The organism is Gardnerella sp. DNF01198P (genome assembly GCF_049244165.1).
Taxonomy (GTDB): domain Bacteria; phylum Actinomycetota; class Actinomycetes; order Actinomycetales; family Bifidobacteriaceae; genus Bifidobacterium; species Bifidobacterium swidsinskii.
Genome location: NZ_CP058382.1, coordinates 1,557,125 through 1,672,467 on the forward strand (window position 1 = coordinate 1,557,125; position 115,343 = coordinate 1,672,467).

A 115,343-nucleotide genomic window follows, 5' to 3' on the forward strand; every position below is an offset into this window, starting at 1 on the left:
GAAACTAGTAAATCAACTGTAGCTAATTTACAAACAGATATGCGAATAGCTATCTAAATAAATAGCTAAATAGTTTATTAATTAGTTTTGCTAGTTTGTTAATTAGTTTCGACTCAAAACAATGTTCTCAAGCATTTTAGCAGTCACATTTTCATAACCGTTAAGTTCTGCGTGATGCTTGCTTTCAGATATGTTTGCGCGCGAAAAACCTGTTTGTGCAATTACAGTTGCTCCGGAATTAATTGCGGCAGTAAGACCAGATAGAGAATCTTCTATGGCAATGCAATTAGCCATCTGCTTCGCAACTTCCTCGTCCGTACCCTCAATGCCAACCATTTTTCCTGCAGCAAGATATGGCTCAGCACTAGGCTTTGGTTTAAATCCATCATCTCCACACACATACCCAGCGAAAGTGCCTTCTGGAGCGTGATTCACAATATTTTCAACCAAACAACGCGGCGAATTACTCACCAAAATTGAAGGAATGCCAGCATCCGTAAGGCTTTTAAGTACGTCTAAAACTCCTGGAACCCATGGCACGGATTCAGCTTCACGAGCAGCAACGTAATCAACCATACCTTTGCCGATTTCTTCTACAGTAAGTTTTGTACCGCTTGGAATCATTTTATTGGCAACAGTTTCAAGGGATCCGCCGGAACATTCCCAAGCTAAATCTTCATCCCAGTAACCACCGTATTTTTTTACTAAATAAAATTCCGACTCATGCCAATACGGCTCGGAATCTATAAGAGTGCCATCCATGTCCCAAAAAACTGCACGCAACACATGTTTTTCTTCACTAGAGTTAAGAGTACTTACACACACATTCGTCGTCTGTTCAGCCATTCACAATCCTTTATATTGCATATATTTGCTTTAGCTTTTGTAGCGCATTATTTCGCACTAATTTTGTATTACTTTTCGCACTATTAATTCTTCTCGCTAATTTCTCACTTAAGCACAATAAGTAGCCATGCCTACGTTACTATATGCTCCACGCTCTCCACAACACCACAGATTTTTCATCCAAAGACTTTCGATTTTTATAATTACTGTTATAGCTTTCCGAAGAATACGACGAAGGTAACGCTCGTCTCTCTGTAAGAATATCCCGCCTCCAGCGACGCGCATTGCGAGAACGCTGCATTTCCACAATGTCACCATCTGCATTTGCAGCAAAAATGTTGCGCTCTGAAGACTCTGCAGAATCTAACAAATGCCTTACTTGTCTTTTCAGCTGTCGATTTTCTTCTTGCAAATCAAGTATTTGCATGATGCCAGCAAGATTAATGCCTTCATTTTGGCTTAAATGCTGAGTTTGCACAATCCTGTCTATATCTCGCAAAGAATAACGGCGAGCGCCGCCTTCAGTCCTATTCGGCATTATTAAATGAAGCCGATCATACTGTCGTAAAGTTTGCGGGTGCGTATTAGTTAGGCGTGCCACATGGCTTACGGTAAATATTGGCAAATCAAGAACAAATCCTACTTCATCTGCCCCGTCAAGCGTTGCAGTACCACGCACTAAAGCAACTGCACACATTTCATACAGTGCTTTAGTTTCACGCGTTATTGGTGTCATAGCACGCCTTCCTTTGCCCTTTTTAGTATGTTTAAAGCACTGTTACAAGCAATTCAACAGTGTTTAACCTACTAAATTATTGTTAACTTAGTTTTGTCTTAATTTTTTAATTTCTTCAGCATAAGTTTCGCCAGCAGTTTTATCAAATTCTTTTGCAACGCGTCTAAGAGACATGCTCGAACGCTTTGGCAAACGAATCTGCACAACACCAACAAAATCGCCATTCTTTCCAGGCACTCCAGCACCTTCTATACGAACTTCATCGCCGCTTGAAACACAAGCTGGAACTTTGAAAGTAACAGGATTGCCGTCTATGTCGTTTACACTAACCTTTGCACCATGCACTGCTTCACTTAACGTTAGCGGCAATGTAGAAATCAAATCGTCGCCTCGCAAAGTAAATTTATCTGATGCTTCTACTTGAACATGCAAGTACAAGTCACCTGCAGCACCACCGAACTTGCCTGGCTTGCCTTTTCCTTTCAAACGAATTTTCTGTCCGGTTTTTACACCAGCTGGAATATGCGTTTTAAAAGTTTCACCAGCCGCACGCAACGATACTGTAGCGCCTTTAAAAGCTTGCTTAAATGTGAGCTTTATATCGGTTGTTATATCTTCGCCAACTTCAGGCACATTAGCTTCCTGCGGTTGAGAATACCTCTCACCACCAAAGCCACTCGTACCCTGGAATCCTGCTGAATCTTGAGAGCGCTGACCTCCACCAAACATAGAGAAAATGTCGCTCATATTTGGTCCAGCACCGTTGGATGTAAAGCGAATGCGCGAACCGTTTCCGCCCATGCCACCCATGCTGCCCATGCCAGAGCCGCCGTTGAACATAGAGAAAATGTCCGAGAAGCTCGACGCATCGAAACCGCCAGCACCACCTGCTCCTCCAGCGAAACGAGCACCACCAGCACCAAATTGGCGGATAGCATCGTAACGTTGGCGAGTTTGACTATCTTTTAGTACGTCGTAAGCTTCAGAAACATCCTTAAATTTTTCTTCAGCTTCTTTTGTTTTGTTTAAATCAGGGTGATATTTACGAGCAAGTTTGCGATACGCTTTGGTAATCGTTGCCTCATCTGCGTCTTTGGAGACACCGAGAACCTTATAAAAATCCTTAGCTAACCATTCATTTTCAGCCATTTGTGCCTCCTTTCTTCACAAGCACATTGGCTATTTCGCTTTTGACCAAATATAGTCTGCTCGTGCTAACTCTTATGAGTCAGCACGAGCAAGTTATGCAATAAAGTCACGACTAAGAGTTTCGTTAGTCATTACTTGGCGAAGAAACGACCACACGAGCGGCGCGAATAACGCGATCTCCTATTCGATATCCTGCTTCAACTACAGCATCAACAGTTTCTTTTGTAGCGTCTGGATCTGGCCTGTGCAAAATTGCATCATGCTTGGTCGGGTCAAAATCTTCGCCCTTCTCACCAAACTTTTCCACACCAAACTTTTCAAAAGCTTTATCTATCTTAGTTGCAACAGCCTTGAATGAATCATCCATTTCGCTATGCTCGCGAATGCGGTCAATGTCATCCAATGCCGGAAGCAATGCTGTCAGCACGTCAATAATTCCATGCTGTCTGAAACGATCCTGCTCTTTGGCAGAACGATTTCTGAAGTTTATAAACTCAGCACGCTCTCGCTGTAACGCTTCCAAGTACTCTGCAGCTTCTTTCTTAGCTTTACCTAAGGGAGTTAAACTGCCGCTATCCGCGTCTTGGCTGTCTTTCGATTCTGAGGATTCAGTGGAATTCGCTGTATCCTCAGAATTTGCGGAATCCGCAGAAACGTTAGCATCAGCTTGTGCATCAGCTTTCGTTTCTGCAGGATTTGCATCTTCAGCAGCTTTCGATGAAGATTGCGCAGACGATTTCGCAGAATCACCTGTAGCTTTTACACCCAGCGAGTCAGCATCTTCCATATCTTGCAAATATTCGTTGGCGTTAAAGTCGGACATTACTTATTGTCCTTATCGTCCTTGTCGTCGTCCACCACTTCGGCGTCAACTACATCATCATCCTTAGCTGCAGAGCCAGCCTGAGCGCCAGCAGCAGACTGAGTACCAGCCTCGGCACTAGCAGCACCTTGAGCACCAGCAGCACCTTGCTGAGCGTAAAGCTGCTGACCGATCTTCTGAGCAGAAGTCATTAACTCGCTTTGAGCAGACTTAATCTTCTCAACGTCATCGCCCTTCAAAGCTTCCTTCAAAGCATTAACCTTGTCGGTAACTTCCTTGGAAATTTCGTCAGAAAGCTTGTCTTTGTTGTCGTTCACGAGCTTTTCGGTCTGGTAAGCAAAGGCTTCTGCTTGGTTGCGAACTTCAGCTTCTTCCTTACGCTTCTTATCTTCAGCTTCGTGAGCTTCAGCTTCCTTTACCATGCGGTCGATTTCGTCCTTTGGCAAACCAGAACCACCGGTAATAGTCATAGACTGTTCCTTACCAGTGCCCTTATCCTTAGCGGAAACGTGCACAATGCCGTTAGCATCAATATCGAAAGTGACTTCAATCTGAGGAACGCCACGAGGAGCTGGAGCAATACCAGTCAACTCAAAAGTGCCAAGAGGCTTGTTATCACGAGCAAACTCACGTTCGCCCTGGTAAACCTGAATCAACACGGATGGCTGATTGTCTTCAGCAGTAGAGAATACTTCCGAACGCTTCGTTGGAATTGCAGTATTGCGATCGATAAGCTTTGTCATAATTCCACCCTTGGTCTCAATACCCAAGGAAAGTGGAGTTACATCAATAAGCAGAACGTCTTTGCGATCTCCCTTAATAACGCCCGACTGCACAGCTGCACCAACTGCAACAACCTCATCTGGGTTCACGGACTGGTTAGCTTCCTTACCGCCTGTAAGTTCCTTTACCAAATCCTTCACAGCTGGCATACGAGTAGAACCACCAACAAGAACCACGTGATCGATCTGGCTTACTGAAATTCCAGCGTCAGAAAGCACGTTGTTAAATGGAGTACGGCAGCGACCGAGCAAGTCGGAAGTCATTTCCTCAAAGTGAGCACGAGTCAAAGTCTCATCCAAATGCACTGGAGTGCCGTCAGGAGTCATTGCCAAGTACTGCATAGAAATTGAGGTGGAAGTAGAAGAGCTAAGCTCCTTCTTTGCCTGCTCAGCAGCTTCCTTCAAGCGCTGCAAAGCAATCTTATCCTTGCTCAAATCAACGCCATACTTGTTCTTAACTTCGCCAACAAGCCAGTCGATAATCTTCTGATCCCAGTCGTCGCCACCCAAGTGGTTATCGCCATTAGTTGCTTGCACCTGAATTGTGGAGAATCCGTCATCATCCTTACCAATTTCAAGCAAGGACACATCGAAAGTACCGCCACCCAAGTCGAATACCAAAATGCGCTCGTCTTCCTTGCCCTTTTCGAGGCCGTAAGCCAAAGCTGCAGCAGTTGGTTCGTTAATAATACGAAGCACGTTCAAGCCTGCAATCTTACCTGCATCCTTAGTTGCCTGACGCTGAGCATCGTTGAAGTAAGCTGGGCATGTAATAACGGCATCGGTTACCGGCTCGCCCAAGTAAGCTTCAGCATCGCGCTTCAACTTCATTAAAACCTGTGCAGAAATCTCTTGTGGAGTCCACTTCTTGCCGTCGATATCAACAGTCCAATCAGTGCCCATATGACGCTTTACTGAGCTAATCGTGCGATCAACGTTTGTTACAGCCTGACGCTTAGCAACTTCACCAACCAAGATTTCGCCGGATTTGCTGAATGCCACAACAGATGGCGTGGTACGTGCGCCTTCAGCGTTCACAATAACGGTTGGGCTGCCACCTTCAAGAGTAGCAATGCAAGAGTTGGTTGTTCCCAAATCAATACCTACTGCGCGTCCCATAATTTCTCCTTAACTAGGTATTGCACCTTTTGTGCAATTACGCTTTCCTTCAAGTTTTGCAGTTACGTGAGCTGAGCTTTATTTAGATTCCTTATTGGAAACTAGGTAAATCACCAGCTTTTTTACTTTCCAAAACTTGAGCCTACTACACTCAACTTGTAAAAGTCAACTTTTATTCCCAAAAATTACAAAAAACTTTATACAACTAGACTCAAGTTTTGCAATTTAAGCAAAATTAAGGGGAAATTCTGCAAAATTCAGTAGCATTCACGCGCTGAACTTAAAACGACGCAAAGAATTATCCAGAGCATTGTAGCGCGCCAAAACACCAATAAGCGGCGTGCCAATACCGGTTATGAGTTTGATTGCTTCAGTTGCCATCATTGCGCCAACAATAGCTGCAGTCGCGCCCAATACTGCCGATTTTGGCACTTTTTCTTTAGGCGGAGGACAAGGGTACAAGTCGCGCAATCCTGGTCCCTCCCCAGGCATAAAAACGCTTACTTGACCTTCATAATAAAGCACCGATCCGTAAACTTCTGGCGTACCAGCACTCCAAGCAGCATCCGCAATCAAAAAGCGAGTAGCAAAATTATCGCAACCATCAATTATTAAGTCGTGACTTTCTACAAGTTGCTTTGCGTTGTCTTCATTAAATCTATCTACAAGGTTGATTTTTAAACCTGGAGATAACGCTTGCAGACGCTTAGCCGCAAGTTGCGCTTTAGATTTGCCACACTGATCGACAGTATATAAAGTCTGCCTTTGCAAATTAGAAAGCTCAACAACATCGTCGTCACAAATCGTGATTTCGCCAACTCCTGCTGCAGCAAGCGAAAGCAAGCATGGCGAACCAAGTCCACCTGCTCCGACCATGCAGATTTTCGCATCGCGAAGTAACTGCTGATGTTCATGCGTAAAGCCCGGCAGGAGCAAGTGGCGGCTAGTGCGTTCCATCTCAAGCTCCTGCAGGTTGTCGTAAATTTTATTAATCGTCATGTTGAATAATATGCCGAAAAATTACAGTACAAAATTTACAGTACAGAATCAGCCCAAGCGCGACCTTCAACAGGCGAAGAAGCGAGCGCATGTTCACGCTTAGGAATACGGCCAGCATCGTGAGCAAGCTTTCCAGCAGTTACAGCAGCAGCCATTGCACGACCCATCTTCACTGGGTCTGGGCAGCGAGTTACAGCGCTTGCAAGAAGCACACCAGAGCAGCCAATTTCGAAAGCTTTAACAACATCGGAAGCAGTGCCAACGCCGGCATCCAAAATCACAGGAACGCCAGCTTCCTTGCATTCTTGGACAATCAGCTCAATATTTCGAGGATTCAAAATACCAAGACCAGTTCCAATTGGAGCACCACCAGGCATAACAGCCTTCACACCAAGCGAAACCAAGCGACGAGCCACAATCGGGTCGTCATTCGTGTAGCAAAGAACGCTAAAGCCTTCTTCAATAAGCTTTTCTGCAGCAAGTAATACTTCACGAGTATCTGGAAGTAAAGTATCGTCGTCTGCAATCACTTCGAGCTTAATCCAATCAGTTCCAAGCGATTCACGAGCCATTTTTGCTGTAAGCACAGCGTCATGCGCAGTTTTGCAACCAGCAGTATTTGGCAAAACGTTAATATTGTGACGCTGCAACATGCCGTAAATATCCACGCCTGTTTTTGCGTGACGGCGCATTGCAACCGTAGCCACTTCCGCACCTGAAGCTACAAGTGACTTTTCCATAATGTCAATGCTCGTCATGCCGCCAGTGCCAAGCAAAAGCCTTGAATGTAAAGTCTTACCGCAAAGCTGCCAAGTATCGGCACTTTCTTCTGTATTATTTTCTGTCATTTTAAGCCTTTTATTTAATATTTAAACTTAATTAAAATTAAATAATTAAGCGCACTAATTTCACGCTTAATTTTGTGGTGTTTCAGCCGCCTTGAACTGCGCTAAGAATCTCGATTTGATTCCCATCACATATGACGGCTGATTCCCATTGCGAGCGAGAAAGCACATCGTCGCCAATTGCGACCGCTATACCAGGTCCTGCATCCGAACCATAACGTTGCGCAATAAGCTGAGCAACAGTTAATCCGTCTTGCACTTCAACAGTTTCACCATTGACTACGATTTGCATAATCTAACCTTTACTAACTAAAAGCTGAATTACTAAAAGTACTTTCTGCATCACACTTACGTCTATATTGGAACACTTCACACAATTCGCGGCGAAATCTAGCGAATTCACTGAAATTAGCGATTAGAAGCGTGCAGGATTGCAGCTCTCCAAGAAGCCCTTTTCCTTCTCAGTCAACTCTTGCTCAAGCACAAGTTTTGTAGTCAAAGAAGAGCCTAAAGCGGTGAGCAAAATGCCGTGACGGAAGTAACCGGTGGAAATCGTGGTGTGCGTCTTAGGATCAATGCCAATGAATGGCAAATCATCTGGAGTTCCAGGACGACCGCCAGCAGTAACCTCAGTAATCGAGCATTCCTGAATGCCAGGAAGCACGCTTGCGGCATCGCGAAGCAAGTCAAGCACGCCACCGACCTTTGGAATATCGCGGTCATCTTCGCGAGAAGTAGCACCGAGCACAAGCTCGCCTGTTTCCTTAGCGCGAGGAACCAAATAAACTGGACGATCATGCACAAATCCACGAACCACAGAGCTCAAAATTGGGCGCAAAGGCTCTGGAATAGTCATACGAATCATATCGCCCCACACAGCGCGAAGCTTAAGCTGAGGAAGCATATCCTTAGCACCCAAGCCGGATGCCAAAACTGTGTCTGGACCCAAATCGTCTGGAGTGCTTGCGCGACGCTCAATAACAACACCGCGCTTTTCGAGTGCATCAATCATTGCTGCAGTGAAAAGACGAGGGTTGATTTGATGGTCGTCCGGCACGCTTACAGCGCCAGCAATAGTTGGCGAAAGAGCAGGCTCAATCTCACGAAGCTTACTCACAGAAATATGCTCAGCTCTACGGCCGTAACGATGCTGCAAGTTTAGCAACTCGTTTACGTGCTCGTTATCTGCAGCGTCACCGCCAATTACGTAAGAGCCGCACTCTAAGTAGCCAGTTGGCTTATCGGTGTACTTTGCAACCGAATCAACCAATTCCTTATACATAGTTGCAGACTCAAACATAAGAGGATACAACGCTTCTTGCTGATATTGCATTTCTGCGGTAGGAGCTAACATGCCAGCAGCATGGTGAGAAGCGCCCGAGACTGGATCTGGATCAATTATGCTAACTTTTACGCCAGCTTCCGTAAGTCTCCACGCTGTTGCTAAACCAATAATACCTGCACCAATAATACGAATATTTCGCATAATACTCCTTCCCTACGGCGGCATTACCCGCATCAGGTTTACGGTCGGCTTTCGCCCTCTCAGCCTGTATAGAACAAGCTCCCGCGTTTCGTAGCTTTGACTTTCAAAACTGCGATTGTAAAGCTGTAATATTGCCAACTTTAGCGATATTACAAACGCTACAGATAGACGCAACGAAAATATGTGATTTTCGTCACACTACCGTGTAGTATTCTAGCACTTCTGTGAAAAATTGGTTAATTGAGATGGCATGTCAAATCGCAAAACTAAGCAATTTCGCTACTGACGCAGTACGGTTTCTGCGCGAGTAACGTATAACTCCGTTTTTTCGTTACTGGCGCAGACAGCGCTCGCGCGGATTACGCTCGCGCGCGAAACTCGCGTTGGAAGTCCACTGGACTTCCAACTTAAGCGAGTTTCCGCTCCGAGTTGCCTTCGCGCGCTACGCTCTATGCGCTCAGGCAGGTCGTCGCGCTCGCGCTGACGGAATTACTCAACCGAGCGCAGCAAAATCTCCTCAAGCGCGTGCTTTACCGAAACAGGCAGTGTGCAACGCCATTGCGCCCACTTAACTACGGAAGGCTGGTCGGTTGCGTAAGCGTTAAGCATATCAACGCTGTTGCGATACTTTTCTGCTTCCGATTCGTTCTCGTATTCAAGAGTTGAGATTTCAGCAATAGCACTTGCACTTCCGCCAGAATCTCGCACTGCATCAAAAGCCATTTCCTTGCCTCTGTACGGCACTTGCGCTTGAAGCAGGAATCGGTAAGCGTCGCCAACTTTAGGGTCGGCAGCGATTTGCAATCCACCGTCAACAATTACGCAAACTTCCGAACGAGCTGGCACGTCTTTCACAGAAACCGACAAGCTCAAAGTCGCCTCTTCGCCTTCGTAAGAAACCGCAAACTCGCTTGCGTTAAGCTCTCGGCTCCCAACAAACACGCGCACGTGAGCAAAATCTATGCAAGCAACTCCTCTAAATACAACGTTCCAGTTGCGTTTTTGCGGCACAGATTCTACGGCAGCATCACATCCTGCAACACCGGAAATAATAAATTGCGAAGAACCATTGCCGTCTCGCCACACAAAATTCATACGTGTATTAGCAGTATTTCCAGCAGACGCGGCAGCAAAATCGCCGTTATCTTCTCGCATCACAAATTCGCCGTCAGCTCCAGGGAATGCAAGAACTCGCAAAGCCCGCGGATTTTCAATGCTATTAACAGATTCAGCGGTCTCAGCACTACGCTCGCAATCTGCAACTTCCGGCAAAACTTGCAGAGGCACAATCGCTCCAGCGCGCGCAAAAGCCGGCACGCGGTCAAGTGAGCGCCACGCTTCAAATCTGCGGCCATTCCAGCCGCGAGACACATACCTGCGTCCGTCAAACAAATCGTACCAATCGCCTTCCGGCAACCAAACTCCAGCACATCCGCGCAAAGCAGCCGCGTCGTTAGGCGAAACAATCGGCGATACTATAAGCTCGCTTCCAAAACGGTACTCGTTAGGAATTTCGTAAGCCATTCCAACTTCCGGCGACTGCCAGTACATTGGCTCAATAATCGGCCTGCCATCAAAAGCCGCGCGATAATTCATCGTATAAACGTATGGCAAAAGTTCCGCGCGCAAACGAAGCATTTTCACCATTGCTTCGCGAGTCTCCCGAGGGAAATTCCACGGCTCTTTTCCAGCGAATGGCGAGCAAGTAGAGTGCAAACGATTAATAGGACTAAACGCGCCGAAAGCGTACCATCGCGCTTCCAACTCGTTATTTCTAACGCCAAGCATGTGTCCGCCAATATCGTGACTCCACCATCCGTAGCCAATATTGGAAGCTGTAGAAGTGAAGTAAGTTTGGAAAGCAAGCGAATCCCAAGTAGTAACGGTATCTCCCGAGAATCCAACTGGGTAGCGATGCGAACCAGGGCCAGCATAACGAGAGAACGTAATAGGCCATCGACCTTCGCGCGCAGCGTCCTCATAATGCATGTGGTTCAGCATCCAAAGAGGATCCAAGCCAGGCTCGCGCGTAACTCCCCCCTGCTGCCAGTCAATCCACCAAAATCGCACGCCTTCATCTTCCATACGATGATGCATGTTGAAGTAAGCCTTCACAAACTGCGGATTCGTTAAATCAAATTCCACAGCTTTGCCGCTTGCCGGATCAATGCCAGCATCTTGCGCAACTTGCGGATAATCTTTTTCAAACGCACGCACGCCGTCGCGCGGATGCAAGTTCAAAGTTGGAGACAATCCAGCAGCGTTAAGTTTACGCAAAAAAGCACGATGATCCGGGAAAAGTTCCTCGTTCCACGTATAGCCCGTCCAACCGGATCCATACTTCGGATCAACATCAGTAACATGCCAATCCATGTCAATAACAGCCGTGCTAAAAGGTATGCCTTCGCGCTTAAAACGATTATGCAATTGCAAATATTCGTCTTGACGGTAGCGATAGTAGCGGCTCCACCAATTGCTTAGCGCAAAACGTGGCAGCAGCGGCTGAGCGCCCGTAAGCTTATAAAAGTCTTGAATTGCTTGAATATAGCGGTGTCCGTAACCGAAGAAATACAAGTCCTTGTATCTACCTGATTGCTCGCTAACTTTTTGCGCACGCGACTTAACCCAAGCCCCATACGGGTTTGGTTTGCCATTTATTTCCTCAGCCGGAGCAATTTCGCAAGTTGCAGAATCGTCTAAAATAGACCATCCGTCGCGCGAAAGTATTCCTTTACCAAGTTTTACCGGGCCATTCGCCTGATCCAAAGTTCTAAAAGTTCCAAGAAGATTTCCCGGGCACGCGTCGCCGTAATGCCACGTATTAAACTGCGTGCACGGCACTCCGCGCACAACAATACTTAAACCTTCTTTGCTAAAAGCTTCGCAATTATAAGTAAGATGCAGCTTTTCAGTTTCGACTTCCAGCCATTCATTTTCGTTTGTGCGCGTACTAAATTGCGGCTGAGCGTCCGCGCTTTTGTGAGCAAAATTGCGGCAGATTACAGTTTGCGTAGGATTGTCAACAAACTTTCCATCATCGCTCCATTCAAGACGAATAAGCGAATCTGTAATAACCGTAATTCGCCACTTTTCGCCCTTAATTACCTGACTATCCTGCGCCTTTGCATTTGAATCAGTTGCGTACTTATAAAAAATTCCCAACTTGGAAGAGTCCATACTACTGCACATCTCTGCTGTTACCTTGCAACTTTGCTTATTAACAATTTTATGTATTATTTTATGTATTATTTTGTTTGCTTACAACTTATAACTTTAATGAATGTATACTGCAAACACTGACGCAATGATCAACATCAGCGGATACCACGCATACATAACACAACGGAACGTCGTCGAGTTTTTAGGACCATCACCATAAGGGCTACGATAATGCAACACAGCTACACCAATACCAGGTGTAAGCATCGACATAGCACCGAACATTCCTGCAGTCATCTCCATAGTAATTTCGCGCTTTTTTAATAATTCAAAAAGAAGTACGAAAATAAGCAAAGTTACGCCGCCGAAGAAAATTCCATGCTGCACAAAAACTTTTCCTATCAAATTCCAAAGAAGACCCGCAATGATAAGCACGGTAATAGCAAAACCTTTACTAAATCCGCTTAAACGTTCCCTAATTGTATCTATACTCGAAAGTACGAATAGGGAAATAACCATTGCAAATACAGGATTTTGCGAACGCATGTCGAACAAACATTTTGAATTCACCAAATCGTATGGAACTTCGCAAACCACTGCTAAAATCAGCAATCTCAACATGTAAAGATTCAAATTATGCGTGTTATGGTATCCGCGTACTAGTATCCACGCATACCATGGCACTGCAGTCCAGCTTATAAATTCACAAACTAATATGACTGTCAATGCAAACATATTATTGGTTACTGTTCCGCCGAACATTCGTGCAATTACTGTGTTACTAAATGCACCTAGCATAAGCATAAAAGCGCCGAGCATTTTGAGTTTATTGAGCGTGATTCCAGTTTTTATGTTACGGTCAGCACGAATTGGTTTGCCGTTTGCATCAAGCATTTCCTTATTCGCGTTACCGCTATCACGCATTATTGCTTTACCACTATTAATACTCATTGCACGTCCTTGTTTATTTGCGCATACCTAGTTTATATAAACTTTATCCGTAGTCGCGTATCTACCTAACCTGTAATTTACATTCCAAACACTGCAAAACTTTGAGCGCCGAGTGTTAAGCAATCACCATCAACTGATATTTCTCCAATTTTCAGTAATGGATTGTAAGCAGATTCTTGCGTAAGATTCGCTAATGCTTCTAATGAAACTGTTTCACTATTTACACCTGGATTCATAACCACAATGCTTCGTTCCACAGCTGATTCTCCTGCGTCACCTTTTGCGCAACGCTCGTAAGCAAAGCCGCGCCCGTCAACAGGAGCATACAGCACTCTCCAAGAAGCGTCAGCTTGCAAAGATTTGCGGCTATGACGAAGCGCAATAAGCGAGCGCACCCACGAAAGGAAGGAATCTTCGCAATTAATTTGCGCAGAAACAGTTGGAATTTCACCACTTTCCACTGCTTGTTTTCGAGAATTTGCGCAAGTTCTTCCGTCTGCTCGCGCTTCAACAGGCAAGTATAATTTAGATTTTGCAGCCATCGAGAAGCCAAAATTCTTTGCATCGTCCCATTGCATTGGCGTACGAGTGCCCGTACGAGCGTAGCCGCCTTCTTTTGTTGGAATATCGCGATATTTCATGCCAATTTCGTCGCCATAATACACGAATGGCACGCCTGGCATAGTGAGTATCATGCCGAAAGCCACGCGACGCTCACGATCGCCAAGACGCGGAGCAAGACGCGGCGTATCGTGATTGCACGTGATGAAACTAAAGTAGCCTTGATTACAGGTTGATTCATACTGCGGGCAGTAGTCGTCCAAGAATGGGCAAATGCTTCCGCCACCGTGCGCATTAAAGTAGCTGCGATCGCGCTCAGAATTGTTATCTAAAGCGTTATCAACGTCACGAAGTAAACGCGCATAACCATTAGGATTGCCATCCCAGCGCCAATTCAAATAGAAGTCCATGTCGAATCCTGCAGTAAGAGCCTGACGCGGTCTGCCCCATTCGGACACAAAAGCAGCCTGCGGATACTCTTCTTTTACAGTGCCAAGCATTTCCTGCCATGCGCGAATTGTATTGTCTTTTCCAAGGCTTCCTTCGCCATTATTGTCATCGTTTTTTACAAGCGAATCAGCCATATCAACTCGGAATCCATCCGCACCAAGCGAAAGCCAAAATCGCATAATATCAACCATTGCAGCGCGAGTTTCTGCCGCTTCTTTGGAATCTGGAGCGGATTGCCAAGCTCGATCCCTATGTGCAAAACCGTAGTTTAATGCAGGCTGACATTTGAAGAAGTTTAGAATATAAGTGGCGTCACGCTCAGTTTCACCGCCAATAAACGGCATAGAATAGCCGCTAAACGCACTGTCTGTCCAAATATATCGCTTGCTAAACTCGTTTTCTTCAGCTTTCGAACTTTCGCGGAACCATTCATGTTCTTCACTAGTGTGACCTGGCACTAAATCAAGCAATATGCGGATTCCTTGATTGTGAGCTTCACTAAAAAGCTGCTTTAAATCTTCGTTCGTTCCGTAACGCGCAGCTACTTTTTTGTAGTCGCGCACGTCATAGCCCGCATCTTTAAAAGGCGAGTCATAGCAAGGATTAAGCCAAATTGCGTTGCAACCAAGCGATTTTACATAGTCTAACTTTTCGATAATTCCTTGAATATCGCCTATGCCATCGCCATTGGAATCACAAAAACTTTGCGGATAGATTTCGTAAAAAACCGCGTCTTTAAGCCACTGAGCATGATCGTATAATGCCATTATTTCACCCTTCTAGCGTTGTGCTACTTAGTTTACACGCAACCACTTGAAAAAATTTATAGGGCTAAATATACAGATTAACCCGCCACTCATTTGCAAACGACACGATATCCGTGTATACTACACAGTGCTTACGAACGGATTTGTGAGACTTGTGACGCTGCTCTACGCAGCAATCGCGATGTTGCGCCACAACGGAGTCCGTTACTACGCCACCAAATGATATGCCAATTTTTGGCATGATATAGGAGGTCAAGGATGACGAATATTAAGAAGATGCTGGGTGCAGGTCTTGCAGTTGCTACTTTGTTTGGATTTGCAGCTTGCGGTTCAAGCACTAACAATAGCACTAAGAAAGCTGCTGATTCAGCACCTGTTCAGCTCACCGTTTGGGGTTCTGCTGACGATTAGAAAGATGGCGGCTGGATTAAGACTGTTGAAGCAGAATTCAAGAAGGAAAATCCAAACGTTACTTTCAAGAACGCTGTTGTTGAGCCACCAGACGCTGCTAAGGCTGTTAAGCAGGATGCTAAGGCTGCTGCTGATGTGTTCCTCTTCCCTAACGATCAGCTCGGCGACTTGGTAAAGGCTGGAGCAATCGGCGAATTAAGCGATGACGCCACAAAGCAAGTTAAGGAACAGAACGAAGATACTTTGATTAAGTCTGTTACCGCTCAGGACGGTAAACTTTACGGCGTTCCTTACACCGGCAACACTTGGTTCATGTACTACAACAAGTCCAAGTTCTCCGCTGATGACGTTAAGTCCCTCGACAAGATGCTTGAAAAGGGCAAGGTTTCATTCGATCTTGCTAATGCTTGGTATCTCCCAGGCTTCTACCTCGATGGCAATATGACGCTCTTCGGCGAAAATGGAAACGATGCTAAGGCTGGCATGAAGCTCAGTGATAAGGCTGCTGAAGTTACCAAGTACATTGCAACAAAGCTCGTTGGAAACGAAAAGCACTTCGTACTTGATGGAAATGGTCGCGGCTTGGCTGGCTTGAAGGACGGCTCCGTTGATGCAATGTTCTCCGGTTCTTGGGATGCAGCCAAGGTTAAGGACGCCTTGAAGGATAACTATGCTGCAGCTGCTCTTCCAACCTTCAAGACTGAGTCTGGCGAGCACCAGATGAAGTCCTTCGCTGGTTCTAAGGCTGTTGCTTACAACACCAACACCAAGTCTCCAGAGATGGCTGCTAAGTTCGCTGCATTCTTGGGCTCCAAGAAGTCCCAGCAGATTGCTTTCGAAAAGGAAGGTGCAATTCCTTCTGACAAGTCCCTTGCTGATAGCGTAAAGGCAGAGCCAGCTGCTGTTGCTCAGATGGAAACCATTGCTAAGACTTCTGTCTTGCAGCCAGCAATTCCTGAAATGGGTAAGTTCTGGGATCCAGTTCAAGCATTCGGCACTTCTATCTCCACCGGTAAGATTACTGGCGATAATGCTGCCGCGCAGACCGCAGAATTTGCTAAGGGCTTAGAGAAGTAAGTAAACAAAACTTACTCTAGCCAACAAATCTAAATAGATGCATAAGCAGTGTTTTATGCACTTTGAGTAAAACAATGCGCCCCAGCCCCCGCTCCGGCAAGGGGTGGGGCGCATTGTTTATCTTCTACAAAATAATTTTGTTTACATGAAAGGCATGTCATGACTGGCACGACATCCACAAAGCGAGAAAGACGCCAGAAGAAGACGTCAACTGCAGAACGCTTTGCTCCTTCACCTTATTCACTGAAAGAGGCTGCAAAACATGCGGACATTCTTTCATGGATTTCTGTTGTCATATTTGGCTTTGGCAATTTTGTCCGCAAGCAATACATCAAAGGCGTTATATTCTTAGCGTGCGAAGCAACTTTATTCGTATTCTTATTTGCAATTGGATTGGATTATCTTCCAAAAATCAACACTCTTGGCACAGTAGAACAGGGCAGAGTTAAAGTCAACGGATTCTGGCGATACAGTGCAGGCGATAATTCTGTAGAAATTTTACTGTATGGAGTTATGTCGATATTAGCGATTGTATTGCTTGTATATCTGGCAACTCTCGCTCTTCGCAGCGCGTACAAAGCGCAATCTGTAATGGCAGACGGCAAGAAGCCACTTAATTTCATTGATGATGCGAAGACTCTTCTTGACGAAAAAGCACACGTCGGTTTTATGACTCTTCCAACTGCTGGCATTGTGTTATTCACAATTTTGCCATTGTTCTTCATGATTTCTATGGCTTTCACAAGCTATGACGAGAATCATCAACAAAAATTCAGTTGGATTGGGTTAGACGTTTTTTCTCAATTCTTAACCGGAAAAAGTGATTTAATTAAAGCTGACGTATTCTTTGACGTATTAATCTGGACTCTTGTTTGGGCATTCCTTGCAACCTTCCTGAACTTCTTCCTCGGCATGTTCATTGCAATGATAATCAATAGAAAGTCCACTCGTCTTAAGGGATTGTGGCGAACTTGCTTCTCCCTTACAATTGCAGTTCCACAGTTTGTTTCATTGCTTATTATGAACAATATGCTTAGCCAGAACGGTGTTATTAACATTGTCTTTAAGCAAAACGGTTGGATACATCAGGAGCTTCCTTTCCTTACGGATGTAACTTGGGCTCGAGTGACGGTAATTCTTATCAATCTTTGGGTTGGTATTCCATTCACCATCATGCAGATTACAGGTATCTTGCAAAACGTTCCTGCAGAACTTTACGAAGCTGCAGAGCTCGATGGCGCAGGTTGGTGGCAACGTTTCATGAACGTCACAATGCCGTACATCATCTTTGTTATGACTCCATATTTGATTACTACCTTTACTGGCAACATCAATAACTTCAACGTTATTTACCTCTTAACAAAAGGTGGTCCAGCAAGTAGCAAAGTCAACAGTGCAGGCGGCACCGACTTGCTTATCACATGGCTCTACAAGTTGACTGTTGACCAGCAAAACTACAACGCAGGTGCAGTAATTGGTATTTTGACGTTCATTGTGCTTGCTGTCGTAGCACTGATTACGTATCGCAACTCTGGATCTTACAAGAATGAGGAGGGATTCCGGTGAGTGATAAAACTACAACTAAGAACGAAGAAGCTGTTGTAAAGAGCACTCGTAGTGTTTCTTTCCTTAAAGATCAACATGTCAGAAGAGTAATTGGAGATACTTTCTCACATTTGTTCTTGCTGGTGTTGTCAGTTATTTGGCTGATTCCAATCTTGTGGGTTTTGTTAGAAAGCTTCAACAAGAACACTGGTTCCTATCAGAAAACCTTCTTCCCAACTGAATACTCACTAAATAACTATATAAAGTTATTTACCGATACCGATGACATTAATTTCCCACGAATGTTCCTCAACACTTTGATTGTGTCAATTTTCGTGTGCATTATTTCTTTGGTGTTTGTGTTAGCGGTGTCCTTCTGCATGTCTCGTCTCCGTTTCAAAGGACGTAAGACATTCATGAATCTTGCTCTGATTCTTGGTATGTTCCCAGGTATCATGGCTGTTATTGCTATCTACTTCATTTTGAAGGCTCTTGGTTTAACAAAAGGTTCGATTGTATTAATCGCACTTATTATCGTTTATTCTGCAGGTAGCGGTGCCGGCTTCTACATTATGAAGGGCTACATGGATACTATTCCAAAGTCTTTGGATGAAGCTGCATACTTGGATGGATGCACAAAGTGGCAAGTATTCTGGAAGATTATTGTTCCAATCTGCAAGCCTATGATTGTGTTCCAAGCAATTACTGGATTCTTGGGACCATGGCTAGACTTCGTTATGGTGAAGACAGTAGTGAGAGACAATAAGGAAAACTACACAGTTGCTTACGGATTAATGGAGATGCTTACCAAAAAGTATCTACCTGATTGGTACGCTGCATTCGCGGCAGGCGCTGTGTGCATTTCCATACCAATCGTAATCCTGTTCATTATTATGCAGCGCTTCTACGAAGAGTCCATGTCTGGCTCCGTTAAAGGCTGATAATTTACAGGATATAAATCTACTGAAGGCTGAGACGCTTTCGAGCGTTTCAGCCTTCTCTTTCGCTAGACAACACGAACACGTAAAAATAAAAAATAACTTAACACACTCGCCGTTTGACTTAATACGATAATGGCTATCGCATAAACCCTACCGTGTTTAGCCAAATAGTGCCGCAAAACATAAAAAAACTTGATAACAGAACAATAAGTAAATAATAAAATTTAAAAACTGTATAATTACTAATACGATTAAATAATTTAGAAAATTTAGACAATTCGCAAAATAGCGAAGGAAGAAGGATACCCTATATGACGACTCCATCTTCGGCAACATGGCCTGTATACGAAGGACCTCTTGGATTTACTTTAAACGCTAAATCTACAACATTTACTGTATGGGCACCAACTGCACAGAATGTGACGTTAAGACTTTTTGAAACCGGAAACAACAGTGAGCCAATTCAAACACACGAATTGAAACCGTTGCATGACGGAGCTTGGCGGATTAATTTCCGTAAGCGTTTAGACGGCATATACTACGATTATCTTGTTACTTTCCAAGATGGCACAGTAAATCGAACTAGTGACCCTTGGGGTGTAGCGAGCGGTGTAAATGGTGAGCGCAGCCTTGTCATAGACGATGAGCGAGTGTCTCCTGCCAATTGGCATAAAGATAAGTCTCCTAAGTTTGTGCGTCATGCAATGGTTGTGTGGGAAACGCATGTTGCAGATTTCAGCAGCAATCCTAATGGCGGCTTTAAGCCAGAGCATAGAGGCCAATATCTCGCTTTTACTGATGAACATACATCTTTGCAAAATCCAGATTCTTCTGAATGCAACTTCCCTACTGGCTTGGATTATTTAAAGCAGCTTGGCATTACTCATGTGCAACTCGAACCTATTTACGATTTTGCAACAGTTGACGAATCCGCAATCGACAATGCGCGCAAAAACGGTGCTTCAGCAGAAGAATTAGATTCTCTATACAACTGGGGTTATGATCCTCACGCTTACAACGTTCCTGAAGGTGCTTATTCTAGCAATCCTTACGACGGCACTGCGCGAATTCGCGAATGCAAAGCAATGATTGCGGCATTACATGCTAATGGCCAACGCGTAATTATGGATGTTGTTTATAATCACATGTACAAGTCTGCAGAAAACGCTTTCGAATGCATGGCTCCTGGGTATTTCTGCAGGCGAGACTCTGACGGATCTTTTGCTAACGGCTCTGGCTGTGGAAATGAAATGGCTTCTGAACATCCTATGTTCCGCAGGTTTATTATTGAATCTTTGCTGCATTGGGCACGCTGCTATCACATTGATGGTTTCCGTTTTGATCTTATGGGATTGACTGATACTGAAACCTTAAATCAGGCACGAGCTGCATTAGATGAGCTTCCTGGCGGTAAAGATATTGTTATGTATGGAGAACCGTGGAGTGCTTCGGATCCTGCTGTTGATGAAAAAGTTCCGATGGGAGATAAAGACGGCAGAAGCACTCTTAACGAGCGCATAGGCTGGTTTAGTGACGAGTCTCGCGATTCCCTCAAAGGCAACGTCATGAACCATCTCGACCGCGGGTATGTAAATGGCAATGAGCTCTGGTGCTCAGATGCGGCTCGCCAAACTCTTAATGCATGGCGTGATACGCCTTCTGCAGGTAAAGAAGTTGGACAGATTGTTCAATATACTTCTGCTCACGACGATTTGACTTTCTGGGATAAGCTTTGTATCTCTATGCGCGAGAATGCTAGCGATTTTGAGTTTGACGCTCAAGATGCACAACAAGTTGCGGATATTTTGAACGCTAATATGTTTGCAGCTGGAATTGTTTTGTGCTCTGCAGGCACGCCGTTTATGCTAAGCGGAGAAGAGTTTGGACGCACTAAGCACGGTTGCGATAATTCTTATAATCGCGGTGTACTAATGAACCAGCTTGACTGGGCGCGCGCTGAACGTTTCAATCCGCTTGTTCAATGGTATCGTGCACTTATAAAGCTTCGCGCTGAATATAGCTCATTGTATGATGGCAAACGCAAACAACTTGAAACGTCTAACCATACTGTTTTGGCTACGCGCATTGGCAATAATTTAATTGTTTGCGCAAATCCTATGTATCATGAAGATGCAACTATTCAGCTACCTGCTATTCATAGCGCAAAGGCTCAAGAGTGGCATTGCGTACTTAATTCAAGTGATTATTTTGCTAAGTGGACTGGAAAACAACCTGACACCGCGGTAAATATTACAACTGAAAAAAGCGCTGCTACCCTACACTTGCCTATCAGAACTTTTGTTGTGCTTAGCAACAAGTAATTGCGTTTTAGTAAGTAAAAAAAATAATAAACTGTCAGACGATTGCAACTAAACATGAGTAATCACAACACTTGTGTTTAGTTGCAATTACTTATAAAAACTAGCAAATATGTCGCAACGCTAATTTGCAAACGATGTCAGGTATTTATATAATTGACAGGCAGGGTGTATTTCAATCCAGAGATGTATTGATTTACACGCTATCGCCATAGTTGCACATTTGGCACGCTTACGACGATGTTAGGAATGTGCCAAATCATAAAGTAGAAGGAGCACCATGACAACAACAGCTACTGGCAAAGCTGATGCTGATAAGCCTATGGAAGAAAGCGCAGAACGTCTTGCACGTCCACTTATTAAGCTTGCTAAGGCGTGCGGCGTTGCCACTTTTTATATTGATCAGCAAGGAAGCTACACCGAAATTACAGATGAAGCATTAGTTGGAGTACTTGATGCATTAGGCATGCCTGCCGACACTCAAGACAATATTGCAATTTCATACGAGAAGGTTCAGCGCAAACGCTCTAGCGAGTTATTGCCACCAACTGTCGTTTCGTTTAATGGCGCAAAAACTTGCGTACCAATTCACGCAGGAGATGCCAAAAAAGAGCAAATTCACATTTCTCTTACACTCGAAGATGGAACAGATTATGAAGACTCGTTAGGCGATATTCAATCCGAAGACGATGGAGACTTGTTCATTGAACTTCCGGATGATTTGCCAATGGGCTACCACACTTTGCATGCCAAAGTAATCAGCGCGAATGGCGAGACGGCTCAACATGCTGATGTCACATTGATTGCCGCACCTGCGCGTATTCCATTGCCTGAAAGCGTTAAGCAAAAGCACCGTTGGGGATTCATGACGCAAATGTATTCTGTGCGTTCAAAAGATTCTTGGGGAATTGGCGATTATGGCGATTTGCGTCGCCTACTTAAGGATGCTGGAGAAATCGGCAAGGCTGATTTTATGCTGATTAATCCAATTCATGCGTGCGCTCCAGTAACACCTCTTGAGCCTTCACCGTACTTACCTGAGTCTCGTAGGTTCTTGAATGTCACTTATATTCGTCCGCAAGATATTCCGGAATATGCTGAATTAAGTGGTGAAGATCTTGCTAAAGTAGAGCAATTGCATGAGTCTATTGCTCCTCAAAACAATAATCCAAATCCTATAGATATCAACGCTGCATGGGATGCCAAGCTTCCTGCGTTGCGTATTATTTTCAAGCAACCTCGTTCTACCGAGCGCGAGCGCGAGTTTAGTGAGTTTAAGCATCGTTCTGGTGAAGATCTTGACGCCTTTGCAACTTGGTGTGTTGCGTTTGAGGTTTGGGGTGCTCCTTGGGGCGAGAATTTGTGGTTTGACACTACAGGCAAAGGCACTCCGCAAATTGAGCGACTTAAGCGCGAACATGCTGACTTGTTTGAGTTCCATCGTTGGCTTCAGTGGATTGCTGATGAGCAAGTTGCTACAGCTCACGCTGAAGCTAAAGCTGCTGGTATGGCAATTGGTCTTATGCAAGACATGGCAGTTGGCGTACACGGCTACGGTGCTGACGTTTGGTGGAGTCCGGAACGATTTGCTAATGGTGTAAGCGTTGGTGCTCCTCCTGATTTCTACAACCAGCAAGGTCAGGATTGGGGTCAACCTCCATTCGATCCAAATTATTTGGATGAAACTGGCTATATTGCTTACCGAGACATGGTTCATAACGTGTTCTTGCATGCAGGAGCTGCTCGTATTGATCACGTTCTTGGATTGTTCCGCTTGTGGTGGATTCCACAAGGACAGGGTGCTAGAAACGGCGCGTATGTGTACTACAATGTAGATGCAATGCTCGCAGTTCTCACTATTGAAGCAACTCGCGCAGGCGGTGTTGTTATTGGCGAAGATTTGGGCACTGTGCCGAAGTATGTTTCTAAGGTTCTTGCATCTCATGGCGTGCTTGGCACTGTTGTTGAGTGGTTCACCCACGACGACGAAGCTGAAGCCGCTACTAAGAAGGCTGGAAAGAAGCAAATTATTTTTGCTAATCCGTCTACATATCGAGAGTATGCTCTTGCTTCCGTTACTACGCACGATATGCCACCTACAGCTGGTTATCTTGCCTTTGAGCATGTCAAGCTTCGCGAGCAACTTCATCTGCTTACAGACTCCGTAGAAACGTTCCAGGAGGCTGCTCAAGCTGAACGCGATGCAATGATGAAGATGCTTCTTGAGAACGGTTGGATTAGCAAAGATGCTGCTGAGGATGTTGAAGGTCATGCACAAGAAATTGTGGAAGCTATGCATGCAATTATGCTCACTTCCCCATCTTTGCTTTTGCAAGTAGCTTTGGTTGATGCTGTCGGCGAGAAGCGTTCACAGAATCAGCCTGGAACTAGTACAGAGTATCCAAACTGGCGTATTCCACTTGCTGATGCTGATGGTCGTGTAGTTCACACCGATGAAGTATTTAAGTCACCACGAGTGCTATCTATGACGGCAGTTATGCGCGGCGAAAATACACGGAAGCATGTATAATTTAATAGTTGGTTTACCGATGAACTGACTCTATTCCCCCCCCTCGTAAGGAATATGATTTGCATAGTAGCAAATCAAAATATTTCTTACATGATGTCCTATGTGAGGCGAGCATCTATAATAGTGCTCGCCTCATTAATTATGGGGTTATGGGGGTTATGGAGTAAGAAGCAAACCCCCTGCCTCAACACCGTTACTCGCGCAGTACGTAATCTGCGTCAATAACACAAATAAGCAGCAACACTCGCGCGCTAAATCGCAGCGCTCAAGCAGGTCATCAGCGCACACCAGTCACAACCTAATTTCTAAAGCACAGCCACACAAACCTGCCCTGCCTTCGTCTTTATTGACGAAGGCAGACCCCGCTTGCGTTGAAAGCACACCGTGCTTTCAACCCTAAGCAAGCTCGGCACTCCGAGTTGCTTTCGCGCGCACAATGCTGCGCTCAAGCAGGTCGTCACGCCATAACGCAGAAATTACTTCTTAATATACTTTGCAAATACACGCTCTAAAATCGGAGTATGCAGCATAATAAGCGATCCCCAACCAATGAATACCAACAAAGGCAAACCCTGCGGCAAATATACGATTGATGCAAATATTAACACAATAAACACTATATCTAGCAGTGTCATTATAAGAGTTTCTTTCCAATACGAAATACCAAAAATAAGAGAATTAACCACTGTTTTATCAATTGAATTTTTAAAACGCGCTTGTAGTGCAAACACCCATTCGGCAACAATAACCCACAATATGCTTAGAATAAATTTAATAATTAAAAGTGGAGTAGACCACACGCAAAGCCATAGCCAAATAATAGCAAGCAAAACTGGTCCCATTACAGCCCAAATAATAGTAGATTCCAGAAAATTGCTAGCAAACGCGCGAAAATAAGCTGCAGTAATATGTCCTTCACCTTGCTCTGTACGTCTTGCAGCATCATGACCAGCACAAAGAGAAGCGCCGATAGTAATTAAAGGAAAGCTTGTTAAAATCATCAATATTGTAAGCCACACGGCATCAGCAAATGTTTCCATGCTTTGCGCAAACTTTGAATCTGGGCTTCCAAACGAGAAAATCATTCTATACTATCTCCTGGTTTTATGACGCAATTCCTATGCTTTACTATCTATAGATACTCTAATAACGAACTCTACCACCTAATTACAAACTAACGTAACTATTAAAAATAATGGCGGCGTGCACAAACGTAATAGTATGCACACACCGCCGCTTTCACTGCCACCTGAATTTTGGAGGAGAATTAATTTATCCCTTTACTGCACCAGACATAACACCTTTAATAATGTACTTCTGGCAGATGAGGTAGAAGATTATGATTGGAACAATTGCCATAACCAAGCAGCCCATCATTGCGCCCATCTCGACAGATCCATAGCCGCCCTTCAAATACTGAACAGCTATAGAAATAGTCTTATACTTGTTGAGATCGAGCGTCAAGAATGGAAGCAGGAAGTCATTCCAAATCCACATTGCCTGCAAGATTGAAACCGAAATAATAGCAGGTCGCATAATCGGCACAATAATCTGGAAGAATATACGTGGTACAGAAGCACCATCAATCATTGCAGACTCTTCGAGTTCTTGCGGAATACCCTTAATCACACCAGTGAAAATAAACACTGCAAGTCCTGCACCAAAGCCTAAGTAAATAATCCACAATCCCCATGGAGTATTCAACTTTAAAGTGTTCGTAATGTAAGCAAGGGTGTACATAACCATCTGGAATGGCACAATCATGTTAAACAGGAACAAAACGTATAGAAGTTTTGCTGCCCAATTGTTCACACGAACAATCCACCATGCACACATTGACGTGCACAGAAGAATGAGAATCACAGAACCAACAGTTACAACAATGGTCCAGAGGAAACTCATCGGAAAATCAGTACGATTTGAGCCTAATACGTAGTTAGACATTCCAACAAACGATTTTGAACTAAAAGTAAAAGGATTGCTGGCAATATCAACCTTAGACTTGAAAGAATTCAGCACTACTAAAGCTATAGGAAAAATCCATAACAAGCTTATAAGAGTGAACAGCACCGTCCATAACGCAGGATGCTTTGTTTTCTCGTTCATGCCGCTACCTCCTTCGACCTAGTGAGCATATTCTGAACCATAGCAATAACAGCCACGACAATGAAGAACATGACTGCCTGAGCCTGACCAACGCCTTCACATCTTGGAGTAGTGAAAGTTCTATAAATATTAAGAGCTAACATCTCTGTTTTCCTTGACGGACCACCGTTAGTTAATGCGAAGTTCTGATCGAAAAGCTTGAAGCCGTTGGTAATTGTTAAGAATGTGCAAACAGTAATAGAAGGCATCATCAATGGAATAGTAATCTTGAATAAAGTCTGCCTTGGGCTTGCACCATCGACAGCAGCTGCTTCCATAACATCTCCTGGAAGAGCCTGCATTCCTGCGATATAAATAATCATCATATAGCCAATTTGCTGCCAGCAAACAACAATCACAAGGCCCCAGAAACCGAATACTTCAGAGAACGTAATCGTACGATTGAAGTAGCCGAGTATACCATTTAACAAGAGCTGCCAAATATAGCTTAAAACGATACCGCCAATAAGATTTGGCATAAAGAACACGGCTCTGAATATCGTCGTGCCCTTGAACTTCTTAGTAAGCATGTACGCAATTGCAAAAGCAATAACATTAATAATTATTGTTGTAATAACTGCAAAAAGCGTTGTGAACAAAAACGAATAAACAAGATGCGGATCTTTTAAAGCTCTATAGTAGTTACGAAAACCCACAAACTTACCATCAGTCACAGTAGTGAATTTTCTAAAGCTCAAGTACACACCCATAATAAATGGCACTAAGAAGCCAACAATAAACGCAGCAAACGTTGGCAGCGCAAATAACCACCACCATTTACGTATTGCTTTTCCGCTCATACTAATCATGACTCGTCACTTTCTCCTCCTTGAGCGCGACATCCACGTAGACATCGCTGTCCCGAACCAATAACTTCATTCTACTACATGAATTAGCTATGTCAAACGTTGTCATTTTCGATATGTCACTTCAAACAAATATCAGAATTTAGTTTTAAAAAAATTGCTTATTATCGTTGGCATTCCAGCAAAATTTGCTAGAATAGAAATGTCTGCAAACGTTTGTTTGTTTCGAACTATAAAAGTTCGCACTAAACAATTAAACACAAGGCTGTGCTACACGTTTGTTATACGCGAATAAAGGAGTTCACATGTCGGCAAATATTCAAGATGTAGCGAATAAAGCTCATGTGTCAGTTTCTACTGTGTCGCGTTCATTTACACGACCGAACTTAGTATCTGCATCCACTCGCAATAAAGTATTGGCCATTGCCGAACAATTGAATTTTTCTATTTCGAAATCTGCAGCAGCACTAAAATCTGGTAAAACCTTGCGCATCGCTTTATTGATTAGCGATCAAATTCGTCTATGGTTTTCTGCATCTATTATTCAAGGATTGAATCAAGTATTCCACACAGCTGGATATGATTTGTCTATTTTTCAGATTTCCAGCAGTAAAGAGCGTAGTGAATTTTTCACAATGCTCCCAACTAGACGTAATGCTGACGCCGTTGTTGTGTGCTCCTTTGACGTAAATACCAACGAAATCGCACAACTTAAATCAACAGGTGTGCCAATTGTTGGCATAAACTGCTTATATCCACAAAAATGCGATTTTGACGCGACTATCAATATTGACGATGACCAAGGTGCAAGACTTATGGCACGCCACTTAATCGGTTTAGGGCATCGCAATATTGCATATGTACGCACAACTCGTGACGTTTCACTACATTTCAGCGTATTGCAGCGTTACCATTCTTTTATTGATGAATGCCAAAATAGCGGAATCACACCTACAGAAATTGTGGCACCTGCTAATTCTGATCGCATAAGCGCCATAGTTTCTATGCTTCTTGGAAGTTCAATTATGCCAACAGCAATTGCATGCCAAGAAGATGGTATTGCAATACCGCTTATGTTTCAGCTTGCACGCAGCGGGTATTCTACTCCAAAAGATGTGTCAATTATTGGTTTTGACGATAGTTTTTACGCGCATGAAACTGGCTTAACTACTATTAGACAGGATCCAGTTGATATTGCTTCTACTGCGGCAAATATCACGCTTGCGCTTATAAACGCAGAGGAAGTTGAAGATCCATATCGCATTGTTCCAGCGCAACTTATTGTGCGTTCGAGCACAGCTGCATTATTAAAAGAGTAGACCTTTTATAGTTTTCTAGAAAATATCGAAATAACAAAATATCGAAATAACAAAATCCGCTAGGACTTAGCACTATGATGTGCCAGTATCCTAGCGGATTTGCTTACGTCACCTTTGCTTGCTTACGTCAGCAGGTATAACGTCTGTTTGTTTATTAATGGATCAGTTGTCATCTTCGTGAGCCTGAGAATATTCCTTAGCCCAACCATCCACGAATGCTGTCTTGACCTTATCCCACTTGCCGGTGCCCTGAGCGTACTCAAGCAAAGCGGAGCCAAGGTCGTTCTTCCAGTTATCAGATGGCATTACGGTGAAGTTCCAGCTTACTGGAGTCTTACCAGACTTAGCATCTTCAACGGCTGCTTGAGTCAATGGGTTGTCGGACTTGATATCTGCGAAGCTCTTGAATGGAGTAGTGAAGCCCATCTTCTTAGACAAAGCATCCTTACCAGCATCGGAAGTAAGCAACCACTTCAAGAAGTCCTTAGTTGCCTTCTTGTTAGCATCAGACGTCTTCTCATTTATGCACCAATAGTTCTCAGAACCAGTTGCCAAGCCTTGCTTCTCTTCGCCCTTAGCACCAATATAAATTGGAAGCATACCAAGGTCTTCAGCCTTCATACCAGCCTTGGAGAGGTCACCCCAAGCCCAAGTACCATTCTGGTAGAACACAGCTTTACCCTGGGAGAACTCAGCATTAGCATCTTCACCAGTCTTGGAACCAATCTTTGTTGCTGGTGTAGTGGAATCAGTAATGTAAAGATCGAAAATCTTCTTATAACCGTCAAGGAAGCTACCCTTTACCTTTGCAGGCTGCTTGGTAACATGATCTTCCTTGAACTCATAGTACAAAGGAAGATTTGCAAGGTGGGTCTTAAAACGCCAATCAGAGCTGGAATCAAAACCAGCAGAAGTAAAGGCGCCTTCAACGCCAAGATCTGACTTGTGCTTTTGAATATCATCTGCAACAGCCTTCAACTTATCGAAGGAGTTGATTTCTTCAGCAGACTTTACCTTAGCATCCTTAAGCTCGGTGTACTTCTTAAGCAAAGCCTTGTTGTAAATCAAGCCGTAGGTTTCCATTGCATATGGAATACCAACAACCTTATCTCCATCCTTCAAAGCAATATCCTTGTTCTGAAGTTGGCTATAAAGCTCAGTATCCTTCAAATCAGCAGTGTAATCCTTCCAGCTTGCGTAACCAACTGGACCGTTGATCTGGAAGAGTGTAGGAGCTTCATTACCCTTGCTGATTTCACTCTTCAAAGACTGCTCATAAGTTCCGGAAGCAGCAGTTTGAACCTTAACCTCAACACCTGTTTTCTTGGTGTATGCCTTAGCTACTTCCTTCCACTGATCTGCAGCTTCTGGCTTAAAGTTCAAGAAGTAAACCTTACCTTTAGCAGAGCTGTCACTTGAGGAGGATCCGCAAGCTGCAAGCGCGCCAAAAGCCATTGCCGAGCAAGCTACCAGTGCAATTGTTGATTTAATTGTACGATTCATCATCGAACCTTTCTCCTATGCCGACAATCCCGTCATTGGACTGCCACACCTCTCGGTGTCCTTATCGACAATATTTATTATGCCTCAACTGCTGCAATATTGCAAACGATAGCATAAGTAAATTGACGCGTGTCATTATAAAAACACTACCCACTAATATATTCGATAAAATTAGCACGTATTTTTGGCAATAATTAAAGGGATTGCACAACAATTTAGCAAACGATTGTGCAACCCCTTGAGGATTATAGTTCAAAACAAATTATTTAATTAAGCTAACTCTGCCCATGAGCAATCTTATATTCCTTAGCCCAGCCGTCAACAAACGCGGATTTAAGAGTAGTCCATGCCTTATTAGCGCCAATAGAAGTCATACCGTCTTTTGTTGCTTGAGCGTATGTAAGCAAATCAGAGCCAACATCGTCTTTCCAACCGTTAGATGGCATAGTAACAAACACCCACTTAACAGGCAATTTGCCAGGCTTAGCAGTGTAATCAACAGCAGCCTGAACTAGAGGATTTTCTGCTTTAGGGAAACCTTTGAAAGGAGTAGCAAAGCCCATTTTATTAGCCAAAGCATCCTTACCATAATTTGTAGTAAGTAACCAATTAAGGAAGGCATTAGTTGCTTCCTGATTCCGCCTTGAAGCCTTTTTATTAATGCACCAATAATTTTCCGAACCGGTAGCCATGCCTTGTTTCTCTTCGCCCTTAGCACCAATATAAATTGGTAGCATGCCAACATCGTCAGGCTTTATGCCAGCTTTTGAAAGATCACCCCAAGCCCAAGTACCATTCTGGTAGAACACAGCTTTACCAAGAGCAAACTCATAAACAGCATCCTCGCCAGTTTTAGTACTTAACTGGCTTACAGGAGTTGTGGAATCAGAAATATAAAGGTCAAAAATCTTCCTGAAATTATCAACATAGTCGTAATTAATTGACTGAGGCTGACCATTAACGTTATTCTTAACGAATTGATAATACAAAGGCATATTTGCAAGATGCGTCTTAAAACGCCAGTCGGAGCTTAAATCAAAACCTGCGGACGCAAAAGCACCGTCAATACCAAGCTCATCCTTGCGCTTTTGCAAATCGTCTGCAACAGCCTTCAACGTAGCGAAATTAGTTATTTGATCTTCAAAAGATTTGCCGTTTTCTTCTGGTTGCAACTTTGCATCTTTAAGATCCGCATACCTAGCAAGCAAAGCCTTGTTGTAAATCAAGCCGTAATTTTCAGTAACATATGGCACAGCAACCGGCTTACCGTTATCCATAAAAGCAAGATTTTTATTGCTAAGTTGCGTATAAAGAGGGGAATTAGTTAAATCAGCAGTGTAATCCTTCCAGTTAGCGTAGCCAACAGGACCGTTAATCTGGAATAACGTAGGCATGCTATCTGGATTATCTTTATATTTCTCAACTTCGGTTTTAAGTCTCTTTTCATACTGACCGCCAGTTGGTGTAACTATGCTTACTGTAACACCAGTCTGTTTTGTGTATTCTTTAGCAACTTCTTCCCACATAGCAGTAGCTTCAGGCTTCAAGTTGAAGAAAATAACCTTCCCATTAGCAGACCTATCGGCATTTGCGCCAAAAGACTGAGAAAAACCAAAAGCAGTAAACGCACAAGCCGCCAAAACAGCGCAAACTACTAGCGCAATAATCGACTTAACCGAACGACTCATCATCGAACCTTTCCATATACTGCTAATCTCTTACGAACTAACTAATTACTGCTATTGAATACTATTTAAATCACCGTAGTGAGCTAATATTACAGCAAACGCAAGACTCAAATATATAAATATCTTTGCAAAAAATTTGCGCAAATCGCACTAAAATATATGAAAATATCTGAAATTTTAAAACCGTATTTCAACAATTCCAATGCACAATTACATTGTCGCCTTTATACGTGCCCAACACAGAATAATGCGCGGTATCCATACGAAGAAGTCGCGCAAAATCTGGGTTTATTCCAAGCCAGCGCGCAGTAAGAATACGCAACACATGAGCATGCGCAACAACAAGCACGTCCTTACCTAATTTCAATTTAGGCATTGCCATATCAATAATCTTTTGAGTACGATCCGAAACCTCTTGCAAGCTTTCTCCAGAAGTCCTGTGCACATCCACTGTCTCTCCACTAGGAAGCACTTCTTTAGCATCACTAACCATGTGAAAAGGAAGAACTTTAGGACCATGTTTCCACACATCCCACGCCTCAACTCCACTTAGTTTAGAAATATCAGCGCGCGTGCGACCCTCAGCAGCACCATAATCCCACTCCAGCGCGCTATCGCAAATTGTATACGAAGCAAATCCAGCAAACTGAGCTGTTTGCTGCGCGCGACGAAGCGGGCTTACAAGCACACAATCCTCATCAAAACCTTTTGTGAACACACGCTGCAATCTAGCACCAGCCTCTTTTGCTTGCTCAACACCAACTTCAGTAAGAGGCAAATCCGTGCGCCCAGTATGCTGACCAGACACACTCCAAGCGGTTTGACCGTGACGAAGTAACACCAAGCAACCCTGCTTCGAGCATTCTTTCTGAGAGGATTCTTTAGTGCCGTTATTTTGCATAGTCTTCACATTCCTCACCAGCGCCATGTACACACATCGCACTGGACGCCTAGCAGCACGATTGCTTTACGTAAGCATTTCTTAACTTGCAGCCACTTTGCCGCAAATCAAGATTACTGTTCCATGGTACCGCCAAAATTGGTATTTCGTTACCATTAACATAGAAAATATGACGCAATTATCATCGGCTAATACTAAAACTCAACGAAACCATCGTGTGACTCAAGCTACCGTGCAACGACTGAATGCAGCGAATCGTAAGATTGATGCGCTTCGCGAGCGCCGATTAAAAAATCCAAATACTTTAGGAGATTCGTTGCTTAAAGCCGCACTTCCGTCTTTTGCAACGTTTATAGCTGGACAGATTGCGCACTTAATATGGGAAAAACATGTTGATACTAGAAAAATCAATTTAAACTCTAATAATCGTCCTAACAATCTTTCTAAAGAAAAAATCACACAAAAGCAACGTGTTAAGCAAGAAGAACCATTGCTAATGTCTCTTGGATTTGCAGTATTTTCTGCGATTCTTACTACGATTGTTGGTCGCTTAGTAAGTCACGGAACCTTGTCTTATGTTGCGCGGAGGCAAAGAAAGCGACAGTTTCGAAAAAATAAATTCTAATTTTGAACAAATGAAACTAAATGCAGAAATAATCGAAGAATAAGGAAAGTAAGGAATAAGAATAACGTGCAAAACTTACGTCACAACGAAACTATTGATACTCTACTGAACCACCGATCTATTCGCGCTTTTTGCAGCGAAGCAATTGACGAAGATACAGTCGCGACTCTTGAAACCGTGGCTCAACGCGCTGCTTGCAGCCAGTTTTTGAACGACTGGTCAGCGATTAAAATTACGAATAGCTCAATTAAGCAGAAGCTTTCCGAAATTGGCAATCAAACATATATTGCTACAGCTCCGCTGTTGTACGTTTTTATTATTGACCAGCACAGAAACGCTGCAATTGCACAAAAAAATGGCATCGATACAGGCAGCGACGAATTTATGCTTAAAACTCGTTACCGCTTTACTCAAGCTCAAAACGACGTCATTTTGGCACTTCACACCATGGAAACTGCCGCGGAATCTTTGGGTCTTGGTTGCGTAATCCTCGGTTCAATTTTGAACAGTAGAACTCAGCTTATTGATATTTTGGATTTGCCTGAATACACGTATCCCGTGCTCGGCTTGGCAATTGGTAAGCCTGCACAAAATCCGGAATTAAAGCCGCGCATGAGTACTAGCATGCAGATTTTTGAAAACACTTACCCTGCTGACGATGCTGAATTACTAGAGAATCTTGCCGATTTCGACAATCGCGTGCATCAATATTACGATTTGCGAAATACTAGCAGACCGGTTGACGCTTTCAGCGCGCAAATTCTTGCTATAGCAGCAGACGATATTGCCAAAAAACACGAAGCAGAAGATGTTGAGCAGGTTGCAAGGCAAGGTTTTAATGTTGCATAAGATTTAACACCGTTTTAATTTAGTGCCGTTTTAACTTAACGCCGTCTTGGCTTGTACCCGCGCTTTCTAGATTTAGGCTTCGTGCTTGCGGATGGCGAGCGCATATCGGAATACATGCGATTTACCGGGTTTTTATGCGTCAAATGCCAGCAACCACAATATTCACAAGCATAAACCCATAACTGTGTTCCACGCTCTCGCAAACTTTGCTCCGCTGCCATAAGAGCCTGCCCTTTATTCTTGTACATGATTTTTTGGGTAGATTCGCAGCGCCTCGGAGTAAAGAAATACATAGCTTTTATGGTAGCAAACCGCTTAACACAGATTCTACGAGTTGCGTGCAATAGCGCGAAATAATGCAGCATTCCTAAATTTAAGTCACCAAACATATTCGCAAAAGTTCAAAATAAATTCAAAATAAATTCAATTTTTACTTTGCAAAATACAAATTTGCGCGTAAAATCATCACTAAAAATATAAATAGTTCAATTTAATACTTATATTTTGAACTTTGCTATAAACTTGTTCAATTTATAAATGCCGATTTTACAAGAAAGACAGATTATGGCACAGAATTTTGCTGATGAGCTTAAAAAAGCTATGAAGCGTAAGGGGTACAAGCAGATTGACGTAATCGAGCTTGCAGCAAAAAACGGTCATAAACTTGGTAAAAGCCAGTTAAGCCAGTATTTAAGCGGCAAAACCGAGCCTCGCAAAGACGTACGTAACATGCTAGCTGAAATTCTTGGAATCAGCAGCGACGGAATCAAAGGCGGTCATTCTTGTGCAAAAATCGAGCAAAACTGCCAGTCTGCAGAAGAACCACAATTAAATCAGCCACAGCTTACAGAAGCTGAACTTTCCCAAACACTCAAACATAGAACCTTCAACAAATCAACCAAACTCGAGCACGTGCTTTATGACGTTCGCGGCCCAGTTGTTGAAGAAGCAAACCGCATGGAAGCGAACGGAACGCATATTCTAAAGCTCAACATTGGAAATCCTGCGCCTTTCGGATTCCGCGCTCCAGACGAAGTGATTTACGACATGCAACAACAGCTTATTGACTGCGAAGGCTACTCGGATAGTCGTGGACTTTTCTCCGCTCGCAAGGCGATTATGCAATACGATCAGCTTAAGGGCATTCCAGGCGTGCAAATGGAAGATATTTACACTGGAAACGGAGTTTCCGAGCTGATTAATCTTTCTATGCAAGCGCTGCTTGATTGCGGCGACGAGATTCTTATCCCAAGCCCAGACTATCCGTTGTGGACTGCGTGCGCTAGCCTGGCTGGAGGTACTCCTGTGCACTACATGTGTGACGAAAAGTCGCATTGGTACCCAGATATTGCCGACATTCGCTCTAAAATCACGCCTCGCACTAAAGCAATCGTGATTATTAACCCGAATAATCCTACGGGTGTGCTGTATAGTCGCGAAGTTTTGGAAGAGATTGTTAAGATTGCGCGCGAGTTTAATTTGATTATTTTTGCGGACGAGATTTACGACCGTCTTGTTATGGATGGCAAGAAGCATATTTCGATTGCTTCTCTTGCTCCAGACGTATTCTGCGTAACTTTCAGCGGACTTTCTAAGTCGCATATGATTGCTGGCTTCCGTATTGGTTGGATGAGTCTTTCGGGAGATAAATCCAAGGCTCGCGACTACATTATGGGTCTTAATATGCTGTCTAATATGCGCTTGTGCTCGAACGTTCCTGCGCAGTCAATTATTCAGACTGCTTTGGGCGGATACCAGAGCGTTGAAAAGTATTTGGAACCAGGCGGACGCGTGTATGAGCAGCGCGAGTATTGCTATAACGCGCTTCAAGAGATGGATGGCGTAAGCGTTGAGCGACCAGACGCTGCTTTCTACATGTTTGTAAAGCTCGATCCAAGTCGATACAACATTCACGACGACGAACAGTTTGCGCTTGATTTGCTACGCGATCAGAAGTTGCTGATTGTGCACGGCAAAGGCTTTAATTGGCAGACTCCAGGCTACTTCCGCGTAGTCTACTTGCCGCGCTTGCAAACGCTTCGTGACGCAATGGGCAAACTCGCTAACTTCCTCTCCTACTATCGCCAGTAGAAAAAATAATTTTTATATAAACAAAAAAATTATGCATATAGTGCCACGCTAAAAAAACTTAACGTGGCACTATATTTTTCATAGGAGGAAGGAATCAAAGTATTTACTAAGCAGCCTATTCTCTTATAGATGCTGCTGGGCCAATTGACTCACGCAGCAGCACAGTAATAGGTAGACATACGTGACGGGATGATGCTCGTTCATACCCAGCATTCAAAGTCTCTACTATATATTCAGCAGCTAAACGTCCTTTAGTTGTAACAGGCTGTTTAACTGTTGTCAACGGTGGATTACTACATGCAGACTCATCTAGATCATCAAAACCTGTAACAGAAATATCACGTGGGATTTGCAAACCAAACTGTCTAGCAGCATCCATTACTCCAAACGCAATAACATCACTAAAGCAGATGAACGCAGTTGGGAATGCAGAATTATTTTGTTTAGTTATTTGTGCAAAAGCTTCTTTTCCTCCAGCACGAGTGCATGGCACTTCAATAACATTTTTCTTATCGACCAGTGGGGCTATTCCATTCTCTTCTAAAGCAGAAATCACACCATCAATACGGCGACGAATTGTTCCATGCCAAGAAAGATACCCATCATCATTGCCTGATTCTGGAGAAATCACCACAAAATTGCGATGGCCCAATGAAATAAGATGCTCAGTTAATTCCTTCATAGCGCGCGTCTCATCAATATTGATACTTGGAGCCTGACTATGCACCTCACTGTCAACAATAACAAATGGCTTTCCTTGCTGCATAAGAGCTTCAACTTCACCACGATCTTCTTCTAAACCAGTTACTATAAAACCGTCAACTGCAGCATAAGGAATTGCTTTTAACATAGAATTACGAAGTGGAGGCACTAAAAGAAGCGTCAGTCCCTCTCGCTCACAGATTTGCCCAATACCTTGAATAAATTCCGAATAGTATGGATTTTCTAGCACTCGCCCTAATTGCTGTGGTAGTAACAATCCCAAACTATTTGTCTTTTGAGTTCGCAGCATATAAGCAACAGGATTACGCACATATCCTAGTTCCTTTGCAACTGAAAATATGTGTTCTACAGTTTCTGATGATAAGCGATCAGGAGTATTATACGCAAAGGAGACAGCAGATTTAGAGACACGCGCTGCATCAGCAATATCCTGCATTGTAATTTTCTTTCCCATGTCTCACACTTCTTACTTCTACATTATTTTTACTGTTGAGCTTGCAATACAATCATAGAATTATCTTTATTGGGGCGCCAACTATTTCCAACAGTTACACCATTTATAATTCGCCAATTATGATTTTGCAATTGTTGAGGTAGCTTCGATGAATTATATTCTACCAAATTATTACGTGAAATAATCATCAAAAGAGATTCTTCCTTATGCTCTCGAGAAATAATGACAGTATCTTCGTCAACAGCGTAACAACTTTGCGTGCCTCTTCGCAACGCAATATGATCACGCCGCAATGCATTTAATTGAACAATTGTACGGAATATTTCAGCATTTGCATCAAGACTATCCCACTGCATACCAGAACGGCACCCTGGATCATTATCGCCAACCATACCAAGCTCATCACCGTAATAAATCATTGGAGCACCTTCGCAGGCAAACATGCAATAGTACGCGGTTATGCAATCCTCAGTATTATTTTGATGCGCAGTTAAAACACGCTCAGTATCGTGGCTACCCAACAAATTCATCATTCCATGGTGATATCCATACGGTATGCGCTCCTGCAAACGGTTAATACCGTTAACAAAATCGTATGCATTGAATCGCTTTGTCGCAGTAAAACCTAAAACTAAATCACGCAGAGTATAATTCATTGTGCTATCAGTAGTGTCTCCTTGCAACCATTGAGCAGGGTCTCTCCACTCTTCAGCTATCAAACATAATTCCGAATTTTTTGCTTTAACAACTTGCCTAAAGTCCTGCCAAAATTCTGGATAAATAAAATATGGAACGTCAAGACGATAACCATCGATACCTTGATCAATCCAATATCTTGCAACATTAAAATGATGCTCACGCACCTTTGGATTAAACACATTCCACTTCGGTAGATATTCACAACCAGAACAGGTTTTATAATTAGGCACAGGCAATGACTTAACTGGAAAGTTTTTCACTGAAAAATAATTCACATATTCTGAATTCTCTTCATTTTTAACAACATCTTGAAACATCCAATGAGTTTTACCACAATGATTTAAAACTGCATCTAGTACTATACGTATATTCCGCTTATGCGCTTCATCTACTAATGTATGGAAATCTTCAAGAGTTCCTAAAAGTGGATCGATTTTAAAATAATCGTTTGCATCATAACGATGATTTGTTGCAGCAGAAAAAATTGGATTCAAATAGAGCGCATTGCAACCTAAATCATGAATATAATCAAGTTTTTCTGTAATTCCAGCAATATTACCGCCTAAGAAATTCTCACGCGTAGGCTCAGCATCCCATGGATCAAGCGGCACATGACCTTCAGTTAGCATACCGTAGCCTTCACAACGATGGAAACGATCAGGAAAAATCTGATAAAATCTTGCATCAGGCAACCACTGTGGTATAGACATAATAAACCCCATCCTTAATATTTCTACAATTTCTAATCTTTCATACCCGTATTTGCAATTCCTCTAACGAGCGCACGTTGGAAGAAAAGGAACACAATGATACTTGGTATTGTTGCAGTCAAAGTTCCTGCCATCAAATAATTCCAAGAGGTTCCATAACGCCCTACGAAGGATGCTAAACCAATCTGGATTGTACGAGTTTCATCCGTATTCGTAACCAATAACGGCCAAAGGAAATCATTCCACGCAAAGAGAAAACTGAAAATACCAAGCGTCGCAAACGCTGGATATGACAATGGAACAATCAGTTTGAAGAATATTCCAAACCTGCCACAACCGTCAATGCGCGCTGCCTCATCAAGCTCTCGAGGAATTGTTGCAAAATATTGGCGAAGTAAAATAATGCCAAACACATCTGCAAGTCTAGGAACAACCAAAGCATACAGCGTATCAACCCACCCCAAATTAGCGACTATCTCATAGGACGGAATAACAATCACAAAATTAGGAATCATCAATGCAGAAAGCAGCAGAATGAATATTGTTTTCTTCAAAGGAAATTCTAAGCGCGCAAAAGCGTAGGCAGCAAAGGCATCAAATATTAAATGTCCTACAACAATTCCTACTGTCATCAATAGCGTATTCCAGTAATATTGTGCAAACGGCGCAGCTTGCCAAGCGTGAATATAGTTTTCCCAATGCCATGATGTAGGAAAAATTGAAGTATTCGTGTATGTTTCAGCACGCATTTGCAAAGAAGTAGTGAACATCCACAAAAATGGAATGATTACTGTTGCTGAACCTAAAATCAGAATCGCATGACGCGCTAAACGCGACCATAATGATGATTTCATTATTCTTCTCCTTGTGCTCCAGAAACTTTCCATTGAACCATCGTCACGCCTAGCACTAGCGCAAGTGTAATAAACGCTATTGCTGTTCCATAGCCAAAATCACCAAGCTTGAACGCATCCCGATACATCATCATGCCAAGCACTTCCGTGCCTCCGCGAGGCCCGCCACCCGTGAGCATGTATGCAAGGTCGAAGGATTGGAAGCTCGTCACCAATGCCTGAACTACTACAAAAAACGTCATTGGAGACAGCAATGGGAAAGTAATCTTCCATAATTTTTGCCACCCAGTAGCTCCATCTAATGCAGCCGCTTCATACACGCTTTTTGGCAATGCTTGTAACGCAGTTAAATACAAAATAGCGTTAAAACCAATATTTTTCCACACGGTCAAAAGAATTAATGCAATAAGCGCAAGCCAGCGATTTTGTAACCAATCTGGTCCGTGTATATTGAATTTCATCAACACACTGTTCACAAATCCAGAAGGATCAAGCATATATTTCCACACAATGGCTGCAGCTACAGAAGATGTAACCACTGGAAGGAAGTAAATACTACGATAAATACTCCTACCTCGTATAGGTGCATCAAGCAAAAGTGCGAGAAATAACCCAGTCAGCACACTTAATACACATACACCAGCAGCATAAATAATTGTTACCATTAAGCTGTTGAAAAACTCAGGATCTTGGAAAAGACGAGCATAGTTTCCCAAGCCAATAAATTTCTTTTCCGGAGAGAATCCATCCCACGATGTTAGTGAAATATATACAGCAGACAACACAGGGTACAGCACGAAACCACCAATAATAAGCACTGCTGGCAACAAGAATACCGCAGCACAAATTACCTGATCTTTCTGGTAGTGCCTGTGCGCAGACTTGAGAAAATGACGTTTTTTCATTACATACTCCTTGATACAAAGAACTCCGATAGCTGAGCCAACTTTATTTCATTCGACCCAGCTATCGGCACAGTATTTATGCAATCAGCCTTTGGCAATCACGTCGTTTACTGCCTTTTCAGCATTCGCAAGCGCTTCGTCAACACTCTGCTCTCCAGCGAAAGCCTTCTCCACAGCCTTTGCAAATTCGAAGGAAATCTTTGGATACAATGGCGTATTTGGACGTGTATGAGCAATCTCCATTTGTTCCACAAACGGAATTAAACGAGGCTGTTCTTTCTTAACCCAATCCAAATACTTATCAGACTTTGCAACACTCTTCGTTACAGGAAGCATGCCAGTCTTTTGCGACCACTTAATCACCTGTTCTGGCTGCAAGAACCAATTCAAGAACTCGCCAGCAGCCTTGGCACGAGCGTCAGAATTGTGGAAGACGATTGCTTGTTCACCACCGAGATTGGTTGCCTCCTTACCATCCTTTGGATGAGGGGCTTTTGCTACACCGAAATCAAACGGTGGATCTGGCGCCCAGATGCCAACCATCCAGCTACCTTCCTGAGCAGAACCACCCTTGCCCTTTTCAAATTCGCCCCACTTAGCATATGGGCTCACGCCGCTCTTGATAAGATCCATCCAGAAGTTCATAGCCTTCTTGCCTTCTGGCGTATTGAATGCAGCCTTAGAATTATCCTTCGTCAAGAATTCGCCACCAGCTTGCCACAAGTTGACCTGGAAGTTCCAAGTTAAACCTTCGCCGTTATCTCCTGCTTGAGTAAGCAAATCATACCCTGGCTTGCCCGTCTTTTCCTTGATTGTCTTGGCAACTTTCTTCAACTCATCCCATGTTTGCGGTGGCTTGTTAGGATCTAACCCAGCTTCTTTATAAACATCCTTGTTGTACATGTACGCAAGATTATTAGCAGTCACTGGCACAGAAACTTGTTTGCCGCCAATATGACCATAGTCAATCAATGCAGGAGTCACATCATCGAGCGTTTTCGAGCTGATAACCTTAGAAAGATCAGTCAAATTGCCCATTTTTGCAATCTGTGGCACCCATACCAAATCACTTATAGAAATATCTGGCAAGCTCTTCGACGAAGCCGATGCACGAAGCTTCGTCATAAAATCAGAATTCGGGACGCTCGCAGTCTTAATATTAATATTTTTATGCGAAGCATTAAAATCCTTCACCATTGCATCAAAGGTATCAGCATTAGCACCATCCCAATAATGCCAAATGGTAAGCGATGTTGCACCATTAGCGTCGGACGATTTTGCACTACCGCACGCACTTACGCTAATAATCATTGCAGCAGCACCAATCAGTGCACATATTTTTGTAAGTTTCTTCATTGTAACCTTCTTTTTATATTCATATGTTAACTTGCACTCATTTTGCATTTAGAAAATGGATGACGAACTATTCTCTAAAGCATCAGAAAACAAACTAATAATTTTTGTATTCTTTGTTGTATGACTACATAACAAGCAAACAGTTTTTTAATTGCCACAAACACTGGCTCATATAAATCTACATGTCATGTTCACACAGACACCAAATCAAAAATGCACGCTTGTTTCTACCTCCTCCCCTCCAACTCCGAAGACATTATCTTTAGACACCCACTGTTTGTCATCAAGCAATGCCTTAAATTGGAACTTTTTACCTTTAGGTATTCTTTCCATTTCAAATTCCCATATGTCGTTACCCAAATAATGACATGCACGACCATAATTCCAAGAAAGTGGATAAGTATCTCCTCTTACAGTTAGCGAATGACCTAAAGGAACATTCGCATGAACCATAATCTTCGTAAGATTCCGACGAACTGGGTGATACTCAGAAGTAGACGTCTCTGCGGCAAAAATAGCGACATCATGCGAAGATAATAGCACCTTAATCTGTTTACCGGTTACTCCTCCTGGCACAACAGTTGCCTTACGATTCGTATTCATCATATCTGTCAAAACAGTTCCTACAGAGATATGACTTTCTGCTCTAAGAGGTATAGTAACCATCTTTTCACCCCAAGTATTATGAGCAACTGTAATAACCTCATCGCTATTATCCTTGGCCATACGAGAGAAAGCATACACATCTTTGGCAGACCACATCTCAAGTTGACGACCTGTCCTCAATGAAGTGTGCTTACGACGAATCTCTGTTAATCGTTTAATATGCTGGTATAACGGAGATTTAGTGTTAAACGATTTCATATCTTTACGATTATCCTTATTTGCAATAGGGACTTCTGAACCATTGCCATTACCGTCATCAGCCTGTTCAGTGCCATAATAAATAATTGGCAAACCACGGGTAGTCATCATAAACGACAAGGCAGAACGTAAACGTTGATAATCATCATTTGCCCAAGTCAAAAACCTTGCTCTGTCATGATTATCAATAAATGTCTCTAATTGGTTTGGATTCCTATATTTCGTATCCTGCGAAAATAGCTTCCCTAAGTCACGCATATCCGTGTCTGCTGAAAAAGTTCTACGCACAGTGAAGAAATAAGGAAAATCTAATGCACCCCATTCGTAGTTTTGGTAATCAGCAACATAATCAACATCGCCAACAAATATTTCTCCAAATGATGGAACCCCAACTTCTTTCTCAAATTTCTTTAACCAAGGTTTCGGGATAGAACGAGCAGCATCTACTCTCATTCCATCAAAGCCCATATCAATCCAATCTTTATATGTCTTAATAAGATATTTAGAGACTTGCGGATTAGACTGATCAAGATCATCTAAACCACCAAGATCACATTGCTCTATATCAGACTGCGATTCAGTATTATCGAATTTACAATCACCAAAATGATGATAAAATGCTGGATTATTCAAAAACCCTTCTGGATGATATGCCCCATTATATTTACGAGCATAAGCATCAAGATAGTCTGACGTGTGATTTGGCACAACATCGAGAATCATCTTTAATCCACGATTATGAGCTTCATTAATAAGCCTTTGCAAATCAGCTCTACTACCAAAATGTTTATTTGGTGTTGCAAAATCTTTAGTGAAATAACCATGATAGCTTGCTTCTTTACCGTCTTTTGACAACGGTTCTTGTTCAGACACAGGAGAAATCCAAATTGCAGTAACACCCAACCCTGCTATATAGTCCAAATGATTAGTTAGACCTTTCCAGTCGCCACCATGATAAAAACCTAAATCATTAGGGTTATATTCACCATGACCAAAATCATTGTTGGATGAATCACCATCCGCAAATCTATCAACTAAGACTTGATAAATAACATCACCTTCTTCCAATGGTCGCACACTATGAGCAGTGTTCGCAAAAGCAGAAGTAGGTGAATTAAAAAGTAACATTAAACTAATAAAAAATGAAACTATAAAAAATAAAAACCTACGCATAAATGCGCTAAACTTCATCGCTCGAGAGTTCATTTCAGTCTCCTTTGAACCGTAATGTTAAACTCTTGTAAATCAATTTACTACATTGTTAAACAAACGTCAATCCCTTAAAATAATTACATGTTATCTACTTGCTACGCTTGCAAACACTTCGTGACGCAATGGGCAAACTCTCTAACTTCCTCTCCTACTATCGCCAGTAGCCGCAGCCCCTGCCTATAAACAGCAATAAAACACTAATTTCACTCGCAGTCCAGAAAAAGGTGTATATCAATAGGCATATATCATTCAGAATATGAAAGATATTCATAACATGAAAGAAAAAGAGAAGGAAATGAACGCTGCGGCACGGATTCGCACAACTCTTATTATTGCCGTTTTATCGCTTAATGCTTTTCTTTTAACAAGCTGTAGATTTGGCGTGAGTCTATATCTTTTAATGCATGTTGACTTATCTCACGCAGCACTTAACGCAGTGTCCGTAGCACTTATGACCTGCATAGCAGCACCACTTGGCGGCATTATCGCAGATAAATATCCACCAACTAGATTGTTTATAGCTCTAACGTTCTGCTTTGCCTTGCTGTGCACTGGATATGGTTTCGCTTTAGTAGCACAGCATAACCTTATTGCTATTATGGTTACGCTACTCGGCATAATATTCGGGTTCTTTACTGCATTTTCTTCACCTAATCAAAAAGTATTGATGGCTTATAGCGTACCGACTGGCGAAAAAACCAAATTTTTAGCAAGCATGCGCATGTGGATTAATCTCAGCAGGCTTGCTGCACCTGCGATTACTGGCATATTTGTTGATATATGCAATCCTCTCATTTTCTTTACGAGCATTGCTATTGTGATGATACTAGCGGCGCTACCTCTACTGTTAGTTAATCTAAACCAGCAATCACAAAATAGCACAAACAATACGAAGACAGGAAGCAATAAAACTGCTGGTTTTGCAGCTTCTCTACACTATATGAAATCTACACCATGGTTAATAGTCTTAGGAGTAGTATCAGCATTACAATCAGGCTCATGGCTTGCTGCATTCAGACTAATGGGAGCACACCATTGTCTTACACTTTTTCATTCGGCATCCACGTGGGGTTCAATAGTCAGCATATTTAACATTGGCATGATTGTAGGTTCAGTATTATGCAAATACATTGTGCTACATTATGAGATTTTATACTCTATTTTATTACCTGGATTCCTTTCTATTCCTTTACTTATTTTCGCACTTAATAATTGGATTGCTCTTTTTCTTTGCTCTGCTTTCATTGCAGGTATTATTTTTGACGCAACTATCGTCTATGGGCAAACAGCTCTTCTCGACGGCATACCAACACGCATTCTCGGCGCGACTACTACTTTTACTTCCATTATGGAGCAATGCGGAATTATCGTGGGATATGCAAGCGTACTAGCATGGGGAAATCTAAATTCATCATTATTCATAATGATTGCAGCTGGTGTAATACTTGTTTCAACAGGTATAGCCTTATGGATTATTCAAGCTCGTAAACAAACATACCCATCAATGCTTACCAAAGATTATTGGACACCATCAACATGGGTAAAAAGAAGCATATAACAAGCCATTTAGTGCAAAAGCACAATAAAGCTATGCAAATGCAATTACATCACAGGACAATTAGTTTGCACATCCTGTTGGAATCCTGACGGATCTCCTAGTTTTGCTTTACGCATATGCTCTTTGAAAAAGTTTCGCGTTGCATCATCACAACGGTCTGGACCCATAAACGGCATGCTAGGCACTTTTTCGAGCTCATGCAAAGCTTTACTTGCCGCTTGCTCATCACTAGCATACGTGTCTAACCATTGCCGTTCCCAAGCACACTGATAATAATTAGATGCTTGCGTATCACCATATCCACTCTGGAACTGGCTGTCTTTTTCTTCTCCAACCAAGTTTGCAGGAGCTTTATATTTTTCAGGCCAACTAAGCTTTGCCACAGATTCCTGATACTCCTTCTCTATATGAGCAAAATCAACAATCTCTCTAGACGAACTATTTTGCGATCGCGCACCATCCACACCACTCGCATTATTGTTGCCTATTCCTCCACACGCATTAAGCATAAGAAGCGCACTAAGCACACCAACAATAAGAGTTGCTTTACCAATAGTATGATTATTCATTATTCCTTCTTTCTTATTTTTTGAAAATTAACGCAATGCTAATGCTGGCTGTAAACGCGATGCTTTTATTGCCGGCACCACACTTCCAGCAAGTGCTGTGATAAAAGCCGCAATAACAGCTCCAATAGCAGCTTCATATGGGTAAACTGGCGGACTAACTGGGCTTGCTGCATCCCAAAAACTTGATGCTATAGACACAAGACCAAAAGAAACAGCAACAGCAGCAATCGAAACTATTAGTGCTAAAATAATCGCACTGCCTAACACGAGTGAAGCAATCGACCATTTAGTAGCACCCAAAGCTCTGCGCATAAGCAGTTCATGCGTGCGCTGCTCCAACGATGCTAAACCAATATTGATTAAACCTAGCGCGGAAACAAAAAGCAATAATGCTGCTACGATAGCAAAACTTAATTGCAATACTATTATCACATTCTCGTAATCATCACTATTATCATGTCTTCTAATTTCGTTTACTTGTCCACCACAACAGTCGTAAAGAGCATCTGAAACATAAGATTTAATTGATTTTTGAGGACGATTTTCTTTATTCAACCAGTAGATTGAGCCTTGAGCTTCTTTTCCAGAATATTCCCAAAGAGTTGGAGCGTAACGTAATAATCCTAGAATATTCACGTATACTTTTGCTGAGTCTACGCCATCGTTCACAACTCCAACAATCCTTATAGGACTCATTTGTGTTGTTTTACGAGAAGTAATAAATGCTACTTCACCAATCTTGTATCTTTTGCTAGCAGATTGGTTTACTACCATTTCTAATGCGTTGCTTTTAGCGCTATTACTAAACCATCTTCCACTTACAATGGGTAAGTTATAAACTTTGTTGTATCCTGCCGTAGTGTAAACAGCGTCAACATATTGAAGATTGCCAGTCTTATATTCTTTGCTTATTTTTACACTCTTCGAGGCTGGCATAGAAGCGCTAAACAGTAGTCCAGTGTTTGGTTGTAGCATAACATTAGCGTTACGGTTTGCGGATTCAATGCGATTTAAGAATTTGTTAAATACTGAATATTCGTCAAAATTTTGTGCTGAAAAAGTAATCTCGTATGTTGGTCTACGACCGTTTAGCTGTTCGTTAGTTGCAATAAGATAGTCCTTACCAACCGTGCCAATAAGCACTGACGCAATAACGGCAATGATGCCTATAAACATTGAAAAACCTGTGAGGAAGGATCTCATAGGAGACAGGCGCAAATCTTTAAGCAGCATGATCATAAAGAACACCGCCTTCCATAGTAAAAATGTGAGAGCAAGAACGAGCCACTTTCATATCATGAGTGACTAATAGTAATGTTGTTCCAGATTCTTGAACACGATCATGCAACACTTGAAGCACTTTTTCTCCCGTACTACTATCGAGCGCACCAGTTGGCTCATCGCAAATAAGTAATTCGGGATTAGTAACGAGAGCACGCGCTATCGCAACTCTCTGCTGTTCACCGCCTGATAGCCTTCCAGGGTATTCATTTAGTTTATCTTGCAATCCAACAGCACATAATGCTTCTTCTATCGTTTTTCTTCTTGTCTGCTTGCTTTGTTGTAGTCCTGCGTATAAAAGCGGCAACTCAACATTTTCTCTAATGCTTAAATGCTTAATAAGCGAATAGTTTTGAAAAACAAAACCAATATTTCGAGCGCGCATATGCGATACTGTAGCATCACTACACTTTTGGATTGATTTGCCAGAATAATAGTATTTTCCAGTAAAATTTTTATTCAAAAATCCAATAATAGAAATAAGACTTGTTTTGCCGGAGCCAGACCTGCCAACTACCGCGTATGTTTCACCTTGATTAAGTAACATAGAAGCAGAGTTGACAGTGGTAAGCCATTCGCCATTGCCTAGTTTTACACGCGCTGACACGTCTTGTAGTTCAACCAGTGGAACAGGATTGTTCTCCATAATCATTGCACTCCTGGAATGAGATCAGGAGAAACACCTGCTACAACATCACCCTCATGCAAACCAGACGTAATTTCAATATTAGCGCCGTCACTGATTCCAAGACCAACTTCTTTACGCTCCCAATTATCGCCTTTCTTGTATGAGACTAATCCTTTTTGGACTCTTCCAGCAACTGCACTAACAGGCAGAGTTAGAACCGATTGTTTATGCTTGCCATTAAAAACAAGCGTCGCATTTTGGCCTGATTCTACTTCTGTGCTTTTATCTATTAAACACGTTAAAACTTTTGACGATACACTAGGCGTACTTTGCGCACTCGACTCATCTGTTTGAGTTGAATCAGCATTATCATTCTTGCTACTACCCGAAGCTGCAACATCTGTAGAAGTTCCACCGCTTTGTACTATTTGCAAACAATTGGTTGGCCCAACACCATCTTCAACTTGGAAGCGACCTTTAACATCTGCAATATCCGCAGAACGAAGTAAAGCTTTTGCGTTAAGGCTTATTGAAAAACCTTCATATTTAAGAGTAAATAGCGGGAAAGATTTAGGCACGTCCGCAGACGATTCAGCTACTGACACAACTTTAGCGTCTACGGGAGCAATAATTTTGTTACTAGCATTGTAGCCTAGAACACTTCCAGCTTTTACAGTACTGCCTGCTTTTACCGATGGAGAAAAATTCCCTCTACTTACAGCAGTGATAACAAAGGTAGACGATTGTTCTATTGCTGCTTTACCCGACACAACTTGTGTTAAAGGCTGTTTTTTGACTGAAACAAGTGGAACTGAATCATGTGATGCCTGCTGTTGACTATTATCAACTGCTCTACCAGAGCATGCAGTAAGCAAACACACTGGCAGAGCAGCAAGCAAAAGTACTTTCATAAACTTACTCATAACACAAATCTCCTTACTCACCAAACTCGTAGACACATAGTATGCGTCGAAACAAGCCTCTCAAACTGATCCAAAATAAATAAAGTGCTTGGTAATGCTACAATTGACGTTTTTATGATTGTCACTTTATTGAAGATTTAAGCTTTTGCTTAATAGCCTATAATCGCCGTAAAGAGTTTGCATCAGACTAAATGATGATTTTATTTATGATTCTTGGAGCTTGCGTAATACCAGAGAATGATTTGTTTTGCATAGAGTTTATACACTACTGAGCGACTTCCGTGCGCATAGCCCCCAACCACATTGTGATTAAATCACTAAGCTTTAAGCGAACTTATTCGCTGCGGAGTAACCCTCGTAAGCTCCAGTAACTACCTTTATACAATCTGCTTTGTAAAGGTTTTCCTAGACAAGATATTCATCATACAAATTCAAGTACTATTATTACTTAAATAATGCTTTTCTAAAGGAGCAATATGATAGCAAAGCATATTACTGTTGGCATTGTTGATGATGATTGTTTTTGTCTACACGGCCTAAAAACATATATTGAACAGGTTGTTCCGTCCTGCAGTATTTGCTGGTTATCCGCGTACGCCGATCAAGCAATTCAATTTTGTCAAAATCAATGCCCAGACGTGCTGCTAATTGACATGTATATGTCTGGGGTTTCGGGAATTAAAATATTATACGAATTGCGAAGAAGATACTCACTCCCAATAATAATTGCTATAACTTCATTCCCTATAAACGATTATGCTTTAAAAGCATCAACAGCAGGCGCACAAGGCATTGTTGGAAAGAACCACCCAGAAACTATTTGCGCCATGCTTAGCAGTATTGCCCATGGCACATTCAAGCCACAAATAATAGGCAATCTTCATTTTGACGACACGACGACAGCATTTCAACGTTTGCAAAATAAGCCAAAAAATGGACGCCTTGCTTTAACGGATCATGAGACTGAAATTGTAAAGTTGTGCAGTAGAGGAATGACTAATGCGCAAATCGCTAAACGTTTATTTGTTGAAACTTGTACTGTGGAAACTATCCTTCGTCGCGTGTTCAAAAAACTGAATGTGACGAATCGTTCACAACTTATTACTACATGGCTGCATGATGAATATTTAGGAAATGATACACAATGATTATTTTCTTAATGCGTCGTTTACGAGAAAAGCTTATTGACAATAAAACATTTTTACTATTGGGATGTTTGTCGAGCGCAATGGATGCGTATATTTACTCGAATAGCGACAATAGCACAATACAACTTGTTATAGTTTACATGATTCTTGCTGTTATAAATCTGTTCCTTTGCTTGCTTCCGCATTTTATGAGCATGTGCTATATTTTTGTGCATCTCAGCATTCTTGCTATTCCTAGTCTGAATCTTCCACCAGTAACTTTCGGGCTCATCATATCATTTGTTTTTATTTCGTATTTATATCCGATTCAATTTACACTACCTTTATTCTTAGTAATAGATGCATTACACTACGTTGCATACCGATACTTATCAACTTTGTCTTTCAAGTATCTTATTGCTTACCTTTTAATAAATATATTTTGCGTTTGCACTGGTATTATTTTGCGCATTTCTCACCAAAAAATGGTTCTTTATGAAAAAGATAAGCAAACAATTAATAATCTTCATCTGGCTGTGCGAATGCACGATAGATTAACTAATAAGATTGCAGATATTGCACTACAAAGTAAAATAGCATTACTTGACAAGTCTATTTCTAAAAAACAGCGAAGTGCTATTGAGGCAATAAATGATTTGGCAGATCAGGCTTTTGAAGAAGGACATAATATTATCGACATTCTACGTGGAAATACTGCTAAGCAAGATGCTCGAAGCGAGTTCATTCAGCACATTGAAGATACACTACAAATGAACGACTCAATCAATACATCTTGTGGATTAAAAGGAAGATCCATATGCAATATATCTAGTAACGATATTCCTGAAGACATTAGCGATGAAATCATCTGTGAAGTTATTGAATTAATCGAAGAACTATATTTGAACATGCGAAAATATGCTTCTTTAGTTTATTACATCAGAATTTCGATACGTAAAAAACAAATTGTTATAAAACAGTTCAATGTTCGATTTTTGGGCGGGAAAAGTAAAGATGCAATTCGCTCAGTATCTCAAAAAGGACTTCTGCTTCATCGCGATACCATAAAGCATTTAGGCGGTTCACTCTATTTTCGAGCCTTTGGTAAGTATTGGGAATGTAATGCAGTTATACCTTTAAAAAATAAACATAACTATATAGATAGTATGCCTTACTGATTCAGTTTAAAAGATTAATGAATCTTAAACAGTTTTAGATAGTAATTATTTGTAAAGGTTTTCATATACAAGATATTGTTTACCTTTTAGCACGCCATTAATTTATAAATTGTCAAGATTTTTGGCATAAACAGTTACTTCTCGTACAGAAAGGCATATTATGAAGAAGTTAGCTATAGCATGCGTATTATCTGCTTCATTAATTTTTAGCAGTATTGTTGTTCCTTCTTCTACTGCACTCGCTCTTGAGCCAACAGATAGCACCGTTGAAAAAAACATAACATGCGAACACATCACAACAAAAGATGGTTACCGCGTGTATGTAGTTAATGGATATCTCATTAAAATTCCAGCATCTAACGCAGAACCAACGCAAGCAGAGCTTCGTAACATATTACAAGAACGTGGAAAAATTAGTCTTGTAGTTAAAACAATTAAAACTATTTATCATAAACTACCTAAGCAAGTTAAACAATTCATTAAAAGTCATTTAGGATTAAATGAGCTTATAAAATTTTTGGAGCATTGGACTGGAAAGATTGAAGACGGAATTTATAATGCCTGCAAATCAGCAGGGATGCCAGATTGGATGGCTTGGGTTGTAACAAAAGCAATTATGATGCTGCTATAGTAGGAAAAATATGAGTAATTCAGAATATACAAAAGCACAAATTCCATCCGTATTTTGGACAATAGCCAATGGCGTATTTCTTGCTAGCGGAATTGCGCTGATTGTAATGCGTAATGATTATCTATGGGGAGTGCCTCAAATTATCGCTGGATTATTTGGACTTGCAACCATGTTTCTCATTAAAAAACCGTGGTGCGCGCAACTATATTTTATCGTATCCTCACTAGCTGTAATAGCAAATGGGCTTATGGAAATATTCGGCATAATCCACGGATCTGGATACGGTTATGTTCCGCTGATTATTGGTATAATCGTGCTTTTATTTATAGGCCTTGACAAGGATGAAAGTTCAAAAGCTCTTGGAATTGCCAAGAATAAATAAAAGCATTAGACTGCGATTTTATAACATAAAAAACATATCACAATTTTCAAAGGTCAAGTTGTAGCCACACATCCTACGGCTTGACCTTTACTTATTTATCTGTTAATGATTTGTTTTGCATAGAGTTTATATGTTACTGAACAATTTATTTGCTTATAACCTCAACCACATTGCGATTAAATCACTAAGCTTTAAGCGAACTTATTCGCTGCGGAGTAACCCCCGTAAGCTCTGCAACATCACGAACCGTCAAGCCCTGATTCCTTAGTATGCGAACCGTTTCACGCATAAGCATAGATGCCTCTTGCTGAGTTTTTATAGCTGCAGATTTTGCATCTAGCATGCGCTGAAGCATAAGCTCATCTTGCTCACTAAGTTTCGGAGTTACTTTCACGCCATTGACTTTAACATTTAACGTTGCAGCAGCATCTTTTACCATTGCTGCAACCTGGTCAAGCCTACGTACTTGAGTAAACAATCCTGGTATTTCCGGCACTTCTATCTGATATTTTCCAAAGTACTTTGGATTTTGCGAGATAGATTGGTTTATTCGAAGTTACTTTTCTTGCGCAAGCTCGATTGGCGGATGCTCCGCGCGGAAAGCATTTACGTGCGCTTCAGACGCATACCCTAACGCAAAACCAGTAATCAGCGCATACTCCGGCGGAATGTCGAATACTTCGTCAAGCGGCGAACGCCATGTAGCAAGAACGCCAAGCGGGCATGAATCTACGCCTTGCTCTTTGGCAGCCAACAGTAACGTTTGCAGCATAATTCCAGCATCCAGCGCAGCAAACGGCAGAAAATCACGGCGCACAAGCACAAATCCCATAACTGGCGCACCGAACGCCTGGAAGTTGCGCAAAGTGTGAGCATTTCGAGCAGGAAAATCTTTGCGATCAATATTTAAATGTTTATACAACGCCAATCCTAAACGAGCGCTGCGTTCTTTAAGCGATTGTGGATACGGAGCCATTACAGGAAAATCTCCATCCGGCTGGCTCATTTTCTGGGCTATAAGGCGTTCTTCTTCGCTAAGGGTAGCGTCTTTAGTGCGAAACATTGCTTTGCATTTTTGCACATATGCGTCGATTGCTGTTGCTTTAGTTCTCGTTGAGCAATAGCGAGCATGTAGCCACGCGTATTGGACCAGCTCGGTGATTGTGCAGCTGTTTGCAAAATAGTTTCAAGTATTTTAGAATCGACTGGCTTATTTAGAAAATCACGTACAGAAAATCGCGACTTTGCGAGTACTTCAAAAGTTTGTGTAGTCATGCTTTTAGTATATCGCACCAAATACGCACGCAGTACTTTCCTGGCGTTTGCGCGACAACCTGCTTGAGCGCAGCATTGCACGCGCGAAAGCAATTCGGAGCGTGAGCTTGCTCAGACGGAAAGTCCAGTGGACTTTCTGTGCAAGCTCAGCAGTGAGCGCTTATAGCGCGAGCGTTGTCCAGAGTTTGGAGGATTACAAAAAACGGGTTATAGGCCAAAAAGTGTGTAAGAAATCATGTCTTAGACCTTGCAATACAAGGGTTTTGCGGTAATCGAATCTGTTTTCTGCACATTCGCCACCTGGACAAAAAGTGTGTAAAAAATAAGCTCATAACCCTTATAGCAGTAGGGCTCGCGGTATATCGAATGTGGGTTATTTCTTATGTTAAGCGGCGTTCGAAGCATGTATTAGCTGAGTATTTAACAATAAATCGTCAAAGGCTGTTACTAACGCAGATTACGTACTGCGCGAGTAACATATGACCGTTACTTTCTTAAGATACTTGACTGAGTTTTTAACAGTGCTGAGACTAGTTTATGCCACAGAATACTCATCAGCTTAGCTTTACACACTTTTTGGCCTATAACCCTCCATTTGCGAGAGGTTGTTCTCGTAAATGGAGTTGTTCTCTCAATTAATCGCTCCCTTCATGAGAGGACGTTCTCACGAATGGAGAATTACAGATAATAGAAAATAAATAACAGTATACGAAAATAAAAAAGCGGGGAGTGAAAACTCCCCGCTAGAAAAATAATGCGGCAGCGTGCTAGTCTCCCACACCCTATCGAGTGCAGTACCCTCGCCGTGTCAGGCCTTAGCTTCCGGGTTCGGAATGGGACCGGGCGTCTCACCTGAGCCATGACCACCGCAAAACTAGATTATACACTCAAAACCATTGAGTGGCAACACGTGGCGGTTTGGGAACCGGACATGAACGCGAATAAAAACTCTCTTACCAACTGATCGTTAAGCAAAACATTCAGTACTCATTAACGCTAGAAGAATAATACTCATGAGGAACTCACCCTCCCCACTCACAAAAGTGAGGAAGAATGTCACCATCGCCCGTTAGTACTAGTCAGCTCCACCCCTTACAGGGCTTCCACATCTAGCCTATCAACCACGTGTTCTACATGGGGGCTCACACACTAAAGTGCAAGGAATGCTTATCTTGGAGCAGGCTTCCCGCTTAGATGCTTTCAGCGGTTATCCCTTCCGAACGTAGCTAACCGGCAGCGCCACTGGCGTGACGACCGGCATACCAGAGGTTCGTCCACCCAGGTCCTCTCGTACTATGGGCAGGTCTCCTCAACATTCCAACGAGCGCAGAGGATAGAGACCAAACTGTCTCACGACGTTCTGAACCCAGCTCGCGTGCCGCTTTAATCGGCGAACAGCCGAACCCTTGGGACCTGCTCCAGCCCCAGGATGCGACGAGCCGACATCGAGGTGCCAAACCATCCCGTCGATATGGACTCTTGGGAATGATCAGCCTGTTATCCCCGGGGTACCTTTTATCCGTTGAGCGATGCCACGTCCGTACGCCGGCACCGGATCACTATCTCCGACTTTCGTCCCTGCTCGACCCGTCAGTCTCACAGTCAAGCCCGCTTGTGCGATTACACTCAACACCCGATTGCCAACCGGGCTGAGCGGACCATTGAGCGCCTCCGTTACTCTTTAGGAGGCAACCGCCCCAGTTAAACTACCCGCCAGGCACTGTCCCTGACACGGATAACGTGTCGAGGTTAGACGCCAGATATGGAAAGAGCGGTATTTCACCTGTCGACTCCACGCAAGCTAGCGCCCACGCTTCACAGCCTCCCGCCTATGCTACACGATCCACACCTAACGACAATACCAAGGTATAGTAAAGGTCCCGGGGTCTTTTCGTCCTTCTGCGCTTAACGAGCATCTTTACTCGTACTGCAATTTCGCCGGGCTCCTGGCCGAGACAGTGGGGAAGTCGTTACGCCATTCGTGCAGGTCGGAACTTACCCGACAAGGAATTTCGCTACCTTAGGATGGTTATAGTTACCACCGCCGTTTACCGGGGCTTAAATTCACCGCTTCACCGAAGCTAACGGATCCTCTTAACCTTCCGGCACCGGGCAGGCGTCAGAGCGTATACAGCGGCTTACGCCTTCGCACGCTCCTGTGTTTTTGGTAAACAGTCGCTACCCCCTAGCTTGTGCCACCCCCAACAGCTCAACAGTGTAAAACCATATCACCATCAGGGGTCTCCCTTATGCCGAAGGCACGGGAGTAATTTGCCGAGTTCCTTGGCCAGGATTCGCCCGATCGCTTCGGTATACTCTACCAGACCACCAGTGTCGGTTTAGGGTACGAGCGGAATCACACCTCACGTTGAAGCTTTTCTTGGCAAGCAGGATCACCGGAATCAGCCTTACAGCCTACCCATCACGCCTCAGCTTTAACATCCCCCGGATTTACCTAGGAGACAGCCCACACGCTTAGCCACGGAAAACCACCTCCGCAGCCGGCTACCTACCCGCGTCACTCCCACGCTAACCTACTACCGATACAGTCCCAACACAAACCAGCCAACAACCCCGAAAGGCAATCAACCAGCAAATGAAGGTTAGTACTCTCAGATTCAGTTCGAACGGTATAACACCGGTACGGGAATATCAACCCGTTCATCCATTCGACTACGCCTGTCGGCCTCGCCTTAGGACTCGACTCACCCGGGGACGACGAACGTGGCCCCGGAACCCTTAGTCATTCAGCGGACGGGATTCACACCCGTCTCTCGCTACTCATGTCTGCATTCTCACTCCTGTAAAGTCCACGACAAGTTCACACTGCCGCTTCACCCCATACAGGACGCTCTCCTACCCCGCATGAAACAAATCATGCAGCCGCGTCTTCGGTGGCGTGCTTAAGCCCCGCTACATTGTCGGCGCGGAACCACTAGACCAGTGAGCTGTTACGCACTCTTTCAAGGATGGCTGCTTCTGAGCCAACCTCCTGGCTGTCTATGCGACTCCACATCCTTTCCCACTTAGCACGCGCTTCGGGACCTTAGACGACGATCAGGGCTGTTTCCCTTTTGACGACGGAGCTTATCCCCCGCCGACTCACTGCCGTGATAAACCTAACAGGTATTCGGAGTTTGGCTGCTATTGGTACCCGGTATGGGCCCGCAAGCATCCAGTAGCTCTACCCCCTGTAAGCAATAACACGACGCTGCACCTAAATGCATTTCGGAGAGAACCAGCTATCACGGAATTTGATTGGCCTTTCACCCCTAACCCCAAGTCATCCCCCCAGTTTTCAACCTAGGTGGGTTCGGTCCTCCACACGGTCTTACCCGCGCTTCAACCTGCTCAGGGCTAGATCATCCCGCTTCGGGTCCAGGACATGCGACTCAAACGCCTTTTAAAACTCGCTTTCGCTACGGCTCCCCCACCCGGGTTAGCCTCGCCACATACCACTGACTCGCAGACTCATTTTTCGATAGGCACGCCGTCACCCCACAAAGAAGGCTCCGACGGATTGTAAGCGCACGGTTTCAGGAACTATTTCACTCCCCTCCCGGGGTGCTTTTCACCTTTCCCTCACGGTACTAGTACACTATCGGTCAGACAGGAATACTTAGGCTTACCCAACGGTCTGGGCAGATTCACGCGGGATTCCACGAGTCCCGCGCTACTTGGGAATAAACATAAAGAGACATCGCACGACAAGCTACGGGGCCATCACCCTCTACGGCTGGGAATTCAATCCCATTCACCTAGCACGACATTTTATCACTCTCCTCAACCCCGTCAGAGGCTGAACAGTCCATCCCACGACCCCGAATGCGCAACACCTGACGGCTATCACACGCACCCGGTTTAGCCTGATCCGCTTTCGCTCGCCACTACTCACGGAGTATCCTTTCCTGCAGGTACTGAGATGTTTCACTTCCCTGCGTACCCCCCACAAAAACTGTGGTGACCACTCATAACAGTGGCCGGGTCTCCCCATTCGGAAATCCTCGGATCAAAGCCCACTCGGCAGCTCCCCGAGGCATATCGCAGCCCGTCACGTCCTTCATCGGTCCTGTCTACCAAGGCATCCACCATACGCCCTTACCAGTGACAAACACTAAAGTAAGAACCCATCAGCAAAATTCTCTAGACAAAAAATCATCACACTAAACGATCACAAAACGATCAAGCGACTCCAACAAAAGGAGCCGGTTGAAATTGATAAAAGCAAAAAAATCGAAACAAAAAAGTTTCGCATTTTACTCGCGTCCACTATCCAGTTCTCAAACCACCACAACACCACAAAACCCAAGCCAAACACTCAAAAGCATCAACCTGAAATCCTGTGAGTCAAGGACCGCAACCCCAAACAAAGGGGGGTGGCAATCCGGGAACCCAAAAGCATGCCCAACAAACTCATCTAAAAACGTCAACTATTGTTTTCCACACCAGTAACCACACTCAAACCGAGCGTGCACAAAAACTCCGTAGAAAGGAGGTGATCCAGCCGCACCTTCCGGTACGGCTACCTTGTTACGACTTAGTCCCAATCACGAGCCTCACCTTAGACGGCTCCATCCCAAAAGGGTTAGGCCACCGGCTTCGGGTGCTGCCCACTTTCATGACTTGACGGGCGGTGTGTACAAGGCCCGGGAACGCATTCACCGCGACGTTGCTGATTCGCGATTACTAGCGACTCCGCCTTCACGTAGTCGAGTTGCAGACTACGATCCGAACTGAGACCGGTTTTAAGGGATCCGCTCCATGTCACCATGTCGCATCCCGTTGTACCGGCCATTGTAGCATGCGTGAAGCCCTGGACGTAAGGGGCATGATGATCTGACGTCATCCCCACCTTCCTCCGAGTTAACCCCGGCGGTCCCCCGTGAGTTCCCGGCATAACCCGCTGGCAACACAGGGCGAGGGTTGCGCTCGTTGCGGGACTTAACCCAACATCTCACGACACGAGCTGACGACGACCATGCACCACCTGTGAACCTGCCCCGAAGGGAAACCACATCTCTGCAGTCGACAGGCACATGTCAAGCCCAGGTAAGGTTCTTCGCGTTGCATCGAATTAATCCGCATGCTCCGCCGCTTGTGCGGGCCCCCGTCAATTTCTTTGAGTTTTAGCCTTGCGGCCGTACTCCCCAGGCGGGACGCTTAACGCGTTAGCTCCGACACGGAACCCGTGGAATGGGCCCCACATCCAGCGTCCACCGTTTACGGCGTGGACTACCAGGGTATCTAATCCTGTTCGCTCCCCACGCTTTCGCTTCTCAGCGTCAGTAACAGCCCAGAGACCTGCCTTCGCCATTGGTGTTCTTCCCGATATCTACACATTCCACCGTTACACCGGGAATTCCAGTCTCCCCTACTGCACTCTAGCCCGCCCGTACCCGGCGCAGACCCACCGTTAAGCGATGGGCTTTCACACCAGACGCGACGAACCGCCTACAAGCTCTTTACGCCCAATAATTCCGGATAACGCTTGCGCCCTACGTATTACCGCGGCTGCTGGCACGTAGTTAGCCGGCGCTTATTCGAAAGGTACACTCACCCGAAGGCTTGCTCCCAATCAAAAGCGGTTTACAACCCGAAGGCCTTCATCCCGCACGCGGCGTCGCTGCGTCAGGGTTTCCCCCATTGCGCAATATTCCCCACTGCTGCCTCCCGTAGGAGTCTGGGCCGTATCTCAGTCCCAATGTGGCCGTCCGCCCTCTCAGGCCGGCTACCCGTCGAAGCCTAGGTGGGCCATTACCCCGCCTACAAGCTGATAGGACGCGACCCCATCCCATGCCACTAAACACTTTCCCAACAAGACATGCGTCAAGTTGGAGCATCCAGCATTACCACCCGTTTCCAAGAGCTATTCTGGAGCATGGGGCAGGTTGGTCACGCATTACTCACCCGTTCGCCACTCTCACCAACCAGCAAGCTGGTCAGATCCCGTTCGACTTGCATGTGTTAAGCACGCCGCCAGCGTTCATCCTGAGCCAGAATCGAACCCTCCACGAAAAACTTCAATGAAGAGCCAACAAAAGGCTCCAATATTAAAAAGAAAAAGACGAGACATTCTTTAAGGAAAGAACATCCCAACAAAAACCTCACCACCATTTAACCATCTCTCAGGCACCCTGCAATCTGCAAGGCAGGCAATGAACTGGCAATAATTAACTAATAAGTAGTACAGACACGCTCTTGAGTTCTCAAACCACCACCACACCAGCCGGCTCATCAACCTCAACCGAGGAGAACCAGCCGCGCTGAGCAGCAAGAGATAAACTTACACCAACCCACGCTAAAACGCAAACCCACCAAAAACAAACACCCCAAAACCATTGAAAACAAGCCAAAACACCGGCGTGTCGAAAACCACGAAAAAACACCAAAAAACCAACACAAGACCAGGAACAATAATCAAAACCAACAAAAAATAATCAAGAATAGCCCCAAAAACATCAAAACCGGGAGTGTCGCATCGACTTGCTTTTCGCTTAAAGCGTAGCGCGAAAAGCAACCCGATGCGGTAGCGCTTGCTTATGCAGAAAGCACAGTGTGCTTTCCGCGCAAGCGCGCAAACAATTACGCTTTCTTTAAACTAATTAAGAAAGCGTAATCTGACGACCAAAGAAGATTAACTTAAAGTGAGCTTAATGCGGTAGCGCTTGCTTTACAACGCTCGCACAAACTCAGCAGCAGTACATACAAAATATATGAGCTCTATTTATGAAATAAGAAATACCTATATAAATAGATACTTATTAAATAAACTTTTATAAAGAATACAAAGCACATAAAAACACAAAAAGCGTAAAGCGCATAAAGAAAAATAAGAAAATAAGAATAGGGTATTAACAGACATTAATAAAAGAAGGAGCAGAAGAATGAGCAACAAGCAATCGAGCAATAGAGCACACCACATTGTTGTGCTCACAGGCGCAGGAATCTCCACAAGCGCAGGCATTCCCGACTTTCGCGGTCCAGATGGAGTTTGGACTAAGCACCCAGAGCAAATGAACGTTTATGACATAGACGCATTTTTAAGCAGTAAAGAGGAACGCGTCTACTCTTGGCGCTGGCAAAAAGAGTCTCCCGTTTGGAACGCACAGCCGGGGACTGCGCACAAAGCACTTGTAAAACTCGAGAAGGCAGGAATGCTCGACCTTATAGCCACCCAAAACTTTGATGCGCTTCACGAAAAAGCTGGCAATAACCCAAATATTATAGTGAACTTGCATGGAAGCATCGGAACTTCGCACTGCATGAGCTGCCACGCGAGCTATAAAACTGCCGATATTATGGCAGATTTAGATGAGCACCCGGATCCGCATTGCAGACGCACTCTGCCGTACCGCAGCAATATGCCTTGTAACGGTCTCATAAAAACAGACGTTGTTTATTTTGGAGAAGCGCTTCCAGAAGGTGCTATGGAACGCAGTGCGCAAGCAATAGTTAAAGCGGACGAGCTGTGGGTTATTGGTTCCACGCTGGAAGTATTTCCAGCTGCCAGCCTCGTGCCGTTAGCTGCGCGCGCTGGAGTGCCGATTACGATAATGAACCTGGGCTCTACGCAATACGACTATTTGGCAGAGCGTATTATTCGCGAAGATATTGCGAAAGCTCTGCCAAAGTTAGTAGACGAAACTATTGCAAAGTGATTATTGCAAATTAATGCTATTAAAACTATTGCAAAGTAACAGCTATACCTTCCCAAGGCGCAAGCGTACCGTTTTTAAGCGATGTAAGCGCGTGATTCACGTCGTAGGTTGTAACCATTACGTCACGCCCCACAAAAGCGTTAGAGGCGCGATTTTGCAATAATTGCGCGCTCTGCGTAGGGATAGGCACAGTTGAGTCAGTCATATTAACCATTACGAGCATGCGTTCTGTAGATTCCGCGGAATTTGCAGCAGATTCCGCAGCAGTCTCTGCAGAATCTTCCTGCTTTTCGCAACCAGATTTAAGCTCGCGCACAAAAGCATACACGCACTCGTCATCTGCATCAACCAAATCCCAAGAACCAGCAGAAACAATCGTCTCCGAATGACGAAGCGCAATCAAATACTTATAGAAAGCGTAAACGGAATCTGAATCTTCCATCTGCTCTGCTGCGTTAATATCCACATAATTAGGATTCACACTAATCCACGGCTCTGCGTTATTTACCGACTGAACATTAAAAGGCATGAATCCCGCGTATTTAGAAGCATTCCACTGCATTGGAGTTCGAGAATTGTCGCGGCCGCGCTTTGCGAGCGCATCCATCATCGACTCAGCAGACTGAATATGCGCTTTTTCTACGCGCTGCTTAAACATATTCAACGCTTCCAAATCGCGATACTGCTCGAGACGCGTAAAGTGCGCGTTAGTCATACCAATTTCCTCGCCTTGGTACACGTAAGGCGTGCCGCGGTGCATGTGAAGAAGCATGGCAATCGCCTTAGCAGAGCGCACGCGCATCTCCTCGCTAGCCTCACTACCCCAGCGAGAAAGCGCACGCGGCTGATCGTGATTATTAAAGAACAGGCTCGCCCAACCAGCATCCGCTACCGCTTGTTGCTGCTCTGCCATCACGCTCTTTAATGCCGTAAGCTTTAGCGGCACAGGATTCCACTTAGTACCGTTTTCGCAATCGATATCCACATGATTGAACAGGAATAACATGTCAAGTTCGCTGTGAGCAGGGTCAGTAATATAAGTATTACGGTGCGGAGAAATTCCCGGAGCCTCGCCAACAGTAAGATAACCTTCGCGACCGTCGAAAACTTCTGCACGCATCTCACGCAAGAATTCGTCTAAACGAGGACCGTCCGAGCAGAACGGGAATGGCGAAGAATAGCCGTCAGCACCAGCTGGCAAATCTTCAATTTGGCAGCCATCTTCACCCGGCAAACGACCTTCAGAATCAACATGCTTGGAAATTTGCGTAATCACATCCATGCGGAAGCCATCAATTCCGCGATCCATCCACCAATTCATCATCTTGTACACGGCAGCGCGAACAGCAGGATTTTCCCAATTCAAATCTGGCTGCTTTGGTGAATACTGGTGAAGGAAGTATTCTCCGCGCTTCGGATCGTAAGTCCACGCGGAACCGCCGAAATACGAACCCCACTTATTCGGCTCCGCACCCGGCTCACCAGGCACACAACCTTCACGCGCAGGCCTCCACCAATACCAATCAGCGTAATCACTAGAAGCATCTCTTGAAGCCTGGAACCAAGCGTGCTCGTCAGAAGTGTGATTTACTACTAAATCCATCACGACTTTAAGACCGCGCTCGTGAGCTCCAGCCAGCAGCTCGTCCATATCTTCCAAAGTTCCGAAAAGCGGATCAATATCTTGATAGTCGGAAATATCGTAACCGTTATCGTCTTGTGGGGACTTGTAAACAGGGCTGAGCCAGAGCACGTCAACGCCTAAATCAGCCAAATAATCAAGGCGAGAAGTAATTCCCTTCAAATCTCCAATGCCGTCACCGTTCGTGTCCTGGAAGCTTCGCGGATAAATCTGATACACTACTGCATTCGCCCACCAAGGGTTTGGAGTAGCGCCGTTCGTGCGCACGGATTCTGGCAAGTTTGCTCTGTCAAAAGTAGTCATTTAATCCCCATTAATTTACATTGATAAGTATTTTTATTGCAGTTTTATTTATTACAAATAATTCTATTTACTTAATAATATTTATGATTTTAGACTCTAAACTTTATCATCATACTAGATGTTACGCGCGGATAATAAAAAGCGGCCCGCAGTAAAAACCGCGAGCCGCGCCTCCTTCTCATTCATTGCAAGAGCTATAGGGATACTCTCTAAATTATTGCTGATTATGAAGTTTGAACGCGAGTTCTGCCAAATGAACTCCATGCGTTAAGAATTCGTGAGTGCGGCAAACGTAATCATTTTCGCGACCGAGCTTCGCTATGTAACCATTAATGTAATCGACTTCAGTCTTTCGTCCGCGACTCATATCTTGGTACATAGAAGGATAGTGCAGAGGATTTGCAACGCGACTTACGTAATCGATAGCCTCTAGCTCCTGCTGACGCGTATTAACCATACGAATTCCGGCACGATCGCACACGTCGTACGCTTCGTTAATAAGCTGTTGAGCCATATCCATAGCCCCAGGGTACGAAATAAACTGACCCATTTGAATCTGATACATTGTGCACAAAGTGTTAACTACGGAATTGAAAACTACCTTCGCCATGCACGTACCCTTGAAATCTTCCGTAATAGTAGGATTCAATCCGGCAGCTTTAAAGTCGTCTCGCATAGCAAGCTCAACGTCACTCACCTGCTCGTTCAACGCGCACATATTCATAGTTCCAACGCCAACTTTACCAATAAAATCAACGTCGCCCGGACCGTTCAAAACGGTTGCAATCATGGCAGTTCCGCCGTAAATATGATCATCCGGGAAGTACTGCTGCAACTTTTCAAAATGACCCCAGCCATTCATAGCAGCAAACACTACCTGATGCTCTTTAAACAAATGCTTACAACGCTCCAACATTTCCGCAAGCTGCATTTGCTTCATAAACACAATCCACACGTCTGGATCGCCATCATAATCTTCAGGCGTATACATATTAATCGGTACCAAATGACGGTTTTCATGGTCACGGCTCACCATTACGCCGCCTTGCTCGCGAACTTTATTCACATTCTCATCCCAGGCATCAATGAAATCAACATGAATGCCAGCCGTTTCCTGCAACAAAACGCCATAGCGATATCCCATAGCTCCCGAACCGATCATTGCATATTTCATGCCACTCATAGTGACACCTCCTTTTAGGTAAAAATGTGCTTAGGCGAAATTCGTGCATACATGAAAATTCGTCGAAGCGACTGTAAATATAGTAAAAAGCAGTAAGGCTGATTGTAGTGACTAAAATCAGCCAACTGCTTTTTGGTTTTTATAGCATATTACACAGTTTTAGAAGAATGTCAAAATTCTGTACATCGGCAAGGCGCGAACGTCAACTGAATATACTTACAATTTATGCATGCATCACCTACTTACAAGTGAAAAAATTGACGAATTTGAGCAACTGTACCGTAAGAAGCTTGGGCACCAAATCCAGTAGCAGCATATGCCGCTACATAAGAAGCGAGTGACGCTGCATCAACCAACCGCATATCCACAGACAAACACGCAAGCACAGTACCCATAAAAGCATCGCCACAACCCGTAGTATCAACGGCATTGACATGCTGAGCCATAATTCGATGCACCGAATTATCAGCATAATCCAAAACCATAGACCCACGTGAGCCAAGTGTTACTATTGCCTCATTAAAGCCAAACTCATGCATTGCATGAAGCGTATGCTTCCAATCAAATGAATCCCAATCACCGCTATCTGGTTCTGAAATATGCAATAGCTGTGCCATTTCATGCTCATTGACCAGTAAGATATCTGCAGATCGTATAAGATCTTGCGGTAATGTATCCAAAAAAGGCGAATTATTAAGCAAAACTTTTACGCCATGTTCATGCGCTAAGCGAGCGCACATCGTAACCGATTCTAATGGACTTTCCAAGCAAAGCCCTAATACTTTTGCATTAGTAATAGCAGCTTGCACAGATGGCGACTGAATATAATCAATATCAACTTGCGAGTTAGACCCAGGCGCATAAACAATAGTATTTTCGCCACTTTGCGCATCCACTGTAATCACTGTTGCGCCACTGTTGCAATTGGGTACATGACGTACATACGTCGTATCAACACCAGATTCTCGCAAAGCACCAGTAAGAAAATCAGCATTAGCATCATCACCTACAGCACCGAAGATACATACGTGCGCACCAAGCTTTGCAGCAGATACTGCCTGATTACCTGACTTGCCTCCAGGCAGTATTCGTATTTCGTTACCTTTAATGGTCTCACCAGGCATAGGAAGACGATTAGCAACAATAGTATAATCCGCATTCATAGAACCAACTATCGCTACAGTAGGCATCTTCATATTTCGTAACGCAGGCAATGTCTCATGTTGCAAAGCCACGTTAACAGGCTGAATGACTTTAATCTTTTCTAAACTCTCTAACGAGTCAAGCATATGATAACTACACATAATTCTCCCTAAATATTGCGCAAAACAAAGCTTAGAATGGAACGCCACAACGCAGCAACACGTTAGAATACGGAGTAGTCTCACCCGTTCGAATCACGAATTTAGCTTGCGAAACAAGAGCCTTAAACCCTCGTTCGCCATCATGCGGCACATAAGTCAATGGCACACCAAGCAAATCCTTGATCCATGTTTCTGGAACATCATCACAAGCTTCTTCCGCCATAATACCAGACTCAAGAACAAGATCATCCTTTATTGATGCAAGCACATCAGGAAATCGCGGTATTCCAAAAACCAAAGCTAAATCAATAACTTCTACGCCCGCTGGGACAGGCAAGCCACAGTCAGAAACAACAAATTGATCCTTATGCCTCAATTTTGCAATAGCAGCTGCTAATTGTGCGTTCAAGATACCATGAGTTAACATAATTCACCCCATATCGTGGCTCATGAAAGTGACATCAACAATGATCATCACCTTCATAACAAGTGCGCCACCACGAACATATATGATAAAAAATCTTATTAAGAAAACAATGGCGTTGAGAACACTAAAGCATACGGTATTAATAAATTTTACTGTTGCGATTATTTTCACGAAAGCATCATGAATGCTCTCAACACCATATAAATTTTGCATTAGCTATATTAATCCATAAAACTACTCAACATAAACTTTAATGTTTATATACAGAATTACATAGTTTTATGCAAATATGTATTACTCAAAATCACCCACATTCTTTACTGTCACTGTTTTCACAGTAATTGGTTCAGTCTTTGGAACACTTTGCCCCTTAATAGCTTTTACAGCAGCAGCAACGGCAGAACGACCAAGTTCCTTTGGCTGCTGAGCAATTGTTCCAGCCATTGTGCCGGCCTTAATAGCTTTCATACCGTCAGCAGTGCCATCGAAACCGACTACTCTAATTTCTTTACCAGCTTTAGCTCCTAATGCTTGAATGGCACCTAATGCCATCTCGTCATTTTCGGCGTAAATGCCGGTTGCATTCGGGTGCGATTGCAACAAATTAGTAGCCACATTTAATGCTTCAGCACGGTCAAAGTTAGCAGTTTGTTCTGCTACAACTTTAATATTTGAATATTTCTTAATACGATCTTTGAATCCTTTGCCACGGTCGCGAGTAGAAGCCGCTCCAGGAATACCTTGCAAAACCAAAACTTCACCCTTTTCGCCCATACTATTAGCTAGCGTGGTCAGCAGCCTGAGCACCACCAGCAACGTTATCGGAAGCAATATGCGAAGTAACTTTTTCACCAGTTACAGAACGGTCAACAGAAATCACAGGCAAGTTCGCGCTTAGCAACGGGGCAACTGCAGGACCAGCAGCATCAGAATCTACAGGGTTAATAATAACAGCTTTTGCACCTTGTGATTGAGCATTCTGCGCTTGATCCTGCTGCTTTGCAGAATCATTCTGAGCGTCGGAAACTTGCAAATCAACACCAAGTTTCTTTGCTTCAGCTTGGGCACCATCACGCAAATCCACAAAGAACGGATTGTTCAAAGTAGAAACTAACAATGCGACTTTATCGCCACCATTAGTACTACCACATGCACTCATGCTGACAATAAGTGCAGATGCTGCTGCAACCGCGCAAGCAATCTTTACGCCTCGACGCATAATTGGATAATTCATCATATCTCCTTTGATTATTGCCCTGTGCTACCGCAAGTTTTAGTTCGATAAATCCACAATGTTGCAGTGACATAAGGCTGATGTTTCACCATCTCTTTACCTTATTGTTACGTAGTTTTGAGTTATAAAGTTCAGTTATAATATTCCAAATCGTCTCAATTCTTGCTGAAAATATTGATTACTCGCCACTTACGAATCAACATTTGCAAGATTCACCTCCTTCCTACGAGAAGATCAAGTTTATAAAAAGTATTAATTTGCTGTCAGTGCGTATCTTCCTTGCGGCGCAAAGTGTCAAGGCTCACAGCAAAGGCAATAACCAAACCAATAACTACTTGCTGCCAGAAGGAGGAAACATTCAAAATATTCAAGCCATTACGAATTACAGCCAGCAAAATTGCTCCTACGAAAGTGCCAGAAATCTTACCTTTACCGCCCGAAAGCGAAGCACCACCGATAACAACAGAAGCAATAGCATCCATTTCATAGCCAGCGGCAGCCTGAGGCTGAGCGGAATGTAAACGACCGGCAATAACTAAACCAGCGATGGCAGCGAAAATACCGGAAAAAACAAACACCATAATTTGCGTTTTATGAATATTGATACCAGAAAGGCGAGAAGCCTCCATATTTCCACCAACAGCATACATAGAACGACCAGTAGTGGTGAAGTTCAGTATTACTGCAGCAATAACACCCATGATAATCATCATCACAATTGGCATTGGAATACCTAATATCTTGGCACCAAAGAAATTCACCATGCCAGAAGTGGAAATAGGACGACCGTCTGAAACAACAAGGGTAAGTCCACGCGCAACAGACATCATTGCCAATGTAGCAATAAACGACGGTAACTTAAGAAAAGCGTTTGCAACACCTGAAATAAGACCAAAAAGCGCACCGGTTACTATGCCTACAACAACAGTTAACACTGGTGGCAAACCCATAGAAACGCCTGTATACGCAACCAACATACTAGAAATTGCAGCCACCGCACCTACTGACAAATCAATACCAGCGGACACGATAACAAAGGTTTGACCGAATGCCAAAATAGCAACTGTCGCAGCTTGAATACCCACATTGAGAATATTCACACTTGTCAAAAATGCTGGCGTGGCGCACGAAAGCGCAGCACACAAGATAATCAAGCCGATAAGAGCGCCATTGCGTGATGCAAACTTTTTCGCTGCAGGCAAAAATCCTTTATCAACTGCACCGTATCCCAAATGCTCAGATTTTGCACTACTCGTAGCAGCCATAATTTATACTCCTTTAACAAATTTTGCTATAACTCACTGCACTGCTGTGTGCAATAAATTGTTGTATGCAAGTTTTACGTTTGATTGGTAACTTTAATTTTTAAGATTTCAATATGGCTCATGTATCAGTTTCATATTGAAAGCAGTAAGGTTTTACTCATTCCTGTATGCTCAAATACCAGATGTATTAAGGTGAGTCACTGCAAGTTCCATCACACTTTCCTGCGTAGCCTCGCTTGCAGCTAATTCACCGCTGATTCTGCCGTTCGACATCACCAATACGCGATCTGACATGCCAAGCACTTCAGGCAAATCTGAGGATGCCATCAGCACAGCACCTCCATTTTCTACGATACTGTTAATCAACTCGTAAATTTCTACACGAGCACCAACATCAACACCACGAGTAGGCTCATCCAGCAATAGCACTTTCACGTTCGCCATAGACCATTTGCCGAACACGATTTTTTGTTGATTACCGCCAGATAGCGAACCAGCGAGTTGATCAATGTTTGCCATACGAATACGCAATTTTTTTGCAGTTTCTTCCTCGCGAGTACGCTGCCCTTTCAAATCCGCAAATCCTGCATGTGCTGTAGGAACTAATGTAGAAATTCCCAAATTTTCTGCAACAGATGCTTCAAGAATCAACCCTTGTACTCGACGATCTTCTGGGACTAAACCAAGACCAGCTGCGATGCTTCCTGCAATATTCGCTTTTGCAATAGATTTACCATCAACAGTTATTGAACCTGAATCATAACTATCTGCACCAAATATTGCACGAAGAACTTCGGTACGACCAGCACCTACCAAACCTGCAAGACCCACAACTTCGCCAGCATGAACGCTGAAGGATACATTTTCTAACGTACCTTTTCGCGTTAAGCCTTCTACTTTTAGCAGCTCTTTGCCTTGACTACGTTTGCCATGAGGGAATTGATTTGTAATATCACGACCTACCATGAGTTTTACAAGTTCCTTCTCAGGAACTTGCGCATCAACAGTATCGACATATTTGCCATCGCGAAGTACGGTTACAACATCACCAATACGCGCAATTTCATCTAAATGATGAGAAATAAACACCATTCCAACATTTTTGGATTTTAAATCTTCCATAATGTTAAATAACTGTTCACATTCTGGTTTTGTTAGAGCAGCTGTTGGTTCATCAAGAATAAGGATAGATGCATGCTGCATAAGTGCTTTGGCTATTTCTACCATCTGTTGACGAGCTACACCAAGTTGTCCCATTGGCTTATTGACATCTTCATCTAAACCGATAACTTGCAATGCAGATTCCGCACGAGCACGCATCGTCGCGCGACTAACAAAACCAGCTTTCGTAGGAAGCATACCAAGGAACAAATTTTCCATAATAGAAAGTTCTGGCACCAAATTTAACTCTTGGTGAATCACAGCAATGCCCAATTTGCGAGCAGTATCCACATTAGGAATTCGCGCTGTTTCACCATTGATCTCAATATGACCTTTATCTGGCTGATAAATGCCGCTCATCATCTTAATAACTGTTGACTTGCCCGCACCATTTTCACCAAGGAGAACATGCACTTCACCTGGTTTTACTGTTACAGACACATTGTCAACTACCGTAGAATTACCGAATATTTTCGATACTCCTACTAGCGATAGTTCCGTCATGTCTTACCTCTTTCTTCGCTACAGCACCACTGCTGCCACGAAAATGCAATAAATTACGCTACATTACGCTTGTACTTTGGATGAGAATTATGCCGCAATGTGCATGCAAAAACGTAACAACAACGGTACGCTCAGGTGATTGCTGCACACGCTTACAAAGTCACGGTACAAAAATCAATAACAATAGTGTCAAGCTATAGAATAACAGCCTTACAGCTACGCATTTCCTAACGATTCACGCGGAATATACATAGTTTCTACTCGCTGCGATTGAACATCAACATTATGTTCTAACATATCCAAAAAAAGTGCAGCACTAGTACGACCAATGCGCTGAACTTGTTGCGAAATAGTAGAAATACGCGGCGTTGCTAAGCGGAATATTTCAACATCATCAAACGAGATAAGTGAAATGTCACTGCCTATCACTAATCCTTCACGAGCCATTACATCCATCACTCGCAGCGCATCTGGCGAATAACCGACAATAAGTGCTTTTACACCAACGCTAATCATGCGATGCAACACGCTAGCGCATGAGGATTGTTCAAATCCCGTAGATTCTACAAATACATGTTCTTCGCCAAATATCTCCGAAGCCACTGTACGAAATACTTGTTCACGTTCTTGCAGTGACGGTGAAGCGATAATTGGACCCGACACGTAGCCAACTGAGCAAAAACCATGTTGTTTAACATCCAATAATGCTTCACGAATACCTTGCTCTGGATCCGAATCCACAACTGGCACATGCGTCAAATCGCCAGTCCGAGACTCCACATGTCGATCCATAAACATAAGTGGAAGATGCTGCTCCATCAACATTCTCATAGCATCAGTTTCCTCACCTTGAGGCACAATAATCGCACCATCAATGCGTTGAGAAAGAATACTTGTAATGAATGAATCTTGACGAGCTGCACTCTCAGAAGATGTTCCAATAAACGCACAATAGCCGGCATCAAACAACGAGTCTTGCACAGTATACGCAAGCTCAGCAAAATACGCATTGCGTATATCTGGCACAAGTAGCCCCACTGTCTTAGTACGAGATGACCGCATCGCCTGAGCGCGAGAATCTGGTATATAACCTAGTTCCGCAACTGCACGCTCAACTTTCGCCTTAGTGTTTGCCGATATACGACCCGTATTATTCAATGCGCGAGAAACAGTTGATACTGATATACCAGCACGTTGCGCAACATCGCGAATCGTAATGTACGACATGACACCTCCAGCTCATCTCTTATGCTCAACCAGTGTTAACAATTTTGCACTGTTATCGATATGTTTTGATTTTAGCTTGTACTCCATGTTTTATACTACGTTTTTCTATATACTCCTCTCGTTGGAGAAAAACAGCACTATGCAACCATGCATAAGAGCCTCTGTGCAATCTTATTCTCAATGAGCAGCTTCATCAGCGCTGAATAGAATCCGCAATTGAGATAACGTTCCCACAATTGTCGGTTTCTTCAACTTACCTCATGCGGTAACGTTACCGCAACTATAACATTTTGCTAGAATGAACACAAGGGGAACACGCTAAAAATTACTTTTCATGCACTGCGTTATCTTGAATTAAACGCAACATTAAAAAATAATGCAACACTTATCTAACGTTGATGCGCAAAAAAGTTTCGCAAGGGTTGAGCACACTCAGATTCGCATACTGAACCAATGACTTCCGGACGTGAGCCAACATGAGGATCTCGCAAAATATCCCATACAGAACCACACGCACCAAGTTTGGCATCCCACGCCCCGAAAATCACGCGTTTAAGGCGCGTTTGCAGCACAGCTCCAGCACACATAGGGCAAGGTTCAAGAGTTACTACCAGAGTACAGTCAGATAGATTCCAAGATTTACGCGAGGTAGCAGCATCTTTCATAGCAAGCACTTCAGCATGAGCCAAAGGATCAGCGCTCTGCTCTCGCATATTTGCGCCTTTGCCAATAATATTACCGCTACCATCAAGCACAACTGCTCCAACTGGGACTTCGCCTGCAGAAGCAGACTCTCGAGCCAAATTCAAGGCTTGATTCATTGCAAATACTATCTCATCGCGCATATTCATGAAATCACTTTACAAATTAATTTACAGATTAAGAAAAAACAAAATCGAATAAATTTACATAAATCTAAGTAAATTTACATAAGCCCAGAAGAAATATCGTGAGTTACGAACCACTTGCGAATATCGCCAATTTCGTTCATATCAACAGCGTGATCCAACCCGCGATAACGACGTTCTTCAAGCCAAGTGTGCTCCTCAAGCCACGCTGCAGCAGCCGAGAATTCGTAAGGAGGAATCACGCCATCCTCTAATCCGTAGCCGAAAAATACAGGAGTATTACGCTCAGCTAAATCGTTATCTTGTAATGCGATTTCTTCCGAGGAAGCAGGAACACTAGGCGCTATGAACCCGGAAAGCGAAACGGCCGCACGGTAGCGCGAAGGATTCAAACGCAAAACGTGCACCGCGAGCGCAGCGCCTTGCGAAAAACCAAATGGCACAATGTCGCGATTCGCTGGAATATTTTCATGCACCCATTCGTCAATTGCTACAGCAGCAGCATACATATCGTAATCTAAATCTTCTCGCTGCGGCACAGCATCGTGGAACCAACTGTAAGCGCCTTCTGCCAGCTTAAGTGGAGCACGTAAAGCGATTGCATCATTATATGGTGCAACTACTCGCAACAAATCCAATAAATCTTCCTCGTTAGAACCCCAACCGTGAAGGAGCAAAAGCAGCGGATGCGTTGGATGAGCTGAAGCATTCCCTTGCGAATACTGTGCATTCATAACTTTTAAAGGCTCACCAAAACGACCCGGCACAACGTGAGATTCGCGACCAATATGTGGATCGTAAGAATTGTCACCTACATTATTGATATTTAGTTCATCGTTAGTGTTCATTACATCACCGTCGCTTGTAATAAATAAAAGTTTGTACAATACTCGCACTTTTTTGCATTGCAGTTGCAATATAGTTGCCTTATATTTGCACAAAAGGCCAGAATAGTAAGAGGCAAAGCCCTTGCAATTCCAGCCTTTTTAACTAGTGCGAACGGCGGGACTTGAACCCGCACGAGCATACGCTCACTGCCACCTGAAGACAGCGCGTCTACCATTCCGCCACGTTCGCATACAAAGTGCAAGGCTATCATATTTAACATAAATTCGCAATATTTAACCTAGCATTTTGCGCTCAAAACTACTCTCAGCCTTTAGAACCGTTTTCGTAATAGTGTGCAAGAGTCTCATCGCGGAACTCTTCAAAATATCCGCCGTCAATAGAAGCTCGAATATCGTCGAGCAGCTTCACAAAGAAACGCTCATTATGAATGGTTGCAAGCGTAAATCCATTCATTTCACTAGCGCGCAACAAATGATCCACATACATTCTGGAATAATGCGTGCAAGTGTAGCAATCGCAGCCTTCTTCAAGCGGACGCTGATCATGCTTAAACTCTGCACGTTTTACGTTGTAGCGACCATGACGAGTAAAAATTGCTCCGTTTCTTCCGCAGCGAGCTGGAGCCACGCAGTCGAAAGTATCTCCGCCGTTTTCAACGCAAGCAAAAATATCATCCACGGCTGCAATACCAAGCACGTGGCGTGGGCGATTTTCCGGCATAGCATCGCAAATCCAAGCGCAAGTATCACCAATAATTCGCTTCTCAATAGCGCCACCAATGCCTACGCCATCAAAATCTAAAGAAGCAATCTGCTCGGCCGCATGCCTACGCAAATCCTCATAATTAGCACCCTGCACAACGCCATACAATGCTTGATACGGCTTGCCTACACGCTCCTCGGTTAAACGCTGATGCTCTGCAACACAACGCTTTGCCCAGCGGAAAGTGCGCTCTACAGATTCCTCTTGATATCGGCGAGTATTCATCAAAGTAGTAAGCTCGTCGAAAGAAAACATAATATCCGCGCCCAGCTTATGCTGGATTCCCATAGAAATTTCAGCACTAAAACGGTGCTTAGCTCCGTTAAGAGGAGACTTAAAAGTTACGCCATCCTCGTCAACAAAAGCCATACGCTCCTTACCGGCTGCAATAACATCATCCGACTTCATGCCAGTAACGTCCATTGCAAGGGTCTTCTTAAAACCAGCACCCAAAGAAAGAACCTGAAAACCGCCAGAATCCGTAAAGGTTGGCTTATCCCAGTTCATAAACTTTCCCAATCCGCCAGCTTCGTCAAGAACATCCGCGCCAGGACGTTCGTACAAATGAAAAGCGTTTGAAAGCATGCACTGAGCGCCCAAATCCTTAATGCTTTCTGGCAACACTGCCTTCATTGCAGCTTGCGTTGCAACAGGTACAAATGCTGGGGTCTGAATATCTCCGTGAGGCGTGTGAATTACGCCGGTGCGCCCATAGCGAGCACCGTCACGACCTTTACCTTCAGCAGTATTGGAAAGTCGCGTTTTAGTTGTAAACGAAAATTCTTTGCGGTCACCAGGCTTCCCAGGCTCAGCTCCGCGTGGATGTTCAAGAAGACTTGTCATAGCATTTACTTTATTAGAAGGCATGACGAGTATAAATAAAAAACACACACAATTTATATTTTTCTGTGACAATATCCAAATTAATTTGCAAAATTTATGAAATTTACAAGGCAAATTATTTAAAAAATTATAAAAAAACATACTATCTCTTACATAGATAATGGCATGGTTTATTATGGTGTGTTAAGAGTCTTTTGTAAGGAGGATGAATGGCTGACGATATGTATGGTGCAAATCAGCAGGAATCCAATGAAACTGCAAATAATGGATATTACGAGCAGCAGGAACAACCGACGCAACCAGCACAACCAACGCAAACAACGCAACCAGCACAAACATATAGCCCAGCTCCTGAATTCGGAGCTTACGGCCCAACAAATAACGAAAATGAAGTTGGTACAAACACTACACAGTATCCAGCTAACAATTACGCCGTAAACCAAAATAACGATGCGGATAATACAAATATCAACAATGCTCCTACGCAATACATTGGATCACAAAATTACTACGGAAATAATAATTTTAACGGCTTCGGAAATCCGTATAATTACGGCACAGACAATAATTCTTACCCAAATAATGAAGTTGGCAATCAAACACCAGCGCAACAGAATTTTAACAATAATGCAAGTAACGAAGAAAATGAAAATATAGCAAAAACAAGCATTATTAGCACAAATGCAGCAAATACAAACGACACAAACAAAAAAGGTAACAAAAGAAAAACAAAAAGCTCTTCGTCAACTGCTTTTGTTGCCATTTTATCCTCCGCAATTTCTGCAATAGTTTGCGTAGTTGTAGTTCTATTTGTAATCTCGCAAGGTCTTATTTCAATTCCACAAAGCGGCTCTTTCGCAAACATCGGCTCTCATTCTTCTGGCCCTGGGACCGCAGTAGTTAAAGGCGGACAATCTCCGGATTGGCAAGGAGTTGCAAAAAATGTTTCCGGAGCCGTTGTTTCTATACAAACTCGTTTAGAGAAAGGCATGGGGAAGGGTTCTGGAGCAATTATTGATTCAAAAGGTTATGTTGTAACAAACAATCACGTAATTGCTAATGCAAAAGAAATTCAAGTAACCCTTTCTAATGGTCAAATTTATTCAGCTACATTAGTCGGAGCAGATAAAACTACTGATTTGGCAGTACTTAAATTAGACAATTCACCAAATAATTTAAAGACAGTCCAATTTGCAGATTCTAATCTGCTTTCCGTTGGCGAACCGGTTATGGCAATCGGAAATCCGCTTGGATATGACGATACAGCTACCACAGGCATTGTTTCGGCTTTAAATCGTCCAGTATCAGTTATGGACGACCAAAGCCGCTCTGAAATTGTAACTAATGCAGTACAAATTGATGCAGCTATTAATCCAGGAAATTCAGGCGGCCCAACTTTTAACGCTGCCGGAAAGGTCATAGGTATTAATTCTTCTATTGCAGCGACATCAGCTCAAGGGGAGACTACAGGATCTATCGGCATCGGCTTTGCAATTCCAGCAAATCTGGTGAAACGAGTAGTTACAGAAATTATTAAGAATGGTTCTGTAAAGCACGTAGCACTAGGGATCATGATTAAAAGCACAGCAGTTGAGTCCGAAGGAATTACTCGCGGAGGAGCTCAAATTGTTTCTGTCAATCAAGGAAGCCCTGCTGAAAAAGCCGGACTCAAAGCCAATGACACTATTGTTGCCTTTGACGATAAGCCTGTATCCAATAATTACGCACTCCTCGGGTATGTGAGAGCAACAGCGTTCAATCAAAAAGCTACGCTCACAATAGTTCGTAACGGCAACACACTTAAGTTGCAAGTTACATTCAACCAAGAAGAAACTGCTGTTAATGGCACAAATAAGCAAGAAAAGAAATTAAAGAAAAACCAAAAGAAGCCTGGTAAAAAACGCGGAAGTAACTCGTACGATGGTGACGATGACGATTTACAACAACGTGGAGATGACGATGGTGACGATGGTGGAATATTTGATCCATTCGGTTTCTGGTAAATAAAACCGCATGTTCTACTATTAAAAAGTAAGACACTGTAATAAAAATGCCCCTAAATAAGTTAGTTAACTTACGCAGGGGCATTTTCATAATGTAATTAAATATATTTAAATATAATTATATAAATGCGCTAATTATTTTTTGCGCTCATATACAATAATTCTTCCTTCTGAGACTCCTGCTTTCCAAGATGATTTTGTTTTAGCAATAGTATGCTCAGTATAATGGTCGATATTGTAGTTTAAATACACAAAATAATACCAAGGCTTATCTGATTCTGTGACAAAGAATTTAGGTTCTTTCTTTGCTTTGCAAGCACCCATTTCATTTGATGCCTGTTCTTGAGATGGCTGCTCATTTGTAATAAACGAGCTATTCTTATAACTGCAATCAATAAGATTCTTCGAGAAATAAGGATTTGCTGTAATAAGCTGCCACGAATATTGATGAATATCTTCAAATTCAGGAACAATAACATTACCTTGTTTATCCGTTTTTTCATCTTGATGTAGCCAAGACGTTACGAATCGCATGTTTTCAGCATGATTTTGCTTAATAAATTGCGCAAGTGCGCGCGAACCTGAATAGTCGAATCGAATATCGTTAACGCAAGAATACCCGTTCCAAATCAAGCTTGGGGATAATAAAACAACAATAATAATGCCAGCAATAACTTTGCTTCCGGCAGATTTACTTGCAGATTTACTATTGCTATTTTCAGCTTTATTTGCAGCTTTGAACAACCTAAAAATAATCGCCGGAATATCTTTAGATTCCAGTGGCTTACGCGCAATACACATCCAAAGTTGAGATACGAAGAATGCAAAAACGATTCCTGCGTGATGCAAAGTGAAATATTGCGTGGCAATTGCCGCAAAAGTCAAGTAAGGAAGTATCAAAGAAACAAGCATGCCTCTTCGATAAGCGATTCTTACAGCGAAAGACCATATTAAAATCGAAATAATAACGCAAATAATCGCGGAAGGTACGCTTAGCATAAGTCTACGTAAAGAAACATCGCCAGCAAATTGAGTGAACATACTTTCTGATGGCATAACGAAAATAAATGACAAGAATTGTATAAGAGGAGAATTTCCGTCGAATGTTTCACGCGATGCGAAAGCGTTAGCAGCAGGCCAAATGCAAATAATGCTTGCAATTCCAACTAAAGCAAGGATTATCCAGCTTACTAATCTGTTAGTGTTAGAGACTATTTCAGCGAAAGCTTTTTTAATTCCTGCAGATTTTACAACTCTCCAAATCCACGCAAAAGCAAAACCTGCTGCTAAAGCAATGCCATAAGCACTGATTGCACATAAAAGTACAAGACTCAAAGCGAGTTTCCAAGTATCAGAAGGCTTAGAATCAGATCGTTTCCAATAATGTGCAACCATAAACAAAGCCGCGCAAAGAAGAGCATACGGGCGTGAAGTAACGCCATATTGGAAGCACAAAAAATACGTAAACGGAAGCAAAAACACAGCCAATTTACTAAAAGGCGCGCGGAAAATAAGCCAGCCACCCAAAAGCGCAGTGCATAGAAGTTGCACGCCTTTAAGACCAATTTCGTATGGAACTCCTGTTTTTGCAGGTATGGAAAGAAGCAAAGTCCAAAGCGGCGGATGGCCTTCATAATGTGGTCGAAGAGTTAACAAATCAGCAAACGAAGAATCGCGTGCAATAAGCCAACTTTGAGCTTCATCAAACCAAGGCTCGTGGAAGCACATAACTGCTACGACGACAGATAGGTATGCAATAAAAATAAGCGAACGAGCATTCTTTACGAACCATAATTTATTTGTTGTTTTTAAAGTTTTTGTCACATTTAAAGTTTTTTTTGTTTTTGACGTACTTGTGTTCGTATTTGTACCTGTATTTGTAACAGTATTTTCGTTCATAAGTGTTTTATTTTCTTCTATAGTATTTTCGCTAATATGCATATTTCTATTTAATTATTTCTTTCAAAATTGCGTAAGTACTAAACTTCAGCAAATCCAAAGCCCCAACCAAATAAAATCACGCTAACACCGTAACAATACAGTGCAAGCGTGATTTTAAAGTTTGAAAATTTCAGTTTTGATTCAATGCAGCCAAACGACGAGCGTTAGCAACAGCGTACAAACTGATGCCTGCTGCAACAGAAGCGTTAAGAGATTCAACCGCGCTAGAAATTGGGATTCCAGCAATAGCATCGCACGCTTCTCTCGTAAGGCGACTCATGCCCTTACCTTCAGAGCCGAGCACAACAACTAACGGATCAGTTTCAAAGCCAGTTTCTCCAACAAGCTTATCGCCGCCGCCATCAAGACCAATTGCATACCATCCGCGCTCTCGCAAACCTTGAATTGCCTTATTTAAATTAACAACTCTAGCAACTGGCAAATGAGCTGCAGCACCAGCAGAAACCTTCCAAGCAGCAGCAGTTACGGAAGCACTTCTGCGCTCAGGCAAAATCACACCATTAGCACCGAAAGCTGCTGCAGAACGAATAACAGCACCCAAATTTTGAGGATCCGTAACGCCATCCAAAGCAATAAACAATGGTCGAGCATTAATGCGAGCAGAATCTGAATCAGCAGCTTCCATTGCGCGCGCCTTCTTTTCCGCTCGTTCAACCAATTCTTGCAAAGAGTGATACTGGTAAGGCTGAACTTTCAAAATAATGCCCTGATGATTCGTACTATGCGCAATACGATCCATTTCAAGGCGATCCGCTTCAAGCAAACGCAAACCCTGCATGCCTGCTAACTTCACGATTTCGCGCGTGCGATCGTCATGCTCAATGCGATTAGCCACATACAATTGAGTGCTTGGAACTCCAACTCTTAACGCCTCTAAAGCAGCATTGCGACCAATTACCAACTCATCTGAATCGCTACCAAGCTTATCCACTCTGCGGCGCGCAGCCAAACGCGGATCTGCAAATGTGCGCTTAATAGCAGCTTTCTTAGCAAAATAAGCTTTGTGATACACGCGATCTTCAGCCTTCGGAGTAGGACCTTTTCCGCGCAAAGCATTGCGATGTTTTCCACCCGACCCCTTGGTCGGCCCTTTTTTCGTAGTCATACTCCTATTCTCACATGCCCCCAAGGCATTGTTTAATAGCTTTCTGAAGCTGGCAAAGTCTGCTGATTCTAAGCTCGGCGCGTTGTATGGCATAATAGAACGGTACTTAATTGTTGCAAACTATTGCAATATTCCACAACCGCGCAATAGTTACAATACGAAGCGCTAAAAATAGCGTTAGCATTGCGATTATTGACTACTCCGCGGCACTCCCAAGGGGGAAGATATGGTTGATCACGCTCTTGATCAATCCAATAAAACAGCTGACTCTTCAGCTAATAGCAAAGATCCATCATTGTGCGATGTTCAGCAAGTAGCTAAATCACTTAACGTAGATATTACATGCGGTTTAAGCTCTGAGGAAGCTGCAAAAAGACTTAATCAATTCGGCCCAAATGCACTTGCTGCTGCTCCTAAAATTCCAGCATGGAAACGGTTCCTTGATCAATTTAAAGATCCGCTCGTTTACTTGCTTATTGCAGCAACTATTATTTCTGCAATTGCGTGGTTTGTTGAGCGCGCACAACATAAAGGAAACAGCGGTGGAGAGATTCTGCCGTTTGATTCAATCGTAATTATCATTATTTTGATTGCAAACGCAGTGCTTGGCTACATTCAAGAGTCGCGAGCAGAAGAAGCAGTCGAAGCTTTAGCTAGAATGAGTGCTCCGCAAACTTCAGTTTTGCGCGATGGTAGCGTGGTGCGCATTAATACTGCAGAAGTTGTGCCAGGCGATATCTTAGTGCTTGGCGAAGGAGATGCCGTGTCTGCAGACGGTCGACTTATAGCAGCGGCTTCATTACGCGTAGCTGAGGCAAGTCTTACAGGCGAATCTGTTGCAGTAAGCAAACGTCCGAATACGCTTTCGTCTGCAAAAGCTTTAGGCGATCGCACAAATATGGTTTTCAACGGAACTGCTGTTACGCAAGGAACCGGTCGCGCTGTAGTCACCTCTACAGGTATGCGCACACAAGTTGGCAAAATCGCGGATATGCTTTCAAAATCAGATGACGAAGCAACACCTCTCGAGAAAGAAATGGTACACGTTTCTAAAGTTCTTGGAATTGCGGTGTGCATTATTGCAGCTGTTGTTCTTGCTTCCATGTGGCTGATTGAAGGCTTCCACAGTATTCAAGATATTATTGATTCTCTGCTGCTTTCTGTTTCCCTAGCTGTTGCTGCTGTTCCAGAAGGTTTAGCTGCGATTTTGACAGTAGTTCTTGCGCTTGGCGTGCAACGAATGGTGAAGCATCATGCTGTTGTAAAAAAGCTTTCATCCGTGGAAACACTTGGTTCTGCTTCTGTTATTTGCTCCGATAAAACAGGCACCTTAACTCGAAACGAGATGACTGTTGAACGCGTAGTAACACCTAGCGGCGAAGTTCAGCTTACAGGAAGCGGCTACAAGCCTGAAGGACGCATGATATTAATTGGTTCTGCGGACGCAGATTTAGCAGTACCGCAAAATCTTGCTACAGAAGTATTAGGCGCGTTAGGCTCCGGATGTTTGGCTAACGACGGCGATTTACATTATGACGAAACTACTAAAAGTTGGCAGCCAGTTGGAGACCCTACAGAAGTTTCGCTAGTAGTAGCAGCTCGTAAAACAAAAGCGGACAAACGTTACGCTCATTTGACTCGAGTTGCGGAAGTACCTTTTACTTCTGAACGCAAACGTATGTCTGTTGTTGTTAAAGATGGTTCGGATTCTGGAAATCTGATTGTTTGCGCTAAGGGCGCTCCGGACGTGTTGCTTTCTTATTGCACGCGTATTGCAGTAGCTGGTGCCGTGCGTCCGCTTACTGACGGCGATCGCGAAGATATTTTAGCAACTGTTGAACGTCTTTCTGGAGAAGCCTACCGCACGCTTGGAATGGCTTATAGGCCGCTTGGAGTCGATAGTCTTTCAAAAGTTGATGGCATGGTTTCTAACGCTGCAGGTCAAATCGCGGACGTTGCGGAACAAAGTGACGTACTAGAATCTGATTTGATTTGGAATGGTATGGTTGGAATTATTGATCCTCCGCGAATTGAAGTTCGAGATAGTGTAGCTCAAGCTCATCGCGCTGGAATCCGTACTGTTATGATTACAGGCGACCATCCTCTTACGGCTACGCGTATTGCTCGAGATCTTGGAATTATTGGAAAAGATGAGCATGCACTTACAGGCGACGAACTTGACGAATTGCTTTCACGCAACGACGATAATATTGCTTTTGATGAAGCTATCAGTAAAACTAGCGTGTACGCGCGAGTAGCCCCTGAGCACAAGTTAGCTATCGTTTCTTCGCTTCAACGTCAAGGAAACATTGTTGCTATGACTGGTGACGGCGTAAACGATGCTCCAGCCGTAAAGTCTGCCGATATTGGCGTTGCTATGGGCATTACTGGTACAGAAGTAACTAAAGAGTCTGCCAAGATGATTTTGGCTGACGATAACTTCTCTACAATTGTTGCAGCAGTGCGCGAAGGTCGCGGAATTTTCGACAATATTCGTAAATTCTTGCGATACTTGCTCAGTTCTAACGTTGGCGAAGTTTGTACTGTTTTCGGCGGCGTTGTTTTCGCTGGCGCACTGGGAATTACACAGCCAAACTCTGTTGGTGTAACTTTGCCTTTGCTTGCAACTCAGCTTTTGTGGATTAACTTGCTTACGGATGCAGCTCCTGCACTCGCGATGGGCGTTGATCCGCAAACTGACGACGTAATGGATCGAAAGCCCCGAAAGCTTACCGATAGCGTTATTGACCGACGAATGTGGGGAGATATTGTATTTATCGGCATAATCATGGCTGCTATTACGTTAATCGGTATGGATATGCATTTGGCAGGCGGATTCTTTACAGACCGTTCTGTTGGAATTATGGATCACGCTGCTCAGCTTACTCACGCTCGCACAATGGGCTTTACAATTCTTGTGTTTGCGCAAATGCTGAATGCGTTAGCATCTCGTTCAGACTCACAAAGCGTATTTGTAGGCTTATTTGCAAATCGTTGGCTTTGGGGTGCTATAGCAGTTTCTGTTGTGCTCCAGTTGGCTGTAATTTACATACCGTTCTTGAATGAGCCATTTGGCACTGTTCCTTTGAGCGTAACGGAATGGTTCGAGTGCCTCGGTCTTTCAATGGTCGTGTTAATTGCTTCCGAATTGCGTAAATGCGTGCTTCGTTTCATTGCAAAACGTAAAGCAGCAAACGCCTTAACTATTGCCGCTTAATAAAATACATTATTAAGCTGTTTTACAAATACGCGGTACAGTACGTAGTTTTCTTACATAACCTACGTTTCTGTGCCGCGTTTTGTGTTTTTATTTTCTATAAAATTTTTTGCTGATTGCTCATGAATATTTATTTGTTTTCAGGAAATAGCTTGCAGAATACTCACAGACCGCGGCACGCGCTACAATTGTGCGTATTGTATTTTTCGCGCAAAATAGCAATAAATATTTCGTGCGAACAATGAAGTTACTGATGTATAAGCTTTATTGCAAGGAGATTTGACGTCATGCTGTTGTCTGATCACGACATTCTCAAAGCTCATGATGAGGGTCATATTGATTTGACCCCATGGACCCCGGAAATGGTACAGCCTGCGTCGATTGACGTGCGCCTCGACCGTTTTTTCCGCTTATTTAACAACCATGCTTACACGTATGTTGATCCTGCAGAAAATCAGGGTGAACTTACAGAACAGTTCGAGGTAGCTCCTGACGAGCCATGGATTCTTCATCCTGGAGAGTTCGCACTCGGCGCTACGTGGGAGTATGTAAAACTTGACGCTACTATTGCTGCACGTTTGGAAGGCAAAAGCTCGCTTGGTCGTCTTGGTATTTTGACACATTCCACAGCTGGCTTCATTGATCCAGGTTTTGAAGGTCATATTACTTTGGAGCTTTCAAACGTTAGCACTTTGCCAGTTAAACTTTGGCCTGGCATGAAGATTGGTCAAATGTGTTTCTTCCAGTTAAGCTCACCATGTGAAAACCCATACGGTTCAGCCGTTAACGGATCGCACTATCAAGGTCAGCGCGGTCCAACTCCGTCACGTTCGTATGAGCATTTCTATCGCGCTGATTTAAGCGAATAATATTTTTAGAAAAATGATTCCGTTTTTAGAAAAGTAATTCCTAAAATAGCAAGATTTAGAAGAAAAGTAGATAATTCTCAGGTAATTATCAGTTAGCGTTACTGTTCTGCTCAGAATAGTGTGATTATATAATATTGTCGACAAAAAGACAGGTGCAGAGCACCTAAAACTTATTCTTTTCTTCTCTCCTTTATTTCCCCGGCGCATAGACGCCGGGGTTAAATTTTTTCTGCACGAAACGCCGAATTAACACTAAAAGGTTGACATTGTCACAGCTAAGGCTAAACTTGTGCAACAAGATTGGAGGTTGATGAACATGAATACTCGTTTCTGGCGCAGCTGGCGTAGTTAAAAGCGAGTTCACATATCGGTGTGGGCTTGCTGATTTTAAACAATCAACGGGGCTATGCCGGATTCATCATCAACATTATTTGAGCTGAATGGCATATAAGCTGCCATCCAGCTTTTTTGTTATCTGAGCACACGCCCTTCAAATTTACAAAATAATCGACATAAAAATAATAAAGAACAAACTTAATGCCGATTTCCTCGGCACGCACAAGAAGGGCAAAATTATGGTAAACGCAGTTGAACAAAATATGTATTACGGTGAATTTGGCGGACAGTACGTACCAGATATGATTCGTCCAGCACTCGACGCAGTAGCAGCAGCTTACTTACAATACAAAGACGATTCAGAGTTCCGCAATGAATTAGCTGGATTATTAAAAGATTACGACGGTCGCGAAACACCTTTATACTATGCTGAATCTTTCACAAAATATTTAGGCGGCGCAAAAGTATATTTAAAGCGCGAAGATTTAAACCATCTCGGCGCTCACAAAATGAATAATGTTCTCGGACAAATTTTACTCGCTCAGCGCATGGGTAAAAAGCGCATTATCGCTGAAACCGGAGCCGGTCAGCATGGCGTTGCCACTGCTGCTGCAGCAGCACGATTCGGCATGGAATGCGAAATTTTTATGGGCGCACTTGATTGCGAACGCCAAAAACTTAACGTTTTTAGAATGACTTTGCTCGGTGCAAAAGTTCATGCTGTTCAAGAAGGCACAAAAACTTTAAAAGATGCTGTAACTGCAGCATTTATGGATTATGCACAGCACTTGGATGATACCTTCTACATCGTTGGTTCCGCAGTGGGACCTTACCCTTATCCACAAATGGTTCGCGATTTTCAAAGCGTTATTAGCAAAGAGTCGAGAAGGCAAATCCTAGAAAAGGAAGGCAGATTGCCGAATGCTGTAATTGCTTGCATTGGTGGCGGTTCTAATGCAATTGGTTCTTTTGCAGCATATATTGATGATCTGTCTGTACGATTGATTGGTGCTGAAGGCGCAGGTAAAGGCGCTGATACTCCTCAAAATGCTGCTACTATGACGAATGGAAAAGTTGGCATTACGGATGGCATGAAAACTTATGTTCTTATGGATGATGACGGTAACGAGCTTCCAGCCTACTCTATTTCTGCGGGATTGGATTACCCTGGAGTCGGCCCAGAACACTCATATTTAAAGGATTCTGGTCGCGCAGAATACTACGCAATCACTGATGATGAAGCAGTTCAAGCTTTTCGCGCACTTTCTAGAGTTGAAGGAATCATCCCAGCTTTGGAAAGCTCACATGCAATAGCACAAGCTATGAAGATGGTTCCAAAGATGAGTAAGGATGACATTGTTTTAGTAACAGTTTCCGGCCGTGGAGATAAGGATGTGAATCAAGTAGCACGCTATCTTGGAATTGAATTATAAATCATTAATTTAGCAACAAATAAAACACAGCAAATAAAACGAGGCAGATAATTCTCAAAATAAAGTGAGAATAAAAAGTAAGAGAAGAAGAACATGGCACTTCTGTAGCTAACATAGCATACAGAAGTGCCTATTTTTATTTTTAAGCAGAATATCCCACTTATTTTTTATGCAAATCAGAGCATGCTGAACTAATTATTGTGCACAATCCTTCCATAATTTTGTCTACTGGAGAAGCTGCGCGCCAATTCAAATATAACGATCGATAAGGTTTAGGATTCTTAAACTCACGCAACATCAAACCAACTGGTTGCACAATTGGAGGTACAGTTGCAAGACGCGGCAATAATGTCACATCTTTGCTACCTACAACCATATATCGCAAAGTTTCTAACGACGTTGCCCTAAATTCTGATTGTTTCGCCCCCACTTTTTGGCATACATCGAGCATGCTTCTACGCATACAATGCCCATCTTCTAGTAAAAGCACTTTCTGAGTAGACAAATCTGAAAGTTCAATTGGTTTACTCTCGTGTCCTAGCAAAGAATTTGTAGAAGTCGCAAGAAGAAAATCTTCGTCAAAAACATGACACACTTTTATTGAAGGCGCATTCAAACTTTCGCTTAATATAACTGCGTCGACTTGACCACTATCTAGCAAATCAATAAGTTTCGCTGATTTTTCTTCTATAAAACGAATAGTAAGTTTTGGTTTTAAACGCCTGAGTGCAGGCATAATTCTTGGAAGTAAGTATGGTCCTAACGTTGGGAACACACCCAAAACTACTGTAGATGACCATGGATCTTCTGAGCGTCTTGCAGCTTGTCGAATACGTGACATATCTGCCTGAATACGTTTAGCGTAATAAACCACTTCCCTCCCAGCAGGAGTTAAGATTTGTTTCCCGGGAGTGCGCTCAATAAGTTCTACGTCTAAAGTCTCTTCAAGTTTTTTAATTTGCGTTGAAAGAGTAGGCTGAGAGACGCGCATACGAACAGCCGCCTTGGTAAAGCTTCCTTCTTGTGCAAAAGCTATTAGATATTCTAACGCTCTAATATTCATAAGACGCCCCCCATTGTTTATTGCATAATAAATTTTATAAATTATTTATTTTGCGGGCTGCGGATAAGATAGTCAAATGCAGATAACGCAGCATTGGCTCCAGAACCATACGCTGTAACAATCTGCTTATACGGTTCGTCTGAACAATCTCCAGCAGCAAAAACACCCGGAGTATCAGTGCATCCAGCGCGATTCGTAATAATTTCTCCTCGATTATTGAGAGAAATATTATTTACAAGCCAACGAGTATTCGGAGCTAAACCAATTTGCACAAAAACCCCATCGGTTTCAACAATATGTTCTCTGTTTTCATCATCGTCTGCTTTATTGCGATCTATGTAACGTATTGCAGTAACTTTACTACCATTACCTTCAATACTACTTACGGCAGCACTCGTAATAACTTCAGCGTTAGGTAATTTATGCAAAGTATTAAGCAATACTTGATCAGCTTTAAGCACATCCATGAACTCAACCACCGTCACATGTTTTGCAACTCCTGCTAAATCAATAGCAGCTTCAACACCAGAATTTCCGCCGCCAACAACGACAACATTCTTATCTTTGAAAAGTGGGCCGTCGCAATGAGGGCAGAATGATACGCCTCTATTCCTATACTCATCTTCTCCAGGAACGCCCAACGTACGCCAAGTCGCGCCAGTTGCAATAATCACTGCACGCGCTTTCAAAGATCCGCCAGAACGCGCATGAATAGTATGTAACCCATATGGTTCCTTAGATAAATCGAGCGAGTCTGCCCAATCAGGAGTAAATACGTCAATATCGTATTGCGAAATATGCTTAGTTAAATCTGCTGCTAGTTGAGAACCAGTCGTATGCGTTTGGGAAATATGATTTTCAATACTTTCAGTTTCTACAACCTGTCCGCCACGATGATCCATAATCATAGCTGTACGCAAACCCTTACGAGCAGTGTAAATTGCGGCAGCAGAAGCAGCAGGACCGCCGCCAGCAATAACAATATCGTATGGATTTTGCGAATTCATTTTTTCTGCGAGCGCAACATTTGCCGAAGAAACGCTATTACCATTATTGCCATTCTCATTTTGCTCAACAGATTTTTCTTGTTCTGCGAGCACAGATACAAGTTCGTCAATTCCTGCCCGTCCGGAGGAAATAAGTTTGCCATTTTCAAAAACTGCTGGCACGCTCATTACACCGAGTTTATCTACTTCTTCACGGAAAGCGCTACCTTCAACTACAGTATGCTGGATTTTAGGGTTAATAATAGAAATGGTGTTAAGCGATTGCACAACTTCTGGGCAATTCAGGCAAATTACCGACATGTATGTTGTCACATTGTGTGAACCAAGCTTTAGTATTGCATCGCGTTGCTCATCACTAATTTTTGGCGCATAGCCACTTACTTGTAGAAGTGCTAGTACTAAAGAGCTGAATTCGTGCCCTAAAGGCAATCCCGCAAAACTAACCGATACAGTAGATTCTCCATTTACTGGATTATCTAGTTTTCTACGCAATTCAAAGCTTGGCTTACGCTTTACATTGCTAATTTCATTATTATTTACTTCAGAAATACTGATTTTGTCACTTTGCTGAGATACTTCTTCCAGTAAGGATTTAACTTTTTGAGATGTTTCAGAATTATCAACGTAAGAAATGATTTCTATTTTAGATACCATCTTTTTTAGTAATTCTGAAAGCTGAGCAGTTAATGATGCATTCAACAAAGACATAGTTTACTTCCTTCCGCAATTTTAGTCACAAGCAAAAATAAGAGAAATGCGTAGGAAACTATGAACGTAGCTCCCTACGCATTGAGATGATTCTTTAAAAAAATATTCTTTAATATTTAATTGCAAAAATCAGATTTTGCCGACTAAATCGATAGAAGGTTCCAAGGTTTCTTCGCCCTGCTCCCATTTTGCTGGGCAAACTTCGCCTGGGTGCGCTGCAATATACTGTGCTGCTTTAACTTTACGAAGCAGCTCGTCGGCGTTACGACCAATTCCGTCTGCGGTCATCTCAAAGAACTGAATCACACCTTGCGGATTCACGAGGAATGTAGCTCGGTGAGCTAAACCGGATTCTTGATTCCAAGCGTCAAAATTACGCGAAAGAGCTCCGGAAGGATCACCCAACATAGTGTACTTTACTTTTGCAATTGCTTCAGAATCGTCATGCCATGCTTTGTGTACAAAATGTGTATCCGTAGAGACTGAGTAAACTTCAACGCCTAGCTTTTGCAATTCCTCATAGTGGTTTGCAAGATCTTCCAATTCAGTTGGGCATACGAATGAAAAATCAGCTGGATAGAAGAAGAAAATTGCCCATTTGCCAAGAACATCAGTATCACTTACTTCAACAAATTCGCCATTCTTATAACCATTTACTTTGAATGGAAGAATATGTGTGTTCATTAAACTCATATCATTCTCCTAAATAGGTCATTTGCGCCTTCGTTGCGCTTTTATTTTCATTATTAAGAATAGATTATGGCTATTGATAATTCTAGTTATATAGATGTTTTCTATGACTCTTATACACATCGTCAATGATTTTAGTAAACAAAAAAGGAGCAACAACATTTATTTAGAAGTATGGACTTTTGTTTATGTAGACTATACAATTGATGAACTGTGTAGAATAGCAATTGTGGCGGCAAAATAAATTTCGATTAATTTATATAACGCACGTAGTTAACAAAGAGGTGCTACAAATCGTAAACAGTCGTCCTATACATTTGTTGACTACAAAACTAAACAAAATATGGGAGGATACTATGAAACGCAATGCAGTAACAGGGTTTTTAACTAGCCTATGCATGCTCTTGAGCCTATCTGCTTTCGCAATGCCAGCAATGGCAACAACCGCAGATAATTATGCAAAAACTCCACTTACTGCTGAAACAGCTAAACAAATCGCAAATGGAACTATAGGCTTAGATTTACCTGGGGCTTTGGATATGTCTTTATATCACAAGAAGCCTCTTGATCCACAAGCTGATTTAGATGGTGACGGCTTAACTAATAGTCAGGAAATTTACACTTACACTAAAGACGGTAAGACTTATTATGGGTACAATTCTCACCCTATGATGAACGATACCGATGGCGATGGTATTCCAGATAATCAAGACAGCAATCCTCGCAGGTGGGATATTAGTCCTCGCGATATGGCTTTATTCTCTGAACTTTCTTATCGAGATGATAATTACATAAATAAGGTACTCGATTACACTAAACCGCTTCACGACATTTACAAAAATCGCAGTGAGTACCGCCTTATGCACAACGAGCTTGCACCATTCTGGAAAGTTAAGGAAACCTACCACAAAAGGGGAGGATTTGATGCTGTTTTGTTTGAAAATGTAAGTCCATACCCATTCTTAGAACAAGGCACTGTTCAAGTACTAGCAATTCGTGGAACTTCCCAATTTAATGATTACGATGATGATTTTGCAATAGCTGTAGGTCATAACCCAGATCAAGCTAAAGATGTTGAGCAGTTGATTGAGCGTTATGGTCGCGAAAATACTGTTAGCAATTTGTATATTACCGGACATTCCCTCGGAGGATATCTTGCACAGCGTGCTTTAATTCGTGCTAAAGGCAAAGGCTACAACTGGATTAAGAAAATTTACACATTCAATTCACCACAAATTTGGGGAAATATTTTCAACCGTTGGTTGCGTGCCGTCGCCAATACTGGCGATAAGCTCACTCGAGAAGGTTACGCTGTTCATTACAAAGTAGACAACGACAAGGTTATTCGTTCTGTTGGCAATTTTGCTGGAGCTATAAGCGTCAGCAATTCTGCGCAAGGACATAGCTCTCGAAGCTATCTTGAGGCCCGTATGAACAATTTCCCAGGTTTCACCGTAGGTACTAGAGGAGATATTTCTGGCACTGGACGTTGGATGGAAGAACTTAACAACTTCTACGATGTTCGCACGTTCTAATTACTGCTAATTAATGATTATTAATTAGCACCAGCAATAGATAGCTATCTCGTGTAATTTATTAACAATAAGCTAAGTGCTGATTTACCGATGATTCATTAATATCACAAGTAGCTCAGTGCTTTTCCTATATCAATTAATCTAATGAAATTCTTTCCTATTACACCGCATCAGCTTAAGTATTAACTTTTGGTACTTATTAAAATTATCTGATTCAACTAGATACAATTTTATAAAGTTGTTAAATCTGATAAAACCAACACGTTGAGCTAAATCTGTTGTGCTGCTCGCAAAAATATTTTCAAAATAAAGTAGAAGTCTGTACAAAAAGTAAGGAATAGCAGTATGAGAAAAGTAAGTACCGTTCACACAATTAGTGGAATTGTATTAACTTTTGGTTTGATCATTTCATCGCTGGTTTACATACCTTCGCTAGCAACAACCGCAGCGGCAGAAGAAACATCACCAGTGCACGTACCTCTTACCGCACAAACCGCTCACGACATTTCTACTGGTCGAATTCGTTTGGAAAATAATCAGATTGATTCTTTGCTTTACCATAAAGCCGCGCTAGATCCAGATCAAGATAGCGACGGCGACGGTCTGAAGAACAGCGAAGAGCTTTACACTTACGTAAAAAACGGACGCACATATTACGGATATAATTCGCATCCACTTATTAAGGACACCGACGGCGACGGATTAGATGACAAAAACGATAGCAATCCTCGCAGGTGGGATATTAGCCCTCGCGATATGGCGCTTTTTATGGAGCTTGTGTATAGGGAAGACAGCTACGTCAAAGAAGTACTTGACTACTCAAAACCGCTCAGGATTATTTATGAAAATCGCAATGAGTACCGCCTTATGCACAACGAGCTTGCACCATTCTGGAAAGTTAAGGAAACCTACCACTTCGGGAGTGGGTTTGACGCTATCCTTTTTGAAAATGTGAATCCTGCGTACCCATTTATTAAGCAAAACGGCGTGCAAGTATTAGCAATTCGCGGCACTAAAGGCGCAACAGATGTATGGAATGATGTCTTGCTTGGAACTGGCTCAAACCCAGGCCAAGCTGCTGATATAGATAAATTAATTGATGAATATAAACAAAAGAACACTGTAAGCAATTTATATGTTACAGGTCACTCTTTAGGTGGGTACTTAGCACAAAGAGCCTTAATTCGAGCTAAAAGTAGTGGCGCAACTTTTAATATTAAAGCTTATACTTTTAACGCTCCGAGAATCAAAGGTAATATATTCAACAGATGGCTTTGGGAAACATCTGATTTTGGCGATAAACTAACTAAAGAAGGTTATGCCGTTCATTATAAAGTTGATAACGATACAGTAATAGGCGGAATAGGAAATTTCGAAGGTGCAATAAGCGTAGGAAGTTCTGGAGCCGGTCATGGATCCAGAAGCTACTTTGAGCCTAGAATGAATGCTTTCCAAGGATTCACAGTTGGCGAACGCAATAAAATTGAGGGAACCGGTCGCAAAATTGATGCACTCGACGGATTAGTTAACGAACCAGTTATTAAAACTGACGAACAAGCTTTCGAACCTAAAATTACGAATATTGACATTATGGAAAATGATCCATTGCCAAAAGGCACAACAATAAAGCATCTTCTTAATCCTAACGATATACCGCAAGGCTCTACCATTACAGACATTACAGAATACGACAAAATTGACACTTCTCAATGCGGCAACTACGAAGGGAAAATACTACTCGTACTATCTGGTAGAATATTAAAAACTATTATAGTTCCAATAACCATTCATAAACGATTGGCTAATATCGAGGAACTTCCAAATGTTACTGCTGAACCTGGCAAGAAAATAGAAGTCAAAAAAGACAATAAAATCCCCGATAATTTCGACTTCAAACCATACTTAAAAAACTTACCAGAAAACAGCACAGTACAAGTTGTAAAACAACCAAACACAACAAACACTGGAGAAACAACATTTATCATAGAAATAACCTTTGCAAACAAAGCAAAACAGAAAGTAACTCTTAAAGCTCACGTTGTAGAAATCATTCCAGCAACACCACTAAACCCAGCTAAAAAGAGTATTACGTGGGCCGAGTTAATTCCTGCAAAGAAATCAACACCATGGATCGAGCTAACACCAGCGACACCAGCTCCAACACCAACTCCCGTACCTCCGACACCTGTTCCACCGACACCGGAACCAACGCCTTCGCCTACGCCGACACCGACGCCTGATCAACAACCTGCAGTGCCTCTGCAGCCGAAACCAAACCCGGTGAATCCAACACCCGTTCCGCCAAAACCTGCGCCTAAACCAGAGCCACAACCTGTTCCACCAACACCAGAATCTCATTCTGGCAACAGTGAGCACTCTAGCAATGGCGAATCTGATAAGTCTGCAAATAGCACAACCCCACAGACTAATAAGTTCGATCAAGACCATAAGGAAATTCCAAGCATGGGATTTCCCGGACCAACGCATCCTTCCAAAACTCTACAAACTCCTGCAGTTAGTAACGATTCTATGCGCGAAAACCACATAGAGCTTAACGCAAACTCAGAATCACACACATTACAGCAACAGATTCCATCAGCACCAAAGAGTATTGCAGATTTACTTCCAGCGTTGTGCAACACTCTCACCGTCGGGAATAATAACATTGCTTATGCGGGAAAAAACAACCATATCACTGTTACAGTAAATGCAACATCAGAATTCATGCGCAGATTACAACTAGAAAAAGCAGTAAAAGCTTATGCCTACATATATTCCAACCCTAAACTTCTTTATAGCGCAAATGGAATGAAATATGTAACAGTTCACATTAATGAATATGGCAGAATTGTATTCGACGTAGTTATCCCGGAAGACTATAAAGGCAATCATACGATTGTCCTTATTGACGAAAACGGTAAACAAGTTGCGTGGACGAATACTTTAGTAAAGAAAGACCTCCATTTACACAAACAATCCACAATAGCCAATAATGCACTCCCTCGTACTGGAATACAAATAATTCCAATTGCACTTAGCGTTGCATTGATGCTGTTTGCTAGCACAATTGTGACAATTGCAAGAAAAAGAAAGTTTAACTAAGCGTAAGTTGTAGTTTTTATACATCCAATGTACAAAAACTACAACTTATACAATTTTACAATCTGAATGGAGCGGATGACGGGAGTCGAACCCGCCTCTGAAGCTTGGGAAGCTTCCATTCTACCGATGAACTACATCCGCATGCTGTAACTAAAAGTAAACTAGTTTCAACAACCATCTAAGGGTATCATGCACAGCTTACCGCTTCAATATTTAGGAATCAGTTTATGAACTCAATAAACAAGACAAGCAAGTTCAACAAACAAAATATTCATGCAGCAATGCTCATTAAACGCCCAATCCTATCCTGAACAGTAGGACGCGCAGTACACAAATGCACAAGCGCAGGGGCGTTATTATTCCATGGACAAATAATCATCAAAGAAGCAACAGCCTGCAATCCAGCAGTAGATTTCATCTCGTGAAGCTGCATGCCGTAAGTAATTTTATTAAGTGCGGAAGCAAGCGCAGCAAAATCTCCAGTAATTTCACTACTTCCCTTATCTGCGTCAAATTCACGCGAACCAGGAATAATTGCATTGATAATAACAGAAGCAATAGGAGCGAATAAAATATTCAAAAACTTACCAATAAATTTGCAATACTTGCGAATATCACGACGATATGTATCACCGACATAAACAAGCCAAGAACCAACGTACGTTAATACTGTTGCTGTAGCAGTAGCCAGCGAAGAAGCGAGAATATCATGATTATAAATATGAGTTAATTCATGACCAATAACACTACGTAACTCGCGCTCGTTAAGAATATTAATCAAACCACGAGTACAACATATACTCGCATGACGCTCACTTCTACCAGTTGCAAAAGCATTAGGACTTTCGTAGGGAGAAACCATTACTCGCGGCATAGGTTTACCAATTCGAGCAGATAAATCTCTGACCATTGCGTAAAGCACAGGCTCTTCTTCTTCACTAACCTCTGTAGCATGCATAGCAATAATCGCAAGCTTACTTGAGCACCAATAAGCAAAAACACTAAATGCAATACCAGGAATAATGAACCATATTAGTGAAGACAGATGCGAGCCAGTAAGAACCCAACATAAGGCAAGAAAAAGCCACACAACAACAAAAAATAGTGCGGCTTTTAAGCTGCCATAGTGTATTCTCAAGCCTTTCAACATATGAGCTATCTTAATAATGCGAACTTAAATTTTTCTGAATATATACTGCGTATTTACTAACTACAAACTTAAATACTAAGTAATATTTTCAGTTTATTTAGGGCATTATTTGCTACCTAAAGCAATATTTACAAGTTCAGAAGCTGAAACAACTTTCTTTCGAGTTCTCTGCTCATTGGCTCCAAGTTCACGCTCATAAGAGTCAACTCGCTTCCAACCGGCGTAATCAATTGGTTTAATGCCCTTTTCTGCCAATAATTTATCTATAGAATTTTCATCGCGATCAGGTGCGATTCGCCCAGCATTGCCAGCTTTAGATAAATCTTCAAGCATATTATTAACAATCAAAAGAGCATCAGATTTTGTAGAACCGATTAATCCTACCGGCCCACGCTTAGCCCAGCCAGTTGCATACAATCGCTCACGAACTTCGCCATTTTCCACAGACTCCACTAAGCGCCCATCAATATTTGCAAGCAAAGTACGCTTTTCGTCGTAAGCAATACCTGCAACTTCTGCAGGATGGTAGCCAATGGCATGGTATACAGCTTGAACGGCGTATTCCTCGAACTCTCCAGTACGAGTCATTTTGCCATCGGCGCTTGTAGTCGTGCGCTCAACTCGTATTGCTTTCACATGTCCATCTTCACCAAGAATTTCTACCGGCGCACAGTTGAAGTGGATAATATAGCGTTTGTTGGCTGGCTTCCCCTCAAAATCAACGTTTCCGCCATCTTCCATGTCTTCAGCCATATCGCGAATAGCGAAAAGCTCCTCAACCATTTGACGCGTGAGCTTATCGTTACCGGCTACTTCAATAGTCTCATCGTCAAGTTCAAAATCATCCTCATTAATAACAATTTGCACTCCGGATAACTTTTCCATTTCGCGCAATTCTTGAACAGAGAATTTTGCTTGGGCAACTCCACGACGAATAAATAAATGCAAGGTTTGGGTTTTATTTTTTTGCAATCCCTCATACACGTCATCTGGAATATCCGTATGAGCGCGCAAATAATCAGGATCTCGTAAAAGCTCACGAGCAACATCCATTGCCACATTTCCGCCACCAATAACAGCTACTTCCTTGGCTTCAAGCGGCCATTCTCGATTGCTAGTTGGGTATCCATCGTACCATTCTACGAATTTTGCAGCTCCGTACACTCCGTCTAAATCGGCACCTGGAACTCCTCGAAGAGGCCTATCTTTCACAGCACCCGTTGCAAATAACACAGCATCATATCTATGAAGTAAATCTTCTAATGCAATATCTTTACCAAATTCAACATTTGCATAAAGATGAATATTTGGATTATCAAGCGTCTTTTCAAGCGCATCCGCAATAAATTTGATACTTGGATGGTCAGGAGCTACTCCGTAACGCACTAAGCCGAAAGGCACTGGCAATTTTTCAAAAAGATCAATGCGAGCGCTAGAGCCTAATCCCAATTCTTCTCCACGCTTTGCAATCTGACGTAAGAAGATATCGGAAGAGTACACTCCTGCAGGGCCTGCTCCTATTACAGCAATACGCAGTTGAGATGTTTCTTGTGAAACATTTTCGTTTAAGTTATTTTTTTCCATTATTATCCCCATATTGAACTGTATTATACGGCACTTTTCGCCGTTTTCGCGCTATTTAGCGCGGCCTACAAGCATAGGTTGCCTCAATCACTCAGCAGCGTAACTGTAAAGCGTTTATATGTAATTCTTCGCCAGAAATAAGTTACGTACAAGCTTGAGCCGTTACCGTTTGCAGCTAACTCGTATGCTTTCATAATTAGACTAGCGCATTACTTCGTCTTACAACATACTCAAACGAATATTATTAAAGATGTCGTAATGAATATCGTAAAAATATTGCCAAAAAATATTTTTATTTTCGTTCGCGCAATGCTGTTAAAGCCCACATAATAGCAACAACATCAATTGCTTCTTGCATCATTGCGCCAATAACTGCTGGAATAAAACCGAAAGCCGCAAAAATCATACTTATAATTGCTAATCCAATGCCCATCAATACTGACTGAACCATAACGCGTTTAGTATGTTTTGCTACTCTTATTGCGCTTGCAACAGAAGAAATATCATTGTTCATAATAACTACCTGTGCGCATTCAGATGCTGCCGTATCTGTGCCATCCGTTACTGCTACGCCAATATCGGCAGCTGCAAGCACTGGAGCATCGTTTACACCATCTCCAACCATCATTGTTACAGTTGAATTTTGCTTATTTTTATACGCATTGTAATTATGTTTTTTTACATGCGCTAATTTATCTTGCGGAAGTAAATCTGCATATATTGTTTCAATTCCAACACTTTTACCAATTGTTGTTGCAGCTTGCAAACTATCGCCAGTAAGAATAGATATTGAGCGTGCACCAAGTGTACACAATGCGTCAATGGTTGATTTCGCGTTATCGCGCGGCACGTCTTTTAATACGATTCTTCCTACCAGCACGCCGTCAAAAGACACGTAGGTTGCCATTTCGTCTGCTGCAAGAGATTTGCCTATAGTTTGATTCGCGTTTTGCTCTGTAACGTACTTGCGTCTGCCTACACGTACTAAAATACCGTCTACAACGCCCTGAATACCCTGACCTGCAGTTTCTTTAACACTGTGCACTACAGGGTATTCTCGCACGCTAGGAAGCTGCGGAACCGACGATGGGTGAGCATTTTCCCACAAGCTTGCTCCCGCTTTAGCAATACCACCTGCAAGTATGTGCTGAGAATACGTCTCTAGAACACCTGCGAGCATTACAATACGATCAGCCTTCTGCGTAGTATCGATTACGTCTACGTTTACAACTTGCGGCTGTTTTACAGTCAACGTGCCAGTTTTGTCAAAAAATACATCTGTTACACGACTTAATTGCTCAAGCACATCCTGACTTTTAACAACAATTCCAAGTTTCGCTAAACGCCCAGTTCCAGCCATGCACGCAACCGGCACCGCAATAAGCAGCGGGCAAGGAGTTGCCAAAACTAGCACTTGCGCAAATCTAAGAGCATCTCCAGAAAAGCCCCAAGCAAAACCAGCAATTACAAAAGACAAAACAGTAAATGGCACAGATAACATGTCTGCAAATCTAACTACTGCAGCTTTAGAAGACCTAGCAGACTCAACAAGCTGCATGATTTTCTGATACTGCGAGTTTTTAGACAGCTTTGTTACGCGCATAATAAGCACAACTCCACCGTTTACACAGCCTGAAAGCACTGCAGCTCCCGCATAGACTTCTCTAGGAACGGATTCTCCGTTAATAGCACTTGTGTCTAAAATTGCAGAACCGCTTAACAGCTCACCATCAACTGGCACAGTTTCGCCAGGAAGCACAATAATTACGTTTCCAATATTTAATTCATCAACTGGAACCGTTTTGTAACGCTGCAAATTTGAGGAGATTTCGCCGTCTGTAGACGCTTGCAAAAATGGACAAATATTGTGTTTATAGTCGCAATTTTGCTCGCTAATATTAGATTGCTTAGAATTAGCGGCATCCACTTTTCTGAATTCAGCATGCCGGCACAGAACACACGAGCTAGGCTTGCACTGATTTTCACTCAAACATGGCGGTTCGTATGATTCATCATTTGCTTGATTATTATCCATTTCATGCTCAATACCTGGCAAAGTCATAAGATGAGCAGTTTTTGGAGCTGCGCTTACTAAAAGAGACAGATTGCGCTGGGCTTTCATATGCGCAAAATCTTCAATTGCCTCTCCCGTCCAAACCATTACAACAATCAAATAGCTTGCCCAAAACTCACCAATACAAAGCGTTGCAAGTAATGCAACAAAAGCTAGCAAATCAATGCCTAAAGTTCCGCGCAATAAATTTTTAATCATGTTGCGCAAAGAAATAAGGCTGGTATACAAAACGAGAATAGCGATAATAGTTTTCCCGATACTAAGACTTATGGAAATATCGCAACCAAGATTTAAGAAATCAAAGATTTGCTGCGAAAGATTAGATATTTGCTCACAGAAAGTAGTTAATATAGGCAAATTATACGAGTACAAAGCCACAATAAACGGAAAAGCAAGAATTACGACTGTTAATTGAGGTGCACGACGGCAATATGCTAAAAGTTTACGCATACACTTTCCTTACGCTGATCAGGTTAACCGCTTAAGACGCTGCCAACACACGATTTCACGCCTTGTTAACCCATTGAGAGCAGATTTGATTTAGCTGCGCTCAATACACGGCGTAAAGATATTCATGTTTATTTATATGTGATTAGTATACCAATAGGCCTTGATGAGAAGCATTCTCATGTAAATATTATGCTTCCAAAAAAGCACCATAATGAGTTCCAACAATTACTAATTGTACTATTTGAATTATTAAATTAATAAGTTTATGCTTCATATCTTTTTAAAATTTAGGTTATAGGCCAATTTATTTGCCATAGATTCGGCCTATAACCCTAAAATTTACTGTTCTTTAGTGAAAAGAGTTCTTACAATTTTGAAAAGCATAAATAATAGACGTAGTGTGATATATGTTGCTACGAATGTTGCAAGCCAAATCATAATATTTTGAATATTCCAACCTTGACCTTTAACAAATGAAGCTACTAATAAAGAAACTACGCCAGCAGAAATATCAGCAATATTTTGTTTTATCTTATAAATCATTTTTTACATCCTTCCGTCTAAAATGAAAACCTTTATGGTTTTCATCTCTCTTTAATACCTTTCAAGTTAACAATATATTGTGTATAGTTCCACAGCAAAATATATGCCGCAATCTCTGGGAAGAGATTCAACTATTTAAACATTTTTATATTTTTTACAACACTGACAAATATCAGGGTGTCACCCTAATTTTATTAGGGGTAATCAGTAAAAAATTGGGTTATTCCCCAAAAATTGAATGGGCACGCGACAAGAAAGAAATTGATAAACAAAAAGTTCTGATTGAAAAATCAATCAGAACCCTGTTCGTGGAGCTAAGGAGACTCGAACTCCTGACCCTCTGCTTGCAAAGCAGATGCGCTACCAGCTGCGCCATAGCCCCATTCGAAAGAATGATGTCATTCTATCGTGGGCCCGGGAGGACTTGAACCTCCGACCTCATCCTTATCAGGGATGCGCTCTAACCACCTGAGCTACGGGCCCAACTCGTATGCCTAAAACATACAAGTAGTTACATTAGCACAGACACAGAAAATGTCAAACCGCAACACGCCATAAAAAGAAAACAGCGTGTTGCGGTTTGAATCAAAAAAATTAAACAGAGAATAATTAATCAAGATGGCTACGCATGAACCACTGGAACTTTTCCAACTGTTGAACATGATCTTGAATAATATTTGAGCTAACTAAATCAAGCTCATCAAGTTCCGCGATAGCCTTGCGATCGTCTGCAATCATATCGTTATAGTACTCAATAAGCGCTTGCAAATACTCCTTTGTAGACTTGCGACCAGTCAAAGCAAAACGCTTCCATGTGCGAGCAGCAACAACATCGTCTGCGCGGCCAAGTGGAGAGCCGCCCAAAGTTGCAATTCGCTCAGCAGTTTCATCCGCCTGCGCCAAAACTTCAGCAACCTGTGGATCAAGCATTTCGTGCACTGCAATAAAATCTGGACCAGTAACATTCCAATGCGCATGCTTGAGCACCAAAGCAGCTTCCTGCTCGTGGCTTAAACGATTCTGTAAAATGGCAACAGCCTTTTCACTGGCCGCTTCGTCGAGACCTGGCAAAATATGCAACAAAGCCATGTTCTATCCTTCCTTAGGTTTGTTAATACCGTTATTATTCTACTGCTATGGCTTAAACTACGCGCGGCGACGCACTTCAATCGTCGCAATACGCCTACCATCAACCGCAGTCACAGTCATATCGTAACCATCCGCATCATGCAAAACAGCTCCAACACTTCCCATTGAACCAGTATGCGCTAAAAAGTAGCCTGCAACAGTCTCATACGGACCGTCCTCAAGCTCAATGCCGGTAATGTCAGCAAAATCTTCAATGGTCATACCGCCATCAATTTTTGCAACACCATTTACAAAAGCAGTTGTTTTATTCACATTATTTTGCTCAGTTTCACCAGGCAAATCATATTCATCGCGAATATCTCCAACTAGCTCTTCTGTCATGTCCTCAAGCGTAACAATACCGTCAGTTCCACCATATTCATCGATGACAACAGCCAAATGAATACCACGTTTACGAAGAAGTTCCAGGCTCGGCAATAGTTTGGAAGTTCCAGGAAGACTAATTCCTTCGCGAGTTACATCTGCAACAGTTTTTGCATTTGGATCACGCACATCTAGCAAATCACGAACATGCACAAAACCTATAACATCATCAAAATCTTTGCCAATAACAGGGTAGCGAGAATACGGAAGCTCACGAATTTTCGCGGCAGCTTCTTCAAGGCTCAATGAACCATCCAAAAACTCAACATCAGCACGAGGACGCATTACTTCAGCAACAATAGTTTCAGACGCATCAAACACATCATCCAAAATAGTACGCTCATCCTGACTTAAACGTTTATTGCTATTGACAAGAACACGCAATTCTTCGTCAGAAACTTCGCTTTCCTTCTCATTAGGATCAAAGCCAAGAATGCGCACAAAACCGTTAGTATTCTTTCCAATAAGCCAAATTAAAGGCTTGCAAATCTTTGAGAAAACATCAACCGCCGGCACAACCGCTCGCGCAATCTGCTCAGCACGCTGCATAGCAATACGTTTTGGAACTAATTCAGAAATAACAATAGAACAGTAAGAAATAACAAGAGTTAGAAAGATTGTTGTAAGTGGGCCAGCAACGTGCGAAGAAACACCCCATGAACATACAACCGGCACAACATACGGAGCTAAAGCAGACTCACCAAACGATGCAGAAAGAAAGCCAGAAAGAGTTACTCCAATTTGTAGAGCAGATAGAAAAGTGTTAGGGTCGCGGGCAATTTTTGCAACTCTAGCGCCACGCGCATCCTGCAATTCCATGCGATCAATTTGCGAACTTCTCAAGCTCACTAAAGCTAATTCGGTTGCCGCAAATACGGAACCAAATAGCAAAAAAATCATAATGAGTAGAATATTAAAACCAATCGCCATACTTGTTATCTTAGTTTACTTCTATGCGATATCAACAATTCTAAAATAATTATCACCATTAACGAAGATAAATTATTTATGGGCGATAAAAATATCCAGTTGGAGCTTGAGCTGTTTGCATTGATATAACGTGCAGCACAACTCCAGGATGCTGATATCCAGGAATGCCAATATTGCCTCTAGAAACGCGTGCACGAACACGCACCCATTCATGATCTTGAATTTCGCCAATATTTGATTTTTCGGCAACTAATCCAAACGGAGACATGTCGAGAATACAGCATGACATAAGCTGACGAGATACCCTAAATTGATTTGCATTCAACGTAGAATCTCTGCTGACAAAACCTGTAAGAGTAATCGCGTATCCATCATATTTTGCAGCATTATGATCGATTTCGTCATACCAGGAGCCGAAATCATCATCATCAACTGTTATCTCATGAGATTTTTCATACAATCCTGGCAAAGGATAATTTTGGCTACGAATAGCAATAGCACGACCGCCAGCATACTGGTCGAATCCATCTACACTAATATTTTGAGCGTAACGCAAAGGAACAATAATAAGTAGCGCAGGAACAACGAAAGCTACAAACATACGCCAAACATCGCGCGAAGAAACAGAAAACCATCCAATCGCAGCACATATAGACAAAATAAATAGCAAAATAGCAGTAATTAACAAATAATAATATGCTCTAGGCGTAGTAAAAAGCGTATATCTACCGCTTAAAGTAACTTCCGCAATTATGACTGCAAAAAATAGCAATAAAATAGCTTCTACCAATTGAGCTAAAGTGATTTTTTTACAAGCATTATGCTCAACACATTTTTGCTTTTTCATGCGATGAACCCCCAAGCCCAGTGAGCTAATAATGACGCTAGGAAGCACGCAAAAGCAATAGTTAATGTTAAGCGCCACACAAATTTACCACGGCAATCCTCAACGAGCATAAGCGTATTCTTTAAATCAAGCATAGGACCAAACAGCAGAAATACTAGCACCGACGACATAGGCAATGATGTTGCTAAACTTCTTGCAATTACAGCATCTGAGCTGGAGCATAGAGAGCTTGCGTACGCAATAGCCATCATTACAGGAATAGCAATGAAAACATTACTCACTTGCACGCGAGAAGCAGGATCAGCTCCGAGCCATGCGCGAATTACAGAAGCAACTATAGTTCCACATACAATAATTGGAATTAATTTTATTAAATCCTGATGTATATGCTGCACATATTTGCGAATTTGCGCAGAAATACTATGCTTTTCAATATTATTTTTTGTGAGATTACTTTCGTTATTCAATTCGCAAGAACAATGTAAAGAAGATTCGTTTTCTACTAAAATTTTCTTACGCAAAATATTGATTTTCGAAGGAAATATAACAAAAGTTAATCCAACCAGTAATGCAATACCAACACCTAGCGCAATACGCATAATAGCAACAGCTGGAGCGTCAGAAAACGCATAAAATGTTGCCAATACAGATACTGGATTTACAACAGGAACTACACATAGAAAAGTTATGGCGCACGGCAATGGTAGTTTTCTTGCAACTAAACGAGAAAACGTTGGAACGACTACACAATCACAAACCGGCATACAGACGCCGGCTAATATGGCAGCCAAGAAACCATTTGCTGTAGATTTTGGAACATGTTTCTCAATAAAATCAGCAGTTACCCAAGTTTCTACTGCAGCAGAAACAAGCACACCTATGAGCGTAAAAGGTATAGCTTGTAGCAACAAGCCGGAAACACCTCGAATTGTTGTATCAATGAGAAACCAAGGATGTTGCCCTTGTAAAGCAGGAGCAGCTGCAATAATAAAAGCTACTAAAGGAGCTCCGACAAGCAAGAAAAGATAGTTCGCAGAATTAGTGGAATTTGCAGAATTTGCATCAAGCGTATCTTTAGATGATTGATTCATATCTGTAACCTAACAACGTATTAATAATTCTGTTAAAAATGCGACTACATGCTACTTAGCATGAAAGAACCTCTACTAAACCATCACTCATTCTATACCTAGCGCCAACTAGCATAAGGTTATCGTTAAAAGCGGCTTCACGAATAATTTGAGATTTGTCGCAAATTTCAGTCAACATATTAGACACGTGAATGCGCTCAATATCGTCCGTGCTCAAGTCTTCTTCAATACCCGCGAGCGCAGCCGGTCCTAAAGAACGAAGCAATATTGACTCGCTAGACTCAATTATTTCGTTTGCTTCATCTTCGCCGTATTTAGAAACCAGCTTTTGCACATTCGGCAAAACGGCTTGTACAGCACCGCAATGCTCGTGTCCAAGAACAACAAGCACTTTTACTCCCAAATCGCTTACAGCGTATTCTAAAGATGCAATTACAGCATCATCAAGCACTTCGCCTGCAGTGCGAACAGAAAAAATATCACCTAAACCGGCACCAAACACAAATTCTGGAGCCACGCGCGAGTCAGCACAGGAAAGAACAACAGCTCCAGGATGCTGACCTTCAATAAGAGATAATCTCGTTTCTTCACTAAGTCCATGGCAATTTAATGAGCCTTCTGCAAACTTACGATTACCAGCTAGCATCGCGCTCCACACAGATGTAGCCAAAAGTGAATCTTCTTTTAAAAGATCTTCTTTGACTGTCTCGTGCATTATTACCTCCTTGTATTGATGCGCTTGCGCAAAGGTGACAAATACAAGCTATCAACAAATTTTGAAAAACACTTCGACTTATAAAACATATTCTATCGTTACTGTGTTAAATAGAAAATATGCTATAAAAGCTAACAAAATTTATAAAATATGATTATAAAAAGAAAAGCCAACGCACAGCTAATAAAGCAGTACGAAGGCTTTTCTTAATCATATAAACTTATAAAATCATCCAGTATTCTGCAAGCCTGCAGCAACACCAGAAACAGTGCAAAGAATAAGGTAGATGAACTCTGCCTGCTGGCTTTCGCTAAGCTCTTCTTTGTCTACCTTGTTGCGAAGCTTGTGCAATGCAAGCGACTGGATTACAGATAGCGCGTCAACATAAGGCGAGCGCACGCGAATTGCCTGACCGAGCACGTGACGATGTTGCAAAGGCCACTTGTCGTCAACAATTTGCAAAACCCACTTGCGAGTAAGCTGCATTTCTGAAAGTACTTTATCACTCAAATCTTCGCGATCTCCAAGGCTTAAGTACATGCGAGCAATACGCTCATCCGTTTTAGCCAAAGACATCTCAATATTGTCAATAAAAGTACTAAACAGCGGCCACTCTTCGTAAGCGCGACGCAAAGTTTCCAAATCGCCAAACTTTTCGCAAGCAGTACCCAATCCGTACCATGCTGCTAAGTTAATGCGAGCCTGAGCCCAGGAGAACACCCACGGGATTGTGCGCAAATCATCCAACGACTTCGCACCCAAACCGCGCTTAGCTGGGCGAGAACCGATTGGAAGCAAACCAATCTCACTAAGCGGCGTAACCGTAGAGAACCATGGAGTAAAGTCATCCGTTTGCAGCAAATCAAGGAAACGCTCATGAGCTGCAACATCAAGTTTTGCAGCCATATCCGCATACTTCTTCGTCATATCAGTGTTAGTTTTCTCAACACTTGGCGAAGACTGAAGCAAAGTTGCAGAAGCAACGGATTCAACGTGACGAATAGCAAGAATTGGATTGCCATATCGTGCGAAAATAACCTCGCCCTGCTCAGTAAGCTTGAAGCGGCAGTTGACGGAACCAACTGGCTGAGCAAGCACTGCACGGTTTGCAGGACCGCCACCGCGACCAACAGCACCGCCGCGGCCGTGGAACAGTGTCAAATCAATATCGTGCTTCTTAGCCCACTTAGCAATGCGCTCCTGAGCAGAATGCAAAGCAAGCGTTGCGGAAGTAGGACCAGCATCCTTGGAAGAATCCGAGTAGCCAAGCATAACTTCCATCTTGCGGCCAGTAGCCTTAAGACGAGCTTGCACTTCAGGAATTTTAATGATCTCCTCAAGCACATTTACAGAGTTTTGCAAATCTTCCAACTGCTCAAACAGCGGAATGACGTCGATTGTTGGCGCATCCTGTGGGTGAGCGAAAGCAAGACGATTTAGCTCAAATACGTCACGTACATGCTGAGCAGACTTTGCGAAGGAAATAATATAACGTCGAGCAGCGCGCATACCGTTGCGCTTTTGAATTGCTCCCAAAGCGCGGAACGTATCGAGTACTTCACGAGTCATTGGCTGAAGCGGACCGCGTTCGCCATGCAATCCATGTTCGCGAATATCTTCCAAAGCGCGAGAATGCACGAGAGAATGCTGACGGAATTCCATTTCAACCATGTGGAATCCAAAGGTTTGCGCTTGCCAAATCAAATCCTGCAAAGGACCATATGCAGCACGAGGATCTCCGCCTTCTGCCAAAGAGCGTTGCACAATTTGCAAATCCTCAATGAAATCTTCGCAAGAATGATACATCAAATCCGTATCGCGGCTAATAGTGCGATGCAAACGGTCAGCCATTACCAACATTACTGCACGATGTGGCTCACTATTAGAAACGTCTGAAGCGTTTTCTGTAAGCTGTTCGCTCATTTCGCGCTGACGATTCCACAACTCAAGCAACTCCACGCTTGGAGGAGTTGTGCGAGTTTCCATAGTTAAGCACTTGCCAACTTCGCGCGTGCGATTCTCCAAAGCTGCTAGCACGTGATCGCTAAACTTTCGAGCGACTTGACGGCTCACTTTAGCTGTCACATTAGGATTGCCATCTCGATCTGAACCAATCCAGCTTCCTGGATGGAAGAATGCAGGGCAACGCGGAGGAACTAATCCAGCCTTCTTACCAAGCAGCCAATCGTCAAATCGACGATACACGACTGGAATCGTGTCAAACAAAGTGGCGTCAAAAATGTCGAGAATGGTGTCAGATTCTTCAACTGGAGTTGGCTTCTTCAAAGCAATCGGAGAAGTGCGAAGAAGCGCATCAATTTCGTTATAGAGACGTCGATAATTTTCGCGCTTATCAGATCCGCCTAAACGATGATGTTCGCTTAGTAATTGCGAAATTCTGCGAATCTTACCTGCAACGGCTTTACGACGAGCTTCAGTTGGGTGCGCGGTAAATACAGGATGAAACTCAAGCTTTGCAAGCAATTCTTTCGCTTCAGCAGGGCTCATTTCAGTGAGCAACTTGTGATAAGCACAAGTTAGTTCGTTAACTGGATCAACAGGCAATGAATCTTCAACTTCACATTCACGCTGATGAAGTACAGAAACACGATAATTTTCCTCGCACAAATTTGCCAAGTGGAAATATGTTGCGAAAGCACGAGCTAAAAGCTGCGTATCGTGCAAATTCATTCCGTTGAGCTTGCTAACAGCTTTACTTAAGCCATCATCTGCAGTTACTTTTGCGTCTACCATTTGCGCAAAATGAGCCGCACTAGCTTCTACAGCATTCAAACGCACATCGTCGAATACTGCTAATAATTTTTCATCGAATTCGCCAAGAACATCGCGAAGAATATGCAAGCACAAATCCATGTCTTGCTTAAGTGATGCTGGAAGGTCACGTTCCTCTGGGCCTTTTCGCCCTAAACCAGACGTAACAATAGTTGCGTCTGCCGGAGTAACCTGCTGATTTTCTGTTGCCATCAGACCTCCTTACGCCAGACTAAGGTTGCTTGGTCGTCTGACTTCCGCAGCTCCTCCGCGGTTATGTAGGTCAGAAGTTGCAAGCCCACAGCCTTGTTTCCAGCGAGATACCAAGTTAATTGTGAAACTACCACCGGACGTAGTAAAGAATGCTGATTTAGCAACAAAATATAACTCGGCAACGGGGTTGCGTATACTAAAAAATTGTGAGTACAGCAGAGAATAATATTGAGAATAATGAATACGACAACAGCATCAACAACTGCGATTGCGATAAGCCTGAAATTCTTTCGACTGGTCATATAGTCGGAAAACCTTCTGGGCGTTTTCATACTCATGCTATTCCACTCGATATGGACGATGTTGAGCGAGATTGGGATAAGCCAGTTACGCAAGCAGGAATTGCTGCGAAATCGAGTATTATTATTCGCGTCGGTGCGCTCGGTTTAGGAGCAGGCACAGGAAGCTACCGAGTTCGCGAGCTTATGCACAGAATCGGCGAACCAATGGGTGTACATGTGCGCGCAGACGTGAATCTCACAGATATTGAGGCAACTTGTACTGATAAGCATGAGCGAATTACTGAAGTTGTAGATCTTCCAACCACAGGTGTTAACACTGAGCGCATTTGGCTTCTAGAACATTTTGCAGATTGGTTTAACGTCAAGCTTGGAAACGATTCTTTATATCACTCTAAAGCTGCTGTTTCTAAGGAATTAGTTGACACATTGCAAGCGAGCGACGACGAACATACCATTGTACAAACAGCTAAGCAGTCTGAAGAAAATGCTACTAAAATTGCAAAAAAGAAAGCGTTGCAAGAAGCTATAAAAAAAGAAAAACCACGCGGCATTTTTGCATTGCAGCCAGAAAGTGCTTACGCTGAACATTTTTCGCACGTAAACGCATCTAATAGTAATGACGAATCTAAAAATGATCATCCTCTTACAGTTAGGGAAGTACACGACCGTCTTGATTTGATTAAAAATAGGAAACCGCTATACAAACCGTGGTTTGCTGGTCTTGCTTCGGCAGTTGCTTGCGCATCCTTTGCGTTCTTGCTTGGCGGTGGCATTTACGACATGATTGGTGCTTTTATTGGAGCAGGAATCGGTCACTATATTCGTCGCAGAATGTTTATGAAGCATCTAAACCAGTTTGTAGTTACATTCGTAGCTGTTGCAATAGGTGCACTATCATGCATTGGGGCTTTGCGTCTTATTGGCTTCTTTGACCCTAGCGCGCTCAATCACACAACTGCATATATTGGCTCAGTGTTGTTTGTTATTCCTGGATTCCCTCTTATTACAGGCGGTTTAGATATTGCAAAAATTGATTTCCCTTCAGGAATTCAACGACTTTGTTACACAATGGCTATTATTTTGATGGGAACTCTTGCGGGATGGACAGTTGCAAGCCTTGTACATCTCAATCCTCAAGGCTTCCCTCCTCTCGGATTAAATCCTTGGCTTAACGCAGTTCTTCGATTTATTACAGCTTTTGCCGGAGTATGGGGCTTCTCAGTTCTGTTTAATTCTCCACAACGAATGTGCTTAGTTGCTGGCGTTATTGGCGCTATTACTGACACATTGCGTTTAACTATGACAGATTTTGGAGTTGCTGCCGAAATTGCAGCTTTCAGCGGTGCTTTATTGGCAGGTTTGCTAGCTTCTACTTGGAGAACTATCGTTCGTCACGGATTAGCGCCTCAATATTTGGGTTATCCACGAATAGGTCTTACGGTTCCATCTATCGTAATTATGGTTCCTGGACTTTATATGTATCGCGCAATGTTTTATCTTGGTCAATTTCACACGCTTCCAGCGTTAGACTGGACTTTCCGCGCTTTCATGGTAATTATTTGCTTACCTATTGGTCTTGCTGTAGCACGCGTTATTACAGATAAAAGCTGGCGTTACGACGTGTGATGTTCTAAGTTTCAGTTCGTTAATTTTTAACAAAAAGCCGCTTACAAGTTTTCTTGCGAGCGGCTTTATTTTTTATTAATTTACTTATTGAAATTTAATTAATACTTCATTCCCATAGCATCTCGCACTTGGGAAAGCGTTTCTTCTGCAATAGCATTTGCACGCTTATTGCCATCATGCAAAATGTCTCGAACAGTATCCATATCTTTTGCAAGTTCTGCACGACGCTCACGGTGAGGTGCCAAGAAATTATTTACATTTTCAATTACGTAAGCTTTCAATGCGCCAGCACCAGCGTTACCAATTTCTGCAGCAATATCTTTAGGATCTCTACCTGTAACTAAACCTGCGGTAGTAAGAAGCGCAGAAACTTGCGGACGAGTTACTGGATCAAAAGTAATCATCCTCTCAGAATCAGTTGGACTCTTCTTAATTAATTTGGCAGTTTCTTCGGCAGTAGCCCCGAGCATAATCGAGTTACCGTAAGATTTACTCATCTTTCGTCCGTCCAATCCTGGAATTTCAGGAGCATCAGACAAAATTGCTGCCGGCTCTGGGAACACTGGATTCTTTTTTGCATATCGCTCATTAAAACGACGCGCGATCGTACGAGTGATTTCAACATGCGGCAAATTATCTTTACCAATCGGCACAACATTAGCTTTACAGAACAAAATATCGCAAGCCTGGTGCACTGGGTACGTAAGGAGCAATCCGGTTAAAGCATGTCCAGATGATTCCATTTCCGACTTTACAGTAGGATTCCTGTGTAATTCTGCTTCTGTAACAAGCGAAAGGAAAGGCAACATAAGCTGATTTGCTGCAGGAACTGCGGAATGAGTAAATATCATTGTTTTTTCAGGATCAATTCCGGCAGCCATATAATCCAGCACTAAATTCAAAACATTATCTTCAATATGCTCAGTGGTGTCACGATCAGTAATTACTTGATAATCTGCAATAATAATATTGGTTTTTACTCCGCGCTGCTGCATTGCAACACGCTCACGAATAGATCCAAAATAATGTCCTAAATGCAAACGACCAGTTGGGCGATCTCCAGTAAGCATAGTAAAAGACGAAGGGCTAGCTTGTAACTTTTCAAGCGTTGCATCTGAACGTTTACGCGCTGCAAGGAAGCTTGCGCTCATCTCATTACCAGCAGCTGTAACCTGTGCTTCTTCCGGCATTTTAGGCTCCTTAATTGTGCGTATTTTTACGCTGAAAATATGGCTTTTATGGTAAAAGTTTACACAGACAATATACTCGGTTGCGGTTAAGTGGTACGCTCTTGTGTGATGAACTGATTGTTACTTAATTTTTAGAGGGGGTCAGATGGGCCGCGGACGACAGAAGGCAAAGCAACAGAAAATTGCCCGTAAGCTCAAATACCTGACGACCGATACGGATTATGACGAGCTTGCTAAGGAACTTAATTCCAGCGAACCCGGACAAGGATCCTTCGATCCATTTGCGTCGAGCGAAAGCTATGAGGAAGATACATATCTTCCAGAAGAGAATGACACAAATCAAGAAAATGATGCCGTTGATGCTTCAAACGAAGATGATTTAGACGAGTATGCCAAGTGGGCTGCGGAAGCAGCTGCAAAAGCCGTTAGCAGCGAAAACTCTTCTACAAACTCAGGAGCGCACACGCCAGCGCATCATCATATCCCTATGCCAATTCCAAACTTCATACACAAACACGACAATTAAAAATTAAATTTATTAAAATTATTTTATTTACGTATCCTGGGCATTCGAAATACTGTTTGCCCAGGATATTTGTAAATACACGCTGTAAATACGCAATTAAGCTACAATAAAGCCAACTTACAGCGGCAAAATATCGCTTAAATCATCACGCTCGCCAATTGCACTTATGTTGCCAAAGTCCTGTTCCTGATGCCATTTAGTAACACCACTCGCTAATCTAAGCCATACTTTAGGCTCAAGTTCAATAACATCTGGCGGTGTGAGATTATGCGGATCCGAAGCTGGTCCTTCCAAAATTTTTACTGCACCAAAAGGCGCAACTCTTACTTCTACTGCGCACCCAGGCACTTTATCCTCAAGAAGATATAGCGAATATCTAACCGCTAAAGCTTCGTCGTTTAAAGAGATATTTAAAATATTACTATTTATTTGCATGGCTTCTATGCCATTGCCAAGTGCTTTAATAGCAGATTCACGCCAGAATTGCCAAGCACATTGTCCTTGTTTTATATCTCGTTCAAGTATTACTGACATATTTTTATTATCTTCTAAACAACCTACTTTCAGCAATATATTTGTATTAAGACGTTATATACAAATATTTAAAGGGATTAGGTTGTGGTACTCTTGGGGTTATCGTGTGCATTCACATGCCTCTTGTAGTTATCTGCAAAGGTTATCTGCAAAATGGTGATGGTTTAATTGTCTAAACACAAAGTTTTAGGCTGCACACTTTTAGGAAATATATCAAACGGCACAAGGAGTCAAATATGACTAAACACGTCGCGCCGAAAGCCAAAACTACTGCGACGGCATTTGCCAAAGAACTTCAAGAGCACCTCAAGTACACCCAGGGTGTAACGCCAGAGCAGGCCACTACGGCAGATGTGTATGTTGCCGCTGCTACCGCAGTTCGTCGTCACTTGATGGACTCTTGGATGCAGACTCAGCATGACATGGTTAATGGCAACACCAAGGCTGTGGGCTATTTGAGCGCAGAGTTCTTGATGGGTAAGCAGCTTGAGAACGCTTTGTTGAACGCTGGTCTTACTGACCAATTCAATAAGGCTGTTACTAAGCTTGGCTTCGATCCAAAGGCAGTTATCAATGCTGAGTATGAGCCAGGTTTAGGTAATGGCGGTTTGGGTCGTCTCGCAGCCTGCTTCATCGATTCACTCGCCTCTATTGGCGTTCCAGCATTTGGCTACGGCATCCAGTATCGTTACGGCATCTTCAAGCAGCGCTTTGATGAAGAAGGTAAGCAGGTTGAAACCCCTGATTACTGGCTTAGCAACGAAGAGCCATGGGGTCACATTGATTATGGTCGTGACCAGCGCGTCAACTTCGGTGGTGAAGTTGTAGAGGAAAACGGCAAGCGCGTTTGGAAGCCAGCTTGGTCTGTTCGCGCAGTACCAGTTGACTACATGGTTCCAGGTTATAATTCTGGTCGCGTAAATACTCTTCGTTTGTGGACCGCTAAGTCTTACGATGAGTTTGATTTGCTCACCTTCAACAAGTCCGAGTACTTGGATGCTGTAAAGCCACAGGTTGCAGCAGAAAACATTTCTAAGATTCTTTACCCAGAAGATTCCACTCCAGAAGGTAAGGCTTTGCGTCTTGAGCAGCAGTACTTCTTCGTAGCTGCTTCTATCCATGATGCAATCCGCGTATTCTACCCAGGTCAGGATAAGCCGGATCTCACTACCTTCCCAAGCAAGATTAACTTCCAGTTGAACGACACTCACCCAGTTATCGGCATTCCAGAGCTTATGCGCGTTCTTATGGACGAGTACGGCTACGATTGGAACACCGCTTGGGGTATCACCACCAAGACCTTCAACTACACTTGCCACACCTTGCTTCCAGAAGCTTTGGAAGTTTGGCCAGCCAAGCTTATTGGCGAACTGTTGCCACGCCACCTTGAAATCATTCAGGGCATTAGCGAGCAGTTCCGCAACGAGCTTCGCGGTAAGGGCGTTGCTGAGGATCAGGTTGAGCGCATGCGCATCGCTACCGACGCTGACGAAAATGGCGAAGGTGCTGTAGTTCGCATGGCTTACTTGGCTACCTACGGCGGTTCTTACGTTAACGGTGTTGCTGAACTTCACTCTGAGTTGTTGAAGGATGTCACTTTGAAGGACTTCTCCAGCGTTTACCCAGATAAGTTCAAGAACGTTACTAACGGCGTAACTCCTCGTCGTTTCGTGCGCTTGAGCAACCCACGCATGTCTGCTCTTATTACTGAGGGCTTGGGCACAGACGCATGGCAGGGTAATTTGGAGCTTCTTGAAGGCTTGAAGCCATTGGCTGACGACAAGGCGTTCGTTAAGAAGTTTGCTGAAGTTAAGAAGCAGAACAAGCTTGCCTTCGTTGATTTTGCAAAGCAGAAGTATGGCTTTGAGATCAACCCAGACACAATGTTCAACACCATTGTTAAGCGTTTGCACGAGTACAAGCGCCAGTCCATGAAGATCCTCCAGGTTATCTCCACATACGCTGGAATCAAGAATGGCACAATCGACGTAGACAAGATGCTTCCACGCACCGTGTTCTTCGGCGCTAAGTCTGCTCCAGGCTATGCTATGGCAAAGCTCACCATTCAGCTCATTAACAATGTTGCTCGCGTGGTGAATAACGACCCAGCATGCAAGGGCAAGCTTGCAGTGTTCTTCCCACCAAACTACAACATCGAGTTGGCTATGAACTTGATTCCTGCCACCGATTTGGATGAGCAGATTTCTCAGGCTGGTAAGGAAGCTTCTGGTACCGGTAACATGAAGTTTGCTTTGAACGGTGCTTTGACTGTTGGTACTCTCGATGGTGCAAATGTTGAGATTCGCGAGCGCGTTGGTGCTGAGAACTTCTTCCTCTTCGGCATGACCGTTGACGAGGTTGAGAAGCTCTACGCTGAAGGCTATGATCACGGCGGCTCCCGTAAGTGCTATGAATCTGATCCTCGCTTGAAGACTGCTGTGGATATGGTTGCTGACGGCACCTTCTCCAACGGCGACAAGAGCGTGTATGAGCCACTCGTTAACGATTGGCTTACCCATGATTACTTCATGGCAATGGCTGACTTCAGCTCTTATATGGATATTCAGGCTCAGATTGAGGAAACTTACCGCGATCCAATGAAGTGGGCTCGCATGGCAGTCTTGAACGTAGCCAACTCTGGTTACTTCTCTTCTGACCGCTCTATCGAAGATTACCTCGATCGCATTTGGCACACTGGTGCTCTTCCAACACCTGTTGCTGAGTAATTGAGTATTCTCCAATAGCAATACATAGAAAATAAAAGGCGGAGGCTGTTAATCAGTTTCCGCCTTTTTGTGTAGATTTTAGTTAAATTGCATGTAAGACAAACGCTTTTGTTTGCAACAATTCTTTAGTAATTACAAATAAAGGCGACTACGAATATACGCAATCGCCTTTATTTTGGACTGTATAAAGCAAATGTCACTTATGCCTCAGCGGCAGGAGTATCGTTAGCTTCTTTCTCTTCTTTTTCTAACCCTAGGTCAATTGGCGAAGAACTGTTCTCCCATGGTTCCTCCCAAGGGTCATAATCAGGATTATGCTGCTTGTACACATACAACGCAGCAATACCTGCGAGCAGTGCTCCGAAGAGCAGTGCAAAGAACTTCCAACCGCCAGAGGATCTGTTCTCCATGATGGCTCCTTTCCGGTTAAGCTGACCTGCTCGTCCAAGTCAACAATCTATACCGCTTTTTGTCGCGTAATAACTATCATAGTTGCTTTTCTTCAGAGTTGCATCTTTTTTAAATAATGTTATTGATTAAATTTGTGAAGTAAAACCGATATCATAAGCATATGCACAACTTTGATATTAAAAATATTTTAAATAATATAAGACTTCGTTTTAACACAACCACAGCCATTTTAGTATATTCATGCATTTTTATTTGGATATTGGAAATGGTACTAAACTTTGCATATCCAAATTATTATTCGACTCTAATAAGCTATACTGCGTTTCTTCCAATTACTGCGTTACAAACACCTTGGACTTGGTTCACATCAATGTTTGTTCACGCACCAAATTTAACCCATATTTTCTTCAATATGCTATGTCTTTGGTCGCTCGGAGTTGAATTAGAACGATTCTTCGGTAAATGGAAGTTTTTTGGATTGTATTTAATATCCGGCTTTGGCGGAAGCGTAGCTGATATCGTATGGTGCAAACTCACTAATAATTGGTTCGTTGCTTCATACGGTGCTTCGGGAGCTATTATGGGGCTTATAGGTGCACTTCTCGTAGCACAATGGCGACTAGGAGAAAACATGCGAGGAACAATTATTTGGATTGCTATTACTCTCGCTATGCCAATTATTGTACCTAATATCGCTTGGCAATCACACGTTGGAGGCTTAATTTCAGGTACTGCAATTGCAGCATTGCTCGGAGTACAAAATCCGCTACTTAAAAAAGCTTCGTTTAATACGCGTTTCTTAGTATATTTTGTATCACTATTTGCTATTCTCACTGCTTGTGCAATGTTTTGTTTGAAGGCATAATTTGTTAAATTACACGTGTGTAGTTTTCCACCAATGTGCACAGGATTGTGTATAAGTTGTGCCTAAATTGGTGACAACTATATAAGTTATCCACATAGTTAATCACAAACGTTGACAACTTGCCTTTTTCAAACCTGTGCACAAGTGTATAAGAGTTATCCACAATTTAAGTTTTTTGTGGACTAAACTATCGACTACATAATTTTAACCTTTACTTGCTCTAAAATTTTCTACACCTCAACAAGGAATGAGATTCATGCCTACACTTCAAGTTCCAAAAACAATCGAACC

84 protein-coding genes, 4 tRNA genes, 3 rRNA genes and 4 pseudogenes (2 of these 95 running past the window's edge) are annotated in these 115,343 nt (G+C 42.8%); 27 read left to right on the forward strand and 68 right to left on the reverse strand.

The genetic code is table 11. The annotated features are described in order from the left end of the window. On the forward strand, positions 1-8 hold the 3' end of the coding sequence (locus HXT44_RS06470) for a transglycosylase domain-containing protein (protein WP_421782847.1). The gene continues 2,317 nt to the left of window position 1, outside the view; only the last 8 of its 2,325 coding nucleotides appear in the window; its start codon lies beyond the left edge, outside the window; its stop codon occupies positions 6-8. A gap of 94 nt (positions 9-102) precedes the next feature. On the opposite strand, the gene HXT44_RS06475 is transcribed toward HXT44_RS06470, so the two are convergent. From HXT44_RS06475 to HXT44_RS06530, 12 genes are all read right to left on the reverse strand, one after another. Next, on the reverse strand, positions 103-846 hold the full coding sequence (locus HXT44_RS06475) for an HAD family hydrolase (RefSeq protein ID WP_076003096.1): 744 nt from the start codon (positions 844-846) through the stop codon (positions 103-105). Between the two features lie 139 nt (positions 847-985). Then, the gene (locus tag HXT44_RS06480) at positions 986-1,582 is read right to left on the reverse strand and encodes a heat shock protein transcriptional repressor HspR (protein WP_076003097.1); all 597 of its coding nucleotides are present in this window, start codon (positions 1,580-1,582) and stop codon (positions 986-988) included. An 87-nt stretch (positions 1,583-1,669) separates the two neighbouring features. Continuing rightward, positions 1,670-2,731 carry a DnaJ C-terminal domain-containing protein gene (locus HXT44_RS06485; protein ID WP_415692841.1) on the reverse strand — a complete coding sequence of 354 codons (1,062 nt, stop codon included), beginning with the start codon at positions 2,729-2,731 and terminating at the stop codon, positions 1,670-1,672. 124 nt (positions 2,732-2,855) lie between these two features. After that, positions 2,856-3,554, reverse strand: coding sequence for a nucleotide exchange factor GrpE (gene grpE / locus HXT44_RS06490; RefSeq protein ID WP_012914519.1), 699 nt, complete (start codon positions 3,552-3,554; stop codon positions 2,856-2,858). Next, positions 3,554-5,455 carry a molecular chaperone DnaK gene (gene dnaK / locus HXT44_RS06495; protein WP_064621752.1) on the reverse strand — a complete coding sequence of 634 codons (1,902 nt, stop codon included), beginning with the start codon at positions 5,453-5,455 and terminating at the stop codon, positions 3,554-3,556. Before dnaK ends, grpE begins: the two co-directional genes overlap by 1 nt. A gap of 267 nt (positions 5,456-5,722) precedes the next feature. Beyond that, a complete protein-coding gene (locus tag HXT44_RS06500; RefSeq protein ID WP_064621753.1) occupies positions 5,723-6,454 on the reverse strand; it encodes a HesA/MoeB/ThiF family protein in 732 nt (243 codons plus the stop codon). 35 nt (positions 6,455-6,489) lie between these two features. After that, on the reverse strand, positions 6,490-7,302 hold the full coding sequence (locus tag HXT44_RS06505) for a thiazole synthase (protein WP_004104776.1): 813 nt from the start codon (positions 7,300-7,302) through the stop codon (positions 6,490-6,492). 82 nt (positions 7,303-7,384) lie between these two features. Beyond that, positions 7,385-7,591: a sulfur carrier protein ThiS gene (gene thiS / locus HXT44_RS06510; RefSeq protein WP_064621649.1), complete on the reverse strand. Its 207-nt coding sequence runs from the start codon at positions 7,589-7,591 to the stop codon at positions 7,385-7,387. Positions 7,592-7,714: 123 nt separating this feature from the next. Further along, entirely contained in the window at positions 7,715-8,785 is a 1,071-nt protein-coding gene (gene thiO, locus HXT44_RS06515; RefSeq protein WP_004104781.1) for a glycine oxidase ThiO, read from the reverse strand. A gap of 489 nt (positions 8,786-9,274) precedes the next feature. After that, the gene (locus tag HXT44_RS06520) at positions 9,275-11,962 is read right to left on the reverse strand and encodes a TIM-barrel domain-containing protein (RefSeq protein ID WP_421782850.1); all 2,688 of its coding nucleotides are present in this window, start codon (positions 11,960-11,962) and stop codon (positions 9,275-9,277) included. Positions 11,963-12,058: 96 nt separating this feature from the next. Continuing rightward, the gene (locus HXT44_RS06525) at positions 12,059-12,895 is read right to left on the reverse strand and encodes a TraX family protein (protein WP_004108130.1); all 837 of its coding nucleotides are present in this window, start codon (positions 12,893-12,895) and stop codon (positions 12,059-12,061) included. A 77-nt stretch (positions 12,896-12,972) separates the two neighbouring features. Next, positions 12,973-14,673 (reverse strand): alpha-amylase family glycosyl hydrolase, encoded by a 1,701-nt coding sequence (locus HXT44_RS06530; RefSeq protein ID WP_421782852.1) that lies wholly within the window; start codon positions 14,671-14,673, stop codon positions 12,973-12,975. 258 nt (positions 14,674-14,931) lie between these two features. Here HXT44_RS06530 and HXT44_RS06535 point away from each other — a divergent pair. From HXT44_RS06535 to malQ, 5 genes and pseudogenes are all read left to right on the forward strand, one after another. Beyond that, a pseudogene (locus tag HXT44_RS06535) lies at positions 14,932-16,161 on the forward strand (extracellular solute-binding protein). Between the two features lie 159 nt (positions 16,162-16,320). Then, the gene (locus HXT44_RS06540; RefSeq protein ID WP_410310280.1) at positions 16,321-17,727 is read left to right on the forward strand and encodes a carbohydrate ABC transporter permease; all 1,407 of its coding nucleotides are present in this window, start codon (positions 16,321-16,323) and stop codon (positions 17,725-17,727) included. Then, positions 17,724-18,647, forward strand: a complete 924-nt coding sequence (locus tag HXT44_RS06545; RefSeq protein ID WP_004104797.1) for a sugar ABC transporter permease — start codon at positions 17,724-17,726, stop codon at positions 18,645-18,647. Before HXT44_RS06540 ends, HXT44_RS06545 begins: the two co-directional genes overlap by 4 nt. A 311-nt stretch (positions 18,648-18,958) precedes the next feature. Further along, positions 18,959-20,968 carry a type I pullulanase gene (gene pulA, locus HXT44_RS06550; protein ID WP_004108138.1) on the forward strand — a complete coding sequence of 670 codons (2,010 nt, stop codon included), beginning with the start codon at positions 18,959-18,961 and terminating at the stop codon, positions 20,966-20,968. Positions 20,969-21,245: 277 nt separating this feature from the next. After that, positions 21,246-23,495 (forward strand): 4-alpha-glucanotransferase, encoded by a 2,250-nt coding sequence (malQ, locus tag HXT44_RS06555; protein ID WP_004108143.1) that lies wholly within the window; start codon positions 21,246-21,248, stop codon positions 23,493-23,495. Between the two features lie 476 nt (positions 23,496-23,971). Here malQ and HXT44_RS06560 read toward each other — a convergent pair whose 3' ends face one another. From HXT44_RS06560 to HXT44_RS06570, 3 genes are all read right to left on the reverse strand, one after another. Further along, positions 23,972-24,580 (reverse strand): DUF624 domain-containing protein, encoded by a 609-nt coding sequence (locus tag HXT44_RS06560; RefSeq protein ID WP_119522954.1) that lies wholly within the window; start codon positions 24,578-24,580, stop codon positions 23,972-23,974. A gap of 187 nt (positions 24,581-24,767) precedes the next feature. Then, complete coding sequence (locus HXT44_RS06565; protein WP_004104804.1) at positions 24,768-25,601, reverse strand: carbohydrate ABC transporter permease; 834 nt, start codon at positions 25,599-25,601, stop codon at positions 24,768-24,770. Further along, positions 25,598-26,449 carry a carbohydrate ABC transporter permease gene (locus HXT44_RS06570; protein WP_004108156.1) on the reverse strand — a complete coding sequence of 284 codons (852 nt, stop codon included), beginning with the start codon at positions 26,447-26,449 and terminating at the stop codon, positions 25,598-25,600. The genes HXT44_RS06565 and HXT44_RS06570 overlap by 4 nt, the downstream gene beginning before the upstream one ends. 302 nt (positions 26,450-26,751) lie before the next feature. Between HXT44_RS06570 and HXT44_RS06575 the strand changes: the two genes are divergently transcribed. Then, the gene (locus HXT44_RS06575; RefSeq protein WP_415707547.1) at positions 26,752-27,765 is read left to right on the forward strand and encodes a LacI family DNA-binding transcriptional regulator; all 1,014 of its coding nucleotides are present in this window, start codon (positions 26,752-26,754) and stop codon (positions 27,763-27,765) included. Between the two features lie 162 nt (positions 27,766-27,927). On the opposite strand, the gene HXT44_RS06580 is transcribed toward HXT44_RS06575, so the two are convergent. From HXT44_RS06580 to HXT44_RS06590, 3 genes are all read right to left on the reverse strand, one after another. After that, positions 27,928-29,271 carry an ABC transporter substrate-binding protein gene (locus HXT44_RS06580; RefSeq protein WP_012914535.1) on the reverse strand — a complete coding sequence of 448 codons (1,344 nt, stop codon included), beginning with the start codon at positions 29,269-29,271 and terminating at the stop codon, positions 27,928-27,930. A 272-nt stretch (positions 29,272-29,543) separates the two neighbouring features. Beyond that, entirely contained in the window at positions 29,544-30,959 is a 1,416-nt protein-coding gene (locus tag HXT44_RS06585; protein ID WP_119522953.1) for an ABC transporter substrate-binding protein, read from the reverse strand. 187 nt (positions 30,960-31,146) lie between these two features. Continuing rightward, positions 31,147-31,857, reverse strand: a complete 711-nt coding sequence (locus HXT44_RS06590; protein WP_064621493.1) for a histidine phosphatase family protein — start codon at positions 31,855-31,857, stop codon at positions 31,147-31,149. Between the two features lie 169 nt (positions 31,858-32,026). On the opposite strand from HXT44_RS06590, the gene HXT44_RS06595 reads away from it, so the two are divergent. Beyond that, positions 32,027-32,482: a DUF4235 domain-containing protein gene (locus HXT44_RS06595; RefSeq protein WP_064621498.1), complete on the forward strand. Its 456-nt coding sequence runs from the start codon at positions 32,027-32,029 to the stop codon at positions 32,480-32,482. 66 nt (positions 32,483-32,548) lie between these two features. Beyond that, complete coding sequence (locus tag HXT44_RS06600; protein WP_421782855.1) at positions 32,549-33,331, forward strand: nitroreductase family protein; 783 nt, start codon at positions 32,549-32,551, stop codon at positions 33,329-33,331. Between the two features lie 35 nt (positions 33,332-33,366). Here the strand turns inward: HXT44_RS06600 and HXT44_RS06605 are convergent, their stop codons facing one another. Continuing rightward, on the reverse strand, positions 33,367-33,624 hold the full coding sequence (locus tag HXT44_RS06605) for a hypothetical protein (protein ID WP_076003106.1): 258 nt from the start codon (positions 33,622-33,624) through the stop codon (positions 33,367-33,369). Between the two features lie 271 nt (positions 33,625-33,895). Here HXT44_RS06605 and HXT44_RS06610 point away from each other — a divergent pair, with 271 nt between their 5' ends. Beyond that, the gene (locus tag HXT44_RS06610; protein ID WP_012914541.1) at positions 33,896-35,422 is read left to right on the forward strand and encodes an aminotransferase class I/II-fold pyridoxal phosphate-dependent enzyme; all 1,527 of its coding nucleotides are present in this window, start codon (positions 33,896-33,898) and stop codon (positions 35,420-35,422) included. Between the two features lie 115 nt (positions 35,423-35,537). On the opposite strand, the gene HXT44_RS06615 is transcribed toward HXT44_RS06610, so the two are convergent. From HXT44_RS06615 to HXT44_RS06640, 6 genes and pseudogenes are all read right to left on the reverse strand, one after another. After that, entirely contained in the window at positions 35,538-36,599 is a 1,062-nt protein-coding gene (locus tag HXT44_RS06615; protein ID WP_004108190.1) for a LacI family DNA-binding transcriptional regulator, read from the reverse strand. 29 nt (positions 36,600-36,628) lie between these two features. After that, complete coding sequence (locus HXT44_RS06620; RefSeq protein ID WP_004108193.1) at positions 36,629-38,008, reverse strand: glycoside hydrolase family 13 protein; 1,380 nt, start codon at positions 38,006-38,008, stop codon at positions 36,629-36,631. 32 nt (positions 38,009-38,040) lie between these two features. Then, a complete protein-coding gene (locus tag HXT44_RS06625; RefSeq protein ID WP_004108195.1) occupies positions 38,041-38,862 on the reverse strand; it encodes a carbohydrate ABC transporter permease in 822 nt (273 codons plus the stop codon). Next, on the reverse strand, positions 38,862-39,767 hold the full coding sequence (locus HXT44_RS06630; protein ID WP_064621607.1) for a carbohydrate ABC transporter permease: 906 nt from the start codon (positions 39,765-39,767) through the stop codon (positions 38,862-38,864). Before HXT44_RS06630 ends, HXT44_RS06625 begins: the two co-directional genes overlap by 1 nt. Positions 39,768-39,851: 84 nt before the next feature. Then, positions 39,852-41,123 (reverse strand): extracellular solute-binding protein, encoded by a 1,272-nt coding sequence (locus tag HXT44_RS06635; protein WP_162863161.1) that lies wholly within the window; start codon positions 41,121-41,123, stop codon positions 39,852-39,854. Positions 41,124-42,059: 936 nt separating this feature from the next. Then, positions 42,060-43,193: pseudogene (locus HXT44_RS06640) on the reverse strand (alpha-amylase family glycosyl hydrolase); the annotation flags it as partial. A gap of 301 nt (positions 43,194-43,494) precedes the next feature. On the opposite strand from HXT44_RS06640, the gene HXT44_RS06645 reads away from it, so the two are divergent. Beyond that, a complete protein-coding gene (locus HXT44_RS06645) occupies positions 43,495-44,757 on the forward strand; it encodes an MFS transporter (RefSeq protein WP_064621614.1) in 1,263 nt (420 codons plus the stop codon). 44 nt (positions 44,758-44,801) lie between these two features. Here HXT44_RS06645 and HXT44_RS06650 read toward each other — a convergent pair whose 3' ends face one another. The 4 genes from HXT44_RS06650 to HXT44_RS06665 are packed head-to-tail and all read right to left on the reverse strand — an operon-like array spanning position 44,802 to position 48,158. Next, entirely contained in the window at positions 44,802-45,326 is a 525-nt protein-coding gene (locus HXT44_RS06650) for a hypothetical protein (RefSeq protein ID WP_119522948.1), read from the reverse strand. 27 nt (positions 45,327-45,353) lie between these two features. Beyond that, the gene (locus HXT44_RS06655; RefSeq protein WP_421782858.1) at positions 45,354-46,565 is read right to left on the reverse strand and encodes an ABC transporter permease; all 1,212 of its coding nucleotides are present in this window, start codon (positions 46,563-46,565) and stop codon (positions 45,354-45,356) included. Then, positions 46,549-47,259, reverse strand: coding sequence for an ABC transporter ATP-binding protein (locus tag HXT44_RS06660; protein ID WP_102703485.1), 711 nt, complete (start codon positions 47,257-47,259; stop codon positions 46,549-46,551). Before HXT44_RS06660 ends, HXT44_RS06655 begins: the two co-directional genes overlap by 17 nt. Next, positions 47,256-48,158, reverse strand: coding sequence for an efflux RND transporter periplasmic adaptor subunit (locus tag HXT44_RS06665; protein ID WP_119522946.1), 903 nt, complete (start codon positions 48,156-48,158; stop codon positions 47,256-47,258). Before HXT44_RS06665 ends, HXT44_RS06660 begins: the two co-directional genes overlap by 4 nt. Before the next feature lie 476 nt (positions 48,159-48,634). On the opposite strand from HXT44_RS06665, the gene HXT44_RS06670 reads away from it, so the two are divergent. From HXT44_RS06670 to HXT44_RS06685, 4 genes are all read left to right on the forward strand, one after another. Then, positions 48,635-49,306 carry a response regulator transcription factor gene (locus HXT44_RS06670; protein WP_119504703.1) on the forward strand — a complete coding sequence of 224 codons (672 nt, stop codon included), beginning with the start codon at positions 48,635-48,637 and terminating at the stop codon, positions 49,304-49,306. After that, on the forward strand, positions 49,303-50,463 hold the full coding sequence (locus tag HXT44_RS06675; RefSeq protein WP_119522944.1) for a histidine kinase: 1,161 nt from the start codon (positions 49,303-49,305) through the stop codon (positions 50,461-50,463). The genes HXT44_RS06670 and HXT44_RS06675 overlap by 4 nt, the downstream gene beginning before the upstream one ends. 160 nt (positions 50,464-50,623) lie before the next feature. Next, the gene (locus HXT44_RS06680) at positions 50,624-51,094 is read left to right on the forward strand and encodes a hypothetical protein (RefSeq protein WP_119522943.1); all 471 of its coding nucleotides are present in this window, start codon (positions 50,624-50,626) and stop codon (positions 51,092-51,094) included. 10 nt (positions 51,095-51,104) lie between these two features. Then, positions 51,105-51,476, forward strand: a complete 372-nt coding sequence (locus HXT44_RS06685; protein ID WP_116712672.1) for a hypothetical protein — start codon at positions 51,105-51,107, stop codon at positions 51,474-51,476. 184 nt (positions 51,477-51,660) lie between these two features. Here the strand turns inward: HXT44_RS06685 and HXT44_RS06690 are convergent, their stop codons facing one another. From HXT44_RS06690 to HXT44_RS06715, 6 genes and pseudogenes are all read right to left on the reverse strand, one after another. Next, entirely contained in the window at positions 51,661-52,026 is a 366-nt protein-coding gene (locus HXT44_RS06690; protein WP_064621606.1) for a hypothetical protein, read from the reverse strand. Positions 52,027-52,032: 6 nt separating this feature from the next. Further along, positions 52,033-52,751: pseudogene (locus HXT44_RS06695) on the reverse strand (nitroreductase family protein). 754 nt (positions 52,752-53,505) lie between these two features. Next, a 5S ribosomal RNA gene (gene rrf / locus HXT44_RS06700) occupies positions 53,506-53,622 on the reverse strand. A 179-nt stretch (positions 53,623-53,801) separates the two neighbouring features. Beyond that, positions 53,802-56,863: ribosomal RNA gene (locus HXT44_RS06705) — 23S ribosomal RNA — on the reverse strand. Positions 56,864-57,239: 376 nt separating this feature from the next. Further along, positions 57,240-58,766 (reverse strand): 16S ribosomal RNA (locus tag HXT44_RS06710). The 16S, 23S and 5S rRNA genes sit together here, the layout of an rRNA operon. A 191-nt stretch (positions 58,767-58,957) precedes the next feature. Then, a complete protein-coding gene (locus HXT44_RS06715) occupies positions 58,958-59,104 on the reverse strand; it encodes a hypothetical protein (RefSeq protein ID WP_162861153.1) in 147 nt (48 codons plus the stop codon). Between the two features lie 531 nt (positions 59,105-59,635). On the opposite strand from HXT44_RS06715, the gene HXT44_RS06720 reads away from it, so the two are divergent. Continuing rightward, positions 59,636-60,409, forward strand: a complete 774-nt coding sequence (locus HXT44_RS06720; protein ID WP_064622136.1) for an SIR2 family NAD-dependent protein deacylase — start codon at positions 59,636-59,638, stop codon at positions 60,407-60,409. A gap of 25 nt (positions 60,410-60,434) precedes the next feature. On the opposite strand, the gene HXT44_RS06725 is transcribed toward HXT44_RS06720, so the two are convergent. From HXT44_RS06725 to tgt, 12 genes and pseudogenes are all read right to left on the reverse strand, one after another. After that, the gene (locus tag HXT44_RS06725) at positions 60,435-62,354 is read right to left on the reverse strand and encodes an alpha-glucosidase (protein WP_064622138.1); all 1,920 of its coding nucleotides are present in this window, start codon (positions 62,352-62,354) and stop codon (positions 60,435-60,437) included. Positions 62,355-62,568: 214 nt separating this feature from the next. Continuing rightward, complete coding sequence (locus HXT44_RS06730; protein WP_064621534.1) at positions 62,569-63,537, reverse strand: ketopantoate reductase family protein; 969 nt, start codon at positions 63,535-63,537, stop codon at positions 62,569-62,571. A gap of 242 nt (positions 63,538-63,779) precedes the next feature. After that, on the reverse strand, positions 63,780-64,826 hold the full coding sequence (locus tag HXT44_RS06735) for a ribokinase (protein WP_421783226.1): 1,047 nt from the start codon (positions 64,824-64,826) through the stop codon (positions 63,780-63,782). Between the two features lie 46 nt (positions 64,827-64,872). After that, positions 64,873-65,268, reverse strand: coding sequence for a D-ribose pyranase (rbsD, locus tag HXT44_RS06740; protein WP_004109421.1), 396 nt, complete (start codon positions 65,266-65,268; stop codon positions 64,873-64,875). Between the two features lie 294 nt (positions 65,269-65,562). Further along, positions 65,563-66,502: pseudogene (locus HXT44_RS06745) on the reverse strand (D-ribose ABC transporter substrate-binding protein). Between the two features lie 263 nt (positions 66,503-66,765). Continuing rightward, positions 66,766-67,767 (reverse strand): ABC transporter permease, encoded by a 1,002-nt coding sequence (locus tag HXT44_RS06750; RefSeq protein WP_004109423.1) that lies wholly within the window; start codon positions 67,765-67,767, stop codon positions 66,766-66,768. 171 nt (positions 67,768-67,938) lie between these two features. Next, complete coding sequence (locus HXT44_RS06755; protein WP_033888531.1) at positions 67,939-69,432, reverse strand: sugar ABC transporter ATP-binding protein; 1,494 nt, start codon at positions 69,430-69,432, stop codon at positions 67,939-67,941. A 216-nt stretch (positions 69,433-69,648) separates the two neighbouring features. Then, positions 69,649-70,659 (reverse strand): LacI family DNA-binding transcriptional regulator, encoded by a 1,011-nt coding sequence (locus tag HXT44_RS06760; protein ID WP_004109425.1) that lies wholly within the window; start codon positions 70,657-70,659, stop codon positions 69,649-69,651. A gap of 389 nt (positions 70,660-71,048) precedes the next feature. Continuing rightward, positions 71,049-71,510, reverse strand: a complete 462-nt coding sequence (locus HXT44_RS06765) for a nucleoside deaminase (RefSeq protein ID WP_064622043.1) — start codon at positions 71,508-71,510, stop codon at positions 71,049-71,051. 74 nt (positions 71,511-71,584) lie between these two features. After that, positions 71,585-72,355 (reverse strand): alpha/beta hydrolase, encoded by a 771-nt coding sequence (locus HXT44_RS06770; protein WP_004109429.1) that lies wholly within the window; start codon positions 72,353-72,355, stop codon positions 71,585-71,587. 146 nt (positions 72,356-72,501) lie between these two features. Beyond that, positions 72,502-72,584: transfer RNA gene (locus tag HXT44_RS06775), tRNA-Leu, on the reverse strand. A 75-nt stretch (positions 72,585-72,659) separates the two neighbouring features. Then, complete coding sequence (tgt, locus tag HXT44_RS06780) at positions 72,660-73,985, reverse strand: tRNA guanosine(34) transglycosylase Tgt (RefSeq protein WP_004109431.1); 1,326 nt, start codon at positions 73,983-73,985, stop codon at positions 72,660-72,662. 185 nt (positions 73,986-74,170) lie between these two features. On the opposite strand from tgt, the gene HXT44_RS06785 reads away from it, so the two are divergent. Then, positions 74,171-75,964: a S1C family serine protease gene (locus HXT44_RS06785; protein ID WP_004109433.1), complete on the forward strand. Its 1,794-nt coding sequence runs from the start codon at positions 74,171-74,173 to the stop codon at positions 75,962-75,964. Positions 75,965-76,099: 135 nt separating this feature from the next. Here the strand turns inward: HXT44_RS06785 and HXT44_RS06790 are convergent, their stop codons facing one another. Both HXT44_RS06790 and rlmB read right to left on the reverse strand, forming a co-directional pair. Beyond that, positions 76,100-77,905: a hypothetical protein gene (locus HXT44_RS06790; protein ID WP_102704531.1), complete on the reverse strand. Its 1,806-nt coding sequence runs from the start codon at positions 77,903-77,905 to the stop codon at positions 76,100-76,102. A 130-nt stretch (positions 77,906-78,035) separates the two neighbouring features. Beyond that, complete coding sequence (rlmB, locus tag HXT44_RS06795) at positions 78,036-79,031, reverse strand: 23S rRNA (guanosine(2251)-2'-O)-methyltransferase RlmB (RefSeq protein WP_064621762.1); 996 nt, start codon at positions 79,029-79,031, stop codon at positions 78,036-78,038. Between the two features lie 226 nt (positions 79,032-79,257). On the opposite strand from rlmB, the gene HXT44_RS06800 reads away from it, so the two are divergent. The 3 genes from HXT44_RS06800 to trpB all read left to right on the forward strand — a co-directional run bounded on the left by HXT44_RS06800 (position 79,258) and on the right by trpB (position 84,886). Then, positions 79,258-82,248 carry a cation-translocating P-type ATPase gene (locus HXT44_RS06800; RefSeq protein ID WP_064621761.1) on the forward strand — a complete coding sequence of 997 codons (2,991 nt, stop codon included), beginning with the start codon at positions 79,258-79,260 and terminating at the stop codon, positions 82,246-82,248. 287 nt (positions 82,249-82,535) lie between these two features. Beyond that, entirely contained in the window at positions 82,536-83,117 is a 582-nt protein-coding gene (gene dcd, locus HXT44_RS06805) for a dCTP deaminase (protein ID WP_004109442.1), read from the forward strand. 575 nt (positions 83,118-83,692) lie between these two features. Next, a complete protein-coding gene (gene trpB / locus HXT44_RS06810; protein ID WP_064621760.1) occupies positions 83,693-84,886 on the forward strand; it encodes a tryptophan synthase subunit beta in 1,194 nt (397 codons plus the stop codon). A gap of 160 nt (positions 84,887-85,046) precedes the next feature. Here the strand turns inward: trpB and HXT44_RS06815 are convergent, their stop codons facing one another. From HXT44_RS06815 to ahpC, 3 genes are all read right to left on the reverse strand, one after another. Continuing rightward, a complete protein-coding gene (locus tag HXT44_RS06815; RefSeq protein ID WP_004109449.1) occupies positions 85,047-85,949 on the reverse strand; it encodes a LysR substrate-binding domain-containing protein in 903 nt (300 codons plus the stop codon). Between the two features lie 41 nt (positions 85,950-85,990). Then, positions 85,991-87,664, reverse strand: a complete 1,674-nt coding sequence (gene ahpF, locus HXT44_RS06820) for an alkyl hydroperoxide reductase subunit F (RefSeq protein WP_102704530.1) — start codon at positions 87,662-87,664, stop codon at positions 85,991-85,993. A 129-nt stretch (positions 87,665-87,793) separates the two neighbouring features. After that, positions 87,794-88,357, reverse strand: coding sequence for an alkyl hydroperoxide reductase subunit C (gene ahpC, locus HXT44_RS06825; RefSeq protein WP_012913675.1), 564 nt, complete (start codon positions 88,355-88,357; stop codon positions 87,794-87,796). A 353-nt stretch (positions 88,358-88,710) separates the two neighbouring features. Here ahpC and HXT44_RS06830 point away from each other — a divergent pair, with 353 nt between their 5' ends. Beyond that, a complete protein-coding gene (locus tag HXT44_RS06830) occupies positions 88,711-89,889 on the forward strand; it encodes a lipase family protein (RefSeq protein WP_012913676.1) in 1,179 nt (392 codons plus the stop codon). Positions 89,890-90,234: 345 nt separating this feature from the next. Continuing rightward, positions 90,235-92,991 carry a Rib/alpha-like domain-containing protein gene (locus HXT44_RS06835; RefSeq protein WP_102155587.1) on the forward strand — a complete coding sequence of 919 codons (2,757 nt, stop codon included), beginning with the start codon at positions 90,235-90,237 and terminating at the stop codon, positions 92,989-92,991. Positions 92,992-93,058: 67 nt separating this feature from the next. On the opposite strand, the gene HXT44_RS06840 is transcribed toward HXT44_RS06835, so the two are convergent. The 13 genes from HXT44_RS06840 to HXT44_RS06900 all read right to left on the reverse strand — a co-directional run bounded on the left by HXT44_RS06840 (position 93,059) and on the right by HXT44_RS06900 (position 106,872). After that, a tRNA-Gly gene (locus HXT44_RS06840) sits at positions 93,059-93,132 on the reverse strand. A 130-nt stretch (positions 93,133-93,262) separates the two neighbouring features. After that, on the reverse strand, positions 93,263-94,141 hold the full coding sequence (locus HXT44_RS06845; RefSeq protein WP_012913678.1) for a M48 family metalloprotease: 879 nt from the start codon (positions 94,139-94,141) through the stop codon (positions 93,263-93,265). Between the two features lie 105 nt (positions 94,142-94,246). Next, a complete protein-coding gene (locus HXT44_RS06850) occupies positions 94,247-95,725 on the reverse strand; it encodes an FAD-dependent oxidoreductase (RefSeq protein ID WP_064622088.1) in 1,479 nt (492 codons plus the stop codon). Between the two features lie 292 nt (positions 95,726-96,017). Then, positions 96,018-98,249: a heavy metal translocating P-type ATPase gene (locus HXT44_RS06855; protein ID WP_102703281.1), complete on the reverse strand. Its 2,232-nt coding sequence runs from the start codon at positions 98,247-98,249 to the stop codon at positions 96,018-96,020. 339 nt (positions 98,250-98,588) lie between these two features. Continuing rightward, positions 98,589-98,792: a hypothetical protein gene (locus tag HXT44_RS06860; protein ID WP_012913681.1), complete on the reverse strand. Its 204-nt coding sequence runs from the start codon at positions 98,790-98,792 to the stop codon at positions 98,589-98,591. A gap of 309 nt (positions 98,793-99,101) precedes the next feature. Further along, positions 99,102-99,174 (reverse strand) — tRNA-Ala (locus tag HXT44_RS06865). Between the two features lie 27 nt (positions 99,175-99,201). Next, positions 99,202-99,275, reverse strand: a tRNA-Ile gene (locus tag HXT44_RS06870). A 126-nt stretch (positions 99,276-99,401) separates the two neighbouring features. Next, entirely contained in the window at positions 99,402-99,881 is a 480-nt protein-coding gene (locus HXT44_RS06875; protein WP_012913682.1) for a Dps family protein, read from the reverse strand. A gap of 57 nt (positions 99,882-99,938) precedes the next feature. Next, on the reverse strand, positions 99,939-101,234 hold the full coding sequence (locus tag HXT44_RS06880) for a hemolysin family protein (protein WP_012913683.1): 1,296 nt from the start codon (positions 101,232-101,234) through the stop codon (positions 99,939-99,941). A 76-nt stretch (positions 101,235-101,310) separates the two neighbouring features. Further along, positions 101,311-102,081: a TIGR03943 family putative permease subunit gene (locus HXT44_RS06885; RefSeq protein ID WP_004109484.1), complete on the reverse strand. Its 771-nt coding sequence runs from the start codon at positions 102,079-102,081 to the stop codon at positions 101,311-101,313. Further along, positions 102,078-103,172, reverse strand: a complete 1,095-nt coding sequence (locus HXT44_RS06890) for a permease (protein ID WP_064621677.1) — start codon at positions 103,170-103,172, stop codon at positions 102,078-102,080. Before HXT44_RS06890 ends, HXT44_RS06885 begins: the two co-directional genes overlap by 4 nt. A 55-nt stretch (positions 103,173-103,227) precedes the next feature. Beyond that, a complete protein-coding gene (locus tag HXT44_RS06895) occupies positions 103,228-103,887 on the reverse strand; it encodes a carbonic anhydrase (protein ID WP_064621678.1) in 660 nt (219 codons plus the stop codon). A 228-nt stretch (positions 103,888-104,115) separates the two neighbouring features. Continuing rightward, positions 104,116-106,872, reverse strand: a complete 2,757-nt coding sequence (locus tag HXT44_RS06900; protein WP_012913687.1) for a phosphoenolpyruvate carboxylase — start codon at positions 106,870-106,872, stop codon at positions 104,116-104,118. 206 nt (positions 106,873-107,078) lie between these two features. Between HXT44_RS06900 and HXT44_RS06905 the strand changes: the two genes are divergently transcribed. After that, on the forward strand, positions 107,079-108,800 hold the full coding sequence (locus HXT44_RS06905) for a threonine/serine ThrE exporter family protein (RefSeq protein WP_103013742.1): 1,722 nt from the start codon (positions 107,079-107,081) through the stop codon (positions 108,798-108,800). Between the two features lie 98 nt (positions 108,801-108,898). On the opposite strand, the gene trpS is transcribed toward HXT44_RS06905, so the two are convergent. Continuing rightward, positions 108,899-109,990: a tryptophan--tRNA ligase gene (gene trpS, locus HXT44_RS06910; protein ID WP_103013743.1), complete on the reverse strand. Its 1,092-nt coding sequence runs from the start codon at positions 109,988-109,990 to the stop codon at positions 108,899-108,901. A 145-nt stretch (positions 109,991-110,135) separates the two neighbouring features. Here trpS and HXT44_RS06915 point away from each other — a divergent pair, with 145 nt between their 5' ends. Continuing rightward, the gene (locus tag HXT44_RS06915; protein WP_421782865.1) at positions 110,136-110,516 is read left to right on the forward strand and encodes a DUF3073 domain-containing protein; all 381 of its coding nucleotides are present in this window, start codon (positions 110,136-110,138) and stop codon (positions 110,514-110,516) included. Between the two features lie 117 nt (positions 110,517-110,633). Here HXT44_RS06915 and HXT44_RS06920 read toward each other — a convergent pair whose 3' ends face one another. Then, the gene (locus HXT44_RS06920) at positions 110,634-111,050 is read right to left on the reverse strand and encodes a sterol carrier family protein (protein ID WP_103013745.1); all 417 of its coding nucleotides are present in this window, start codon (positions 111,048-111,050) and stop codon (positions 110,634-110,636) included. Positions 111,051-111,286: 236 nt separating this feature from the next. Between HXT44_RS06920 and HXT44_RS06925 the strand changes: the two genes are divergently transcribed. Beyond that, on the forward strand, positions 111,287-113,776 hold the full coding sequence (locus tag HXT44_RS06925) for a glycogen/starch/alpha-glucan phosphorylase (protein ID WP_421782867.1): 2,490 nt from the start codon (positions 111,287-111,289) through the stop codon (positions 113,774-113,776). Positions 113,777-113,976: 200 nt separating this feature from the next. On the opposite strand, the gene HXT44_RS06930 is transcribed toward HXT44_RS06925, so the two are convergent. Continuing rightward, positions 113,977-114,186 (reverse strand): hypothetical protein, encoded by a 210-nt coding sequence (locus HXT44_RS06930; protein WP_004106126.1) that lies wholly within the window; start codon positions 114,184-114,186, stop codon positions 113,977-113,979. Between the two features lie 161 nt (positions 114,187-114,347). Between HXT44_RS06930 and HXT44_RS06935 the strand changes: the two genes are divergently transcribed. Together HXT44_RS06935 and HXT44_RS06940 are read left to right on the forward strand one after the other, a co-directional pair. Beyond that, positions 114,348-115,052, forward strand: coding sequence for a rhomboid family intramembrane serine protease (locus tag HXT44_RS06935; RefSeq protein WP_004106124.1), 705 nt, complete (start codon positions 114,348-114,350; stop codon positions 115,050-115,052). A 256-nt stretch (positions 115,053-115,308) separates the two neighbouring features. Further along, on the forward strand, positions 115,309-115,343 hold the start of the coding sequence (locus HXT44_RS06940; protein ID WP_119522349.1) for a THUMP-like domain-containing protein. The gene runs 1,279 nt beyond the window's last position; the window shows 35 of its 1,314 coding nt (coding positions 1-35); its start codon is at positions 115,309-115,311; its stop codon lies off the right edge, out of view.

What these genes read in the sequence shown, in the direction of transcription:
- HXT44_RS06475 (WP_076003096.1), bottom strand. Translation starts at nt 846, where the DNA reads ATGGCTGAACAGACGACGAATGTGTGTGTAAGTACTCTTAACTCTAGT.
- HXT44_RS06480 (WP_076003097.1), bottom strand. Translation starts at nt 1,582, where the DNA reads ATGACACCAATAACGCGTGAAACTAAAGCACTGTATGAAATGTGTGCA.
- HXT44_RS06485 (WP_415692841.1), bottom strand. Translation starts at nt 2,731, where the DNA reads ATGGCTGAAAATGAATGGTTAGCTAAGGATTTTTATAAGGTTCTCGGT.
- grpE (WP_012914519.1), bottom strand. Translation starts at nt 3,554, where the DNA reads ATGTCCGACTTTAACGCCAACGAATATTTGCAAGATATGGAAGATGCT.
- dnaK (WP_064621752.1), bottom strand. Translation starts at nt 5,455, where the DNA reads ATGGGACGCGCAGTAGGTATTGATTTGGGAACAACCAACTCTTGCATT.
- HXT44_RS06500 (WP_064621753.1), bottom strand. Translation starts at nt 6,454, where the DNA reads ATGACGATTAATAAAATTTACGACAACCTGCAGGAGCTTGAGATGGAA.
- HXT44_RS06505 (WP_004104776.1), bottom strand. Translation starts at nt 7,302, where the DNA reads ATGACAGAAAATAATACAGAAGAAAGTGCCGATACTTGGCAGCTTTGC.
- thiS (WP_064621649.1), bottom strand. Translation starts at nt 7,591, where the DNA reads ATGCAAATCGTAGTCAATGGTGAAACTGTTGAAGTGCAAGACGGATTA.
- thiO (WP_004104781.1), bottom strand. Translation starts at nt 8,785, where the DNA reads ATGCGAAATATTCGTATTATTGGTGCAGGTATTATTGGTTTAGCAACA.
- HXT44_RS06520 (WP_421782850.1), bottom strand. Translation starts at nt 11,962, where the DNA reads ATGGACTCTTCCAAGTTGGGAATTTTTTATAAGTACGCAACTGATTCA.
- HXT44_RS06525 (WP_004108130.1), bottom strand. Translation starts at nt 12,895, where the DNA reads ATGAGTATTAATAGTGGTAAAGCAATAATGCGTGATAGCGGTAACGCG.
- HXT44_RS06530 (WP_421782852.1), bottom strand. Translation starts at nt 14,673, where the DNA reads ATGGCATTATACGATCATGCTCAGTGGCTTAAAGACGCGGTTTTTTAC.
- HXT44_RS06540 (WP_410310280.1), top strand. Translation starts at nt 16,321, where the DNA reads ATGACTGGCACGACATCCACAAAGCGAGAAAGACGCCAGAAGAAGACG.
- pulA (WP_004108138.1), top strand. Translation starts at nt 18,959, where the DNA reads ATGACGACTCCATCTTCGGCAACATGGCCTGTATACGAAGGACCTCTT.
- malQ (WP_004108143.1), top strand. Translation starts at nt 21,246, where the DNA reads ATGACAACAACAGCTACTGGCAAAGCTGATGCTGATAAGCCTATGGAA.
- HXT44_RS06560 (WP_119522954.1), bottom strand. Translation starts at nt 24,580, where the DNA reads ATGATTTTCTCGTTTGGAAGCCCAGATTCAAAGTTTGCGCAAAGCATG.
- HXT44_RS06565 (WP_004104804.1), bottom strand. Translation starts at nt 25,601, where the DNA reads ATGAACGAGAAAACAAAGCATCCTGCGTTATGGACGGTGCTGTTCACT.
- HXT44_RS06570 (WP_004108156.1), bottom strand. Translation starts at nt 26,449, where the DNA reads ATGATTAGTATGAGCGGAAAAGCAATACGTAAATGGTGGTGGTTATTT.
- HXT44_RS06575 (WP_415707547.1), top strand. Translation starts at nt 26,752, where the DNA reads ATGTCGGCAAATATTCAAGATGTAGCGAATAAAGCTCATGTGTCAGTT.
- HXT44_RS06580 (WP_012914535.1), bottom strand. Translation starts at nt 29,271, where the DNA reads ATGATGAATCGTACAATTAAATCAACAATTGCACTGGTAGCTTGCTCG.
- HXT44_RS06585 (WP_119522953.1), bottom strand. Translation starts at nt 30,959, where the DNA reads ATGATGAGTCGTTCGGTTAAGTCGATTATTGCGCTAGTAGTTTGCGCT.
- HXT44_RS06590 (WP_064621493.1), bottom strand. Translation starts at nt 31,857, where the DNA reads ATGCAAAATAACGGCACTAAAGAATCCTCTCAGAAAGAATGCTCGAAG.
- HXT44_RS06595 (WP_064621498.1), top strand. Translation starts at nt 32,027, where the DNA reads ATGACGCAATTATCATCGGCTAATACTAAAACTCAACGAAACCATCGT.
- HXT44_RS06605 (WP_076003106.1), bottom strand. Translation starts at nt 33,624, where the DNA reads ATGTATTTCTTTACTCCGAGGCGCTGCGAATCTACCCAAAAAATCATG.
- HXT44_RS06610 (WP_012914541.1), top strand. Translation starts at nt 33,896, where the DNA reads ATGGCACAGAATTTTGCTGATGAGCTTAAAAAAGCTATGAAGCGTAAG.
- HXT44_RS06615 (WP_004108190.1), bottom strand. Translation starts at nt 36,599, where the DNA reads ATGGGAAAGAAAATTACAATGCAGGATATTGCTGATGCAGCGCGTGTC.
- HXT44_RS06620 (WP_004108193.1), bottom strand. Translation starts at nt 38,008, where the DNA reads ATGTCTATACCACAGTGGTTGCCTGATGCAAGATTTTATCAGATTTTT.
- HXT44_RS06625 (WP_004108195.1), bottom strand. Translation starts at nt 38,862, where the DNA reads ATGAAATCATCATTATGGTCGCGTTTAGCGCGTCATGCGATTCTGATT.
- HXT44_RS06630 (WP_064621607.1), bottom strand. Translation starts at nt 39,767, where the DNA reads ATGAAAAAACGTCATTTTCTCAAGTCTGCGCACAGGCACTACCAGAAA.
- HXT44_RS06635 (WP_162863161.1), bottom strand. Translation starts at nt 41,123, where the DNA reads ATGAAGAAACTTACAAAAATATGTGCACTGATTGGTGCTGCTGCAATG.
- HXT44_RS06645 (WP_064621614.1), top strand. Translation starts at nt 43,495, where the DNA reads ATGAACGCTGCGGCACGGATTCGCACAACTCTTATTATTGCCGTTTTA.
- HXT44_RS06650 (WP_119522948.1), bottom strand. Translation starts at nt 45,326, where the DNA reads ATGAATAATCATACTATTGGTAAAGCAACTCTTATTGTTGGTGTGCTT.
- HXT44_RS06655 (WP_421782858.1), bottom strand. Translation starts at nt 46,565, where the DNA reads ATGATCATGCTGCTTAAAGATTTGCGCCTGTCTCCTATGAGATCCTTC.
- HXT44_RS06660 (WP_102703485.1), bottom strand. Translation starts at nt 47,259, where the DNA reads ATGATTATGGAGAACAATCCTGTTCCACTGGTTGAACTACAAGACGTG.
- HXT44_RS06665 (WP_119522946.1), bottom strand. Translation starts at nt 48,158, where the DNA reads ATGAGTAAGTTTATGAAAGTACTTTTGCTTGCTGCTCTGCCAGTGTGT.
- HXT44_RS06670 (WP_119504703.1), top strand. Translation starts at nt 48,635, where the DNA reads ATGATAGCAAAGCATATTACTGTTGGCATTGTTGATGATGATTGTTTT.
- HXT44_RS06675 (WP_119522944.1), top strand. Translation starts at nt 49,303, where the DNA reads ATGATTATTTTCTTAATGCGTCGTTTACGAGAAAAGCTTATTGACAAT.
- HXT44_RS06680 (WP_119522943.1), top strand. Translation starts at nt 50,624, where the DNA reads ATGAAGAAGTTAGCTATAGCATGCGTATTATCTGCTTCATTAATTTTT.
- HXT44_RS06685 (WP_116712672.1), top strand. Translation starts at nt 51,105, where the DNA reads ATGAGTAATTCAGAATATACAAAAGCACAAATTCCATCCGTATTTTGG.
- HXT44_RS06720 (WP_064622136.1), top strand. Translation starts at nt 59,636, where the DNA reads ATGAGCAACAAGCAATCGAGCAATAGAGCACACCACATTGTTGTGCTC.
- HXT44_RS06725 (WP_064622138.1), bottom strand. Translation starts at nt 62,354, where the DNA reads ATGACTACTTTTGACAGAGCAAACTTGCCAGAATCCGTGCGCACGAAC.
- HXT44_RS06730 (WP_064621534.1), bottom strand. Translation starts at nt 63,537, where the DNA reads ATGAGTGGCATGAAATATGCAATGATCGGTTCGGGAGCTATGGGATAT.
- HXT44_RS06735 (WP_421783226.1), bottom strand. Translation starts at nt 64,826, where the DNA reads ATGCTTGACTCGTTAGAGAGTTTAGAAAAGATTAAAGTCATTCAGCCT.
- rbsD (WP_004109421.1), bottom strand. Translation starts at nt 65,268, where the DNA reads ATGTTAACTCATGGTATCTTGAACGCACAATTAGCAGCTGCTATTGCA.
- HXT44_RS06750 (WP_004109423.1), bottom strand. Translation starts at nt 67,767, where the DNA reads ATGGCTGCTACGAGTAGTGCAAAATCTGAGCATTTGGGATACGGTGCA.
- HXT44_RS06755 (WP_033888531.1), bottom strand. Translation starts at nt 69,432, where the DNA reads ATGACGGAACTATCGCTAGTAGGAGTATCGAAAATATTCGGTAATTCT.
- HXT44_RS06760 (WP_004109425.1), bottom strand. Translation starts at nt 70,659, where the DNA reads ATGTCGTACATTACGATTCGCGATGTTGCGCAACGTGCTGGTATATCA.
- HXT44_RS06765 (WP_064622043.1), bottom strand. Translation starts at nt 71,510, where the DNA reads ATGAATATGCGCGATGAGATAGTATTTGCAATGAATCAAGCCTTGAAT.
- HXT44_RS06770 (WP_004109429.1), bottom strand. Translation starts at nt 72,355, where the DNA reads ATGAACACTAACGATGAACTAAATATCAATAATGTAGGTGACAATTCT.
- tgt (WP_004109431.1), bottom strand. Translation starts at nt 73,985, where the DNA reads ATGCCTTCTAATAAAGTAAATGCTATGACAAGTCTTCTTGAACATCCA.
- HXT44_RS06785 (WP_004109433.1), top strand. Translation starts at nt 74,171, where the DNA reads ATGGCTGACGATATGTATGGTGCAAATCAGCAGGAATCCAATGAAACT.
- HXT44_RS06790 (WP_102704531.1), bottom strand. Translation starts at nt 77,905, where the DNA reads ATGCATATTAGCGAAAATACTATAGAAGAAAATAAAACACTTATGAAC.
- rlmB (WP_064621762.1), bottom strand. Translation starts at nt 79,031, where the DNA reads ATGACTACGAAAAAAGGGCCGACCAAGGGGTCGGGTGGAAAACATCGC.
- HXT44_RS06800 (WP_064621761.1), top strand. Translation starts at nt 79,258, where the DNA reads ATGGTTGATCACGCTCTTGATCAATCCAATAAAACAGCTGACTCTTCA.
- dcd (WP_004109442.1), top strand. Translation starts at nt 82,536, where the DNA reads ATGCTGTTGTCTGATCACGACATTCTCAAAGCTCATGATGAGGGTCAT.
- trpB (WP_064621760.1), top strand. Translation starts at nt 83,693, where the DNA reads ATGGTAAACGCAGTTGAACAAAATATGTATTACGGTGAATTTGGCGGA.
- HXT44_RS06815 (WP_004109449.1), bottom strand. Translation starts at nt 85,949, where the DNA reads ATGAATATTAGAGCGTTAGAATATCTAATAGCTTTTGCACAAGAAGGA.
- ahpF (WP_102704530.1), bottom strand. Translation starts at nt 87,664, where the DNA reads ATGTCTTTGTTGAATGCATCATTAACTGCTCAGCTTTCAGAATTACTA.
- ahpC (WP_012913675.1), bottom strand. Translation starts at nt 88,357, where the DNA reads ATGAGTTTAATGAACACACATATTCTTCCATTCAAAGTAAATGGTTAT.
- HXT44_RS06830 (WP_012913676.1), top strand. Translation starts at nt 88,711, where the DNA reads ATGAAACGCAATGCAGTAACAGGGTTTTTAACTAGCCTATGCATGCTC.
- HXT44_RS06835 (WP_102155587.1), top strand. Translation starts at nt 90,235, where the DNA reads ATGAGAAAAGTAAGTACCGTTCACACAATTAGTGGAATTGTATTAACT.
- HXT44_RS06845 (WP_012913678.1), bottom strand. Translation starts at nt 94,141, where the DNA reads ATGTTGAAAGGCTTGAGAATACACTATGGCAGCTTAAAAGCCGCACTA.
- HXT44_RS06850 (WP_064622088.1), bottom strand. Translation starts at nt 95,725, where the DNA reads ATGGAAAAAAATAACTTAAACGAAAATGTTTCACAAGAAACATCTCAA.
- HXT44_RS06855 (WP_102703281.1), bottom strand. Translation starts at nt 98,249, where the DNA reads ATGCGTAAACTTTTAGCATATTGCCGTCGTGCACCTCAATTAACAGTC.
- HXT44_RS06860 (WP_012913681.1), bottom strand. Translation starts at nt 98,792, where the DNA reads ATGATTTATAAGATAAAACAAAATATTGCTGATATTTCTGCTGGCGTA.
- HXT44_RS06875 (WP_012913682.1), bottom strand. Translation starts at nt 99,881, where the DNA reads ATGGCTTTGTTGCATATTTTGCCAGGTCTCGACGAAGCGGCCAGTGAA.
- HXT44_RS06880 (WP_012913683.1), bottom strand. Translation starts at nt 101,234, where the DNA reads ATGGCGATTGGTTTTAATATTCTACTCATTATGATTTTTTTGCTATTT.
- HXT44_RS06885 (WP_004109484.1), bottom strand. Translation starts at nt 102,081, where the DNA reads ATGAAAAAGCAAAAATGTGTTGAGCATAATGCTTGTAAAAAAATCACT.
- HXT44_RS06890 (WP_064621677.1), bottom strand. Translation starts at nt 103,172, where the DNA reads ATGAATCAATCATCTAAAGATACGCTTGATGCAAATTCTGCAAATTCC.
- HXT44_RS06895 (WP_064621678.1), bottom strand. Translation starts at nt 103,887, where the DNA reads ATGCACGAGACAGTCAAAGAAGATCTTTTAAAAGAAGATTCACTTTTG.
- HXT44_RS06900 (WP_012913687.1), bottom strand. Translation starts at nt 106,872, where the DNA reads ATGGCAACAGAAAATCAGCAGGTTACTCCGGCAGACGCAACTATTGTT.
- trpS (WP_103013743.1), bottom strand. Translation starts at nt 109,990, where the DNA reads ATGCCGGAAGAAGCACAGGTTACAGCTGCTGGTAATGAGATGAGCGCA.
- HXT44_RS06915 (WP_421782865.1), top strand. Translation starts at nt 110,136, where the DNA reads ATGGGCCGCGGACGACAGAAGGCAAAGCAACAGAAAATTGCCCGTAAG.
- HXT44_RS06920 (WP_103013745.1), bottom strand. Translation starts at nt 111,050, where the DNA reads ATGTCAGTAATACTTGAACGAGATATAAAACAAGGACAATGTGCTTGG.
- HXT44_RS06925 (WP_421782867.1), top strand. Translation starts at nt 111,287, where the DNA reads ATGACTAAACACGTCGCGCCGAAAGCCAAAACTACTGCGACGGCATTT.
- HXT44_RS06930 (WP_004106126.1), bottom strand. Translation starts at nt 114,186, where the DNA reads ATGGAGAACAGATCCTCTGGCGGTTGGAAGTTCTTTGCACTGCTCTTC.
- HXT44_RS06935 (WP_004106124.1), top strand. Translation starts at nt 114,348, where the DNA reads ATGCACAACTTTGATATTAAAAATATTTTAAATAATATAAGACTTCGT.